This window comes from Motilibacter peucedani (assembly GCF_003634695.1).
In the GTDB taxonomy this organism is placed as follows: domain Bacteria; phylum Actinomycetota; class Actinomycetes; order Motilibacterales; family Motilibacteraceae; genus Motilibacter; species Motilibacter peucedani.
On record NZ_RBWV01000015.1, the window covers coordinates 1 to 112585 of the forward strand.

The 112585-nt window shown below is 72.6% G+C and carries 116 protein-coding genes, 3 tRNA genes and 1 pseudogene (1 of these 120 cut by a window edge); 87 read left to right on the plus strand and 33 right to left on the minus strand.

Going from position 1 to position 112585, the window contains the following annotated elements:
• Positions 1–91 precede the first annotated feature (91 nt).
• From CLV35_RS16470 to CLV35_RS16485, 4 genes are read right to left on the minus strand one after another with little or no spacing between them, the layout of a single operon-like run.
• Positions 92–1195 (minus strand): fatty acid desaturase family protein, encoded by a 1104-nt coding sequence (locus tag CLV35_RS16470; RefSeq protein WP_231121955.1) that lies wholly within the window; start codon positions 1193–1195, stop codon positions 92–94.
• Between the two features lie 55 nt (positions 1196–1250).
• A complete protein-coding gene (gene mobA / locus CLV35_RS16475) occupies positions 1251–1856 on the minus strand; it encodes a molybdenum cofactor guanylyltransferase (protein WP_231121956.1) in 606 nt (201 codons plus the stop codon).
• Between the two features lie 10 nt (positions 1857–1866).
• Complete coding sequence (locus tag CLV35_RS16480; protein WP_121194615.1) at positions 1867–2121, minus strand: DUF6457 domain-containing protein; 255 nt, start codon at positions 2119–2121, stop codon at positions 1867–1869.
• A complete protein-coding gene (locus tag CLV35_RS16485) occupies positions 2118–3026 on the minus strand; it encodes a lytic murein transglycosylase (RefSeq protein WP_231121957.1) in 909 nt (302 codons plus the stop codon). Before CLV35_RS16485 ends, CLV35_RS16480 begins: the two co-directional genes overlap by 4 nt.
• Positions 3027–3138: 112 nt before the next feature.
• Between CLV35_RS16485 and hemL the strand changes: the two genes are divergently transcribed.
• The 6 genes from hemL to ccsB are packed head-to-tail and all read left to right on the plus strand — an operon-like array spanning position 3139 to position 8969.
• Positions 3139–4455 (plus strand): glutamate-1-semialdehyde 2,1-aminomutase, encoded by a 1317-nt coding sequence (gene hemL / locus CLV35_RS16490; protein ID WP_121194616.1) that lies wholly within the window; start codon positions 3139–3141, stop codon positions 4453–4455.
• Positions 4448–5086, plus strand: a complete 639-nt coding sequence (locus CLV35_RS16495) for a histidine phosphatase family protein (protein WP_121194617.1) — start codon at positions 4448–4450, stop codon at positions 5084–5086. The genes hemL and CLV35_RS16495 overlap by 8 nt, the downstream gene beginning before the upstream one ends.
• Positions 5083–5682 (plus strand): TlpA family protein disulfide reductase, encoded by a 600-nt coding sequence (locus CLV35_RS16500; RefSeq protein WP_121194618.1) that lies wholly within the window; start codon positions 5083–5085, stop codon positions 5680–5682. Before CLV35_RS16495 ends, CLV35_RS16500 begins: the two co-directional genes overlap by 4 nt.
• A complete protein-coding gene (locus CLV35_RS16505; RefSeq protein WP_121194619.1) occupies positions 5679–6422 on the plus strand; it encodes a cytochrome c biogenesis CcdA family protein in 744 nt (247 codons plus the stop codon). The genes CLV35_RS16500 and CLV35_RS16505 overlap by 4 nt, the downstream gene beginning before the upstream one ends.
• Position 6423: 1 nt before the next feature.
• Positions 6424–8022, plus strand: a complete 1599-nt coding sequence (resB, locus tag CLV35_RS16510) for a cytochrome c biogenesis protein ResB (protein ID WP_121194620.1) — start codon at positions 6424–6426, stop codon at positions 8020–8022.
• Positions 8023–8060: 38 nt separating this feature from the next.
• Entirely contained in the window at positions 8061–8969 is a 909-nt protein-coding gene (gene ccsB, locus CLV35_RS16515) for a c-type cytochrome biogenesis protein CcsB (RefSeq protein WP_121194811.1), read from the plus strand.
• 7 nt (positions 8970–8976) lie between these two features.
• On the opposite strand, the gene CLV35_RS16520 is transcribed toward ccsB, so the two are convergent.
• Complete coding sequence (locus CLV35_RS16520) at positions 8977–9333, minus strand: PLD nuclease N-terminal domain-containing protein (RefSeq protein ID WP_121194621.1); 357 nt, start codon at positions 9331–9333, stop codon at positions 8977–8979.
• 53 nt (positions 9334–9386) lie between these two features.
• On the opposite strand from CLV35_RS16520, the gene CLV35_RS16525 reads away from it, so the two are divergent.
• Together CLV35_RS16525 and CLV35_RS16530 are read left to right on the plus strand one after the other, a co-directional pair.
• Positions 9387–9635 (plus strand): DUF4229 domain-containing protein, encoded by a 249-nt coding sequence (locus CLV35_RS16525; protein ID WP_231121959.1) that lies wholly within the window; start codon positions 9387–9389, stop codon positions 9633–9635.
• Positions 9636–9725: 90 nt separating this feature from the next.
• Positions 9726–11663 (plus strand): putative bifunctional diguanylate cyclase/phosphodiesterase, encoded by a 1938-nt coding sequence (locus tag CLV35_RS16530; RefSeq protein WP_231121960.1) that lies wholly within the window; start codon positions 9726–9728, stop codon positions 11661–11663.
• Here the strand turns inward: CLV35_RS16530 and CLV35_RS16535 are convergent.
• The 5 genes from CLV35_RS16535 to CLV35_RS16555 are packed head-to-tail and all read right to left on the minus strand — an operon-like array spanning position 11660 to position 15688.
• Positions 11660–11929, minus strand: coding sequence for a hypothetical protein (locus tag CLV35_RS16535; protein ID WP_121194623.1), 270 nt, complete (start codon positions 11927–11929; stop codon positions 11660–11662). The genes CLV35_RS16530 and CLV35_RS16535 overlap by 4 nt on opposite strands.
• A 20-nt stretch (positions 11930–11949) precedes the next feature.
• A complete protein-coding gene (locus CLV35_RS16540) occupies positions 11950–12822 on the minus strand; it encodes a 1,4-dihydroxy-2-naphthoate polyprenyltransferase (RefSeq protein WP_121194624.1) in 873 nt (290 codons plus the stop codon).
• Between the two features lie 7 nt (positions 12823–12829).
• Positions 12830–13990 (minus strand): o-succinylbenzoate--CoA ligase, encoded by a 1161-nt coding sequence (gene menE, locus CLV35_RS16545; protein ID WP_121194625.1) that lies wholly within the window; start codon positions 13988–13990, stop codon positions 12830–12832.
• A 7-nt stretch (positions 13991–13997) separates the two neighbouring features.
• Positions 13998–14606, minus strand: a complete 609-nt coding sequence (locus CLV35_RS16550) for an FMN reductase (RefSeq protein WP_121194626.1) — start codon at positions 14604–14606, stop codon at positions 13998–14000.
• Positions 14603–15688 carry an LLM class flavin-dependent oxidoreductase gene (locus tag CLV35_RS16555; protein WP_121194627.1) on the minus strand — a complete coding sequence of 362 codons (1086 nt, stop codon included), beginning with the start codon at positions 15686–15688 and terminating at the stop codon, positions 14603–14605. Before CLV35_RS16555 ends, CLV35_RS16550 begins: the two co-directional genes overlap by 4 nt.
• 267 nt (positions 15689–15955) lie before the next feature.
• Between CLV35_RS16555 and CLV35_RS16560 the strand changes: the two genes are divergently transcribed.
• Positions 15956–16855, plus strand: a complete 900-nt coding sequence (locus CLV35_RS16560) for a PDDEXK family nuclease (protein ID WP_121194628.1) — start codon at positions 15956–15958, stop codon at positions 16853–16855.
• A gap of 29 nt (positions 16856–16884) precedes the next feature.
• Here CLV35_RS16560 and CLV35_RS16565 read toward each other — a convergent pair whose 3' ends face one another.
• Entirely contained in the window at positions 16885–17790 is a 906-nt protein-coding gene (locus tag CLV35_RS16565; protein WP_121194813.1) for a 1,4-dihydroxy-2-naphthoyl-CoA synthase, read from the minus strand.
• A gap of 64 nt (positions 17791–17854) precedes the next feature.
• Between CLV35_RS16565 and CLV35_RS16570 the strand changes: the two genes are divergently transcribed.
• The 3 genes from CLV35_RS16570 to CLV35_RS16580 are packed head-to-tail and all read left to right on the plus strand — an operon-like array spanning position 17855 to position 21279.
• Complete coding sequence (locus tag CLV35_RS16570) at positions 17855–18769, plus strand: o-succinylbenzoate synthase (RefSeq protein WP_121194814.1); 915 nt, start codon at positions 17855–17857, stop codon at positions 18767–18769.
• Positions 18766–20442 (plus strand): 2-succinyl-5-enolpyruvyl-6-hydroxy-3-cyclohexene-1-carboxylic-acid synthase, encoded by a 1677-nt coding sequence (gene menD, locus CLV35_RS16575; protein ID WP_121194629.1) that lies wholly within the window; start codon positions 18766–18768, stop codon positions 20440–20442. Before CLV35_RS16570 ends, menD begins: the two co-directional genes overlap by 4 nt.
• A 33-nt stretch (positions 20443–20475) precedes the next feature.
• Entirely contained in the window at positions 20476–21279 is an 804-nt protein-coding gene (locus CLV35_RS16580) for a sulfurtransferase (protein WP_121194630.1), read from the plus strand.
• Positions 21280–21282: 3 nt separating this feature from the next.
• Here the strand turns inward: CLV35_RS16580 and CLV35_RS16585 are convergent, their stop codons facing one another.
• From CLV35_RS16585 to CLV35_RS16625, 9 genes are read right to left on the minus strand one after another with little or no spacing between them, the layout of a single operon-like run.
• The gene (locus CLV35_RS16585; RefSeq protein ID WP_121194631.1) at positions 21283–22371 is read right to left on the minus strand and encodes a Gfo/Idh/MocA family protein; all 1089 of its coding nucleotides are present in this window, start codon (positions 22369–22371) and stop codon (positions 21283–21285) included.
• A gap of 32 nt (positions 22372–22403) precedes the next feature.
• Positions 22404–23606 (minus strand): ROK family transcriptional regulator, encoded by a 1203-nt coding sequence (locus CLV35_RS16590; protein ID WP_121194632.1) that lies wholly within the window; start codon positions 23604–23606, stop codon positions 22404–22406.
• Position 23607: 1 nt separating this feature from the next.
• Entirely contained in the window at positions 23608–24984 is a 1377-nt protein-coding gene (locus CLV35_RS16595) for a GH1 family beta-glucosidase (protein ID WP_121194633.1), read from the minus strand.
• Positions 24981–25364, minus strand: coding sequence for a tautomerase family protein (locus CLV35_RS16600; RefSeq protein ID WP_121194634.1), 384 nt, complete (start codon positions 25362–25364; stop codon positions 24981–24983). Before CLV35_RS16600 ends, CLV35_RS16595 begins: the two co-directional genes overlap by 4 nt.
• 58 nt (positions 25365–25422) lie before the next feature.
• Entirely contained in the window at positions 25423–26382 is a 960-nt protein-coding gene (locus CLV35_RS16605) for an aldo/keto reductase (protein WP_231121962.1), read from the minus strand.
• Positions 26383–26385: 3 nt separating this feature from the next.
• Complete coding sequence (locus CLV35_RS16610) at positions 26386–27156, minus strand: VOC family protein (RefSeq protein ID WP_121194635.1); 771 nt, start codon at positions 27154–27156, stop codon at positions 26386–26388.
• 10 nt (positions 27157–27166) lie between these two features.
• Positions 27167–28051, minus strand: a complete 885-nt coding sequence (locus CLV35_RS16615) for a carbohydrate ABC transporter permease (protein ID WP_121194636.1) — start codon at positions 28049–28051, stop codon at positions 27167–27169.
• Positions 28048–28998 (minus strand): carbohydrate ABC transporter permease, encoded by a 951-nt coding sequence (locus tag CLV35_RS16620; protein WP_121194637.1) that lies wholly within the window; start codon positions 28996–28998, stop codon positions 28048–28050. The genes CLV35_RS16615 and CLV35_RS16620 overlap by 4 nt, the downstream gene beginning before the upstream one ends.
• 13 nt (positions 28999–29011) lie before the next feature.
• Positions 29012–30388 (minus strand): ABC transporter substrate-binding protein, encoded by a 1377-nt coding sequence (locus tag CLV35_RS16625; protein WP_183062042.1) that lies wholly within the window; start codon positions 30386–30388, stop codon positions 29012–29014.
• A 211-nt stretch (positions 30389–30599) separates the two neighbouring features.
• Between CLV35_RS16625 and CLV35_RS16630 the strand changes: the two genes are divergently transcribed.
• A complete protein-coding gene (locus tag CLV35_RS16630; protein ID WP_183062043.1) occupies positions 30600–31646 on the plus strand; it encodes an alcohol dehydrogenase catalytic domain-containing protein in 1047 nt (348 codons plus the stop codon).
• 3 nt (positions 31647–31649) lie between these two features.
• Here CLV35_RS16630 and CLV35_RS16635 read toward each other — a convergent pair whose 3' ends face one another.
• Positions 31650–32603 (minus strand): LysR family transcriptional regulator, encoded by a 954-nt coding sequence (locus CLV35_RS16635; protein ID WP_121194640.1) that lies wholly within the window; start codon positions 32601–32603, stop codon positions 31650–31652.
• A 101-nt stretch (positions 32604–32704) separates the two neighbouring features.
• Between CLV35_RS16635 and CLV35_RS16640 the strand changes: the two genes are divergently transcribed.
• Positions 32705–32965, plus strand: a complete 261-nt coding sequence (locus CLV35_RS16640) for a hypothetical protein (protein ID WP_121194641.1) — start codon at positions 32705–32707, stop codon at positions 32963–32965.
• 30 nt (positions 32966–32995) lie between these two features.
• Here CLV35_RS16640 and CLV35_RS16645 read toward each other — a convergent pair whose 3' ends face one another.
• The 3 genes from CLV35_RS16645 to CLV35_RS16655 all read right to left on the minus strand — a co-directional run bounded on the left by CLV35_RS16645 (position 32996) and on the right by CLV35_RS16655 (position 35333).
• Complete coding sequence (locus tag CLV35_RS16645) at positions 32996–33502, minus strand: 2,4'-dihydroxyacetophenone dioxygenase family protein (protein WP_121194642.1); 507 nt, start codon at positions 33500–33502, stop codon at positions 32996–32998.
• A gap of 31 nt (positions 33503–33533) precedes the next feature.
• Complete coding sequence (locus tag CLV35_RS16650; RefSeq protein ID WP_231121963.1) at positions 33534–34250, minus strand: SDR family NAD(P)-dependent oxidoreductase; 717 nt, start codon at positions 34248–34250, stop codon at positions 33534–33536.
• A 120-nt stretch (positions 34251–34370) separates the two neighbouring features.
• Complete coding sequence (locus CLV35_RS16655; protein ID WP_121194644.1) at positions 34371–35333, minus strand: GlxA family transcriptional regulator; 963 nt, start codon at positions 35331–35333, stop codon at positions 34371–34373.
• Between the two features lie 88 nt (positions 35334–35421).
• Between CLV35_RS16655 and CLV35_RS16660 the strand changes: the two genes are divergently transcribed.
• Positions 35422–36402 (plus strand): DMT family transporter, encoded by a 981-nt coding sequence (locus CLV35_RS16660; RefSeq protein ID WP_183062044.1) that lies wholly within the window; start codon positions 35422–35424, stop codon positions 36400–36402.
• Complete coding sequence (locus CLV35_RS16665; RefSeq protein ID WP_121194646.1) at positions 36399–37433, plus strand: zinc-binding dehydrogenase; 1035 nt, start codon at positions 36399–36401, stop codon at positions 37431–37433. The genes CLV35_RS16660 and CLV35_RS16665 overlap by 4 nt, the downstream gene beginning before the upstream one ends.
• A 13-nt stretch (positions 37434–37446) precedes the next feature.
• Here the strand turns inward: CLV35_RS16665 and CLV35_RS16670 are convergent, their stop codons facing one another.
• Entirely contained in the window at positions 37447–38661 is a 1215-nt protein-coding gene (locus CLV35_RS16670) for an isochorismate synthase (protein WP_121194647.1), read from the minus strand.
• A 65-nt stretch (positions 38662–38726) separates the two neighbouring features.
• Here CLV35_RS16670 and CLV35_RS16675 point away from each other — a divergent pair, with 65 nt between their 5' ends.
• The 21 genes from CLV35_RS16675 to CLV35_RS16775 all read left to right on the plus strand — a co-directional run bounded on the left by CLV35_RS16675 (position 38727) and on the right by CLV35_RS16775 (position 62047).
• The gene (locus tag CLV35_RS16675) at positions 38727–39455 is read left to right on the plus strand and encodes a demethylmenaquinone methyltransferase (protein WP_121194648.1); all 729 of its coding nucleotides are present in this window, start codon (positions 38727–38729) and stop codon (positions 39453–39455) included.
• A gap of 9 nt (positions 39456–39464) precedes the next feature.
• The gene (locus CLV35_RS16680; RefSeq protein WP_121194649.1) at positions 39465–39638 is read left to right on the plus strand and encodes a CsbD family protein; all 174 of its coding nucleotides are present in this window, start codon (positions 39465–39467) and stop codon (positions 39636–39638) included.
• 59 nt (positions 39639–39697) lie between these two features.
• Positions 39698–42601, plus strand: coding sequence for an FAD-binding and (Fe-S)-binding domain-containing protein (locus CLV35_RS16685; protein WP_121194650.1), 2904 nt, complete (start codon positions 39698–39700; stop codon positions 42599–42601).
• 104 nt (positions 42602–42705) lie between these two features.
• Positions 42706–43995 (plus strand): geranylgeranyl reductase family protein, encoded by a 1290-nt coding sequence (locus CLV35_RS16690; RefSeq protein WP_121194651.1) that lies wholly within the window; start codon positions 42706–42708, stop codon positions 43993–43995.
• A gap of 93 nt (positions 43996–44088) precedes the next feature.
• Positions 44089–44445, plus strand: coding sequence for an NADH-quinone oxidoreductase subunit A (locus tag CLV35_RS16695; RefSeq protein ID WP_231121964.1), 357 nt, complete (start codon positions 44089–44091; stop codon positions 44443–44445).
• Positions 44446–44500: 55 nt separating this feature from the next.
• Positions 44501–45055, plus strand: a complete 555-nt coding sequence (locus CLV35_RS16700) for a NuoB/complex I 20 kDa subunit family protein (RefSeq protein WP_121194653.1) — start codon at positions 44501–44503, stop codon at positions 45053–45055.
• Complete coding sequence (locus CLV35_RS16705; RefSeq protein WP_121194654.1) at positions 45052–45798, plus strand: NADH-quinone oxidoreductase subunit C; 747 nt, start codon at positions 45052–45054, stop codon at positions 45796–45798. The genes CLV35_RS16700 and CLV35_RS16705 overlap by 4 nt, the downstream gene beginning before the upstream one ends.
• A gap of 8 nt (positions 45799–45806) precedes the next feature.
• Positions 45807–47135 (plus strand): NADH-quinone oxidoreductase subunit D, encoded by a 1329-nt coding sequence (locus CLV35_RS16710; RefSeq protein WP_121194816.1) that lies wholly within the window; start codon positions 45807–45809, stop codon positions 47133–47135.
• Positions 47135–47956, plus strand: coding sequence for an NADH-quinone oxidoreductase subunit NuoE (gene nuoE, locus CLV35_RS16715; protein ID WP_121194655.1), 822 nt, complete (start codon positions 47135–47137; stop codon positions 47954–47956). The genes CLV35_RS16710 and nuoE overlap by 1 nt, the downstream gene beginning before the upstream one ends.
• 17 nt (positions 47957–47973) lie before the next feature.
• Complete coding sequence (gene nuoF / locus CLV35_RS16720; protein ID WP_121194817.1) at positions 47974–49275, plus strand: NADH-quinone oxidoreductase subunit NuoF; 1302 nt, start codon at positions 47974–47976, stop codon at positions 49273–49275.
• Positions 49275–51830, plus strand: a complete 2556-nt coding sequence (locus CLV35_RS16725; RefSeq protein WP_121194656.1) for an NADH-quinone oxidoreductase subunit G — start codon at positions 49275–49277, stop codon at positions 51828–51830. Before nuoF ends, CLV35_RS16725 begins: the two co-directional genes overlap by 1 nt.
• Positions 51827–53131: an NADH-quinone oxidoreductase subunit NuoH gene (gene nuoH / locus CLV35_RS16730; protein WP_183062045.1), complete on the plus strand. Its 1305-nt coding sequence runs from the start codon at positions 51827–51829 to the stop codon at positions 53129–53131. Before CLV35_RS16725 ends, nuoH begins: the two co-directional genes overlap by 4 nt.
• Positions 53124–53774 (plus strand): NADH-quinone oxidoreductase subunit NuoI, encoded by a 651-nt coding sequence (gene nuoI, locus CLV35_RS16735; protein WP_121194657.1) that lies wholly within the window; start codon positions 53124–53126, stop codon positions 53772–53774. Before nuoH ends, nuoI begins: the two co-directional genes overlap by 8 nt.
• The gene (locus CLV35_RS16740) at positions 53771–54568 is read left to right on the plus strand and encodes an NADH-quinone oxidoreductase subunit J (RefSeq protein ID WP_121194658.1); all 798 of its coding nucleotides are present in this window, start codon (positions 53771–53773) and stop codon (positions 54566–54568) included. Before nuoI ends, CLV35_RS16740 begins: the two co-directional genes overlap by 4 nt.
• On the plus strand, positions 54565–54864 hold the full coding sequence (gene nuoK, locus CLV35_RS16745; protein WP_121194659.1) for an NADH-quinone oxidoreductase subunit NuoK: 300 nt from the start codon (positions 54565–54567) through the stop codon (positions 54862–54864). Before CLV35_RS16740 ends, nuoK begins: the two co-directional genes overlap by 4 nt.
• 10 nt (positions 54865–54874) lie before the next feature.
• Positions 54875–56770 carry an NADH-quinone oxidoreductase subunit L gene (nuoL, locus tag CLV35_RS16750; RefSeq protein ID WP_183062046.1) on the plus strand — a complete coding sequence of 632 codons (1896 nt, stop codon included), beginning with the start codon at positions 54875–54877 and terminating at the stop codon, positions 56768–56770.
• A gap of 35 nt (positions 56771–56805) precedes the next feature.
• Entirely contained in the window at positions 56806–58356 is a 1551-nt protein-coding gene (locus CLV35_RS16755; protein WP_121194660.1) for an NADH-quinone oxidoreductase subunit M, read from the plus strand.
• Positions 58353–59915 carry an NADH-quinone oxidoreductase subunit NuoN gene (nuoN, locus tag CLV35_RS16760; protein WP_121194661.1) on the plus strand — a complete coding sequence of 521 codons (1563 nt, stop codon included), beginning with the start codon at positions 58353–58355 and terminating at the stop codon, positions 59913–59915. The genes CLV35_RS16755 and nuoN overlap by 4 nt, the downstream gene beginning before the upstream one ends.
• 8 nt (positions 59916–59923) lie before the next feature.
• Positions 59924–60943, plus strand: coding sequence for a polyprenyl synthetase family protein (locus CLV35_RS16765; protein WP_121194662.1), 1020 nt, complete (start codon positions 59924–59926; stop codon positions 60941–60943).
• A gap of 211 nt (positions 60944–61154) precedes the next feature.
• On the plus strand, positions 61155–61634 hold the full coding sequence (locus CLV35_RS16770) for a cysteine dioxygenase (protein ID WP_121194663.1): 480 nt from the start codon (positions 61155–61157) through the stop codon (positions 61632–61634).
• Positions 61631–62047 (plus strand): rhodanese-like domain-containing protein, encoded by a 417-nt coding sequence (locus CLV35_RS16775; protein ID WP_231121967.1) that lies wholly within the window; start codon positions 61631–61633, stop codon positions 62045–62047. Before CLV35_RS16770 ends, CLV35_RS16775 begins: the two co-directional genes overlap by 4 nt.
• On the opposite strand, the gene CLV35_RS16780 is transcribed toward CLV35_RS16775, so the two are convergent.
• Positions 62044–62460, minus strand: a complete 417-nt coding sequence (locus CLV35_RS16780; protein WP_121194665.1) for a Fur family transcriptional regulator — start codon at positions 62458–62460, stop codon at positions 62044–62046. The genes CLV35_RS16775 and CLV35_RS16780 overlap by 4 nt on opposite strands.
• Positions 62461–62604: 144 nt before the next feature.
• Here CLV35_RS16780 and CLV35_RS16785 point away from each other — a divergent pair, with 144 nt between their 5' ends.
• On the plus strand, positions 62605–64125 hold the full coding sequence (locus CLV35_RS16785) for a DUF4331 domain-containing protein (protein ID WP_231121968.1): 1521 nt from the start codon (positions 62605–62607) through the stop codon (positions 64123–64125).
• A gap of 191 nt (positions 64126–64316) precedes the next feature.
• Positions 64317–67229 (plus strand): hypothetical protein, encoded by a 2913-nt coding sequence (locus CLV35_RS16790; RefSeq protein WP_121194667.1) that lies wholly within the window; start codon positions 64317–64319, stop codon positions 67227–67229.
• On the opposite strand, the gene rarD is transcribed toward CLV35_RS16790, so the two are convergent.
• The 4 genes from rarD to CLV35_RS16810 form a co-directional block, all read right to left on the minus strand.
• A complete protein-coding gene (gene rarD / locus CLV35_RS16795; protein ID WP_121194668.1) occupies positions 67226–68188 on the minus strand; it encodes an EamA family transporter RarD in 963 nt (320 codons plus the stop codon). The genes CLV35_RS16790 and rarD overlap by 4 nt on opposite strands.
• A complete protein-coding gene (locus CLV35_RS16800) occupies positions 68173–69222 on the minus strand; it encodes a 2-oxoacid:ferredoxin oxidoreductase subunit beta (RefSeq protein ID WP_231121970.1) in 1050 nt (349 codons plus the stop codon). The genes rarD and CLV35_RS16800 overlap by 16 nt, the downstream gene beginning before the upstream one ends.
• Positions 69219–71120 carry a 2-oxoacid:acceptor oxidoreductase subunit alpha gene (locus CLV35_RS16805; RefSeq protein ID WP_231121971.1) on the minus strand — a complete coding sequence of 634 codons (1902 nt, stop codon included), beginning with the start codon at positions 71118–71120 and terminating at the stop codon, positions 69219–69221. Before CLV35_RS16805 ends, CLV35_RS16800 begins: the two co-directional genes overlap by 4 nt.
• Positions 71121–71376: 256 nt before the next feature.
• Positions 71377–73257 carry a GmrSD restriction endonuclease domain-containing protein gene (locus CLV35_RS16810; protein ID WP_147432001.1) on the minus strand — a complete coding sequence of 627 codons (1881 nt, stop codon included), beginning with the start codon at positions 73255–73257 and terminating at the stop codon, positions 71377–71379.
• 155 nt (positions 73258–73412) lie between these two features.
• Here CLV35_RS16810 and CLV35_RS16815 point away from each other — a divergent pair, with 155 nt between their 5' ends.
• The 4 genes and pseudogenes from CLV35_RS16815 to htpX all read left to right on the plus strand — a co-directional run bounded on the left by CLV35_RS16815 (position 73413) and on the right by htpX (position 75758).
• Complete coding sequence (locus tag CLV35_RS16815; RefSeq protein ID WP_121194671.1) at positions 73413–73874, plus strand: NADH-quinone oxidoreductase subunit B; 462 nt, start codon at positions 73413–73415, stop codon at positions 73872–73874.
• Complete coding sequence (locus CLV35_RS16820; protein ID WP_231121972.1) at positions 73871–74461, plus strand: NADH-quinone oxidoreductase subunit C; 591 nt, start codon at positions 73871–73873, stop codon at positions 74459–74461. The genes CLV35_RS16815 and CLV35_RS16820 overlap by 4 nt, the downstream gene beginning before the upstream one ends.
• Positions 74462–74466: 5 nt before the next feature.
• A pseudogene (locus CLV35_RS16825) lies at positions 74467–74829 on the plus strand (4Fe-4S binding protein); the annotation flags it as partial.
• A gap of 59 nt (positions 74830–74888) precedes the next feature.
• Positions 74889–75758, plus strand: a complete 870-nt coding sequence (gene htpX / locus CLV35_RS16830; protein WP_121194672.1) for a zinc metalloprotease HtpX — start codon at positions 74889–74891, stop codon at positions 75756–75758.
• A 19-nt stretch (positions 75759–75777) separates the two neighbouring features.
• Here htpX and CLV35_RS16835 read toward each other — a convergent pair whose 3' ends face one another.
• Entirely contained in the window at positions 75778–76269 is a 492-nt protein-coding gene (locus CLV35_RS16835; protein ID WP_121194673.1) for a YajQ family cyclic di-GMP-binding protein, read from the minus strand.
• A 127-nt stretch (positions 76270–76396) separates the two neighbouring features.
• Here CLV35_RS16835 and CLV35_RS16840 point away from each other — a divergent pair.
• From CLV35_RS16840 to CLV35_RS16880, 9 genes are all read left to right on the plus strand, one after another.
• Positions 76397–76478, plus strand: a tRNA-Tyr gene (locus CLV35_RS16840).
• Positions 76479–76771: 293 nt separating this feature from the next.
• Positions 76772–77299, plus strand: coding sequence for a SigE family RNA polymerase sigma factor (locus CLV35_RS16845; protein ID WP_121194674.1), 528 nt, complete (start codon positions 76772–76774; stop codon positions 77297–77299).
• Entirely contained in the window at positions 77296–78405 is a 1110-nt protein-coding gene (locus tag CLV35_RS16850; protein ID WP_121194675.1) for a hypothetical protein, read from the plus strand. Before CLV35_RS16845 ends, CLV35_RS16850 begins: the two co-directional genes overlap by 4 nt.
• Before the next feature lie 97 nt (positions 78406–78502).
• Positions 78503–78575: transfer RNA gene (locus CLV35_RS16855), tRNA-Thr, on the plus strand.
• Positions 78576–78636: 61 nt separating this feature from the next.
• Positions 78637–78709: transfer RNA gene (locus CLV35_RS16860), tRNA-Met, on the plus strand.
• A gap of 121 nt (positions 78710–78830) precedes the next feature.
• A complete protein-coding gene (rpmG, locus tag CLV35_RS16865; RefSeq protein WP_121194676.1) occupies positions 78831–78995 on the plus strand; it encodes a 50S ribosomal protein L33 in 165 nt (54 codons plus the stop codon).
• Between the two features lie 29 nt (positions 78996–79024).
• A complete protein-coding gene (locus CLV35_RS20215) occupies positions 79025–79465 on the plus strand; it encodes an FAS1-like dehydratase domain-containing protein (RefSeq protein WP_183062047.1) in 441 nt (146 codons plus the stop codon).
• On the plus strand, positions 79462–79890 hold the full coding sequence (locus tag CLV35_RS16875) for a MaoC family dehydratase (protein ID WP_121194677.1): 429 nt from the start codon (positions 79462–79464) through the stop codon (positions 79888–79890). Before CLV35_RS20215 ends, CLV35_RS16875 begins: the two co-directional genes overlap by 4 nt.
• On the plus strand, positions 79887–80945 hold the full coding sequence (locus CLV35_RS16880; RefSeq protein WP_121194678.1) for a UDP-N-acetylmuramate dehydrogenase: 1059 nt from the start codon (positions 79887–79889) through the stop codon (positions 80943–80945). Before CLV35_RS16875 ends, CLV35_RS16880 begins: the two co-directional genes overlap by 4 nt.
• Here the strand turns inward: CLV35_RS16880 and CLV35_RS16885 are convergent.
• Positions 80942–81982 carry an adenosine deaminase gene (locus CLV35_RS16885; RefSeq protein ID WP_121194679.1) on the minus strand — a complete coding sequence of 347 codons (1041 nt, stop codon included), beginning with the start codon at positions 81980–81982 and terminating at the stop codon, positions 80942–80944. The two genes, CLV35_RS16880 and CLV35_RS16885, sit on opposite strands and share 4 nt — an antisense overlap.
• 13 nt (positions 81983–81995) lie before the next feature.
• On the minus strand, positions 81996–83225 hold the full coding sequence (locus tag CLV35_RS16890; RefSeq protein WP_121194680.1) for a pyridoxal phosphate-dependent aminotransferase: 1230 nt from the start codon (positions 83223–83225) through the stop codon (positions 81996–81998).
• Between the two features lie 213 nt (positions 83226–83438).
• Here CLV35_RS16890 and secE point away from each other — a divergent pair, with 213 nt between their 5' ends.
• From secE to secY, 35 genes are all read left to right on the plus strand, one after another.
• Positions 83439–83705, plus strand: coding sequence for a preprotein translocase subunit SecE (secE, locus tag CLV35_RS16895; RefSeq protein WP_121194681.1), 267 nt, complete (start codon positions 83439–83441; stop codon positions 83703–83705).
• A 236-nt stretch (positions 83706–83941) separates the two neighbouring features.
• Complete coding sequence (nusG, locus tag CLV35_RS20925) at positions 83942–84766, plus strand: transcription termination/antitermination protein NusG (protein ID WP_121194823.1); 825 nt, start codon at positions 83942–83944, stop codon at positions 84764–84766.
• Positions 84767–84812: 46 nt separating this feature from the next.
• Positions 84813–85244, plus strand: coding sequence for a 50S ribosomal protein L11 (gene rplK / locus CLV35_RS16905; protein ID WP_121194682.1), 432 nt, complete (start codon positions 84813–84815; stop codon positions 85242–85244).
• Between the two features lie 96 nt (positions 85245–85340).
• Positions 85341–86060, plus strand: coding sequence for a 50S ribosomal protein L1 (gene rplA / locus CLV35_RS16910; RefSeq protein WP_121194683.1), 720 nt, complete (start codon positions 85341–85343; stop codon positions 86058–86060).
• Between the two features lie 379 nt (positions 86061–86439).
• Positions 86440–87075, plus strand: coding sequence for a 50S ribosomal protein L10 (gene rplJ / locus CLV35_RS16915; protein WP_121194684.1), 636 nt, complete (start codon positions 86440–86442; stop codon positions 87073–87075).
• Positions 87076–87132: 57 nt separating this feature from the next.
• Positions 87133–87525 carry a 50S ribosomal protein L7/L12 gene (rplL, locus tag CLV35_RS16920; RefSeq protein WP_121194685.1) on the plus strand — a complete coding sequence of 131 codons (393 nt, stop codon included), beginning with the start codon at positions 87133–87135 and terminating at the stop codon, positions 87523–87525.
• Positions 87526–88016: 491 nt separating this feature from the next.
• Positions 88017–91511: a DNA-directed RNA polymerase subunit beta gene (rpoB, locus tag CLV35_RS16925; RefSeq protein ID WP_121194686.1), complete on the plus strand. Its 3495-nt coding sequence runs from the start codon at positions 88017–88019 to the stop codon at positions 91509–91511.
• Positions 91512–91625: 114 nt separating this feature from the next.
• A complete protein-coding gene (locus CLV35_RS16930) occupies positions 91626–95504 on the plus strand; it encodes a DNA-directed RNA polymerase subunit beta' (protein ID WP_121194687.1) in 3879 nt (1292 codons plus the stop codon).
• 183 nt (positions 95505–95687) lie between these two features.
• The gene (locus CLV35_RS16935) at positions 95688–96236 is read left to right on the plus strand and encodes a DUF4190 domain-containing protein (RefSeq protein ID WP_147432002.1); all 549 of its coding nucleotides are present in this window, start codon (positions 95688–95690) and stop codon (positions 96234–96236) included.
• A 307-nt stretch (positions 96237–96543) separates the two neighbouring features.
• Complete coding sequence (rpsL, locus tag CLV35_RS16940) at positions 96544–96918, plus strand: 30S ribosomal protein S12 (RefSeq protein WP_121194689.1); 375 nt, start codon at positions 96544–96546, stop codon at positions 96916–96918.
• The gene (gene rpsG, locus CLV35_RS16945) at positions 96918–97388 is read left to right on the plus strand and encodes a 30S ribosomal protein S7 (protein WP_121194690.1); all 471 of its coding nucleotides are present in this window, start codon (positions 96918–96920) and stop codon (positions 97386–97388) included. Before rpsL ends, rpsG begins: the two co-directional genes overlap by 1 nt.
• Before the next feature lie 127 nt (positions 97389–97515).
• Positions 97516–99618, plus strand: a complete 2103-nt coding sequence (gene fusA, locus CLV35_RS16950) for an elongation factor G (protein WP_121194691.1) — start codon at positions 97516–97518, stop codon at positions 99616–99618.
• Between the two features lie 122 nt (positions 99619–99740).
• On the plus strand, positions 99741–100934 hold the full coding sequence (tuf, locus tag CLV35_RS16955; RefSeq protein ID WP_121194692.1) for an elongation factor Tu: 1194 nt from the start codon (positions 99741–99743) through the stop codon (positions 100932–100934).
• A 484-nt stretch (positions 100935–101418) separates the two neighbouring features.
• Positions 101419–101727: a 30S ribosomal protein S10 gene (gene rpsJ / locus CLV35_RS16960; RefSeq protein ID WP_066889903.1), complete on the plus strand. Its 309-nt coding sequence runs from the start codon at positions 101419–101421 to the stop codon at positions 101725–101727.
• A 15-nt stretch (positions 101728–101742) separates the two neighbouring features.
• Complete coding sequence (rplC, locus tag CLV35_RS16965; protein WP_121194693.1) at positions 101743–102414, plus strand: 50S ribosomal protein L3; 672 nt, start codon at positions 101743–101745, stop codon at positions 102412–102414.
• Complete coding sequence (gene rplD, locus CLV35_RS16970) at positions 102411–103097, plus strand: 50S ribosomal protein L4 (RefSeq protein ID WP_121194694.1); 687 nt, start codon at positions 102411–102413, stop codon at positions 103095–103097. The genes rplC and rplD overlap by 4 nt, the downstream gene beginning before the upstream one ends.
• 32 nt (positions 103098–103129) lie before the next feature.
• Positions 103130–103429, plus strand: coding sequence for a 50S ribosomal protein L23 (gene rplW / locus CLV35_RS16975; RefSeq protein ID WP_231121995.1), 300 nt, complete (start codon positions 103130–103132; stop codon positions 103427–103429).
• Between the two features lie 68 nt (positions 103430–103497).
• Positions 103498–104334, plus strand: coding sequence for a 50S ribosomal protein L2 (gene rplB, locus CLV35_RS16980; RefSeq protein WP_121194695.1), 837 nt, complete (start codon positions 103498–103500; stop codon positions 104332–104334).
• A gap of 17 nt (positions 104335–104351) precedes the next feature.
• Complete coding sequence (gene rpsS, locus CLV35_RS16985; protein ID WP_121194696.1) at positions 104352–104633, plus strand: 30S ribosomal protein S19; 282 nt, start codon at positions 104352–104354, stop codon at positions 104631–104633.
• Positions 104626–105030, plus strand: a complete 405-nt coding sequence (gene rplV, locus CLV35_RS16990; protein ID WP_121194697.1) for a 50S ribosomal protein L22 — start codon at positions 104626–104628, stop codon at positions 105028–105030. The genes rpsS and rplV overlap by 8 nt, the downstream gene beginning before the upstream one ends.
• On the plus strand, positions 105030–105911 hold the full coding sequence (rpsC, locus tag CLV35_RS16995; protein WP_231121975.1) for a 30S ribosomal protein S3: 882 nt from the start codon (positions 105030–105032) through the stop codon (positions 105909–105911). Before rplV ends, rpsC begins: the two co-directional genes overlap by 1 nt.
• 3 nt (positions 105912–105914) lie before the next feature.
• On the plus strand, positions 105915–106334 hold the full coding sequence (gene rplP / locus CLV35_RS17000; RefSeq protein ID WP_121194698.1) for a 50S ribosomal protein L16: 420 nt from the start codon (positions 105915–105917) through the stop codon (positions 106332–106334).
• Positions 106334–106570, plus strand: a complete 237-nt coding sequence (gene rpmC, locus CLV35_RS17005) for a 50S ribosomal protein L29 (protein WP_121194699.1) — start codon at positions 106334–106336, stop codon at positions 106568–106570. Before rplP ends, rpmC begins: the two co-directional genes overlap by 1 nt.
• An 8-nt stretch (positions 106571–106578) precedes the next feature.
• A complete protein-coding gene (gene rpsQ / locus CLV35_RS17010) occupies positions 106579–106869 on the plus strand; it encodes a 30S ribosomal protein S17 (protein ID WP_121194825.1) in 291 nt (96 codons plus the stop codon).
• A gap of 3 nt (positions 106870–106872) precedes the next feature.
• Positions 106873–107241, plus strand: coding sequence for a 50S ribosomal protein L14 (rplN, locus tag CLV35_RS17015; RefSeq protein WP_121194700.1), 369 nt, complete (start codon positions 106873–106875; stop codon positions 107239–107241).
• A gap of 3 nt (positions 107242–107244) precedes the next feature.
• Positions 107245–107598 (plus strand): 50S ribosomal protein L24, encoded by a 354-nt coding sequence (gene rplX, locus CLV35_RS17020; protein ID WP_121194701.1) that lies wholly within the window; start codon positions 107245–107247, stop codon positions 107596–107598.
• Positions 107598–108167 (plus strand): 50S ribosomal protein L5, encoded by a 570-nt coding sequence (rplE, locus tag CLV35_RS17025; protein WP_121194702.1) that lies wholly within the window; start codon positions 107598–107600, stop codon positions 108165–108167. The genes rplX and rplE overlap by 1 nt, the downstream gene beginning before the upstream one ends.
• Positions 108168–108170: 3 nt before the next feature.
• Positions 108171–108356 carry a type Z 30S ribosomal protein S14 gene (locus tag CLV35_RS17030; protein WP_121194703.1) on the plus strand — a complete coding sequence of 62 codons (186 nt, stop codon included), beginning with the start codon at positions 108171–108173 and terminating at the stop codon, positions 108354–108356.
• 115 nt (positions 108357–108471) lie between these two features.
• Positions 108472–108870, plus strand: a complete 399-nt coding sequence (rpsH, locus tag CLV35_RS17035; protein ID WP_121194704.1) for a 30S ribosomal protein S8 — start codon at positions 108472–108474, stop codon at positions 108868–108870.
• A 13-nt stretch (positions 108871–108883) separates the two neighbouring features.
• Positions 108884–109423 (plus strand): 50S ribosomal protein L6, encoded by a 540-nt coding sequence (gene rplF, locus CLV35_RS17040; RefSeq protein ID WP_121194705.1) that lies wholly within the window; start codon positions 108884–108886, stop codon positions 109421–109423.
• Complete coding sequence (gene rplR, locus CLV35_RS17045; protein ID WP_121194706.1) at positions 109423–109803, plus strand: 50S ribosomal protein L18; 381 nt, start codon at positions 109423–109425, stop codon at positions 109801–109803. Before rplF ends, rplR begins: the two co-directional genes overlap by 1 nt.
• A gap of 52 nt (positions 109804–109855) precedes the next feature.
• Positions 109856–110488, plus strand: a complete 633-nt coding sequence (rpsE, locus tag CLV35_RS17050; RefSeq protein ID WP_121194707.1) for a 30S ribosomal protein S5 — start codon at positions 109856–109858, stop codon at positions 110486–110488.
• A 1-nt stretch (position 110489) separates the two neighbouring features.
• A complete protein-coding gene (gene rpmD, locus CLV35_RS17055) occupies positions 110490–110672 on the plus strand; it encodes a 50S ribosomal protein L30 (protein ID WP_121194708.1) in 183 nt (60 codons plus the stop codon).
• Between the two features lie 2 nt (positions 110673–110674).
• Positions 110675–111139: a 50S ribosomal protein L15 gene (gene rplO / locus CLV35_RS17060; RefSeq protein ID WP_121194709.1), complete on the plus strand. Its 465-nt coding sequence runs from the start codon at positions 110675–110677 to the stop codon at positions 111137–111139.
• Between the two features lie 201 nt (positions 111140–111340).
• Positions 111341–112585, plus strand: partial view of a preprotein translocase subunit SecY gene (secY, locus tag CLV35_RS17065; RefSeq protein WP_121194710.1) — the 5' portion only. 63 nt of this gene lie beyond the right edge of the window; 1245 of the gene's 1308 nt are visible here — the first part of the coding sequence; it begins with the start codon at positions 111341–111343; its stop codon lies off the right edge, out of view.

The window sequence follows — 112585 nt, forward strand, 5'->3', positions numbered from 1 at the left end:
GGCTCCACGAGTACAACCATCACAGGCTCCACACCGCCATCGGGCAAGTCCCACCCATCACAAGGTTGACCAACCTCACTGGGCAGAACAGCTAGCCGCGCAGCGAGCTCGCCAGCGGGCAGGTGAACGGGTCGCGCGCGCCGAGGCCGACCGAGTTGAGGTAGCGGACCACGATGCCGTAGGACTCGAGCATCCCGGCCTCGGTGTAGGCCACGCCGCGCTCCTCGCAGAAGCGGCGGACCAGCGGCTGCGCGCGGCGCAGGTTCGGGCGCGGCATGCTCGGGAAGAGGTGGTGCTCGACCTGGTAGTTGAGCCCGCCCATCGCGAAGTCGGTCAGCAGCCCGCCGCGCACGTTGCGCGACATGAGCACCTGGCGGCGCAGGAAGTCGACGTTCATCGAGCGCGGCACGATGGGCATGCCCTTGTGGTTGGGCGCGAACGACGCCCCCATCAGCACGCCGAAGAGCCCCAGCTGCACGGCGGCGAACGCCACCGCCTTCAGCGGCGGCAGGACGACGGCCAGCACCACGACGTACGCGGTGAGCCGGCTCAGCACCAGCGTGAGCTCGAGGCGGCGGTGCCTGGCCTCGCGGCGCGTGAGCAGGGTGCGCACGCCGGCGGCGTGGAGGTTGACGCCCTCGAGCAGCAGCAGCGGGAAGAACGCCCAGCCCTGGTGGCGGGTCCACCACGCCGCCAGCCCGGTGCGGCCCTCGGCCGCCTCGTCGCTGAAGGCGAGCACCGCCGACTCGATGTCGGGGTCGCGGCCGAGCTGATTGGGCCCGCTGTGGTGGCGGTTGTGCTTGCTCGACCACCAGGCGTAGCTCAGCCCGGTGACGACGCCGCCGATCAGCCGCGAGGTCCACTCGTTCCAGGCGTGCGAGGCGAAGACCTGCCGGTGGGCGGTGTCGTGGCCGAGGAAGGTCAGCTGGCTCAGCACCACCGCCATCAGCGCCGCGAGCCCGAGCTGCAGCCACGAGTCGCCCAGCAGCACGACGCCGACCCACAGCGCCACGAACGCGCCGAGCAGGAGCAGCCCGTAGGTCCAGTACCACCCCAGGCGCCGCTGCAGCAGACCAGCCGCCATCACCTGCTTGGAGAGCTCGGCGTAGTCGGTGACGTGCCGCTCGCGGTTGCGCAGCGGCCGCGCCGGCCGCTCGCCCGCCGGTGCTGAGGGGTCGAAGACGCCTGAGGTCACGAAGAAGGCCTTCCGGCAGACAGCGCTGGACACCGCTGGGGGCGCGGAGTGCACGTCACTGTACGCGGGGGTCCCCGCCGCCGCCCGCCCGCAGCCGTGCCGCGTCGAGCTGCTCGGGGGTGTCGCAGTCGGCCCACGCGGGCGGGCCGTCCGCGTCGACGCGGACGCCGGTGCGGGCGATGCCGCTCACCAGCCGGTGCAGCGCCAGGCCCTCGAGGTCGGGGCGGTCGCACGCTGCCTGGAGGGCGGTCCGTCGCCACACGCCGAAGAGCGTCTGCTGGCGTCCGGTGTCGTCCAGCGCGAGCGCCGCGTCGACGTCCGGGCGGCCCTCCAGCTCCTCGGCCAGCAGGCGGAGGGCGCCGGCGGTCGCGAACGGCAGGTCACCGGCGAGGACCGCGACCAGCGGCGTACGGCTGGGGCACCGTGCGACGCCCGCGGCCACCGCTGCGGCCGGACCGCCACCCGCGGGCTCCTCGCGGCACCAGGTGACGGGGCGCGCCGTCGGCCGCTCCGGGCCGACCGCCACCGTGAGCTCGGCGCCCGCGACCGCGTCGAGGACCCGGTCGAGGATCGGCCGGCCGCCGACCTCGAGGCCGAGCTTGTCGGCGCCCATGCGCCGTGACGCGCCACCAGCGAGCACCACCGCAGACCACGCGAGCACTCGCGATGCCTCAGTCGGCAGGGAGCTGACGGCGTACGTCGTCGGCCGCGGTGCGCAGGTCGGCGAGCGAGCCGCCGGCGCGCCCGGCGGCGACCCCGGCGAGGAACGTCGTCAGCGGGGCTGCCGGGCGGGCGACACCGTGGGCGACGTCGCGCGCGAGGTCGAGCACCAGCTGACGGGCGTCGAGGCCGGCGAGCTCGGGCGGCAGGCCGAGGGCCTCGGCGACCTGCGCGGTCCACTCGTCGAGCGTGGGGCCCTCGGTCACGGCGTGGCCTTCCCGGTCGGGGTGGGTGACGGCGTGCTGGCCGGCACGTCCGGGATCGGCGCCGTCTTGCCCGAGGCGTAGGCCTGGGCAACGGCCGCCACGAGGTTCACGTAGTCGGCGCTGTGGTTGTAGCTGAAGATCGCGGCGCCGAGGCCGGTGCCGGTGCGCAGGTCGCGCCCGCCGGAGCAGAGGTAGACGCCCGCAGCCGCGGCCGCGTCGTCGATGTCCTGCGGGTCGGCGGTGCCGTCGTGGTCGGCGTCGACCGCGACCCGCACCCACGTGCTCGGCAGGAACTGCATCGGGCCGACCGCCCGGTCGAACTCGGTGTCGCCGTCGAGCGCGCCCCCGTCGGAGTCGGCCACGGCGGCGAACTGGCCGCCGTCGAGCCGCGGCCCGACGATCGCAGGGACGGGTACGCCGTCGGCCCCCAGCACGCTGCCCCCGAACCGCCCGTGGTTCGACTCGACCCGCCCGATGCCGGCGAGCACCGGCCAGGACAGGTGGCAGCCGGGGGAGCGCTGGGCCAGCAGGGCCGCCGCGGAGATGTAGGCGGAGAGCGCGTGCGCCGGGATGCCGCTGCTGAGCAGCTGGGCCGGGACCACGCGGGCGGCCGTCACGGGCGCCTGGGTGGCAGCCGCGGACGCCTGCTCGCGCAGCTCGTCACCGAGGCTGCCGACGACCGGAGCGCTCGGCACGGGCGCGGCGACCTCCTGCAGGCCGAGCGCCGGGCGGGCCGGTGCGGCGGGAAGGGCGGCGGCAGGGGCGGGCGCCGGTCCCGGCGAGCTGAGGGCGGAGGCGGAGACCAGGAGCACGGGCACGCAGGCGAGCGCCGCGGCGGTCGCCGGCCTGGGCAGGCGGCGGGTTGCCGGGCGCCGAACGGCCTGCACAGCGGTTCGCATCCTCATCGTCGCGTCCTACTGTGCCACCTGCCGCCCGATCCGTCCCAGTCCGCGCCCCGCCGCAGGGCGAGACGAACGCCACTGCGCGGCACGGTCGCGGCGCTGGAAGAATGACCGCGTGACCCCGCCCGACGACGCGCCCGTCTCCGCCGCCCTGTTCGACCGCGCGCTGGCGGTGAGCCCCGGCGGGGTCAACTCCCCGGTGCGCGCGTTCAAGGCCGTGGGCGGCACGCCGCGCTTCTTCGTCGAGGGCCACGGACCCTACCTCGTCGACGCCGACGGCAAGGACTACGTCGACCTCGTCTCCTCCTGGGGACCGCTGCTGCTCGGCCACGCGCACCCCGCTGTCGTCGAGGCAGTGCGCGAGCAGGCCGGCAAGGGCACGTCCTACGGCGCGCCCAACCCGCGCGAGCTCGAGCTGGCCGAGGAGATCGTCGCCCGCATCGGGCCGGTCGAGCAGGTGCGCCTGGTCTCCTCCGGCACCGAGGCGACCATGTCCGCGATCCGGCTGGCCCGCGCCGCGACCGCGCGGGACGCGATCATCAAGTTCTCCGGCCACTACCACGGCCACTCCGACAGCCTGCTCGCCGACGCGGGCAGCGGCGTCGCGACGCTCGGCATCCCCGGCACTCCCGGCGTGACGCGCGGGGCGGCCGCCGACACCGTGGTCGTCCCCTACAACGACCTCGCCGCGGTCGAGGCCGCGTTCGCCGCGCTCGACGGCCAGGTCGCCTGCGTCATCACCGAGGCCGCCGCCGGCAACATGGGCGTCGTGCCGCCCGAGCCCGGCTTCACCGCGGGCCTGCGCGAGGTCTGCGACCGCTACGGCGCGCTGCTGGTGAGCGACGAGGTCATGACGGGCTTCCGCGCCTCGGCCACCGGCTGGTACGGCATCGAGGGCGTCCGCCCCGACCTCATGACGTTCGGCAAGGTCATGGGCGGCGGCTTCCCGGCCGCGGCGTTCGGCGGCCCTGCCGAGGTGATGAGCCTGCTCGCGCCCTCCGGCCCCGTCTACCAGGCGGGCACGCTGTCGGGGAACCCCGTCGCCACCGCAGCGGGGCTCGCCACGCTGCGCGCGGCGGACGACGACGCGTACGCAGCGCTGGGCCACGCCGCCACCACCGTGGCGCGCCTGGCGAGCGACGCGCTCGCCGCCGAGGGCGTCGCCCACCGGGTGCAGACGGCGGGCACGATGTTCAGCATCTTCTTCACCGCGGAGCAGGTCGTCGACTACGACGGCGCCCGCGGCCAGCAGGCGTGGCGCTACCCGGCGTTCTTCCACTCGATGCTCGACGCGGGCGTCTACCTGCCGCCGTCGGCGTTCGAGGCGTGGTTCCTCTCCGCGGCCCACGACGACGCGGCGCTCGAGCGGGTCGCCGACGCGCTGCCCGCCGCAGCCAAGGCCGCGGCCGCCGCGGAGGCGCCCGATGCCTGAGACCACTCGAGTCCACGTGGTGCGCCACGGGGAGGTGCACAACCCCGAGGGCGTCCTCTACGGCCGACTGCCCGGCTTCCGGCTCTCGGAGCTCGGTCTGCAGATGGCGGAGCGCCTGGGCGAGGTCCTCGGCCGGCGCGAGATCACGCACATCGTGTCCTCGCCGCTCGAGCGCGCGCAGCAGACCGCGGCGCCGCTGGCCGCGACGCTGGGCCTCGAGGTCGCCGTCGACCCGCGGGTGATCGAGGCCGGCAACCGCTTCGAGGGCAAGACCTTCGGGGTCGGCGACGGCTCCCTGCGCCGCCCGGCGATCTGGCCGCTGCTGGTCAACCCGTTCCGCCCGTCGTGGGGCGAGCCCTACGTCGAGATCGCCGCCCGCATGCGTGCGGCGGTCGCCGACGTGCGCGCGGCCGTCCGCGGCGGCGAAGCGGTCATCGTCAGCCACCAGCTGCCCGTGTGGACGATGCGCCGGTCCTACGAAGGCCGCCGGCTCTGGCACGACCCGCGCAACCGCCAGTGCTCGCTCGCGTCGGTGACCACGCTGGTCTGGACCGGCGACCGGCTGACGGCGATCGACTACACCGAGCCGGCGGGCGACCTGCTGCCCGTCAAGGCGGGCTTCGGCGCATGAGGGTCCGACTCGCGGCGCTCGCCGCGCTCGTCGCGCTGGGTCTGGCCGGCTGCACCGGCGGCTCGGACTCGCCCGCCGACGGCATCGTCATCGGTGACGGCGGCATCGTGCAGTGGGACCCGGGCAAGGGCCCGGAGCTGCCGGCTGTCTCCGGCACGACGCTCGAGGGCACGAAGCTCGACCTCGCGTCGTTCAAGGGCGACGTGACGGTCGTCAACCTCTGGGGCACCTGGTGCGGGCCCTGCCAGGAGGAGTCGCCGACCCTGGCTGCCGTCGCCGGGCAGTTCCCCGACGTCCACTTCGTCGGTGTCGACGTCCGCGACTCCGGCGACCGCACCAAGGCGCAGAAGTTCCTCGAGAAGTACCGCATCACCTACCCCAGCCTCGACGACGCCGACGGCTCGCTGACCCTCGCGATGCGCAAGGTCCTCGTGGGCGCGGGCTCGCCCCCGCAGACGCTCGTCGTGGGCCGCGACGGCCGGCTCGTCGGCCGCATCGCCCAGACGGCCGAGAAGTCGATCCTCGTCGGCCTGCTGCAGACCGCCGGCGTCGACACCGGCAGCGCGCCCACGCCCTCGGCGGGTGCCTCGTCGTGAGCGTCGGCGGCACGGTCGTCAGCGGGCCGCTGGTGCTGGCCGTGCCCGTGGCGCTCGCGGCCGGGCTGGTGTCGTTCGCGTCGCCGTGCGTGCTGCCGCTGGTGCCCGGCTACCTCTCCTACGTCACCGGCCTGTCCGGCGAGGAGATCGCCGAGCGCCGCCAGGGCCGCGTACTGCTCGGCACGCTGCTGTTCGTGCTGGGCTTCTCGGTCGTCTTCGTGGTCGAGGGCGCTCTGGTGGGAGCCGCGGCGAGCGTCTTCCTCCGCGAGCACCAGGACGCGCTGCAGCGCGGGCTCGGCGCCCTGACGGTCGTCTTCGGCCTCGCCTTCGCCGGCGCGCTGCCGGGCGTCTCGCGCGAGTGGCGCCTGCACACCCGCCCTCGCCTGGGTCTCGCCGGCGCGCCCCTGCTCGGCGCGCTGTTCGGCCTCGGCTGGACCCCCTGCCTCGGCCCGACGATCGGCGCGGTGCTGACCCTCGCCGCCCGCGACGGGAGCGCAGCCCGCGGCGCGGGGCTCGCCGCCGCGTACTGCGTCGGGCTCGGTCTGCCGTTCCTGGTCGCGGGGCTGGCCTACCGCCGCGCGCTCGGCACGTTCAAGGTCATCCGCGCCCACTCGGCGTGGGTGATGCGCCTGGGCGGTGCGATGCTCGTGACCGTGGGGCTGCTGCTGGTGACCGGTACGTGGGGTGAGCTCATCGTGGAGCTGCAGCGGCACTACGGCACGTACTCGACGGGGCTGTGACGTGGTAGCCGTCGTCGAGAGGACCGCCAGCCGCACCCCGAAGGGCCTCGGTCCCGTCGGCTGGGCGCGGTGGGGGTGGCGGACGCTCACCTCGATGCGTACGGCGCTGCTCCTCCTGCTCCTGCTGGCGCTCGCCGCCGTGCCGGGGTCGCTGCTGCCGCAGCAGGGCGTCAACCCCTCGCGGGTGGCGGCCTACCGCGACGAGCACCCGGACCTCGCGCCGTGGGTCGACCGGCTGGGCGGGTTCGCCGTCTACTCCTCGCCGTGGTTCGCCGCGGTCTACCTGCTGCTGTTCGCCTCGCTCATCGGCTGCGTGGTGCCGCGGGCGCGGCTGCACCTGCGCGCCATCCGCTCGCGGCCGCCGGCGACGCCGAGCCGGCTCGAGCGGCTGCAGGAGCACCGGCTGCTGAGCAGCGCGGCCCCGGCGGCCGACGTGCTCACCGCCGCTCGCGAGGCGCTGGATGCCGGTCGCTACCGCCACGACGACCACCCGTCGTCGGTCGCGGCGGAGAAGGGCTACCTCAAGGAGACCGGCAACCTGGTCTTCCACGTGGCCCTGCTGCTGCTGCTCGTGGCGTTCGCCTACGGCCACCTGCTCGGCTACACCGGCAACCGCGTGGTGACCGAGGGCGAGGGCTTCGGCAACGGGCAGTACGACAGCGTCTCCTACGGCGCGAGCGCCGGCCCCGGCGACGTCGTCCCCTTCACGCTCCACCTCGACAGCCTCGACGTCCGCTACCAGCAGGACGGCGACCAGCGCGGGGCGCCCCGCGGCTTCGACGCGAAGGTGCGCTGGACGATGGGCGCGCGGTCCGGCACCGCCGACATCGCGCCGAACGAGCCGCTGGTCGTCGACGGCGACAAGGTGTTCCTCACCGGCAACGGCTACAGCCTGGTGTTCACCGTGCGCGACAAGGACGGCACGGTGGTGAGCAAGGAGCGGCCCTCGGTCTTCCTGCCGCGTGACGGCAACAACACCTCGATCGGCGCGGTCAAGGTGCCCGAGGCCGACGGGGGACTGGCCTTCCAGGGCGTCTTCCTGCCCACCGAGCTGATGGACTCCAAGCAGGGCCCGATCTCGATCTTCCCCGACCTGCTGATCCCGAAGGTGTTCCTGACCGCCTACACCGGCGTCGACGCCTCGGCCTCGGTCTACACGCTGGACACGACGCACCTGAAGCAGGTCAGCGACAACGGCGTGAAGTGGACCCGCTCGATCGGCATCGGCGAGACGGCGACGCTGCCCGACGGCAGCTCGATCACGCTCGACACGGTGCGCCGGTTCGCCAACTTCCAGGTCTCGAACTCCACGGGCAACCTCCCGACGCTGGCCGCCGCGGTGCTCGCGCTCGCCGGGCTGACGATGTCGCTGCTGATGCGCCAGCGCCGCGTCTGGGTCCGCGCGACGCCGGGCGCCGACGGGCGTACCGTCGTGGAGGTCGCCGGCCTGGGCAAGGGCGACTCCGAGGGCCTGCGGGCCGAGGTCGACGCTCTCGCCGCCGAGCTCGCACGCCGCCTCGGCGAGCAGCCGCCCGACCTCCGGCCCCCCGGGCCGCGCACCGACACACCGCAGGTCGCACACCGCGAGGAGAGCACGTGACGCTGGCAGCCCTGAGCCTCGACCTCGTCTACTCGGCGATGGCCGTCTACGCGCTGGCGATGGTGTGCTACTTCGTCGAGCTCGCGGTCGGCGAGGTCGTCGTGCCGGCGGCCGCTCCGGTGCCCGCGCCCGTCGCGGCCGCGTCGGGCGGCTCGACGATCACGCTGGCCGAGCCGCCGGTCGCGGTTCCCGCCGTCCCGCGCGGCGAGCGCTGGGGGCGCACCGCCGTCTCGCTCACCGTGCTCGCCTTCGTGCTCCACGCCGCCGGCGTGGTCACGCGCGGCCTGGCCGCGGGGCGCGCGCCCTGGGGCAACATGTACGAGTTCGCGATCACCGCGACGCTCGCCGCCTCCGGCGTGCTCCTCCTGGGCCTGCGCAGCTGGCGGGTCCGCGCGGTCGGCGCCGTGGTCGTCCCGGTCCTGCTGCTCCTGCTCGGGCTGGCCGTCACGGTCCTCTACACCGACGCCGAGCAGCTGGTGCCGGCGCTGCAGTCGTACTGGCTCTGGATCCACGTCACCGCTGCGACGCTCGCGGCCGGCGGCTTCACGCTCGGCGCCGCGTTCACCGTGCTGCAGATGGCGCGCTCGCGGGCCGAGTCGCGCGGGCGCACCCCGCGCTGGGCGGTCTCGCTGCCGGCGTCGGAGCAGCTCGAGCGCATGGCCTACCGCGCCCACGTCTTCGCCTTCCCGGTCTTCACCTTCGCGGTGATGGCCGGTGCGATCTGGGCCGAGAACGCCTGGGGCCGCTACTGGGGCTGGGACCCCAAGGAGACCTGGTCGTTCATCACCTGGGTCTTCTACGCCGCGGCCCTGCACGCCCGCGCGACCGCCGGCTGGCGCGGCCGGGGCAGCGGCGTGCTCGCCCTGCTCGGCTTCGCCGCGCTGATGTTCAACCTGTTCGGCGTCAACATCTGGATCACCGGCCTGCACTCCTACGCGGGGGTATGACCGGGGCTCAGCCCGTCGCGTCGGGGCCTTCCTCGCGCAGCTTGCGCTCGCGCTCCTCGAGGTCGCGCTGCCACTTGCTCAGCCGCAGCCGCTCGAGGAACTCGGGGTCGTCGTCGGGCGCGACGCTCGGGGTGCTCGGGCGGTAGCCGCCGTAGGGGCCGAAGCCTCCGGGCGAGGCCGGCCGACGGCGCTTCTTGCCGGCGAAGATGTAGACCAGCGCCCCGATGACCGGGAACAGCAGGATGAACAGCACCCACACCACCTTGGGCAGCCCCTCGAGGTCCTCCTCCCGCGTCTGCAGGATGTCGACCAGCGCCCAGACGTCGAGGGCCACGAACAGCAGGTAGGGCAGGATCCGGAGCACGGGTTCAGCGTAGGCGTCCCGGGCGAGTCCTGTCGTGCGCGTACGCTGACCGGGTGCAGCAGCGCTTCGCCCTCCTCCGGTTCCTGACCCTGCGCACCCTGCTCCTGGTCGCGGTGGCCGTGGTGCTGTGGGCGGTCGGGCTGCGCGGCGCCCCGGCGCTGCTGCTCGCGCTGCTGATCAGCAGCGTCGTCAGCGTCTTCGTGCTGAGCAGCTCGCGCGACGCCGTGTCCGCCTCGCTCGAGGGCCGCGTCAGCCGCATGCGCCACCGCATCGACGAGGCCGCGTCCTCCGAGGACGAGTAGCCCCAGCAGCGCCAGCCGCCCGGGGCTTCAGGTGCGGGCCCGGGCTGCCGATGGTCTGGCATGGCCGGTCGTGCGCACAGGGCGACCCGCGTGCGCCGCACGACCCGCTCGCTGCTGGTCTTCGTGGTCGTCAGCCTCGTGCCGGTCGTCGCCGTCGGCCTCGTGCTCGTGCACGGCGCCCGGCAGACCGGCGCCGAGCGGGTGCTCGGGCGGGGCCGTGCGCAGGCCCAGCTCGTGCAGTCGATGGGTCTCGCGCCGGTGCTGTTCGCCTCCGACGTCGAGCACCTCGAGCCGCTCGCGCGCGCCCAGCTGCAGGAGGTCATGCACCGCGGCCGGGTGACCGGCGCCGTGCGCGAGGTCGTGCTGCGCGACGGCGCCGGCCGGGCCGTCCTGCGCGAGGGGGCCGACACTTCTGTCCCGACGCCGAGTACGTCCCGGGCCCTGCGCCGCGCGCTCGACGGGGGCGTCGAGACCGTCTGGCTGGCCGAGGACCCTACCGCGCCCTCCGGCCACGTCATCACGGTGATGCAGCCGCTGCAGCCCAACGACCTCGGCGTGCGCGCCGGTGCGCTCGAGCTCGAGCTTCCCTACGAGGACATCGCGACCACCGTCGAGGCCGACCTGCACCAGTCCTACTGGACGCTGGGCGCGAGCCTGCTGCTCGTCTGGCTGTGCCAGGCGGCGCTCGCCTGGGGGACCACCCGGCGGCTGCGGCGCACCGCCGCCGAGTCGGCCCACCAGGCGCTCCACGACGAGCTGACCGAGCTGCCGAACAGGCGGATGTTCGGCCAGGAGGCGCTCGCCGCCGCGCAGCGGGCCCGTGCCGGCGGGCGTCCCGCGGCGCTGGTCCTCATCGACCTCGACCACTTCAAGGAGGTCAACGACACCCTGGGCCACGAGTGCGGCGACGAGCTGCTGCGGGTGGCGGGGGCGCGGCTGCGCGGAGCGCTCGGCGACGACGACCTCGTCGCCCGGCTGGGCGGCGACGAGTTCGGGCTGCTGCTCGACGGCGTCGCCGGCGAGGAGGAGGCGCGGCTCCGGCTGGGGCAGGTGCGCGACGTGCTCGCCGAGGAGCTCGTGCTCTGCGACGTGCCGCTCTCGGTGGAGGCCAGCTTCGGCGTCGCGCTGGTCGGCGCCCAGGCCGAGGACGTGACGGTGCTGATGCGGCGTGCGGACGTGGCGATGTACGAGGCCAAGCGCTCGGGCAGCAGCGTCGTCGTGTGGGGCTCCGAGCTCGACCGGCACTCCTCGCAGCGCCTCGCGCTGCAGGCGGAGCTGCGCCGGGCGCTGGAACGCGACGAGCTCGTGCTGCACTACCAGCCGCAGCTCGACCTGGCCTCCGGTCGGGTCGCCGGCGTGGAGGCGCTCGTGCGCTGGCAGCACCCCGAGCGCGGCCTGCTGCCGCCGGCGGAGTTCCTCGGCGCGGTCGAGCAGTCGGGCCTCGTCGACCCGTTCACCTCGTGGGTGCTCACCCGCGCGGTGCAGGACTGCGCCCGCTGGCGCGCCGAGGGCCTCGACTGGGCAGTCTCGGTCAACGTCTCGGTGCGCAACCTCGTCTGCGACGAGCTGGCCTCCCGGCTCGGCCGGCTGCTCGAGCGCACCGGCCTGCCGCCCGACCAGCTCACCATCGAGATCACCGAGACCGCGCTGGCGACCGACGCCGACGTGCTCGCGTCCGCCGTAGGCGCGCTGGCCGACCTCGGCGTCGACATCTCGATCGACGACTTCGGCACCGGCTTCACGACCTTCGCCCTGCTGTCGCGCTTGCGCGTCAACGAGATCAAGGTCGACCGCGAGTTCGTCGGTGGCGCCCTCGCGCGCGACGAGGACCGCGCGATCGTCTCGGCCGTCGTCGGCCTGGCCGGCGGCATCGGCTGCCGCGTCGTCGCCGAGGGCGTCGAGGACGGCGCGACCGCCGACTGGCTGCGCACGATCGGCTGCACGCGCGCCCAGGGCTACCACTACTCGCGGCCGGTGCCGTGGCCCGAGCTCGCGGCCGCACGGCTGGGGAGCCCGCAGAGCGTCTAGGTGCGCAGCCGGGCGACGACGACGTCGGGGAAGCCCTCGACCCGCGCGCCCAGCTGCTCGAGCGTCACGTCGTTACCGACGCCCGCCAGCACCTCCGGGTCGAGCAGCTCGAGGGTGCGCCGCACCAGCAGCGGCTCCTCGACCGGACCGAGTCCAAGCTCGGCCAGCGTGGCGTCGGAGACGGTGACGCGTACGCTGCGCTCCCCCTGCGTCGCGCGGTAGGCGTGCGCGCCGTCGGCGCGCAGGTCGATGTCGTCGGGGTGCACGTCCCACGACTACCACCTGCTCAGCTCAGGGCGAGCCCGAGGCCGAGGAACACGCCGTAGGCGAGCTGCAGCCGCCCCGTCCCGGCCAGCGCCGGGATCAGGTCGCGGCCGCGCGCACCGCCCAGCACCGTACGCAGCGGTGCCGCCGCGAGCACCAGCGCGACGAGCCCGAGCAGCGCCCAGGGCCGCGCCGGCGCGAGCGCGAGCGGGGCGACAGCGGCCACCGCGACGAGCGCGGCGTAGAGGGCGCGGGTGCGCCGGTCGCCGAGCAGCACGGCGAGCGTCCGCTTGCCGCTGACCGCGTCGGTGGGGATGTCGCGCAGGTTGTTGACGACCAGCAGCGCGCAGGCCAGGGCGCCGACGGGCACGGACGCGGCGACGGCGAGACCGCTGAGGTCCTCGGTCTGGGCGAAGGCGGTGCCCGTGACGGCGACCAGGCCGAAGAACACGAAGACGGCGACCTCGCCGAGCCCGCGGTAGCCGTAGGGCTTCGAGGTGCCGGTGTAGCCCCAGGCCGCGGCCACGCAGACCAGGCCGACCAGCACGAGCCACCACGCGCCCGTGGCGACGACGATGGACAGGCCGAAGACGCAGGCGAGCCCGAACGACGCGAACGCCGCGAGCTTGACCGCGCGCGGTGACGCGGCGCGGGAGCCGACGAGCCGGAACGGCCCGACGCGCTCGTCGTCGGTGCCGCGGATGCCGTCGCTGTAGTCGTTGGCGTAGTTGACCCCTACCTGCAGGGCGAGGGCCACGCCGGCGGCGGCGACCGCCCGCCAGGCGATCGCGCCGTCCTCGGCGGCGGCCACCCCCGTGCCGACGAGGACAGGAGCGAGCGCGGCGGGCAGGGTGCGCGGGCGCGCACCGGCGACCCACTGGGCGGACGTCGTCACGAGGCGATCACGCGGGCAAGCCTCCCAGGGCCGCCCGGTCGAGCTTGCCGGAGGGGAGCAGCGGCAGCGCCGGGAGCACGTGCAGGCGCTTGGGCACGGCTGCTCGGCCGAGGGCCTCGCCGATCGCGGGGCCGAGCTCGAGGAGCGTCGGGGGCGTCCCGGCGCTGACCACCGCGAGCTCGACCCGGGTGCCCCACTCGGGATCGGGCCGCCCGAACGCGGCCGCCTCGCGCACCCGCGGGTCGCGCAGCGCCACGGCCTCGACGGCGGGCAGCGCGACGTTCGCGCCGCCGGTGACGACCACGTCGTCGACACGGCCGAGCACGCGCAGGGTGCCATCGGCGTCGAGCGCCCCCAGGTCGGAGGTACGGAACGCGCCGCCGGGGAACGCCTCGGCGGTGAGGTCGGGCCGGAGCCGGTAGCCGGCGGCCACCACGGCGCCGGCGAGCACGACGCGGCCATCGGGCTGAAGGCGTGCGTCGACGCCGTCGAGCGCGCGGCCGTCGTAGACGCAGCCGCCGCACGTCTCGGACATGCCGTAGGTCGTGACGACGCGTACGCCGGCGGCCTTCGCCTGCTCGAGCAGTGGCGCCGGTGTGGCGGCGCCGCCGACGAGCACCGCATCGAAGGCGGTGAGCGCGTCGAGGGCTGGCCCTTTCGCCTCGACGACGCGGCGCAGCTGGGTGGGCACCAGGGACGTGCAGTGGCGCACCCCTGGGTCGAGCTCCGCGGCTGCGCGGGCGAACGCCTCGGGGTCGAACGGCGCGTCGGGGTCGAGCTGCACCGGCTCGGTGCCGGCCAGCAGCGAGCGGAGCACGACCTGGAGACCCGCGACGTGGCCGGGGTCGAGGGCCAGCAGCCACTGGGCCGGGCCGCCGAGTCGCGTCTCGGTCGCGGCCGCCGACGCGCGCAGGGCGCTTGCGGGGAGCAGCACGCCCTTCGGCTCGCCGGTCGAGCCGCTGGTGGTCACCACGACGGCGACGTCGTCGGACTCGAGCGGGAGGTCGGGGCGTACGGCTGCGGTGACCGCCGCGACGACCGCACCCGACGCCCGCGGCACCGGCGCCACGGCGGGCCCGGTGCCGTCCACGGCGGCGCGCAGGGCCGGGACCAGCGCGTCGAGGTCGGCGCCGGCGACGGGCTGCAGCCGGCGGGACGGACGGGTCACCCCGCCATCATCCCTGGCCGAGGCCGGAGAGCAGCTGCTCGAAGGGCACGGCGTCGCGGTAGGGGTCGGCCGGCGCCTCCCGCCGGCGCGCCGCTACCAGGTCGGCGAGCTCGCCCGAGGCACGGGCGATGCGCGTGGGCAGGCCCGAGTCGGCGCCCCAGTCCTCGGTCGCCGCGAAGACCGCGGTGGGCACGACGACGGCATGGAGGTAGCTGAACAGCGGGCGCAGCGCGTGCTCGAGGGCGAGGCTGTGCCGGGCGGTGCCGGCCGTCGCGCCCAGCAGCACCGGCGTACCGTCGAGCGCGTCCCTGTCGAGCACGTCGAAGAACGTCTTGAACAGCCCGCTGTAGGACGCGCTGAAGATGGGCGTGACGGCGATGACGCCGTCGGCCCGGACCACCGCGTCCATCGCCTCCTGCAGCTCCTCGGTCGCGAAGCCGGTGAGCAGCGCGTCGGTCAGGGCGTGCGCCAGCTCGCGGAGCTCGACGACGCGCACGTCGACCTGCTGGCCCTGCTGCTGCAAGGACTCCCGGGTCGCCGTGGCCAGCCGGTCGGCGAGCAGCCGCGTGGACGACGGCTCGCTCAGACCGGCAGTGACGACTGCGAGCGTCCTCATGAGGTGACCAGCTCCTTGGCGGCCTTCAGGCTCTCGTGGGTGGGGGCGTCGGGCACGTGCGCCGGCTTGAGGGCCGCGAACTCCTTGCGCAGCACGGGCACGACCTCCTCGCCGAGGATGTCCATCTGCTCGAGCACGGTCTTGAGCGGCAGGCCCGCGTGGTCGATGAGGAACAGCTGGCGCTGGTAGTCGCCGACGTAGTCCCGGAACCCGAGGGTGCGCTCGATGACCTGCTGCGGGCTGCCCACGGTCAGCGGCGTCGCCCGGGTGAAGTCCTCGAGCGAGGGGCCGTGGCCGTAGACCGGCGCGTTGTCGAAGTAGGGCCGGAACTCCTTCACCGCGTCCTGGCTGTTCTTGCGCATGAACACCTGGCCGCCGAGGCCGACGATGGCCTGGTCGGCCTGCCCGTGGCCGTAGTGCTCGAAGCGCTCGCGGTAGAGCCCCACCATGCGCTGGGTGTGCTCCTTGTTCCAGAAGATGTGGTTGTGGAAGAAGCCGTCGCCGTAGTAGGCCGCCTGCTCGGCGATCTCGGGGCTGCGGATCGAGCCGTGCCAGACGAAGGGCGGCACGTCGTCGAGCGGGCGCGGCGTCGACGTGAACGACTGCAGCGGGGTGCGGAACCGGCCCTCCCAGTCGACGACGTCCTCGCGCCACAGCCGGCGCAGCAGGGCGTAGTTCTCGACCGCCAGGCTGATGCCGTCGCGGATGTCCTTGCCGAACCACGGGTAGACCGGGCCGGTGTTGCCGCGGCCCAAGGTGAGGTCGACGCGACCGCCCGCGAGGTGCTGGAGCATCGCGTAGTCCTCGGCGATCTTCACCGGGTCGTTCGTGGTGATCAGCGTCGTGGCGGTCGAGAGGATCAGCCTCTCGGTCCTGGCGGCGATCCAGCCGAGCATCGTGGTGGGGGAGGAGGGCACGAACGGCGGGTTGTGGTGCTCGCCGGTCGCGAAGACGTCGAGCCCGACCTCCTCGGCCTTCTGCGCGATGGTGACCATCGCCTGGATGCGCTCGGCCTCGCTCGGCACGCGCCCGTTGGTCGGGTCCGGCGTGACGTCGCCGACCGTGAAGACCCCGAACTGCATGGCCTGCTCCTCTGTCCCGTTCGTTGAATGTTCAACTGTACGCTGCTGTGAACGCCCGGGGCGGGTCGGGTATGCCCGCGGTCTTGCCTGCGTCGTCTGCTCACGTCCTGGCGAGTGCGGACTACGCATGCCATGGCACAGCGGGAACCTCGTCCACAGGCCCGTCCCTCAGAGCCGTGGGACCGACTGATCCGGTGCACCCTGCCGTGCATGAGCCGGCAACTGCCACAACCCGCCCGTTCACGGCTTCACGCCCAGCGTGGCGTCATGCGGTGGAGCGAGCTGCGCGACGCGGTCGGTCGGTCGGCCGTGGAGTGGCGCCTGCGTCGAGGTGACTGGCAGACCCCGGCGAAGGGTGTCGTCGTGACGCACAACGGACCGCTCTCCACGGAGCAGGAGCTGTGGGTGGACGTCGTCGTGGGCGGTCGCGGGGCGGTCCTCGCCGGGCTCACCGCCGCCTCACTGGCGGGGCTCCGCGGCTTCGACGACTCGGCGCGGAGGCGCTGGGTCCTGGTCCCGCACGGGCGGAAGGTGACGCACGCTCGGCCGGGGCTCGTGGTGCGCAGCTCGTCGATGCTGGGGCCCGAGGCAGTGCAGGCGGGAACGCGACCTCCGAGGACGCGGATCGCTCGCTCCCTCATCGATGCGGTGTCGTGGGCGCGCTCGGACCGGCATGCCGAGGCGCTGCTGCTGGCAGGGGTCCAGCAGCGGCTCGTGCTGCCCGGGGCGCTGGCCGTCGAGACGGCTCGAAGGTCGAACTTCCCCCGGCGTTCAGTCGCCGCGCGGGCGGTGGCCGAAGCCGTCGGGGGAGCGCAGACCCTCTCGGAGGCCGAGTTCGGGCGGATCTGCCGGGCAGCGGGGCTGCCGGCGCCGGACAGGCAGACTCGGAGGCTCGATGCCTCGGGACGAGCGCGCTGGCTCGACTGCGAGTGGGCCCGCTACGGCCTGGTGGTGGAGATCGACGGCCGTGGGCACATGGACGTGCGGCAGTGGTGGGCCGACATGCTTCGCGACGCGCACCTGGTGGTCGAGGGGAAGCGGGTCCTGCGGTTCCCGAGCTTCATCGTGCGGGAAGAGCCGGACCTCGTCGCCTCGCTCGTGGCCAGTGCCCTCGAGCTCGGCGGCTGGAGCCGACCGCATGCGTCGTCTGCACGCATGCCCGCATGAGTGGACGACGCGCGCTCCGGTGCGAAGCGCTAGTAGTACCAGGGGAACTGGGACCAGTCGGGCGCGCGCTTGTCGAGGAACGCGTCGCGGCCCTCGGCGGCCTCGTCGGTCATGTAGCCCAGCCGGGTGGCCTCGCCGGCGAAGAGCTGCTGGCCGACCAGCCCGTCGTCGACGGCGTTGAACGCGTACTTCAGCATCCGCTGCGCCGTGGGCGACTTGCCGTTGACCTCGGCCGCCCACTCGAGCGCCACGCGCTCGAGGTCGGCGTGCGGCACCACTGCGTTGACCATGCCCATGTCGAACGCCTCCTGCGCGGAGTACTCCCGCCCGAGGAAGAAGATCTCCCGCGCCCGCTTCTGCCCGACCTGGCGGGCGAGGTAGGCCGAACCGTATCCCGCGTCGAAGCTGGCCACGTCGGCGTCGGTCTGCTTGAAGCGCGCGTGCTCCGCCGAAGCCAGGGTCAGGTCGCAGACCACGTGGAGCGAGTGCCCGCCGCCCGCGGCCCACCCCGGCACCACGGCGATGACCACCTTGGGCATGAAGCGGATCAGCCGCTGCACCTCGAGGATGTGCAGCCGCCCCGCCCGCGCCCGGTCGACCGGGGACAGCCGCTCCTCCGACTCAGCGGAGACGTAGCCCGAGCGCCCCCGGATCCGCTGGTCGCCGCCGGAGCAGAACGCCCAACCCCCGTCGCGCGGCGACGGCCCGTTGCCGGTGAGCAGCACGCAACCGACGTCCGGCGACGTGCGCGCGTGCTCGAGCGTCGCGAGGAGCTCGTCGACGGTCTTCGGCCGGAACGCGTTGCGCACCTCCGGGCGGTCGATCGCGACGCGTACGGCTCCGGTCGAGCGGGCGCGGTGGTAGGTCACGTCCTCCAGCCCCTCGAAGCCGTCGACGGGGGTCCAGGACGAGGGGTCGAAGAGTTCGCTCACCACGAGCAGCGAGGATAGGCCCGTGACCGCCGACCGGACGCCCGCTCCCGTGCCGTTCCAGGTGGCGATGAGCACCCGGTTCCGGGGCGTCGACTCCCGCGAGGGCTGGCTGCTCGAGGGCCCAGCGGGGTGGGGCGAGTTCTCGCCGTTCTGGGACTACGACACGTTCCGCGCCGTGCCGTGGCTGCACGCCGCGCGGGAGGCGGCGTTCGAGGGGTGGCCGACACCCGTACGCGACTCCGTGCCCGTCAACGCCACCGTCCCGGCGGTCGGGCCGGAGCGTGCCGCCGAGCTCGTGCGCGCCGCAGGCTGCACGACGGTCAAGGTGAAGGTCGCCGAGCGCGGCCAGTCGCTCGCCGACGACGTCGCCCGCGTGGCCGCCGTGCGCGACGCGCTCGGCAAGCAGGGGCGCATCCGCATCGACGCCAACGGCGCCTGGGACGTCGACGTCGCGCTCCGCTCGGTGCGGGCGCTCGACATCGCCGCCGGCGGGCTGGAGTACGTCGAGCAGCCGTGCGCGTCGATCGAGGAGCTCGCAGCCGTACGCCGTCGGCTCGACGTCCCGGTCGCGGCTGACGAGTCGGTGCGGCTCTCGGACGACCCGCTGCGCGTGGTGCGCGCCGACGCGGCCGACATCCTGGTGCTGAAGGTCGCGCCCCTCGGCGGCGTCAGCTCGTGCCTGATCCTCGCCGAGCAGGTCGGCCTGCCGGTCGTGGTGTCGTCGGCGCTCGAGACCTCGATCGGGCTCGCGGCGGGGCTCGCGCTCGCCGCCGCGCTCCCGGAGCTGCCGTACGCCTGTGGCCTCGGCACCGCGCGGCTGCTTGCCGCCGACGTGGTCGCCGACCCGCTGATCCCGGTGGACGGGGCGATCGCCGTACGCCGCGTGGTGCCCGACCCTGCAGCCCTCACCGCCGCCGCCCCCGACGACGGGACCCGGCGACGGCTGGACGACCGCCTGCGCGCGGTGGAGGCCGAGGCGTGAACCCGTCGACGGCGTTCGCGACCGTGCTGGTCGACGAGCTGGTGCGCGGCGGGGTGCACGAGGCGGTGGTCTGTCCGGGCTCGCGGTCGGCGCCGCTGGCCTACGCGCTCGCGGCCGCCGACGCCGCGGGCCGGCTGCGCCTGCACGTACGCATCGACGAGCGCACCGCCGGCTTCCTCGCGCTCGGGCTGGCCAAGGCCTCGGGGCAGCCGGTGCCGGTCGTGACCACCTCGGGCACGGCGACGGCCAACCTGCACCCGGCGGTGCTCGAGGCGTCGCACTCGGGCGTGCCGCTCGTGGTGCTCACTGCGGACCGACCGGCCGAGCTGCTGGGCGTGGGGGCCAACCAGACCGTCGACCAGGTGCGGCTCTACGGCACCAGCGTGCGCCACGAGGTGAGCCTGCCCGCTGCGGACGGTCGGCCCGGCCAGGTGGGCTGGTGGCGGTCCACGGTGTGCCGCGCGCTGGTCGCGGCCACCGGGGCGCTCACGGGCGAGCCCGGGCCGGTGCACCTCAACCTCGCGCTGCGCGACCCGCTCGTGCCCGACGGCACCACCGACTGGGTCGAGCCGCTCGACGGCCGGCCCGACGGCGGCGCCTGGACCGTGGCCGCGAAGGCCCAGGACTCCGAGCCGGAGCTCTACGCCGGGGCGCCCCGCACCCTGCTCGTCGTGGGCGACTGCCCGCCCGCCCTGGCCGACCGGGCCCGCCGGGTCGCAGAGGCGAGCGGCTGGCCCGTGGTGGCCGAGCCGTCGTCGGGGCTCGCGGGCGAGGCGCTGCCGCTCGCCCTGCTGGGCGTGCCGGCGCTGCTCGAGGCGTGGGCTCCCGAGCGGGTCCTCGTCGTGGGCCGGCCCACGCTCTCGCGCACCGTCGGCGCGCTGCTCCGGCGGCCCGGCGTGGTCGTCGACGTCCTGACCGGCACCGAGCGGTGGTACGACGCGGCCTTGACGGCCAGCACGGTGTTCACCGGCGAGCTCGAGGTTCTCGGCTCGGCGGACAGCGACTTCGCCGCGGCGTGGACCCGCGCCGGCCAGGCCGCCCGGAAGGCGCAGTGGCCGGTCGGGAGCGACCTCACCGGCCCGGGCGTCGCGGCCGCTCTCGCGCGCATTCTCGACCCCGACGACCTGCTCGTCGTCGGCTCCAGCAACCCCGTCCGCGACCTGGCCACTGCAAACCTACCGTCGGGTGTGCGAGTTCTCGCCAACCGCGGCGTCGCCGGCATCGACGGCACGGTGTCGTCGGCGGTGGGCGCGGCGCTCGCGCACCAGGCCGCGGGCGGCTCGCACGCGTACGCGGTGATGGGCGACCTGACGTTCCTGCACGACGCGACCGGCCTGGTCATCGGGCCCGACGAGCCGCGGCCCGACCTGTGCATCGTGGTCGTCAACGACGACGGCGGCGGCATCTTCGGCCTGCTGGAGCAGGGGGCCGATGAGCTGAGCGGCCCGTTCGAGCGGGTGTTCGGCACCCCGCACGGCACGGACCTCGCGGCGCTGTGCGCGGCGACGCGTACGGTGCACGTGCGGGTCAGCACTCCGGCCGAGCTGGCCGCCGCACTGGCACCGCAAAGTGGCGTCCATGTCGTCGAGGTGCCGCTCGACCGGCGCGCACGGCGCGCGCAGCAGGTCGAGCTCGACCGCCGGATCGCAGAAGCCGTCGCGCAGGTCTTGTGAGGATCACGGTGGCATGAGGAGGAAGGTGGAGACGTGGTTGACCCGATCGTGAGCCAGGAGTGGTTCGCCGAGCACCGCGAGGAGGTCATCCTCGCCGACGTGCGGTGGTACATGGACGGCAGCTCCGGGCTGGCCGCCTTCGAGCGCGCGCACATCCCCGGTGCCGTCTACGTCGACCTCGACACCTGGCTGGCCGCACCGGCGTCGGAGGCGGAGGGACGCCACCCGCTGCCCGCACCCGAGGTCTTCGCCGAGGGCATGGCCGTGTCCGGCATCTCCGACGGTGACGTGGTCGTCGCCTACGACGACGCGGGCGGGGTCATCGCGGCCCGCCTGGTGTGGATGCTGCGCGCGACCGGCCACCAGGCGGCGCTGCTCGACGGCGGGCTCGGCGCCTACCGGCTGCCGCTCGCTAGCGGGTCCGAGCCCGTGCCCGCACGGGGCTCCTTCGCCGCGCGCGAGTTCGAGCGGGTCGCCGGCATCGACGACGCGGTCGCGCCCGACACCGTCGTGATCGACGCCCGGCCGCGCGAGCGCTACTCCGGCGACGTCGAGACGATCGACGCCCGGCCGGGGCACATCCCCGGCGCGCTCAACGTGCCCTGCCGCGAGAACCTCCAGGGCGACGGCACGTTCCTGCCCGTGGAGGACCTCCGGAGGCGCTTCACCGACGTGGGCATCGGCCCCGACACCGAGGTCGTGTCCTACTGCGGCTCCGGCGTCACCGCCGCGCACAACGCGCTCGCGCTCGAGCAGCTCGGGCTCGGCAGGGTGCGGCTGTACCCCGGCTCGTGGTCGCAGTACGCAGCGACCGACCGCCCCGCCGCCCTGGGGTGAAGGCTACGAGGCCCAAGGCTCCCGGGCGGTGGTGACGGGCGCGCCGGTGCGGGCCGACTCCTCGATGGCCAAGCCCAGCAGGTGGTCCTGGCAGCCCTCGGCCAGCGGGTACGGCGCCGGCCCCTCGCCCCGCGCCCACAGGCCGGTGTCGCGCAGGATCGTCGCCACTGCGATGTCGTCGTCGGAGAAGCGGGCGCCCGGGAACGGGTTGCGGCAGACCACCTCGCCGTCGAAGGAGATGTGGTCGAGGTCGACGCCCTCGAGGTTGAGGTCGATGCCCAGCTGCCGGCGGAGGAGCCGCGACTCGACGGGCGTGCGCGGGTCGACCAGCCGCACGACGGAGTCGTCGACGATCTCGCCGCGCGACCCGCGCAGGACGATGCGCCGGGCCCGCAGCGGGTTCCACCACTGGTTGTCGGTGAAGTCGTAGACGCCGCTGCGCCCGTTGCCGAGATCGAGCAGCGCCAGCGTCGTGCCCGCCTCCTTCGGGCCGTCGTCGCCAGACCAGCCCGCCGGTGAGAGCGGGTCGGCCAGGGGAGCCGTGAACCTCCGGGCCGTCACCGTCACCGGGTCGAACCCGGCCCCGAGCATCAACCGGATCATCGAGGTCGCGTGGTAGAGGTGCGTCGACGACACCTGCACCGACGTCACGTGACCGATGACGCCGCGCTGCAGGAGCGACAGGCGGGCGGCATGACCTGGCATGAGGAGGTACTGCTCGGCGACCTGCACCAGACCTGACGACCCCACATCGGACCACAGCTCCCGCAGCGCCTCGGCGGTCGGCGCGGGCGGCGTCTCGGCGAGGACCCGGAGCCCCAGGCGTACGGCCTCCCGCGTCACCGCGGGCGTCTCCGACCAGGGCACCGACGGCACCACGAACTCCGGGTCGCCCACGCGTGCGGCCTCCTCGAGCGTGCGGAAGGTCGGCACGCCCCACTCCGCGGTCACCTGCTCGCCGCGCTCGGCCGTGCGCGTCACGACGCCGGTCACCTGGAGCGCGTGCGGTGCCATGCGCGCGAGGCGCAGGAAGAACTGCGAGCGCCAGCCGCTGCCGACGACGGCGAAGCGGACTGCGGGGGCGGTGGTCATGGAGCTCCTAGCGTCGAAAGGCATGAGGTGGTCTAGCGGGCGGCCAGTCCGCCGTCGAGCGCGACGGTGGCGGCTCCGATGGCCGACGACTGCATCTGCAGGGTCGAGAGCTCCACCGTCACCGGGTGGACCTGCCGCATGAACGACAGCTCCGAGACGGCTGACTGGGTGGCGCGCAGGTAGTACTCGCCCGCGTCGGCGAAGGCCGGCCCGGACAGCACGATGCGGTCCAGGTCGAGGGCGTTCGTCAGCGACAGCAGCGTCGCGCCGACGTAGCCGGCGGACTCCTCGACCAGCTGCTCGCACGCCGCGTCGCCTGCCGCCGCCGCCCGGGCGACGAGGGCGAAGTCGGCGCGCACGGCGTCGGGGTCGCCGGTGAGCGACAGGCGTCGGGCGAGCGCGCGCGACGCCAGCGCCTTGCGCACCACCGTGCGCGGTCCGGCTACCGCCTCGAGGCACCCGCGCGACCCGCACCAGCACTCGGGCCCGCCCGCCTGGAGCACGACGTGCCCGACCTCGCCCGCGTTGCCCGACGAGCCGCGGTAGATCTCGCCGCCGAGCATGATGCCGGCACCGAAGCCGGTGGCCGCGTAGAAGCACACGAAGTCCGATGACGCCGGGATGCGCCCTACCCAGAACTCGCCCAGCGCGGCGCAGACGTAGTCGTGCTCGAGGGTGGCGGGCAGGCCGAGCGCCTCCTCGAGGGCCGGGCCGAGTGCGAACTGCTCCCAGTCGGTCGTGTCGCGCAGCGCGCGCATCGCGGCGCCGCGCAGGTCGAGCCGCCCGGCGATGGCGACGCCGATGCCGAGCACGTCGCCCGCGTCGACCTCGTGCTCGCGCAGCAGCCGGGTCGTCTCGCGCACCATCCGGCGCACGACGACCGCGGGCGTGTCGGTGCCGATGCCGCGGGACACCAGCCGCCCGACGACCTCGCCGCGCAGGTTGGTCAGCGCGTAGGTCAGCTGCGCCTCGTCGACCGAGAGCCCGACGGCGTAGCGCCCGTTGGTGTTGAGCGCGAGCAGACGGCGCGGCTTGCCCCCGGTCGTCTCGCTCTGGCCGACCTCGACGAGCAGGCCGTCCTCGAGCAGCCGCTTCACGGTGCGCGAGATCGAGGCCTCCGTCAGCCCGGACAGCTCGGCGAGCTCGACCCGGCTGATGACCTCGCTCGAGCGCACGAGGTCGACGATGCCGCGCCCCGTCTCAGCTGCCGAGCGCCCCGCGAACCGTGCTCCCATCTCAGCCGGCCCCCTCACCGCGGAGGAACGTACGCAGCCAGTCGCCGCTGTCCTTCAGGGTACGGGCCTGGGTGCCGTAGTCGACGTGGACCAGCCCGAAGCGCCGGCTCTGCCCCCACGCCCACTCCCAGTTGTCCATGAGCGTCCACGCGAAGTAGCCCTGCAGGGGCAGCCCTTCGGCCCGCGCCGCAGCGCAGGCCGCTACGTGGGTGGCGAGGTAGTCGGTGCGCTCCGGGTCGTGGACGGCGCCGTCGGGCGAGACCTCGTCGGGCCAGGCGGAGCCGTTCTCGGTGATGCAGAGCGGCAGCTCCGGTGCCAGGGTGTGCGCCTGGCGCAGCACGTCGAGCATGCCCTCGGGGCACACCGGCCAGCCCATGTGCGTACGCGGTGCGCCCGTGTCGACGGCACGGACGCCCTCGCTGCCGGGGAAGCTCGGGCCGAAGCCCCCCGCACCGTCAGGTGCGGGCGCCGCCACGGTGTGCCGGCTGTAGTAGTTGATGCCGAGGAAGTCCAGCGGCCGCGACACCAGCTCCAGGTCGGCGGCCGGCTGGGCGGCGAACCACTCCTGCTCGCCCAGGTCCTCGAGGACGTCGGCGGGGTAGGCGCCGCGCAGCACCGGCTCGAGGAAGAAGCGGTTCTGCAGCCCGTCGATGCGCCGCGCGGCGTCGCGGTCGGCAGCGGTGCCGCTGGCCGGCTCGACCGAGTACAGGTTGACCGTGATCCCGACCTGCGCTTCCGGGTCGGCCGCGCGGAGCACGTCGACCGCGAGCCCGTGACCGAGCAGGAGGTGGTGCGCAGCGTGGGCGGAGCGCGTACCGACCTGCTGCCCTGGGGCGTGCACCCCCGAGCCGTAGCCCAGGAACGCCGAGCACCACGGCTCGTTGAGGGTGATCCACGACGACACCAGGTCGCCGAGCGCGTCGTGCACGGCCGCCGCGTAGTCGGCGAACCGGTACGCGGTGTCGCGCTCCAGCCAGCCGCCGCGGTCCTCGAGCACCTGCGGCAGGTCCCAGTGGTAGAGCGTGACCCAGGGAGCGAGGCCATGGGCGAGCAGCGACTCGGTGAGCCGGCGGTAGAAGTCGACGCCGGCGCGGTTGACGCGACCGGACCCCTCGGGGAGCAGACGCGACCACGAGAGGGAGTAGCGGTAGGCGTTGACCCCGAGGTCCGCCATGATGGCGACGTCCTCCGCCCAGCGGTGGTAGTGGTCGTCGGCCAGGTCACCGGTCGTGCCGTCGGCTATCGCGCCGGGCGTCGCCGCGAAGGTGTCCCAGATGCTGGGGGAGCGGCCGTCCTCGCAGGTCGCCCCCTCGATCTGGTAGGACGCGGTCGCCGTGCCCCAGGCGAAGTCGGCGGGGAACTCGTCTCGACTCGTCACCGGGCTGTCGCCGACGCGGCGAAGTCGCGGCCGGGCGCGTACCAGTCCGGCCCGTCGTTCTCCGTGCAGGCGATCAGCACGTTGTCGGGCTTGACCCCCTCGGCAGCCAGCTCGCTGACGACCGCGCGGCCCATGGCCTGCTTCTGCTCGCCGTCGTAGAGCCGGGCCAGCAGGATCTGCACGAAGACGATGTCGTCGCGGTCGGCGTCGGGGAAGCTCGGCGAGTAGAAGAGGTCGCCCGGCTCGTGCAGCCGGAACACCTGGAAGAGGTCGTCGGCGGGCATGCCCAGGCTCGACACGAGACCACGGTGGATCGCCGCGCTGAACGCCTCCCTGCGGGACGCGTGGGTCGAGTACATGTCGACACGGACGAGAGGCATGCGGGGGTGCTCCTTCGTAGAGGTGGTGAGCGGGGACGATGGACTGGTACGCAGTGGCTCAGGCGTCCAGCCAGGTGTCGGACGGCGGCACGAGGGTCTCGAGCTCGTCCCAGAAGTCCGGCGGCAGCTCGGACGCGGCGCTGTCGAGAACCGCTGGGATCCGCGAGCGCTTGCTGATGCCGACGATCGTCGAGGCGACGCGCGTGTCGCGCAGCGAGAACTGCAGCGCCGCCGTCGCGAGGTCGGTGCCGTGCCGGTTCGTCAGCTCGCGCATGGCGCGGACCGCCCGGAGGGTCTCCGGCGGCGCGGGACGGTAGCCGTAGGTGTCGCCGGGCCGCTCCTCCTGGCGGGCCAGGATGCCGCCGCCGTAGACGGCCGCGTTCACGACGCCCAGACCCCGCTCGTGGGCCGTCGCGACGATCTCTCCGGCGCTGCGGTCCACCAGCGTCCAGCGGTTGTGCACCAGCAGGACGTCGAAGACCCCGAGGTCGAGGTAGCGCGCCATGACGCGCACGTCGCCGCCTGCCAGCCCGAGCGAGCCGACCTGGCCGCTCTCGCGCAGCCGGACGAGCGCGTCGACGGCGCCGCCGGGCTTGGTCATGGCGGCGAAGTCGTGGAACTCCGGGTCGTGCAGGTGCACCAGGGGCAGGTCGTCGAGGCCGAGCCGGGTCCGGCTCTCCTCCACCGAGGCCCGGACCCGGTCGCCGGAGTAGTCCGCTTCGTCGGCGTCGACCTTGGTCGCGACGAGGAACCCGGGCGGCAGGCCGCCGGCCGCGGCGATGCCCAGCCCGATGCGGCGCTCGCTCTCCCCGCCGCTGTAGCCGTTGGCGGTGTCGATGACCGTGATCGGGCTGGCCAGCACGTCGGTCACCAGGTCGACGGCGTCCTGGACGGGGACGTCGTAGCCGAAGTTCTCCGGCATGCTGCCCAGCGGGCCACCGCCCAGGCAGACTGCCGAGACGTGCAGCCCGGTGCCGCCCAGCCGCCGCTGCCAGCCTGAGGCGTCGCTCGCGACCACCGCTCAGACCGCCGTGGGGAAGCCGTCGGCGTCGACGAGCACGCGGTGGCCGGCCCGCTCGCCGACAACGCTGAAGGCGTCGGCGTCCTCGGCCACCCCGGTCACGACCGCCGCGACGAAGCCGGGCGCGTCGAGCTGCGGCGCCCGCTGCGTCTTCTCGACACCGTAGGTGAAGACCTCCAGCACGGTGTCCTGCGACCTGAGGTAGGCGATGTCGAAGCCGCGCGGGTCGTGCGGCTGGGCGATCGTGCCCATGAGCGAGAAGCCCAGCGGTGCATAGCGCTCCTGGGTGGCGTCCAGCTCCTCGACCGTCACTGCCACGTGGTCGAAGCGCGGGCGGGACGGTACGCCGAGGGCTCGCTCCTGCTCGACGAGGCGCTGGTCGAGCACCTCGGTGTAGTGCAGGTCGCGCTCGACGAGCTCGAGCAGCGTGCCGTCGGGGTCGTAGAAGAAGGTGATGCGCACGTCGCCGGTCGCCTCGATCGGCTCGAGGTGGAACTCCACCTCCGAGGCTTTGAGCTCGGAGACGTAGGTGTCGACCGAGTCGACCTTGAAGCCGACGTGCCGGAACCCGCGCTGGAGGTCGTCAGGGACCCAGGTCGAGGAGGAGCGGTCGCCGCCGAGGCGTACGAGCTCCAGCGTGCCCGTGACCAGGTCGAGCACCGCGCGCTCGTCGGTGGCCTCGCCGACGACCTGCGCGCGCAGGTGGCGGGTGTAGAAGTCGACCGAGCGGGCGACGTCGTCGACGTTGAGCAGGACGGAGGTGATGGGCATCTGCAGCCTCTCAGTTCTTGACGGCACCGAGCGTCATGCCGGCGACGAACTGTCGCTGCATCCAGACGTAGACGGCGATCACGGGGACGACGGACATGACCAGGCCGGCCGTGAGCACCGGCCAGTTGGTGGAGTACTGGCCTACGATCGCGAAGAGCACCGGCTGCAGGGTCAGCTTGCCCGGGTCGCGCAGGACGGTGTTGGCGTAGAGGAACTCGTTCCAGGTGGCGAGGAACTGGAAGATCGTCACGGTCGCCAGTCCCGGGCGGGTCAGGGGCAGGATGACCCGCCAGAAGACCTGGAACTCGCTGGCCCCGTCGATGCGGGCGGCCTGCGCCAGCTCGCGCGGCAGCGTCTCGAAGAACGCCCGCATGAGGAACATCGCGAACGGCGCCGAGCCGCTGACGTAGAGGACGACGAGGCCGAGCTGCGAGTCGAGCAGGCCGAACTTCTTCAGCTGCAAGTAGAGCGGCAGGATCAGCGCAGTCGCCGGCATCATCAGCGTCGTGAGCAGCAGCAGGTAGATCACGTTCTTGAACGGGAAGCTGAGCTGGGCGAAGGCGTAGCCGCTCAGCGAGGCGAACAGCAGCACCAGCACGACTGTCGCAACCGTGATCCACAGGCTGGCCAGGAAGTGCGACGGGAAGTCCGTCGAGCTCCACACCTCGCGGTAGGCGTCGAAGGACACGTGCTTCGGCCACAGCCCACCCGTGAAGACGTCGTTCGACGGGCGCAGCGAGGTGAGCACCATCCAGATCAGCGGGAAGGCGATGACCACGCAGACGACGCCGAGGACGACCGCCGTGACCAGCCGGGCGACCGGTCGCTTGCGCCGTCGGGCCGCGCCGGGCTCGGCAGTCGTCGGGCGAGGACGTGCCTGGACCGAGGTGCTCATCGCGCCGCCCTCCGGTTGAGCAGGATCTGGACGACGACCGCCGCGGTGCACAGCAGCAGCACCACGACGCTCATCGCGCTGGCGTAGCCGAACTGCGGGACCGCTCCCGACGTGGTGCCGAACGCCAGCCCGTAGAGCCGGGTGCCGAGCACCTCGCTCGCGTGGTTGGGGCCGCCCTGAGTCATGACGTAGATCAGGTCGAAGGCCTTGAAGCCGTTGATGAGGTTGAGGCTGATGACGATGCCGGTCACCAGTCGCAGCCCCGGCACGGTGACGTAGCGGAACTGCGGCCAGGCGCCGGCGCCGTCGACCTCGGCCGCCTCGTAGAGCGTGGGGTCGATGCCCTGCAGGCCGGCGAAGAAGATGAGCATGTTGAGGCCGAGCGCCTGCCAGAGGGACACCACCATGATGGCCGGCAGCGCGGTGGAGCTCTCGCCCAGCCAGCTGTGCGTCAGCGAGTCGAGCCCGATGCCGTCGAGCAGCTTGTTGAGCAGGCCCAGGTTCGGGTCGAGCACCAGCTTCCAGATCACGCCGCTGACCACGAACGACACGACTCCGGGGATGAAGAGCAGGGTCCGCGCGGCGATGCCGAAGCGTCGCCAGGTGGCGTTCACCAGGACGGCCACGAGCAGCGGCAGCACCGTCTGCAGCACCGTCGTCACCGCCGCGAAGACCAGCGTGTTGCGGAACGCCTGGCGCGCGACCGTGTCGTCGAACATGCGGTGGTAGTTGTGGAAGCCGGTCCAGCTGGGTGAGCCGAACCCGCTCCACGTCGTGAACCCGAGGTAGACCGAGCGGACGATCGGGTAGCCGACGAAGACGAGGAACAGCAGGACCGTCGGCAGGATGAACAGGTAGCCCGCGAGCATCTCGGGCCGGTGCCGCTTCGACAGCATCCGCAGCCGCGGACGGTGCGCCGCGCCCGGTGCCAGTGTCTGGGAGGCCATGGCGGTCCGTCCGCTAGCCGCGGACGTTCTTCACCGCCTCCTGCATCTTCTTCGCCACGTCCGCGGGGTCGCCCGACCCGTCGTAGATGCTCGCGAGCGGGCCGCCCGCCTCGCTGGAGCCGTTGCCGAAGGGGATGTGGGGCACTCCGTTGCCGGCGATGAGCCACGAGGTCATCTGCTTGAGCACGGGGTTGGACACCTTCTCGGCCGCCGACTGGGTCGAGGGCATGCTGTTGCTGTTGTTCATCGTGGTCGCGTATTGCTCCGGCGAGTAGATGAACTTGACGAACTCGAGCGCGGCGTCCTTGTTCTTGCTCGTCTCGCTCACCGCCAGACCGGCCCCTGCCTGGTTGGCCGTGTAGTGCTTGGCACCGGGCTTGAGCGCAGGGGTCTGCATCACCTTCACCTTGTCGGCGAAGCCCTTGGGTGCGTTGGTGATGAGGTCCTGCGGCGTCCATGAGCCGTTGAAGAGCATCGCCGAGCCGCCGGTGTAGAACAGCTGCTCGGCCTGGTCGCCCGCCGTGCCGTTCACACCCGGCTGGAATACCTTCGCCTTCACGAGCTTCTGCAGCAAGGTGAGCGCGTCGATGACGGGTTGGTCGGTGTAGGACACGCCGTCGAGCTGGTCGAGCTTGAGGTAGTAGGTCGGGTCGTCGGTGACCTGCGCGAGCAGCGGGAGGAAGAAGTCGAGCCCGCTCGTCGAGGGGTTGGCCGAGACGGTGACGGCCGCCTTGCCCGTCTTGCCGATCTTCGCCGCTGCGGCGATGAGGTCGTCCCACGTCTCCGGCTCGCCCTGCACGCCGGCCGCGCTGAGCATGTCGGGGTTGTAGAAGATGCCGAACGTCTGCGCCATCCAGCCCAGCGCGTACTGCTTGCCTTCGAGGGTGTACTCGTCGCGGGTGGACTTGAAGAAGTCGGCCAGGAAGTCGTCGCCCAGCTCCTTCTTCAGGTCGGCCGACACACCCTGCTGGCCGTAGGTCAGCGCGCGGATGTGCGGTGCGAAGATCTCCGGCGGGTTGCCGGCCGAGACCGCCGCCGCGAGGGCGGGCAGGAACTGGTCAGGGGTGCCGAAGATGCGGTTCTCGACGGTGATGTTGGGGTTCTTGGCCTGGAACTCACTGATGAGCCGCGGGAACTCCTTCTGCTGCTGGGTGTACCAGGTCCACACGCGCACGGTCGCCTTCTTGCCTCCGCCGCTCCCGCCCACCGCCGCCGAGCTCGAACCGCTCGAGCTGGCGCTGCCGGACGAGCTGCCGCCGCACGCGGCGAGCAGAGGGCTGACACCCATGGCTGCTGCGCCCAGTGAGCCGAGCTTCAGCAGGGTGCGGCGGCTCATCGGCGCCGACGCGGGCGCCGAGCCGGTCTGCTCAGGGGTCTGCTGGTCGGACATGCACATCTCCTCGTCGAGAGCGCCCGCGGCCGGGTGGTGAGCGGGCTCGTCCTGTCGTGCCGCCAACCTACTCAAAGTAAGAAAGTACCTGTCAAGGTCTCGTTACCGGCTTGTGACCGCGTCGCCGACGTCATCTGCTCTGCGTATGGCAGTCATCCGGGCGGCGGCTGCAGGCACGATTGGCCAGGGGGTCGACGCGTACGCTGCCGCCATGGACGGCGCGACCATGCCAGCCGTGCGCTGGCACGCGCGCGGCGACGTACGCGTCGAGCAGGTGCCCGCCGCCCCGGCCCCCGGCGCAGGTGAGGTACGCGTGCGAGTGGCCTTCTGTGGCATCTGTGGATCCGACGTGCACGAGTACCTGCACGGTCCGTTCACCATCCCGACCCGGCCGCACCCCACGACGGGTGCCATGGCACCGATCGTCCTGGGGCACGAGGTGTCCGGGTGGGTCGACACCGTCGGGTCGGGTGTCAGCGGGCTCGCCGTCGGAGACGTGGTGGCGCTGAACGCGTTGCTGCCGTGCGGACGCTGCCCCCAGTGCGCCGCAGGGGCGCCGCACCTCTGCCTGCAGCTCGGTCACATCGGCATGTCAGCCGACGGTGGGCTGGCCGAAGCCCTCACCGTGCCGGCGGCGATGGTGGTCGCGGCCCCTCCGGGCATGGCGCCGCAGCTGGCGGCGCTGGGTGAGCCCTTCGCTGTCGCGCTCCACGCCCTGCGGCTCGCGGGCAGCCCTGTCGGCAGGCGGTGCACCGTCGTGGGGTCGGGCACCATCGGGCTGTGTGTCGCACTGCTGCTCGTCGACGCGGGCAACGAGGTGACGGTGCTCGACGTGGCCGAGGAGCGGCTCGCCCATGCGGCGTCGCTCGGTCTCGACGCGCGGCCGGTGGACGAGGGCGTCCGCGGCGGCGCGTCGGTCGTGCTCGAGTGCTCCGGTGCGGCGCCGGCGGTGTCCGCCGCCGTGGGCCTCGCCGAGCCGGGCGGCACGGTGGTGCTCCTCGGCCTGCCCGAACGGCCGGTCGAGCTCGACGTCACCGACGTGGTGCTCCGCGAGGTCCACGTGGTGGGGAGCATGTCGCACCTCGCCGACGCCGACCTCGCTCCTGCGCTGGCCTTCCTCGCCCGCAACGCCGAGCTCGCCGCGAAGGTCGTCACGGCGGTAGTGCCGCTCGACGCCGCCGTGAGCGGTGGGCTCGAGGCGCTGGTCGGGTCCGACCGTGCCCGGCACGCGAAGATCCTCGTCGCGGTCGGCGCCTGACCGTCAGGCGGGCGCCCCGCCGTCGCGCTCCCACGGCCATCGCGGCACGGGCAGCGAGGTCAGCACCTCGCGCACCGCGGCGGCGGCAGGGGAAGGCGGGGTGTCGGTGCGCCACCACAGCGCGACCTGCCGGGTCATCGGCACGTCGACGATCGGCGCCAGCGCCACTCCGTCGAGGTTCGCCGTGGTCATGGCCAGCGCGTTGGTGACGCCGACACCGAGACCGTGGCGCACGATCGACACCAGCGTCTGCGGCTGGTTGGTCTGGAACGCGATCGTCGGCGCGAGCCCGGCCTGCGCGAAGGCGAGGTTCGTCTCGAACTGGCGGCCCCCGGCACCCGTCTCGCCGATCGTGACCAGGGGCTGCGACGCCAGCTCGCGCAAGGTCATCGGCTTCGACGGCCGAGTGGCATCGAGTGGCATCACCGCGACGAGCGGCTCCTGCCACAGCACGGTGCTCGCCAGCCGGTCGTCCGACACCAGCGGCAGGACCGGCCGGATGGCGAGGTCGACCTCGCCGTGCGACAGCGACGTGCCGAGCGCGAGGCTTGGCCCCTCGCGTAGCACGAGGGAGAGGCTGGGGTGCGTCTGCGCCAGCCGTCGCACGGCGGGCGGGAAGAGGAAGGCAGCGGCGCTCGGGTAGGCGCCGAGGCGTACCTCGCCGCGCAGCGGGCCCTGCGCGCCGGAGGTCACCTCGGCGAACAACGTCATGCGTGCCAACACTTCTTCAGCGTGCGGCAGCAGCGCCCGTCCTTCGGGCGTGAGCGCGACGGGCTGCACCGTGCGGTCGAAGAGCCGGGCTCCCAGCGCGTGCTCCAGCTCGGCGACGTGGGTGCTCACCCGCGGCTGGGAGCGGTAGAGCGACTTGGCAGCCGCGGAGAAACCGCCCTCGCGGGCGACGGCCACGAAGCTCGCGACCCACTCGAGGCGCAGGCCGGCAGCCCTCGACGGCTCCATCGGCCCTCCTCGCACGCGGTCCCCGGTGGGTCACGCTACCGGTCGCAGGCCTGTGGACAAGCGCAGCGGAGCGCCCCCGTCCTCCGGCAGGATCCCGGCCCATGGACGACCTCCCTCTTCCCCCTGCTGACCGGATCGCCGACGACCACGCCCTGCTCCAGCTCGCCACCTGGCTGGCCGAGGACTGCGCGCCCGGTCGCGGCGTCGTCGCGGTGCTGTGCCGACCGGGTCCTGCGGCGGTCGGCGCGGACGACCGGGCCTGGGACCAGCAGCTCCGCGCGCAGCGGCGCGCGCGGGTCCGCGGCGTGTTCGTGGCCGCGGGCGGCACCGTGCGCCCGCTGACCCTCGACGACGCTGCCTGAGCGCGGGGTCCGCGTCGAGCGGGGGCGCGCTCAGCGGATGAACTGCGTGACGTAGTCCGCGCCGAGCCCGTTGGCGGTGTAGTGCGCGCGGCACATGTCGATCTTGGTGAACGTGTCCTCGTAGCCGACCTGGTGGCCGTCCTCGTCGAGGTAGATCATCGCGCCGAGGATGTTGAAGAACGTCACCATCTCGGTGCAGTGCTCGGGCACGCGCAGGGTGTGGATCTCGCCCGGCGGCTCGTAGACGAACGAGCCCTGGTCGGCTACCCAGTCGTGCTCGTCGTACTGCCACGTGCCGCGCACCACGTACCCCACGACCGCGCCGGGGTGCCGGTGGCGCGAGACGATGCCCGCCTTGGTGACCCGGAGCAGGTTGCACCACTGACCCGTCACGGTGTTGAGCAGCAGGGGGCGGAACCACACGTCCGGCGCCTGCGGCACCCACACCCGCGGGTCCTCGGGCTCGGCGGGCACCGCGATCTCGGGCGGGTAGTCCGTCGACACAGGCACCAGGGGGCCCAGCTCGTCCGTCGTCATCGTCGTGGCTCTCTCTCGTGGGGATGGTGGGTCAGGCTGCGAGGTAGCCGCCGTCGACCGGCAGCACCACGCCGGTGACGAAGGCGGCGTCGGGGCCGGCGAGGAACGCCACCGCGCCGGCGACGTCCTCGGGGTCCCCCCAGCGACGCATGGGTGTGCGCTCCAGGATGCGCCGGTCGGTGTCGGGGTCCTCTCGGGCGCCGCGGGAGAGCTCGGTGCGGATCCAGCCGGGTGCGACGGCGTTGACGCGTACGCCCTCGGCCGCCCACGCGACCGCCAGCGACTTGGTCAGCTGGGCGACGCCGCCCTTGCTGGCGGTGTAGGCCGGCACCAGCGGCCCGCCGAAGAAGCTCAGCATCGAGGCGAGGTTGACGATCGAGCCGCCCGAGGCGGCGAGCAGAGGACGGGCCGCGACGCAGGCGCGCATCGTGCCGATGAGGTTGACCTCGAGGACGGCGCCGAACACCGCCGGGTCGAACTCCGAGCCGCGGCGGATGACGCCGGCCGCGTTGACCAGCACGTCGAGCCGGGGCAGTCCGCCCAGCAGCTCCTCGACCGCCCCCGGCTCCGTCACGTCGAGCTCCACGGCGCGGAGGCCCGGCGGCGCCTGTGCGCTGGCCAGCCCCGCGACGAGGACGTCGGCCCCGTCGGCGGCGAACCGTGTGGCGACCGCGGCGCCGATGCCGCTGGTGCCGCCGACGACCGCGACCCGTCGACCTGCGAACGCCTGCCCCGCACCCTCGGCCACCGCGTACACCTCCTCGTCATGCAGCCCCGCGACCCTCGCCGTGCGCGGTCGCCATGGTGCTGCGCGGAGGACGTCAGGAGGCAGCAGCATCCGGACCGGGGATGGGAGGCATCCGGATCATCAGGCCACGCCAGACCTCCGGCTGAACGTCGCGCGGTAGTCGCGGGGCGAGAGGCCGACGCTGCGAGAGAAGTGCGTACGCATCGCGACGGCCGATCCGAACCCCGCCCGGTCGGCGACGGCCTCGACGGGCAGGTCGGTCGTCTCGAGCAGGCGCTGGGCCAGGAGGGTGCGCTGCTGCAGCAGCCACTGCACGGTGCTTGTGCCGACGCTGGCCCGGAAGCGCCGGGTGAACGTGCGCCGGCTCATGAACGCGCGCGCCGCCAGGTCATCGACGCCGAGGGGGCGGTCGAGGTGCTCGAGCGCCCAGGTCATCGCCTGGCTGACCCGGTCGTCCTCGGCATCGTCGGCGACCGGGGTCTCGATGAACTGGGCCTGCCCGCCCGAGCGGTGCGGGGCCACGACCATCCCGCGGGCCACCGCGTTGGCGGCCTCGGCGCCGTCGAGCTGGCGGCGCAGGTGCAGGCACAGGTCGATCGCCGCAGCCGTACCGGCCGCCGTCAGCACGTCGCCTTCGTCGACGAAGAGCACTTCGGGGACGACCTCGACCTGCGGGTGCAGGCGCGCGAGCCGCTCGGTGTAGTGCCAGTGCGTCGTCGCCCGCCGCCCGTCGAGCAGGCCCGCCTCGGCGAGCACGAAGGTGCCGCCGCAGCAGCCGGCGATGCGCGCCCCCGCCGCGTGAGCCGTGCGCACGGCGTCGAGCACGGCGGGCGGCACGGGCTCCTGCGCGTGCAGCGACCACGGCACGACCACCAGATCCGCTCCCGCCAGGGCGTCGAGGCCGAGCGGCACCTCGACGCGCATCCCCTCCCGCGTCACGACCGCGCCCGGGCGCTCGGTCACGACGCGCACCTCGTGGGCGGGCACCTGCGGCGCCGACTGGCGAGGGCCGAACACCTCTCCGGCGATGGACAGGTGGAACAGCGGGACTCCCGGCAGTGCGAGCACGACGACGACGGACATGGGTGCAGTGTGCCGGTGGCCCGATCAGAGCGCAAGGTCGCCCGCAGGCCACTTCTCGACAGCGGTCGAGGCCGCGACGATCGGTGCCATGCAGCTCTCGCCCCGCACCATCGGCGCCTCGGGCGCCACCCTGACGGCCGTCATCTGGGGAGGGCAGTTCATCGTCGCGCGCTCCGCCTTCCCCCACCTCTCGCCGGTGTGGATGACCGCGCTGCGCTACCTGCTCGCCGGCGCGCTGCTCCTCACCCTGCTGCTGGTGCGCGAGCCGGGGGCGCTGCGCGACGTGCGCCGCGACCCCCGCGCAGGGCGGGTGCTGGCGTACGGCGTGGTCGGGTTCGCCGGCTTCAACCTCCTGGCGTTCGTGGGGCTGCAGCACAGCAATCCGGAGCCCGCTTCGCTCATCGTCTCGACCATGCCGCTGCTCACCGGCTTCGTGCTCTGGGCCAAGCTCGGCCGGCGCCCGAGCCGGGTCACCTGGGTGGTCGCCGCGGTGGCGCTGGTGGGCGTCGGAACCGTGCTGACGGACGGACACCTGGACCGACTGGTCACGGGTGGTCTGGGCTGGGGCGAGGGGCTCGTGCTGCTGGGCGCGACCTGCTGGGTGGTCTACACGACCGGCGCCGCCGAGGTCCCCGAGTGGTCGCCGCTGCGCTACACCGCCGTCAGCGCCGCGTCCGGCGGCCTCGCCGCCCTCGCCGTCGCGGTCGTCCTCACGATGACCGGCGTCCTCTCCGCCCCGGGAGCGGGCGACGTCGCCGCAGCCTGGTGGCAGCTGGCCTACCTCGTCGTCCCTGGCGCCCTGGTCGCCGTCCTGAGCTGGAACGCCGCCGCCCGCACCCTCGGGGCCCAGGACGTGTCGCTGTTCATCAACCTCGTGCCGGTCACGACCTTCGCCGTCGAGGCGGTCCGCGGCCAGGCGCCGCACCCCGCCGAGGTCGCCGGCGCGCTGCTGACGGTCGCCGCGCTCTTCGCCGGCAACCTGCTGGGGCGCCGCCGCCCCGCCGCGCCCACCGCGCCCGCCGAGCCCGCGGTCGAGCGCCGGGTGCCGGCAGGCACGATGACCGCATGAGAGCTCTGGTGTTCGAGGCGTTCGGCGGCCCGCTCGAGGTGCGCGAGGTGCCCGACCCGGTGCCGTCGAGGGGCGGCGTCGTCGTCCGGGTCGGCGCCACGGGGGTCTGCCGGAGCGACTGGCACGGCTGGCAGGGCCACGACCCCGACATCCGGCTGCCGCACGTCCCCGGCCACGAGCTCGCCGGCACCGTCGAGGCGGTGGGCGACGACGTACGCCGCTGGCAGCCCGGCGCGCGGGTGACGGTGCCGTTCGTCTGCGCCTGCGGGCGCTGCCGGCAGTGCCTCGACGGCGACGGGCAGGTGTGCCCGCACCAGACCCAGCCCGGCTTCACGCACTGGGGCTCGTTCGCCGAGCTGGTCGCCCTCGACGCCGCGGACGTCAACCTCGTGGCGCTGCCCGACGAGGTCTCGTTCAGCACCGCGGCCGGCCTGGGCTGCCGGTTCGCCACCGCCTACCGCGCCGTCGTCGCGCAGGGACGCGTACGCGTCGGCGAGCGCCTCGCGGTGCTCGGGTGCGGAGGTGTCGGGCTCTCGGCGGTGCAGGTCGCGGTCGCCGCGGGCGCCCGGGTCGTCGCCGTCGACGTCTCGCCGGGCGCGCTCGCGCTGGCCGCCGAGCTCGGCGCCGAGCAGGTGCTCGACGCCGGGTCGGTCGACGACGTCGGTGCGGCCGTGCGCGAGCTGACCGGCGGTGGCGTCGACGTCGCGCTCGACTGCCTCGGCTCGGCGCAGACCTGCGCCGGCTCGATCGAGTCGCTGCGCCCGCGCGGCCGGCACGTGCAGGTCGGGCTGCTGCCGCCCGCGCTCGGCCGGCCGGCCGTGCCCATGGAGCGGGTCGTCGCGCTCGAGCTCGAGATCCTCGGCAGCCACGGCATCGCGGCGCACGCCTACCCCGAGCTGCTGGGGCTGGTGGAGGCCGGGCGGCTGCGGCCCGACCGGCTGGTCACCCGCGAGCTGTCGCTCGACGGGGCGGGGGAGGCCCTGCGCACCGTGGGCTCGACGCCGGGCTTCTCGGTCGTGACGTCGTTCTGAGCCGGGAGGAGCCTCAGAGCGCGCGGGTCAGCGCCGCGCGCACGGGCTCGAACTTCGCCCGCGCCTCGGCCGCCTCGGCCTCGGGGTCGCTGTCGCCGACGATCCCGCAGCCGGCCCACAGGCGGGCGGTGCGGCCGTCCAGCTGTGCGCACCGGAGGGCGAGCCCGAGCTCGCCGTCGCCGGTCGAGTCGACCCAACCGACCGGACCCGCGTAGCGGCCGCGGTCGCTGCGCTCGAGCTTGCCGATCGCCCGCATCGCCGCCCGCGTCGGCGTCCCGCCGACCGCGGCGGTCGGGTGGAGGGCGCCGGCGAGCTCGAGCAGCGAGGCGTCGTCGGCGACACGGGCCCGCACGTCGGTCGCCAGGTGCACGACGTTGGCCAGCCGCAGCAGGTAGGGGTCGCCCGCGCGCACGTTCTTGCAGTGGGCGGCGAAGCCCGCGACGAGGGAGTCGACGGCGTAGCGGTGCTCGAGCTGGTCCTTCTCCGAGTCGAGCAGCGCCCGGTCGCCCTCGTCGCCGTTGGCGCGCACGGTGCCGGCGAGCACCCGCGACTCGGCGAGCTCGCCGCTGCGGCGCACCAGCAGCTCGGGCGTCGCACCGACCAGGCCGTCGACGGCGAAGGCCCAGCACGACGGGTAGCGCTCGGCGAGGCCCTGCAGCAGCCACCGCGCGTCGACGGGCGCGTCGGCGGTCGCCACCTGGTCGAGCGCGAGCACGACCTTGTCGAGGTCTCCGGTGGCGATGGCGTTGCGCACCCACCCGATCGCGGCCCGCCAGTCCTCCGGCGTCGTCGCGCCGTCGCCCCAGGCGACCGTCTGCGGTGCCGAGACCGGCACCGGCGCGACGTCGCCGTCCACGCCGTCGACGGTCGTGCGCCAGAAGCGCCCGTCGCGGGAACCGACGACCACGGCCGGCACCACGAGCCGCGACGTGCTCGGGCCGTCGGAGAACGCGAAGCTGCTGAAGGCGACCAGCCCGGTGCCGGGCAGGCCCACCTCGTCGAGGACCTTGGCGTCGGCGGCCACCTCCGACCACCAGCGCGCCGCGGTGTCGAAGCGGTCAGGGCCGGCGGTCTCGAAGCGGGCGGCCTCGCCCCAGCCGACGATGCCCTCGCCGCCGGTCACCCAGGCGTGCGCCGCGGGCCCGGGCAGCGCCGACAGCAGCGGTCCGGGGTCGTCGACCTCGACCGTCCGGGCCACGATCGGGCCCGTCGTCGGCGCGGTGGTCACCGCACGAGGTTACGTGGGCCGGGGGCGCCGCGCGCCCCAGCCGTCGTCTGGCACGCTTGCCGCCCATGGACGGCGACACGGCGCGGCGAGCGGACCTCGGCAAGGACCCGCACGACGTCGCGGCGATGTTCGACACCGTCGCCCCGCGCTACGACCTGGCCAACGACGTGCTGTCCCTGGGCCAGGACCGCATCTGGCGCCGCGCGGTGCGCCGCGCGGTCGACCCGCGGCCCGGCACCCGGGTGCTCGACCTGGCCGCCGGCACGGGCACGTCGTCGCGCCCCTTCGCCGACGGCGGTGCCCTCGTGGTCGCGGCCGACTTCAGCCTCGGGATGCTGCGCGCCGGCACCGGTCGGCGTGCCGCGGGCGTCGTGCCGGTCGGGGCCGACGCGCTGCACCTGCCCTTCGCCGACGACGCGTTCGACGCCGTGACCATCTCCTTCGGCCTGCGCAACGTCAACGACACCGCGCTGGCCCTGCGCGAGCTGCTGCGCGTCACCCGCCCCGGCGGCCGGCTGGTCGTCTGCGAGTTCAGCACGCCGACGCTGCGCCCGCTGCGCACGGTCTACTCGCGCTACCTCGTGCGGGCGCTGCCGCGCGTCGCCCGCCGCGTCGGCACCAACGGGCCGGCCTACGCCTACCTCGCCGAGTCGATCGCGGCCTGGCCCGACCAGGAGGCACTGGCCCGCGTCGTGCGCGACGCCGGCTGGGAGCAGGTCGAGTGGCGCGACCTGACCGGCGGGATCGTCGCGCTGCACCGCGCCAGGAAGAGTGCGGCGTCTCCGGAGGGGTAGGAGGTCGTCATGGGACTCGACGACAAGATCTCGAACGCAGCAGAGAAGCTCACCGGCTCGGCCAAGGAGAAGGCCGGTGACGCGACGGGCAACGAGGACCTCCAGGCCGAGGGTGCCGGCCAGGAGTCCGTGGCCGACCTGAAGCAGGCCGGCGAGAAGATCAAGGACGCCTTCAAGAGCTGACCCGCACCCGGAGCGCAGAGGCCTCGGGCGGGCCGGTCCGCCGCGGCTAGGCTCGCGGCATGACCGGCTCGCTCGAGGCTGCGCTGCGCCAGGCCGTGCGCGGTGAGGTGGAGTTCGGCAGCTCCACCCGGGCGGTCTACGCGACCGACTCCTCGAACTACCGCCAGGTGCCTATCGGCGTGGTCTTCCCGCGCGACACCGACGACCTCGTCGCAGCCGTACGCGTGTGCGCCGACCACGGCGTCCCCGTCCTCGGGCGCGGGGCCGGCACCAGCCTGGCCGGCCAGGCCTGCAACGTGGCGGTGGTGCTCGACACCAGCCGCCACATGACCCGCATCCTCGAGATCGACCCGGTGCGCCGCACCGCGCGCGTGCAGCCCGGTGTCGTGCTCGACGACCTGCGCCGGGCCGCGGAGGTGCACGGCCTGACCTTCGGCCCCGACCCCGCCACCCACGCCTGGTGCACGCTCGGCGGGATGATCGGCAACAACTCGTGCGGCACGCACGCGCTCTACGCCGGCAAGACGGTCGACAACGTCGAGAGCCTCACCGTGGTGACCTACGACGGCGAGGTGCTCGAGCTCGGCGCCTACGACGACTCCGCCTACGCAGCAGCAGTGGTAGCAGGTGGTCGCACGGCTGAGGTGCTGGGTGGGCTGCGCGAGATCGGGCGCCGTCACGAGGCCCTTGTCCGAGAGCGCTACGTCGACATCCCGCGCCGGGTGAGCGGCTACAACCTCGACCAGCTGCTGCCCGACAGCGGCTTCCACGTCGCTCGAGCGCTCGTCGGCACGGAGTCGACCTGCGTGCTGGTCGCCGAGGCGACGGTGACGCTGTCGGTCAGCCCCGCCCACCGCCGCCTGGTCGTCCTCGGCTATCCCGACGTCTTCGCCGCGGCCGACGCGGTGCCCTCGCTCCTGGGGCACGGCCTGCTCGGCCTCGAGGGGTTCGACGAGACGCTCGAGCGCCAGATGCGCGACCGCGACCTGCACGTGCAGCACCTCGAGCTGCTGCCCCCGGGTGGCGGCTGGCTGCTCGCCGAGCTCGGCGCCGACGACCCTGCGGAGGCCGACGCGCGCACCGACGCCTTCACCGCCGCGCTGCCCGACGGCGTCGCGTGGCGCCGGTTCGACGACGAGACCGACCAGCGACGGGTCTGGCTCGTGCGCGAGTCGGGGCTCGGCGCCACAGCCATCCGCGCCGACGGCCGGCACAACTCCGAGGGCTGGGAGGACGCGGCGGTCGCGCCGGAGCGGCTCGGCGAGTACCTCCGCGCGGTCACCGCCCTCTGGGACGACTACGGCTACTCCGGCGCCTGGTACGGCCACTTCGGCCAGGGCTGCGTCCACACCCGCAACGACTTCGACCTGCACACCGAGCAGGGCCTGCGCGACTACCGCTCCTACGTCGAGCGCGCCGCCGACCTCGTCGTGTCGATGGGCGGCTCGCTCTCGGGGGAGCACGGTGACGGCCAGTCGCGCGGCGAGCTGCTCGAGCGGATGTACGGCCCCGAGCTGGTCGACGCCTTCCGCCAGTTCAAGGCGGTGTTCGACCCGCGCGGCCGGATGAACCCCGGCAAGGTCGTCGACGCGTACCCGCTCGACAGCTCCCTCCGCTTCGGGCCCGACCACCGCGTCGTACGCCCGCACCAGCAGTTCTTCGCCCTCGCCGATGACGGCGGGTCGCTGCAGACGGCGGTCGAGCGCTGCGTCGGCGTCGGTCGCTGCCGCCGCGACGACGCGGGCACCATGTGCCCCTCCTACCGCGTCACCCGCGACGAGCGCCACAGCACCCGCGGCCGCGCCAAGCTGCTCGCCGAGATGTTCCAGGGCGAGGTGACGCCCGCGACCTGGCGCAACGACGACGTGCGCGAGGCGCTCGACCTGTGCCTGTCGTGCAAGGGGTGCCAGACCGACTGCCCCACGCACGTCGACATGGCGACCTACAAGGCGGAGTTCCTCTCCCACCACTACGCGCGCCGGCTGCGCCCGCGGGTGATGTACGCGCTCGGCCTCCTCCCGTGGGCCGCCCGCGCCGCGACGGCGGTGCCGAGGGCCGCGAACCTCGTGCTGACCGCGCCCGGCCTGTCGCAGCTCGTACGCCGTGCCGCCGGCGTGACGACCGCGCGCCCGGCGCCGCGCTTCGCTGCCACGTCCTGGCGGCGTACGCGGTCGGCGCGGGACCACGCGCGCACGTCCCAGCCGACCGTCGTCGTCTGGCCCGACACCTTCACCGACGCGTACTCGCCCGAGGTCGGCGAGCGGCTGGTCGAGCTGCTCGAGCGGCTGGGGGAGCGGGTCGTCGTGCCGGAGCAGTGGGGCTGCTGCGGGCGCCCCCTCTACGACGCGGGCATGCTCGCGACGGCCCGCCGCACCCTGGCCGGGCTGCTCGACGTCCTCCAGCCGTGGCTCGACCGGGGGCTCCCCGTCGTGGTGCCGGAGCCCAGCTGCCTGTCGACGTTCCGCGACGAGCTGCCGGGCCTGCTGCCGGACGACCCGCGGGCGGCTCGGCTGGCCTCGCTGGCCCGCAGCCCCGCCGAGCAGCTGCTCGCCTCGTCGCGGCTCGACGGGGCGCTGGCGGCAGCGCCGCACGACCTCCCGGAGCGGCTGGTGATCCACCCGCACTGCCACGCCCGGGCCGGCGCCGCCGCTCCGGCCGACCGCGAGCTGCTGCAGCGGCTCGGCCACGAGGCCGAGGTGCTCGACGCGGGGTGCTGCGGGCTCGCCGGGTCGTTCGGCTTCGACGCCGCGCACGAGCCGCTCTCGCGCCGCATCGGCGAGGAGAGCTGGCTGCCGCAGGTGCGCGCCGCCCTCGGCGACGACCGGCTCGTGGCCGACGGCTTCAGCTGCCGGACCCAGCTCGACCATCTGGGCGGGCCGGCCGCCACCGACCTCGTGACGCTCGCGTGGCAGCGGCTCTGCGACGGCGGGCAGGGGCGGCCGGCAGGAGTTAGGGGAGACTGACCGGCCGGTCGCTGCAGACGTGCCTAGACTGCTGCCACGAGTCCATGTGAACGCGTTCACAAGGGGTCTCGACAGGCGCAGGCACGAGGAGGTGACGGCGGACGATGAGCGTGACGAGCGGAGCGGTGCAGGGCATCGCGGGCAGCACCGAGGCAGACGTCGTCGTCGTCGGTGCCGGGCCCGCCGGGTCCACCACGGCCGCCCACCTGGCGCGTGCCGGGCTCGACGTCTGCCTGGTCGAGAAGACCGCCTTCCCGCGCGAGAAGGTGTGCGGCGACGGCCTGACCCCGCGCGCGGTCGCCCAGCTGGTCAAGCTCGGCATCGACACCAGCGAGCAGGCCGGCTGGCTGCGCAACAAGGGCCTGCGCATCCTCGGCGGCGGCCACACCCTCCACATGCCCTGGCCCGAGCTGGCCAGCTTCCCCGACTACGGCCTGGTGCGCCGGCGCGACGACTTCGACGAGCTGCTGGCGCGCACCGCGCAGAAGTCGGGCGCCCGGCTGGCCGAGCGCACGGCAGTGACGGAGCCGCTGCTCGACGAGCGCAGCGGCCGGGTGACCGGCGTGCGTGCCAAGGGCCCCGAGGGCGAGCCGCTCGAGGTGCGGGCCCCGCTGGTGATCGCGGCTGACGGGAACTCCTCCCGCCTCTCGCTGGCCCTGGGCCGGCGCCCGCGCGACGACCGCCCGATGGGCGTCGCCGTGCGCGCCTACTACACCAGCCCCCGCGACAAGGACGACTGGCTCGAGTCGTGGCTCGAGCTGTGGGACGGCTCCAACCTGCTGCCCGGCTACGGCTGGGTGTTCGGCATGGGCGACGGCACGAGCAACGTCGGGCTCGGCATGCTCAACACCACCAAGGCGTGGGGCACGGTCGACTACCGCGACCTGCTGCGGCGCTGGCTCGACGGCACGCCCGAGGAGTGGGGGCTGCGCGAGCCCAACCGCGTCGGACCCGTGCGCGGGGCGGCGCTGCCGATGGGCTTCAACCGCCAGCCCCACTACGACCGCGGCCTGCTGCTCGTCGGCGACGCCGGCGGCATGGTCAACCCGTTCAACGGCGAGGGCATCGCCTACGCGATGGAGTCCGGCGCCATGGCGGCCGAGGTCGTCGCGCAGGCGCTGTCGCGAGCGGAGGGCCCGGCGCGGGAGAAGGCGCTGGCCGCCTACCCGCAGGCGCTCAAGGACACCTGGGGCGGCTACTTCACCCTCGGGCGCGCCTTCGTCAAGCTCATCGGCGACCCGCGCGTCATGCGCGTCGCGACCTCGCGCGGGCTCTCGCACGAGACGCTGATGAAGTTCACCCTCAAGCTCCTGGCCAACCTCACCGACCCGCGCGGCGGGGACGCCATGGACCGGATCATCAACGGCCTCGCCAAGGTGGCGCCGTCCGCGTGACCGACCCGGCGCGCTGCCGACGAGGGCAGCGCGGCAGCACTTAGGATGCGGCGCCCGACGACGGAGTCGGGGCACACAGAGAGGAGCGCTCGCGTGGACTGGGTTCCCATCGCGTGGCTGGGCGCGCTGTCGTTCGGCTTCGCCGTCTTCTCGCTGGTCTCCGGCGCGCTGTCCGGGCCGCGCCGCTACAACCGCGCCAAGGCCGAGGCCTACGAGTGCGGCATCGAGCCGACGCCCCAGCCGGTCGGCGGCGGTCGCTTCCCGGTGAAGTACTTCCTCACCGCCATGCTGTTCATCCTCTTCGACATCGAGATCATCTTCCTGTACCCCTGGGCGGTCACCTTCGACAGCCTCGGGGTCTTCGGGCTGGTCGAGATGGTGCTGTTCGTCGGCACGGTCTTCGTCGCGTACGCCTACGTCTGGCGGCGCGGCGGCCTCGAGTGGGACTAGCGGCACCTCAGCTCCAGCACCAGCACCCGACCGAGCACGAAGGCGAGTTCGCACCATGGGTCTCGAAGAGAAGCTGCCGAGCGGCTTCGCGCTGTCGACGGTCGAGGGGCTGGCCGGCTACATGCGCAAGGCCTCGCTCTGGCCGGCGACGTTCGGCCTGGCCTGCTGCGCCATCGAGATGATGACGTTCGGCGGGCCGAAGTACGACTCGGCGCGCTTCGGCATGGAGGTCTTCCGCGCCTCGCCCCGCCAGGCCGACCTGATGATCGTCGCCGGCCGGGTGAGCAACAAGATGGCCCCCGTGCTGCGCCAGATCTACGACCAGATGGCCAACCCCAAGTGGGTCATCGCCATGGGCGTGTGCGCCAGCAGCGGCGGCATGTTCAACAACTACGCCATCGTGCAGGGCGTCGACCACATCGTGCCGGTCGACATCTACCTGCCCGGCTGCCCGCCGCGGCCCGAGATGCTGCTCGACGCGATCCTCAAGCTGCACGACAAGATCCAGCACACCCCGCTGGGCTCCGACGCCGTGCGCGCCGACCTGCAGGCCGAGCAGCTCGCCCTCGCCGCCCCGCCCACCAGCGCCCAGCGCGGGCTGCTGCGATGAGCGACGTGCGCGAGCCCTCGACCGCGCTCGAGGCCAAGGACGCGGGCCAGCAGCCGGAGGCGCAGCCCGACCCCGCCGCGAGCGGCGTGCCCAACGAGGTCTTCGAGCAGCGCCGCGGGTTCTTCGGCGTGCGCAACGGGCCCGACACCACCGGCTACGGCGGCCTCGTGCGCCGGGTCCAGCTGCCCGGCTCGAGCGCTCGGCCCTACGGCGGCGTGTTCGACGAGGTCGCCGACGCCCTCGAGCGGGCCTACCCCCAGCTCGACGAGGCGCTCGAGCGGGTCGTCGTCGACCGCGGCGAGCTGACGTTCGTGGTGCGCCGCACGCACCTGCTGCAGGTGATGCAGGTGCTGCGCGACGACCCGGCGCTGCGCTTCGAGTTCTGCGCGGGCGTCGCGGGCATCCACTACCCCGAGGACGCCGGCCGCGAGTACCACGCGGTCTGGCCGCTGCTGAGCATCACGCACAACCGCCGCGTACGCGTGGAGACCACCGCGCCCGCCGCCGACCCGCACGTCCCCAGCGTCGTGCGCGTCTACCCGGGCGACGACTGGCACGAGCGCGAGGCCTGGGACCTGGTCGGCATCGTCTTCGACGGGCACCCCGCGCTCACGCGCATCCTGATGCCAGACGACTGGCCCGGGCACCCGCAGCGCAAGGACTACCCGCTCGGCGGCATCCCCGTCGAGTACCACGGCGCGCAGATCCCGCCGCCGGACGAGCGGAGGTCGTACAGCGGATGAGCACCACCATGACCGACGGCTACGCGGGCGGCGAGCCCGCCGAGGGCCGCGTCTTCACCGTCTCCGGCGGCGGCGACTGGGACGAGGTGATCAGCGGTGACCTGGGTAGCGACGTCGGCAACGAGCGCATCGTCGTGAACATGGGCCCGCAGCACCCCTCCACCCACGGAGTGCTGCGCCTGATCCTCGAGATGGAGGGCGAGACCGTCACCGAGACCCGTCTCGGCATCGGCTACCTCCACACCGGCATCGAGAAGAACTGCGAGTACCGCACCTGGACCCAGGGCGTCACCTTCGTGACGCGCATGGACTACCTGGCGCCGTTCTTCAACGAGGCCGCCTACGTGCTCGGCGTCGAGCGGCTGCTCGGCATCGAGGACCAGATCCCCGAGCGGGTCAACGTCATCCGAGTGATGATGATGGAGCTCAACCGCGTCTCCTCCCACCTCGTGGCGATCGCCACCGGCGGCATGGAGCTCGGCGCTCTCACCGTCATGACCATCGGGTTCCGCGAGCGCGAGCTGATCCTCAAGGTGTTCGAGACGGTCACCGGCCTGCGCATGAACCACGCCTACTTCCGGCCGGGCGGCCTCGCCCAGGACCTCCCGCAGGGCGCGGAGCAGCTGGTGCAGGAGACCGTCGACCTCGTCCGCAGCCGGCTGCACGAGTACGCCGACCTCTGCAACGAGAACTACGTGTTCAAGGCCCGCACCGTCGGCGTCGGCTACCTCGACCTCACCGGCTGCATGGCCCTGGGCATCACCGGGCCGATCCTGCGAGCCACGGGCCTGGCGCACGACCTGCGCAAGTCCCAGCCCTACTGCGGCTACGAGGCCTACGACTTCGACGTCGTCACCCGCGACACCTGCGACGCCTACGGCCGCTTCCGGGTCCGCCTCGACGAGATCGAGCAGTCGCTCTCGATCGTCGAGCAGTGCCTGGCCCGCCTGAAGCCCGGGCCGGTGATGGTGGAGGACAAGAAGATCGCCTGGCCCTCGCAGCTCGCGCTGTCCGGTGACGGTCTCGGCAACTCCCTCGACCACATCCGCCACATCATGGGCGAGTCGATGGAGGCCCTGATCCACCACTTCAAGCTCGTGACGGAAGGCTTCCGCGTGCCACCAGGGCAGGTCTACACCGCTGTCGAGTCGCCCCGCGGCGAGCTCGGCTGCCACCTGGTCAGCGACGGCGGCACCCGGCCCTACCGCGTGCACTACCGCGACCCCTCGTTCAGCAACCTGCAGGCGGCGCCGGCCATGACCGAGGGCTCCCAGGTCGCCGACGTCATCGCGGCCGTCGCCTCGATCGACCCGGTCATGGGCGGGGTGGACCGCTGATGGCGATCAGCGAGCAGGCCCTGGTGCGCCTCGAGGCCGACGCCGCCGAGGTGATCGCGCGCTACCCGCGCCCGCGCTCGGCGCTGCTGCCGCTGCTGCACCTGGTGCAGTCGGAGGAGGGCTGGGTGAGCCCCGAGGGCGTCGAGCTGTGCGCCCGCTGGGTGGGCCTCACCACCGCAGAAGTGACTGCTGTGTCGACGTTCTACTCGATGTACCGCCGCGAGCCCGGCGGCGACTACAACGTCGGCGTCTGCACCAACACCCTCTGCGGGGTCCTCGGCGGCGACGCCATCCTCGAGCGGCTCGAGAGCCACCTCGGCGTCCACCACGGCGAGACCGCGGGCAACGTGACGCTCGAGCACCTCGAGTGCAACGCGGCCTGCGACTACGCGCCGGTCGTGATGGTCAACTGGGAGTTCTACGACAACCAGACGCCGTCGAGCGCGGTCGAGCTCGTCGACGCGCTGCAGGCCGGCACCCCGCCCGCTCCCTCGCGCGGCGTCGGCCGGCTGTGCACCTTCCGCGAGACCGAGCGCGTGCTCGCCGGCTTCGAGGACGGGCTGGCCGACACCGGCACCGGCTCCGGACCGGCCACCCTGGCGGGCCTGCGGCTGGCGCGCGAGCGCGGCTGGTCCGCGCCCCGGCCCGGCACGACGAGCACGTCGGCCGACGGGGCAGGGGCGCCTGCGACCGGCTACGGCCGGTCCGGCGGCCCCAGCGGCGACGACGCACCACTGCGTACCGCCGCCTCCGACCCCGCCAACACCACGCCCGCCGCTGCCAGCGGCTCCGGCTCCGGCAAGCCCGAGGAGCGTCCGTGACCGACCTGCTCACCCCGATGCTGTCGCGCACGTGGGACTCCGAGCGCTCCTGGTCGCTCGCGGCCTACCGCGACAAGGACGGCTACCGCGGCCTGCACGCCGCGCTGTCGATGTCGCCGGCCGACCTGATCGGCTTGGTCAAGGACTCCGGCCTGCGCGGGCGCGGGGGAGCGGGCTTCCCCACGGGCATGAAGTGGGACTTCATCCCCAAGGACGACGGCAAGCCGCACTACCTCGTGGTCAACGCCGACGAGAGCGAGCCGGGCACCTGCAAGGACATCCCGCTGATGATGGCCTCGCCGCACCAGCTGGTCGAGGGCGTCGTCATCGCCTCCTACGCGATCAAGGCGACGCACGCCTTCATCTACGTACGCGGTGAGGTGGCCTCGGTCTACCGCCGGGTGCTGGCCGCGGTGCGCGAGGCCTACGACGCGGGCTACGTCGGCAACGACATCCTCGGCTCGGGCTACAGCCTCGAGATCGTGGTGCACGCGGGCGCTGGCGCCTACATCTGCGGCGAGGAGACCGCGCTGCTCGACTCGCTCGAGGGCTACCGCGGCCAGCCGCGGCTGCGGCCGCCGTTCCCGGCGATCGCCGGCCTCTACGGCTCGCCGACGGTCATCAACAACGTCGAGTCGATCGCCAGCGTCCCGGTCGTCGTGCTCAACGGCGCCGACTGGTTCAAGTCGATGGGCACCGAGAAGTCCGCCGGCGCCACGATCTACTCGCTCTCCGGCCACGTGCAGAACCCCGGCCAGTACGAAGCCCCGCTGGGCATCACGCTGCGCCAGCTGCTCGAGATGTCGGGCGGCGTGCGCGAGGGCCACGAGCTGAAGTTCTGGACACCTGGCGGGTCGTCGACCCCGCTGCTGACGGCGGAGCACCTCGACGTGCCGCTCGACTACGAGGGCGTCGGCGCGGCGGGCTCCATGCTCGGCACCAAGGCGCTGCAGGTCTTCGACGAGACGGTGTGCGTGCTGCGGTGCGTGCTGCGATGGACGCAGTTCTACGCCCACGAGTCGTGCGGCAAGTGCACCCCGTGCCGCGAGGGCACGTGGTGGCTCGTGCAGGCGCTGGCGCGCCTCGAGGCCGGCGACGGCACCGAGGAGGACCTCGACAAGCTGCTGGACCTGTGCGACAACATCCTCGGCCGGGCGTTCTGCGCGCTGGGCGACGGTGCGACCAGCCCGATCACCAGCTCCATCAAGTACTTCCGCGAGGAGTACGTCGCCCACTTCGTCAACGGCGGCTGCCCCTTCGACCGGGCCGCCTCCACGCTGTTCGCCTCCGACCTCCTCGCCTCCGGAGCAGCACTCTGATGACCGTCACCACCACCAGCGGCGCCGCCAGCGGGGGCGAGGTCCAGCCCGAGGTCGAGCTGGTCTCGCTGACCATCGACGGGTTCGAGGTCTCGGTGCCCAAGGGCACGCTGATCATCCGCGCGGCCGAGCTGCTCGGCATCGCGATCCCGCGCTTCTGCGACCACCCGCTGCTCGACCCGGTCGGCGCGTGCCGCCAGTGCCTGGTCGTCGTCAGCGACATGGGCAACGGGCGCGGGATGCCCAAGCCGGCCGCCTCGTGCACGACCACGGTCATGCCCGGCATGGTCGTCGAGACCCAGCTCGCCTCCCCGGTTGCCGACAAGGCGCAGAAGGGGGTCATGGAGCTGCTGCTCATCAACCACCCCCTCGACTGCCCGGTGTGCGACAAGGGCGGCGAGTGCCCGCTGCAGAACCAGGCCATGAGCAACGGGCGCGGCGAGAGCCGCTACGAGGGCGTCAAGCGCACCTACCCCAAGCCCATCCCGATCTCCCCGCAGGTCCTGCTCGACCGCGAGCGCTGCGTGCTCTGCGCCCGGTGCACCCGCTTCTCCCAGCAGGTGGCGGGCGACCCGTTCATCGAGATGCTCGAGCGCGGCGCGCTGCAGCAGGTGGGCATCTACGAGAAGCAGCCGTTCGACAGCTACTTCTCCGGCAACACGGTGCAGATCTGCCCGGTCGGCGCGCTGACCGGTGCGCAGTACCGCTTCCGCGCCCGGCCCTTCGACCTGGTCTCGACTCCTACGGCCTGCGAGCACTGCGCGTCCGGCTGCTCGCTGCGCACCGACAGCCGGCGGGGCAAGGTGCTGCGCCGGATGGCCGGCGACGACCCCCAGGTCAACGAGGAGTGGAACTGCGACAAGGGCCGCTGGGCCTTCCAGTACGCGTTCGCGAAGGACCGCATCTCCTCGCCCCTGGTCCGTGACGAGTCGGGGGCGCTGGTCCCGACCTCGTGGCCCGACGCCCTCGACGTCGCCGCCCGCGGCCTGGCCGCCGCCCGCGGGCGCGGCGGGGTCGGCGTGCTGCCGGGCGGCCGGCTCACGCGCGAGGACGCGTACGCGTACGCGAAGTTCGCGCGCGTCGTGCTCGGCACCAACGACGTCGACTTCCGCGCGCGCCCGCACTCGGCCGAGGAGGCCGCGTTCCTCGGGGCGCTCGTCGCCGGCCGCGGGCCGGCACAGGGCGCGGTCACCTACGCCGACCTCGAGCGCGCCTCCACGGTGCTCCTCGTCGGGCTCGAGCCCGAGGAGGAGTCGCCCATCCTGCTGCTGCGCATGCGCAAGGCGGTGCGCAAGAAGGGCCTGCGGGTCCTGGCGCTGGCGCCCTTCGTCACCCGCGGACTGCGCAAGCTGACCGGAGAGCTGGTGCCCACCGCTCCCGGCACGGAGGCCGAGGTGCTCGACGCGCTCGGCGCAGGCGGCGAGCTGGCCCAGACCGGCGACGCGTTGCGCTCACCGGGCGCCGTGGTGCTCGTGGGCGAGCGGCTGGCCGAGTCGCCGGGTGCGCTATCCGCCGTCGCCCGGCTGGCCGCCGCCACGGGCGCGCGCGTCGGCTGGGTGCCGCGCCGCGCGGGCGACCGTGGTGCCCTCGACGCCGGCGCGCTGCCCACCCTGCTGCCGGGTGGCCGCCCGGTCGACACCCCGGAGGCCCGGGTCGACGTGGCCGCCGCGTGGGGGGTCGGCTCGCTGCCCACCGCCGCCGGGCGCGACCTCAGCGCCATCCTGGCCGCCGCCGCCGAGGGCTCGCTCGCCGGCCTGGTCGTCGGTGGCGTCGACCCCGACGACCTGCCCGACCCCGAGCTCGCCCGCCGCGCGCTCTCGACGGCCTCCTTCGTCGTCAGCCTCGAGCAGCGGCACAGCGCCGTCACCGCCGAGGCCGACGTGGTGCTGCCCGTGGCCTTCGACGTGGAGCGCGAGGGCAGCTACCTCGACTGGGAGGGGCGTCCGCGCGAGTTCGCCACGGTGCTGTCCAACCCCCAGCTCGCCTCGCCGATGCTGCCCGACACCCGGGTGCTGCACCTGCTCGCCGAGGAGCTGGGGGTCGAGCTCGGCCTGCCCGACGTGCGCAGCGCGCGCGCCGAGCTCGAGGAGCTGGGTCCCTGGGAGGGCAGGCGGACCGCTGCGCCGGCCGCAGGCGTACCCGCACCTCCGCAGCCCGCAGCGGGCCAGGCGGTCCTGTGCACCTGGCACGAGCTGCTCGACGCCGGCCGCCTCCAGGACGGCGAGCCGCTGCTCGCCGCCACCGCCCACGTGCCCGTGGCCCGGGTCTCGGCGCCCACCGCGGTCGAGCTCGGCTTCTCCGGCCCCGGTCCTGCTGGCCTCGGCGAGCTCACCGTCTCGACCGGGCGCGGGTCGCTGACGCTGCCGCTCGTCGTCACCGACATGCCCGACCACGTCGTGTGGGTGCCGACCCGGTCGGCCGGCAGCGAGGTGCGCAAGGCGCTCGGCGTCGGCAACGGCGCGACCGTCTCGGTCGAGCGCAGGGTCGCGGCGGCCGTGCTCGACGCGCCGGCCGCGGACGCCGCAGGAGACACCACTCAGGAGGACGCGCTGTGAACCACGCGCAGCAGCTGCTCGCCGACGACCCCTGGTGGCTGATCGCCGGCAAGGCCGTCGTGATCTTCGGCTTCCTGGTGCTCATCACGCTGTTCAACATCTGGTTCGAGCGCCGCGTCGTCGCGCGCATGCAGCACCGCGTCGGCCCGAACGTGCACGGCCCGTTCGGGCTGCTGCAGTCGCTGGCCGATGGCGTGAAGCTGGGGCTCAAGGAGGACGTGATCCCGAAGGGCGCCGACAAGGTGGTCTTCGTGCTCGCGCCGCTCATCTCGGTGACGCCCTCGTTCCTGGCCTTCGCCGTCATCCCGTTCGGGCCCGAGGTCTCGGTCTTCGGCGAGCGCACGACGCTGCAGCTGGCCGACTTCCCGGTCGGCGTGCTCTACGTGCTGGCCATCGCCTCGATCGGCATCTACGGCATCGTGCTGGCCGGCTGGTCGAGCGGCTCGACCTACCCGCTGCTGGGCGGCCTGCGCTCGAGCGCTCAGATGATCTCCTACGAAGTCGCCATGGGGCTCAGCTTCGTGGCGGTGTTCCTCTTCGCCGGGTCCATGAGCACCTCGGAGATCGTCGCCGCGCAGCACCGCGTCTGGTACGCACTGGTCTTGGCGCCCTCGTTCATCATCTACTTGATCTCGATGGTCGGCGAGACCAACCGTGCGCCGTTCGACCTGCCGGAGGCCGAGGGCGAGCTCGTCGGCGGCTTCCACACCGAGTACAGCTCGCTGAAGTTCGCGCTGTTCTTCCTCGCCGAGTACATCAACATGGTCAACGTCTCCGCGCTGGCCGTCACGATGTTCCTCGGTGGCTGGCGGGCGCCCTTCCCGCTCTCGCTGTGGGCCGGTGCCAACGAGAACTGGTGGCCGGTGCTGTGGTTCGTCGCCAAGGTGATGATCCTGATCTTCGTCTTCGTGTGGCTGCGCGGCACGCTGCCCCGGCTGCGCTACGACCAGTTCATGCGGCTGGGCTGGAAGCGGCTCATCCCCGCGTCGCTGGTGTGGATCCTCGCGGTGGCGACCCTGCGGGTGCTCACCAACGACGACTCGCTCACGAAGACCCAGCGCTACACCACGGTCGGCATCGCGATCGCCGTGATCGTGGTGGCCTTCGCCGCCTGGGACGTGCTGGCCGGTCGCAAGGAGCCCGACGAGCCCGCCCGGGTGCACCGCGCCCCGGTCGAGCGCGACCCGTTCGCCGGTGGGTTCCCGGTGCCGGCACTGCCCGGCGAGTCGCACAGCGCCCCGGTGGTCGCGCACGCGCAGCGCACGACCGACACTGACGAGCAGGAGGTCACCCATGCCTGAGCCCAGCACGACGCCCGAGCCGGGGCTGCTCGACGGGGTCAAGGGCTTCGCCGTCACCTTCGGCACGATGTTCCGCAAGCCGGTGACCGAGCAGTACCCCCGCGAGAAGGTGCCGACGGCGCCGCGGTTCCACGGCCGCCACCAGCTCAACCGGCACCCCGACGGGCTCGAGAAGTGCATCGGCTGCGAGCTGTGCGCCTGGGCGTGCCCCGCCGACGCGATCTACGTCGAGGGCGCCGACAACACCGAGGAGGAGCGGTTCTCCCCGGGCGAGCGCTACGGCCGCGTCTACCAGATCAACTACCTGCGCTGCATCCTCTGCGGCCTGTGCATCGAGGCGTGCCCGACGCGCGCGCTGACGATGACCAACGAGTACGAGCTGGCCGACACCACGCGGGAGAGCCTGATCTACGACAAGGAGGACCTGCTCGGGCCGATGCTGCCGGGCATGGTCGAGGCGCCGCACCCCATGGCCGAGGGGACCGACGAGCAGTCCTACTACTCGGGCAGGGTCGCCAGGGCGACGGACGCGCAGATCCGCTACGTTGCCGAGCGCGCCGCCGAGTCGGCAGGCAGCGGTGCCCCCGGCGCCGAGCCGGCGACCACGGGCGCCACCGCGGCGACCGGGCAGGTCAGCTCGTGACGGGCACCCTGGCAGCCGCGACGACGTCCAGCACGGAGGCCATCGGCTTCTGGCTGCTCGCGCCGCTCGCGGTGCTCGCCTCGGTCGGCATGCTGCTGGTGAAGAAGGCCGTGCACTCGGCGCTGCTGCTCGTCGTGACCATGGTGGTGCTCGCCGCCTTCTACCTCGCGCAGAGCGCCCCCTTCCTCGGCGTCGTGCAGATCGTCGTCTACACCGGCGCGGTCATGATGCTGTTCCTGTTCGTGCTGATGCTGGTCGGCGTCGACTCCAGCGAGTCGCTGGTCGAGACGATCCGCGGGCAGCGGCTGGTCGGGCTGCTGCTGGCGCTCGGCTTCGCCGCCATCGTCGTCGGTGCGCTGGGCCGGGCCGCGTTCGGCGACCGCCGTCCCGTCGGGCTCGGAGCCGCGAACGCGCAGGGCAACGTGCAAGGCATCGCCCAGCTGCTGTTCACCCGCTACGTGTTCGCCTTCGAGGTCACCAGCGCGCTGCTCATCACGGCGGCGCTGGGCGCCATGGTGCTCACCCACCGCGAGGCCATGGCCCCGCGCCTGACGCAGCGCGAGCTGTCGGAGGCGCGCTTCCGCAGCTCGACCCACCCCGGGCCGCTGCCGCCTCCGGGCGTCTACGCGCGCCACAACGCCGTCGACTTCCCGGCGCTGCTGCCCGACGGCACCACCTCGGACCTCTCGGTCTCGAAGGTGCTGGTCGCCCGCGGCGACGTGCAGGACATCCGGCACGGCGCGCACCCGGTGGCCGACGACGTGCGCGAGATCGAGGAGAGCGGACACCCGTGAACGTCGCCAACTACCTCTACCTCTCGGCGATCCTGTTCTCCATCGGCGCCGCCGGCGTGCTGCTGCGGCGCAACGCGATCGTCGTGTTCATGTGCGTCGAGCTCATGCTCAACGCGGTCAACCTCTCGTTCGTCACCTTCGCGCGCATCCAGGGCAACCTCGACGGCCAGATCATCGCGTTCTTCGTGATGGTGGTCGCGGCCGCCGAGGTCGTCGTCGGGCTCGCCGTGATCATCACCATCTTCCGTGCCCGCCGCTCGACCTCGGTCGACGACGCGAACCTGCTGAAGTACTGAGGACGGACGCGTGACCTCCACTTCGTACGCGCTGGCGCCTGCCCTGCTCGCGCTGCCCGTGGCCGGTGCCGCGGTGCTGCTGCTCGGCGGACGCCGCACCGACCGGTTCGGCCACGTCATCGGCACGCTGGCCTCGGTCGCGGCCTTCGTGGTCGCGGCCGTCGTCTGGGTGCAGATGATCGGCCGCGACGAGGCCGACCGTCCCGCGGTGCAGAAGCTCTGGACCTTCGTCCACACCGGCGGCTTCCGTGTGGACGTCGGCCTGCAGCTCGACCAGCTCTCGATCGTCTTCGCGCTGCTCATCACCGGCGTCGGGTCGCTGATCCACGTCTACTCGATCGCCTACATGGAGCACGACGCCCACCGGCGCCGGTTCTTCGCCTACCTCAACCTGTTCGTCGCGGCGATGCTGCTGCTGGTCCTGGCCAGCGACTACCTGCTCGTCTACGTCGGCTGGGAGGGCGTGGGGCTGGCGTCCTACCTGCTCATCGGGTTCTGGAGCCACAACCCGCCCTACGCGACCGCGGCGAAGAAGGCGTTCGTCGCCAACCGCGTCGGTGACATCGGCATGTCGCTGGCCATCGTCATGATGTTCACGACTTTCGGCGCCACCGACTTCGCACGCGTGCTGCCCAACGCCGGCTCGGCGAGCGACGGGCGGCTGACCGCCATCGGCCTGCTGCTCCTGCTCGCCGCCTGCGGCAAGTCCGCCCAGCTGCCGCTGCAGTCCTGGCTGGGCGACGCCATGGCCGGTCCGACGCCGGTGTCGGCCCTGATCCACGCGGCGACGATGGTGACTGCCGGGGTCTACCTCATCGTGCGCTCCGGGGCGATCTTCGACGAGTCGCCCGACGCCCGCCTGGTCGTGACGATCGTCGGTGCCGCGACGCTGCTGTTCGGTGCGCTGATCGGCACGGCCAAGGACGACGTCAAGAAGGCGCTCGCCGCCTCGACCATGAGCCAGATCGGCTACATGGTGCTGGCCGCGGGCCTCGGACCCGCCGGCTACGCGATCGCCATCTTCCACCTGCTGACGCACGGGTTCTTCAAGGCCGGGCTCTTCCTCGGCGCCGGCTCGGTGATGCACGCGATGGGCGACCGCACCGACATGCGCCGCTTCGGCGGGCTGTGGCGGGTCATGCCCGTCACCGGCGCGACCTTCGGCCTCGGCTACCTCGCCATCATCGGCTGCCCGCCGTTCTCCGGCTTCTGGAGCAAGGACAAGATCATCGAGGCCGCCTTCGACAAGGGCGGCACGAGCGGCTGGATCCTCGGCCTGGTCGCCCTGCTCGGCGCCGGCATCACCGCCTTCTACATGACGCGCGTCTTCGTCATGACGTTCCTCGGGCCGCGCCGCTGGCGCGACGACGTGCACCCGCACGAGGCACCGACGCTCATGACCGCGCCGATGGTCGTGCTCGCGCTCGGCTCGGTCTTCCTCGGTGGCGTCCTCACCATCGGCGCGACCCTGCAGAACTGGCTCGAACCGGCCGTGGGCAAGAGCGCCGAGGAGGGCGCCCACACGATGTCGCCGCTGGTGCTCAGCCTGCTGACGCTGCTGGTGGTGCTGGGCGGCGTCGCCGGTGCGGCCGCGATGTACGCGCGCCGCGAGGTCCCGCTCACCGCTCCGGTCGCGGGCCCCCTGACCGTCGCGGCCCGCAACGACCTCTACCAGGACGCGGTCAACGAGGCGGTGCTCATGCGCCCCGGCCAGTACGTCACCCGCTCGCTGGTCTTCGGCGACCTGCGCGGGGTCGACGGCCTGGTCAACGGGTTCGCCGCCGTCATCGGCGGCACCTCGGGACGCCTGCGCCGGCTCCAGACCGGGTTCGTCCGCAGCTATGCCCTGTCCGTGCTCGGCGGCGCCGTGCTGCTCGCCGGCGCCCTGCTGATCGTGAGGATCTGAAGCGATGACGCGACTGTCGAAGGCGAGCGTGCACCGTGGCTGACCCCGCCTTCCCCTGGCTCAGCGTCGCTGCGGCCGTCCCCGCCGTGGGCGCTCTCGCGGTGGCCGCCGTGCCGCGCGGGCGCGAGGAGCTCGCCAAGCGGGCTGCGCTCGCCGTCTCGCTGGTGACGCTGGCGCTGGTCCTCGTCGTGGCCCTGCAGTTCGACCGCGACTCGGGCCAGCACTTCCAGTTCACCGAGCTGCACGAGTGGATCCCGGCGCTGGGGGCGAGCTACTCGCTCGGCGTCGACGGCATCGCCCTGGTGCTGCTCGGGCTCACCGCGGTGCTCTCGCCGGTGTGCCTGCTGGCGTCCTGGAACGACGTGCCGAGCGAGGGACGCTCGCGACCGCAGGCCTTCTTCGCGCTGATGCTGCTCGTCGAGTCGCTGCTGGTGCTGGTCTTCAGCGCCACCGACGTCTTCCTCTTCTACGTCGCGTTCGAGTTCTCGCTGATCCCGATGTACTTCATCATCGGCGGCTTCGGTGGTCCGCGGAGGTCCTACGCGGCGGTCAAGTTCCTCATCTACTCGCTGCTGGGCGGCCTGCTCATGCTGGCCGCGGTCATCGGCACCTACGTCGCCGGCCCGGGCGGCGAGCGCGGCTTCCTCCGCACCACGCTCGAGGCGTCCTCGATCGACCCGACCACCCAGCGCTGGCTCTTCCTCGGCTTCATGGCGGCCTTCGCGGTCAAGGCGCCGCTGTGGCCGTTCCACACCTGGCTGCCCGACGCGGCGGCCGAGGCGCCGCCGGGGGGAGCGGTGATGCTCGTGGGCGTGCTCGACAAGATCGGCACCTACGGGATGATCGCCTACTGCCTCCCGCTGTTCCCCGACGCGAGCGTCTGGGCCCGGCCGGTGGTCATCGCGCTGGCGGTCGTCGGCATCGTCTACGGCGCCCTGGTCGCGATCGGCCAGGCCGACATCATCCGGCTGGTCGCCTACACCTCGATCTCGCACTTCGGCTTCATCGCGCTGGGCATCTTCGCGATGACGACGCAGTCGCAGAGCGGCTCGACCCTCTACATGCTGAGCCACGGCTTCTCGACCGCCGGGCTGTTCCTCATCGCCGGCATGCTCGTCCAGCGCCGCGGCTCCCGCCGGATCGCCGACTTCGGCGGGGTCCAGACGGTGGCGCCGCTGCTGGCCGGCAGCTTCCTGCTGGCGGGCCTCTCCAGCCTGGCACTGCCCGGCTTCTCGAGCTTCGTCAGCGAGTTCCTCGTGCTGGCAGGCACTTTCGAGCGCTACAAGGTCGTCGCCTGCATCGCGGTCACCGCGATCGTGCTGGCCGCGCTCTACATCCTCATCCTGTGGCAGCGCACGATGACCGGCCCGGTGGCCGAGGGGGTGGGCGGCGTCCGCGAGATGGTGGCCAGGGAGGCCTGGGTCGTGGCCCCCGTCATCGCCCTGCTCATCGGGCTCGGGGTCGCCCCGCAGGTCGTGCTCGACGTCGTCAACCCGGCTGTGGGCCGCACGCTACAGTCCGTCGACCAGCACGACCCGGCCCCCGTGGCCGGGCAGGCGGCGACGGCCGAGAGGACGACGAAGTGAACACGGCTGCCGCGGTCGACACCTTCCCCACGCCCCACATCGAGTACTTCGCGCTCTCGCCGCTGTTCGTCGTCCTGGGCGCCGCCGTCGTCGCGGTCCTCGTCGAGGCGCTGGCACCACGCGCGTACCGGTGGGCGCTCCAGCTCGCGGTCTCGGTGCTCGGGCTGCTCGGCGCGCTGGCCATGGTCGGCGTCGTCGCCTCCGGCGACCGCCGGGGCGTGATGGCCGAGGGTGCGGTGGCCGTCGACGGTCCCGCTCTCTTCCTCCAAGGCACGATCCTGCTGCTGTCGCTGGCGGCGCTGCTGCTCATCGCCGAGCGCTCGCTCGACTCCGGCTCGGCCGGCGCCTTCACTCCGCAGGCGTCGGCGCTGCCGGGCTCCGACGCGGAGCGCTCCGGCGCGCTTGCCGGCGTCGCCCAGACCGAGGTCTTCCCGCTCACGCTGTTCGCGGTGAGCGGCATGCTGCTGTTCCCGGCGGCCAACGACCTGCTGCTGATGTTCGTGGCGCTCGAGGTGCTCTCGCTGCCGCTCTACCTGCTGTGCGGGCTCGCCCGCCGGCGCCGCCTGCTCTCGCAGGAGGCGGCGATGAAGTACTTCCTGCTCGGCGCCTTCTCCTCGGCGTTCTTCCTCTACGGCATCGCGCTGCTCTACGGCTACGCCGGCACCGTGCGCCTCTCGGGCATCGCCGACGCCGCTGCGACCGCCTCGGGCAGCGACGCGCTGCTCCTCACCGGGGTGGCCCTGCTGACCGTCGGCCTGCTGTTCAAGGTCGGCGCCGCGCCGTTCCACGCCTGGACGCCCGACGTCTACCAGGGCGCCCCGACGCCGGTGACCGGCTTCATGGCCGCCTGCACCAAGGTGGCCGCGTTCGGGGCCCTGCTCCGCGTCTACTACGTGGCGCTCGGCGGGCTCAAGTGGGAGTGGCGCCCGCTGATGTGGGGCGTCGCCATCCTGACGATGCTCGTCGGTGCGGTGCTCTCGCTCACCCAGACCGACGTCAAGCGCATGCTCGCCTACTCCTCGATCGCACACGCCGGCTTCCTCCTCGTCGGCGTGCTCGCGGCCGACGACAAGGGCATCTCGAGCGTGCTGTTCTACCTGGTCGCCTACGGCTTCGCGACGGTCGGCGCGTTCGCCGTCGTCACCCTCGTCCGCGACGGGGCGGGCGAGGCCACCCACCTCTCCCAGTGGGCCGGCCTCGGGCGCCGCTCGCCCTGGGTGGCCGGCGCGTTCGCGCTGTTCCTGCTCGCCTTCGCCGGACTGCCGCCGACCTCGGGCTTCATGAGCAAGTACTCCGTGTTCAGCGCCGCGCTCGACGGCGGCGCCCCGCAGGTCGTCGTCGTCGGCGTGCTCGCCAGCGTCGTCGCCGCGTTCTTCTACGTGCGCGTCATCGTCCTCATGTTCTTCACCGAGCCGGGTGCCGACGCACCGGTCGTCGTGGTGCCCAGCATCCTCACGACCATCGCGCTCACCCTCGGCGTCGCGGTGACCCTGGTGCTCGGCGTGGCGCCCCAGCCGGTACTCGACCTCGCGTCCAACGCCGCGGGTTTCGTACGCTGAGCCCCCTCATGCCTGCACCGATCTCGACCTCACCCCGCAGCCTCGGCCTCCCGGCGATCGACCCGGCCCTCGAGGCCGAGCTCGCCGACTCGCTCGAGGAGGTCGAGCGGCGACTGCGCGACGACGTCACGAGCGAGTTCGGCCTGGTCACCGACGCCGCCCGCCACCTGGTCGACGCGGGCGGCAAGCGCTTCCGCCCGATGCTCGCGCTGCTGGGCGCCCAGTTCGGCGACCCGGCGCGCCACGGGGTGGTCGAGGCGGCGGTCGTCGTCGAGCTGACGCACCTCGCCTCGCTCTACCACGACGACGTCATGGACGACGCGACGCTGCGCCGCGGGGCGCCGAGCGCCAACGTACGCTTCGGCAACTCGGTCTCGATCCTGGTCGGCGACTTCCTCTTCGCTCGCGCGGCGGCCCGCACGGCCGAGCTCGGGGCCGACGCGGTGCTGCTGCAGGCACGCACGTTCGAGCGGCTGGTCGTCGGGCAGGTCAGGGAGACCGCGGGACCCGGTGCCGGCGACCCCCTCGAGCACTACCTCGCGGTGCTGGCCGACAAGACCGGCTCGCTCATCGCCACGAGCGGTCGGCTCGGCGCCCTCCAGGCTGGCGCCAGCGAGCAGGTCGCCGACACGCTGACGCGCTTCGGCGAGCTCATCGGCGTCGCGTTCCAGCTCGCCGACGACCTCCTCGACGTCGAGGCCGAGTCACAGGCGTCCGGCAAGGCGGTGGGCACGGACCTGCGCGAGGGCGTCGCGACGCTGCCCGTGCTGTGGTTCCGTCGGGTCGCCGATCCGGCCGACCCCGCCGACGCGCGCCTGGCCGAGCTGCTCGACGGCGACCTCGGCGACGACGCCCGGCTCGCGGAGGCGGTCGCCCTGCTGCGCGCCCACCCGGCCATCGAGCAGGCCCGGGCCGACCTGGTGCGCTGGTCGGAGGACGCCCGGGCCGTGCTCGCCGACCTGCCCGACGTCCCGGCGCGGGCGGCCCTCGAGGCGCTGTGCGACGCAGTGGTGCAGCGCACCGGCTGACTTCTGGACCTGTCTAGTAGACAAGTCGCGGTCCGCGGCGCTACGGTGGACCTCGTGATCGCGTCCCGTGTCCGCCGCCGCCTCCACGGCCGGCCCTACCTCGACACCGGTCGACGCACCACCGCAGCCTGTCGCTCCGGGGTCTGACACCCGGCCGCGACCGACGACCCGCTCGTCGCGGCCCTCCGTCCGTCTCCCGAGGAGCCCGCGCATGTCCCGCACCGCTGCACCCCTGTCCCTGTCCGCTCTCGTCGAGCTGGTCCAGGACCTCGCTGCCGACCCGTCGACCTGGGCGCCCCGGCTCGAGCGCCACCCCGACCGGCGCTGGTGGACCAGGCTCGCCGGCGACGACACCGTCGACGTCTGGCTCATCACCTGGCCGGGCGGCGGCTCGACCGACCTGCACGACCACGGCAGCTCCTCGGCGGCGTTCACCGTCGTCGAGGGCGTCCTGGAGGAGGTCCGCCCGGAGCCCTCCGGCGGGCTCGAGGCCGCCGACCTGCGCGAGGGGCAGGTCCAGTGGGTCGCCCCCGGTGTCGTCCACGACGTGCGCAACGCGACCTCGACGCCGGCGGCCAGCATCCACGCCTACTCGCCTCCGCTCGAGCAGATGACCTACTACCGCCGTGCGCCCGGTGGCCTCGAGCCGGCCTACACGATCACCGGCGACGAGCCCGAGCAGGCGTGGTGAGCGTCCTCACCCCGCCCCGCAGCACTGCTCCCCGCCGCAGCATCGAGCAGGTGCTGGCCGACGCCCGTGCGCGCATCGAGCGGCTCGACCCGGCCGCCGCGGCCCTGGCCCAGCGCGAGGGTGCGGTCCTCGTCGACATCCGACCCGACGAGAACCGCCTCGCGGAGGGGGAGATCCCGGGCGCGGTGGTGCTGCACCGCAACGTGCTCGAGTGGCGGTTCGACCCCGCCAGTGGCGCGCGGGTGCCCGAGGCCTCCTACGACCTGCAGGTGGTCGTGGTCTGCAACGAGGGCTACACCTCGAGCCTGGCCGCCGCCGCGCTCGTCGAGCTGGGCGTCTGGCGGGCGGCCGACCTCGTGGGCGGGTTCCGCGCGTGGAAGGCCGCGGGCCTGCCGGTCCTTCCGAGGTCCTAGGAGTCCGAGGCCGCGCAGTCGCCGCAGGTGCCGAAGACCTCGACGGTGTGGGTCACGTCGACGAAGCCGTTCTGCCCGGCCACGGTCGCGGCCCAGCGCTCGACGTCCGGGCCCTCGACCTCCACCGTGCGCCCGCAGCTGCGGCACACCAGGTGGTGGTGGTGGCTCGCGCTGCACCGGCGGTAGACCGACTCGCCGTCGGTGCGGCGCAGGACGTCGACCTCGCCCGCCTCCGCCAGCGTCTGCAGGGCGCGGTAGACCGTGGTGAGGCCGACGGACTCGCCGCGCGAGCGCAGCAGGGCGAACAGGTCCTGGGCGCTGCGGAAGTCGTCGAGCTCGTCCAGCGCCGCCGCGACCGCCGATCGCTGCCGCGTCGAGCGCGTGCGGGTCGGTGCGAGTTCGTTGAGAGCCACGTGTCCAGTATGCCCATGGCGTGCTGGGCGACGATCCCTGTGATCTGCCTCACGCACGGGGCAGTCCGGAGCGGGCGCCGCGACGAAGAGGAGACGGCGTGCTGGACCTCCCAGCACCGTACGGAGCCAGAAAGGCCCCCGAACGTGACCCGACAGCCAGCCGTTCCTCCCGCCCGCACGAAGAACCTCGAGCAGCGCCGACGCAGCCGGCTGCCTGCACTGCTCGCCACCACCGCCCTGGTCGGCACGGCCTTCGCCGTCCTGCCTGCCGGGTCGGCGTCGGCGTCCAGCCACCGCGAGGCACCACTGGTCGCGGGGACCCCGAAGCTCGACGCCACGGACACCTACGCGTTCGTGAGCCCGGACAAGCCCGACACGGTCACCATCCTGGGCAACTTCCAGCCGTTCGAGGAGCCCTCCGGCGGCCCGAACTTCTACCCGTGGTCCGACGACGCGAAGTACGACATCAACATCGACAACAACGGCGACGCGAAGGCCGACATCACCTACGAGTTCACCTTCAGGAGCGCGTACCAGGACCGGAAGTCCTTCCTCTACAACACCGGCGCCGTCACGAGCCTGACCGACCCCGACCTCAACTTCCGGCAGACCTACTCGGTGCGACGGATCGACGCCGACGGCCGCTCGAAGCTGCTGCGCAAGGCCGACGCCGCCCCGAGCGACGTCGGTGCCGCGTCCATGCCCGACTACGGCGCGCTGCGCGACGGCGCGGTCCAGCCGGTCGCCGGGGGCGGTCACGTCTTCGCCGGCCAGGCGGACGACCCGTTCTTCCTCGACCTGCGCATCTTCGACCTGCTCTACGGCGGCAACCTCAGCGAGGTCGGCAACGACACGCTGCACGGCTACAACGTCAACACGCTCGGCATCCAGATCCCGAAGTCCCAGCTGACCGCAGGCGGCGACCCCGTCATCGGCGTCTGGACCTCCGTGCTGACGGAGAACTCGAAGGGCCGCCAGGTCTCCGTCTCGCGCTTGGGCAGCCCCCTGGTCAACGAGGCCGTCCTCCCGGTGAAGGAGAAGGACGTCTGGAACGCGTCGGTGCCCTCCGGTGACGCGCAGTTCGGGAAGTACGTCCTCGACCCCGAGGTGCCCAAGCTCGTGCAGTCGATCTACGGCATCCCGGCCCCGGCCACCCCGCGCAACGACCTCGCACAGGTCTTCCTCACCGGCGTCCCTGGGCTGACCCAGCCGAAGAAGGTCACGCCGAGCGAGGAGCTCCGCCTCAACACCGCCGTCGCGCCGTCGGCGACCCCGAACCGGCTCGGCGTGCTCAAGGGAGACCTCGCCGGCTTCCCGAACGGCCGTCGCCTCGGCGACGACGTCGTCGACATCTCGCTCCAGGCGCTCGAAGGTGCCCTGCTGCCGGGCCACGCGGCCGCGGTCGACGGGCTCGGCGACGGGGTGGACGCCAACGACAAGGCGTTCGGCACGACCTTCCCCTACGTCGCCCTGCCGTGGTCGGGCTCGGTGACCCGACCCGGCCCGCAGGGCGCGACCAGCTTCCTGACCGGTGCGCGTCCGACCGGGTCCGGCTCGCCCGCCGGTGGTCTCGGCGAGCCGGTGGCTCTCGGCTCGCTGGGGCTGCTCGCTCTGCTCGGAGCGGGGGTCGCCGTGCGCCGTCGGCGCACGGCTCTGCCGGCCTAGCCGGGCAGCGTCCCGCACGTCCGCTCGAGCCCCTTGCCCCGGCGTCCCGGGCAGGGGGCTCGAGCGTCGTGACGCGGCGGAGGTGGCATGACGTTGCGTAGTGGCCACCTTGCCCGCTGTCGACCTCTCTGTGCATCAAAGGCGGCAATTGGTGTAGAACAGGCGCTCTCGTCGCCGATCAAGGAGAGTCCGTGCAGCGTCACCGAGCAAGGGGCGGGCACAGCCGCCGCGCCTGGAAGACCGTCCTAGCCGGAGGGCTCGCTGCGGCGACCCTGCTGGCGACCGCCCTGCCCGCCTCCGCGAGCCACTTCCGAGCCTCGGTCACCACGACGACCTTCGCCAACGGCGTCGTCACCTGGCACGTCGACGGCGCCTGGCGCAAGACGTCGAACGGGACGTTCTTCGGCGGCAACTCCGCGAACATGACGCTGACGCGAGTCAGCAACGGCACCACCGTGACCGGCCTCCCGCGGACGCTGGTGACCGCGCCGCAGAACACCACCGACCCGCTGTTCGACCTGAGCAGCGAGACGCTCACGGTCGACATGACCAGCCTGCTCGGCTCGCCGGACACCTACCAGTTCTACCGGGCGTCCAGCGCCCGGGTGGCCGGCGTGCGCAACACGAGCGGCAACGACTCGTTCTCGCAGGCGATGGCGGTCACGGTGAACCCCGGCGGCACGGTGTCGTTGCCACCGCAGTTCGACCACGACAACCTCTACACGCTCATCCCCATCGCAGGGACGAGCGAGCTGTCGCTCGACTACCGGGCCACGGACCCCGAGGGCACGGCGGTCACCTACCAGCAGTTGACGAGCCCCACCGGCCCGGACTTCGGCGCCACGGCACTGCCGTGCTCCTCGTTCACCGGCGGGGTGCTGCGCCTGTCCGCGGCCCTCTGCCCGGGCGGCACGACGTTCTCCTCCCAGTACTCCGCGGGCGACTTCTACGCGGTCAAGGTGAAGGCCACCGACGCCGACGGCCAGTTCTCCGAGACCGACACCCTGTTGAGAGTGCCCGTCATCCCGACGGCCACGCTGCCCGCGCCGACGTCGGTCACCTCCACCGCCCCGGGCACGATCGTGGTCCCGGTCGGGCTCGTCGACACCGACACCTCGGTCGACACGTACTCCGTGACCTGCACGAACACCGCGGACCCCGCCGACGTACGCACGGGCACGGGCACGACGCGCAACGTGCAGGTCTCCGGCCTCACCGACGGCGCCTCCTACAGCTGCGTCGCCACCGCGACGAACGGGCTGGGCGGGAACCCCTCTGCGTCGACCACCTACCGGACCCAGAGCGTCGCCTTCAGCCCCACCGCCGCCCTGCCGGCGACGGCTGCTCCGGTCACCCTCACCGCGACCGCGTCCTCGGGCCTGCCCGTCACCTACGCCAGCAGCACCCCGGCGGTCTGCACCGTCTCGGGAGCGACCCTCACCGTGGTGGCCCAGGGCACCTGCAGCCTGCTCGCCAGGCAGGCTGGCGACAGCACGTACGTCGCTGCCTCCACCGCGGCGACCGTGCTGGTCGCTGGCGCCCCCGCTCCCGCCGCCTCCTCGTCCACGGGGTCGGGCACGACCCCGCAGTCGGTGACGGTGCCGGTCGGCCCCGGCCAGTCGGTCACGCTGCTCGACGCGTCCGGCACCCCCACCACGACGGTCACCGTCCCCGGCCAGGGCACCTACGTCCTCGACCCGGCGACCGGAGCGGTGACGTTCACCCCCGTCCTGGGCTTCGCCGGCACGGCGACCCCCGTCACCGTCCGCGTCACCGATGCGTTCGGCCAGGCCGGCACGAGCACCTACACCCCGACGGTCACTGCGCCGCCCGCCCCGGCTCCGGCTCCGCGGACGAGCAGCGGGACCGGGACCGGCACCCAGACCGTCCGCGTCCCCGTCCCGGCCGGCGGCTCGGTCACGCTCCTCGACGCTGCGGGCGCTCCCGCCGCCACGGTGGTCGTGCCGGGTCAGGGCACCTACCTGCTCGACCCTGCGACGGGCACCGTGAGCTTCGTGCCGGTCGCCGGCTTCAGCGGGACCTCGACGCCGGTGGTGGTCCAGGTCACCGACGCCTACGGGCAGGTCGTGCGCACCACGTACGCCGCCACGGTGAGCTCGCCGACGCCCACGGCGGCGGCACCGGTCAGCTCGACCGGCGGGCCGGGTGCTGTCCAGTCGGCGATCGTGGCAATCCCGTCGGGCGGATCGGTGACGCTGCTCGACGCGCAGGGGCGGCCGAGCACCCGCGTGGTCGTGCCCGGGCAGGGCGTCTACTCGCTCGACGTGACGACAGGCGTCATCACGTTCACGGCCGCGGCCGGCTTCACCGGTCGCGCGACGCCGGTCACCTTCCGCGTGACCGACGCCTACGCGCAGACCAGCAGCGCCACGTACGCCGCCTCCGTCGTCGGTGGGGTGACCAGCCCGACCGCCACGCTCACGGCCGTACGGGCCAGGGGTGCGCAGGTCGCCACCTCGTCGGCGACGCGGGGCACGCTGCCGACGACCTGTCGCATCGACATCGGTCGGATCTCGCGGTGCACGGTGACGGCGTACGCGACGGTGAGCGGGCGACGGGTCGTCGTCGGCACCGGCACCGGCGTGGTCGCCACGGGGGTGCAGACCCACGCCGTGCGGGCGACCGTGCAGCTCACGGCGGTCGGCCGGGCGCTCGCCGCGCGACCCGGCGGCGTGCCGCTCGCGCTGGTGGCTGCCGCGACGGCCAGGGGGCCGGGCTCGGCTGTCGTCGCGACGACCCGCGCGCGGGTGGTCGCCAACACGCTCGTGGCGCCGCGCCCGGTCTTCTTCGACACCTCGCGCGCGGTGCTCCGGCCCGGTGAGCGCAGCTACCTGGCGCAGCTGCGCAACGTCCTGATCGGCGTCCGGGTCATCCGGTGCGACGGGTTCACCGACTCACGGGGCGGAGCTGAGAACGCCACGCTGGCGCGGGCCCGGGCGAGCGCGACCTGCGCCTTCCTCGCTCGAGGCACCGCCATCCGCGCGGTGGTGGTCTCGCACGGCGAGACCAGCCCGGTGGGCGACAACGCGACCTCGCGCGGGCGCTCGCTCAACCGGCGCACCGACGTCCGGTTCGGCTACTAGCCGTCCCGGTCGGCGACCAGGAGCCCCTCTCCCCGCTCGGGGAGGGGGGCTCCGGCGCGCCTGGCCCGGTAGGCCCGCACCTGGTCGCTGGCGAAGACGGCGAGCGAGGCCCACACCAGCCCGAAGCCCGCCCACCGGGTGCGCGTCATGGGCTCGTGGCGCACGAGCACGCCGATGCCGAGCTGGAGGGTCGGCGTGACGTACTGCAGCAGGCCCATGACGCTGAGCGGGACGCGCAGCGCGGCCATCCCGAACAGCAGCAGCGGCGCGGCGGTGACGAGTCCGGTCGTGGCCAGCAGCACGTCGTGCTCCGCGCCGGCCGACAGGCTGCCGCGGCCGGTGAGCTCGATGCCCGCCAGCAGCGCCACGGCCAGCGGTGCCAGCACCAGCGACTCGACGGCGAGCCCGGGCAGCGGCTCCACGGCCGCCTGCTTCTTCAGCAGGCCGTACGTTCCGAACGAGAGCCCGAGCACCAGAGCGATCCAGGGCACACTACCGTACGCGGCGGTCAGCACGAGCACGCCGGCTCCCGCGACGGCGACGGCGGCCGCCTGCGCCCGGCGCAGGCGCTCGTGCAGGACGACGACGCCGAGCAGCACCGAGACCAGCGGGTTGATGAAGTAGCCGAGCGCCGCCTCGACGACGTGCCCGGTGTTGACCGCCGCGATGTAGACGCCCCAGTTGGTGCCGTTGGCGACCGCGGCTGCGGCCAGCACCCCGGCCTGGCGCCGCGACAGCCCGCGCCACGGCAGCGGCCGGCGCATCACGAGCAGCACGGCCAGGCACGTCACGGCCGTCCAGAACACCCGGTGGGCGAGGATCTCGAGCGCTCCCGCCGGCTCGAGCAGCGGGAAGTAGAGCGGGAAGGCACCCCACAGCACGTAGGCGCCGAACGCCGCCCAGAGGCCCGTGGCGGCACGGGCCTCAGGGGCGGGAGCGGCGGCTACGCGACGGTCCAGGTGTCGCCGCCGGCGAGCAGCGCGGCGAGCGCCTCGTCGCTGTCGCCGGGGCCCTGCGTCTCGGCCGCCCGGGCCAGCTGGTCGGCGACCATCGCGCCGTAGGCCGGACGCGCGACGTCGCGGAAGACGCCGAACGCGGTGCGTGCGAGCGAGGCGTCCTGCAGGCGCGAGAGCGCGAAGGCGTGCGTCGGGTCGGGGTTGCCCGGCTCGTGGACGACCAGGCGGTCGGCGTTGTCGTCGGTGACGTCGTCGACCTCGCGCAGCTCGCCCGAGGCCGGGTCGCGGACGATGCCGTACTGGCCCTGGTTGCCCCAGCGGACCGGCGCGCCGGCCTCGAGCCGGATGCCGAACTCGTCGCGCGTCTCCGGGTCCTTGAGGACGTCGAAGGCGCCGTCGTTGAAGATGTTGCAGTTCTGGTAGATCTCGACCAGCGCCGAGCCCTTGTGCTGGGCGGCGGCGCGCAGCACCGAGGTCAGGTGCTTGCGGTCGGAGTCGAGCGTGCGCGCGACGAAGCTCGCCTCGGCGCCGATGGCCAGGCTCACCGGGTTGAACGGCGAGTCGAGCGAGCCGAGCGGAGAGGACTTCGTGATCTTGCCCAGCTCGGACGTGGGCGAGAACTGGCCCTTGGTCAAGCCGTAGATCTGGTTGTTGAAGAGCAGGATCTTGAGCTCGACGTTGCGGCGCAGCGCGTGGATCAGGTGGTTGCCGCCGATCGAGAGCGCGTCGCCGTCACCGGTGATGACCCAGACCGAGAGGTCCTGCCGGCTCGTCGCGAGTCCGGTGGCGATGGCCGGGGCACGCCCGTGGATCGAGTGCATGCCGTAGGTGTTCATGTAGTAGGGGAACCGGCTGGAGCAGCCGATGCCCGACACGATGGCGATGTTCTCGCGCGGCACGCCGAGCTCGGGCATGAAGCCCTGCACCGCGGCGAGGATCGCGTAGTCACCGCACCCCGGGCACCAGCGGACCTCCTGGTCGGTCTTGAAGTCCTTGGCGCTCAGCGACGGGGTCGGGAGGTCTTGCGTGGTGCTCACCGGTTCTCCACCTCTGCCTGCTTCTCGACGTCCTCGACGAGCCCGGTGATGACCTCGGCGAGCTCGACCGCGCGGAAGGGCAGGCCGCGTACCTGGTTGTAGGGGGTGACGTCGACGAGGTACTTGGCGCGCAGCAGCATCGAGAGCTGGCCGAGGTTCATCTCGGGCACCAGCACCCGGTCGTAGCCGCGCAGGACCTCGCCGGTGTTGGCGGGGAAGGGGTTGAGGTGGCGCAGGTGGGCCTGCGCGACCTTGTGCCCGGCCCGGCGGGCACGGCGCACGGCGGCACCGATGGGGCCGTAGGTCGAGCCCCACCCGAGCACCAGCACCCGCGCGGTCTCGCCCGACTCGTCGGCGGGGTCGTCGACCTCGAGCTCGGGGATGAAGCGCGCGATGCCGTCGACCTTGGCCTGGCGGGTGCGGACCATGAGGTCGTGGTTGGCCGGGTCGTAGGAGATCTCGCCGGAGCCCTCGGCCTTCTCGATGCCGCCGAGGCGGTGCTCGAGACCGGGGGTGCCGGGCAGCGCCCACGGGCGGGCCAACGTCTCGGTGTCGCGCAGGTAGGGCCAGAACACCGGCTGGCCCTTGGGGTCGGTGTGGTTGGGCTCGGTCGCGAACTCGACGCGCAGGTCGGGCAGCTCGGAGACCTCCGGCAGCTTCCACGGCTCGGAGCCGTTGGCGAGGTAGCCGTCGGAGAGCAGGAAGACCGGCGTGCGGAAGGTCAGTGCGATGCGGCACGCCTCGATCGCCGCGTCGAAGCAGTCGCTGGGGGAGCGCGGCGCCACGACCGGCATCGGCGACTCGCCGTTGCGGCCGAACATCGCCAGCAGCAGGTCGGCCTGCTCGGTCTTGGTGGGCAGGCCGGTCGAGGGGCCGCCGCGCTGCACGTCGACGATGACCAGCGGCAGCTCCTGGATGACCGCCAGGCCGATGGTCTCGGCCTTCAGCACGACGCCCGGCCCGCTGGTCGAGGTGACGCCCAGCGCGCCGCCGAAGCTCGCGCCCAGAGCGGCGCCGACGCCCGCGATCTCGTCCTCGGCCTGGAAGGTCGTCACGCCGAAGCGCTTGTGCCGCGAGAGCTCGTGCAGGATGTCGGAGGCCGGCGTGATCGGGTAGGCGCCGAGGAACAGCGGCAGGCCGCTGCGGCGGGCGGCGGCGACCAGGCCGTAGGAGAGAGCCAGGTTGCCCGTGATGTTGCGGTAGGTGCCCGTGGGCATCGGAGCCGGCTTGACCTCGTAGGAGACCGCGAAGTCCTCGGTGGTCTCGCCGTAGTTGTAGCCGGCGCGGAAGGCGGCGATGTTGGCCTCGAGGATCTCGGGCCGCTTGCCGAACTTGCGCTCGAGGAACGCGACGGTGCCCTCGGTCGGGCGGTTGTAGAGCCACGAGAGCAGGCCCAGCGCGTACATGTTCTTCGCGCGCTCGGCGTCCTTCTTGCTGATCGAGGTGCCCTCGACCGCGCGGACGGTGAGCGTCGTCAGGGGGATGCGCCGGACGTTCCAGCCCTCGAGGGTGTCGTCGTCGAGGGGGTTGGCGTCCCAGCCGACCTTCGAGAGGTTGCGCTTGGTGAACTCGTCGGTGTTGACGATCGCCAGCGCGCCCTTGGGCAGGTCCTTGAGGTTGGCCTTGAGCGCGGCGGGGTTCATCGCGACGAGCACGTCGGGCGCGTCGCCCGGGGTCATGATGTCGCGGTCGGCGAAGTGGAGCTGGAAGCTCGAGACGCCGGGCAGGGTGCCGGCTGGTGCGCGGATCTCGGCGGGGAAGTTGGGCAGCGTCGAGAGGTCGTTGCCGAACGACGCCGTCTCGGCGGTGAACCGGTCACCGGTGAGCTGCATGCCGTCGCCGGAGTCACCGGCGAAGCGGATGACGACCCGCTCGAGCTGCTGGACCTGCTTGGCCACGCGCACTAGCCTCCTGCACGAGCGAGGTGCCTCTGTGGCCCCGTGCCCGCGGTCGATGGTGTTGCGTCCCGGGTGTGCACGGCGTCGCCCTTGCCGCCGACCCCCCATCCTAGGCCGGTACGCGTGGCGCGCCCGCCGGTCGACCGCACCCTGAGACGCATCAGACAGGGGTGCAACAGCGAGCGGGGCCGTCCGGCTTCCCGCCGGACGGCCCCGCTCGCTGGTTGTGTCGTAGGTCTCGCCGGGACCTGGCCCGTCAGATCTCGTTCTGGCAGGCGTTGTAGTGCTCGTCGAACAGCGAGGCCGAACCGCCGTCGGTGAACGTCGTCCCGGACACGGCGTTGTCCTCGCCCGAGCCGGGGATGGCCGTGCACTGGACGTCCCTGGGGTAGCTGAGCGGGAAGAGCACGTGGTGCACCTGCACCGCGTCCGCGATGCCGGCGCTGGTCCCCCGGTTGTCGGTCACGCTCCACCCCGAGCCCTTGAGGTCGATCCAGGAGTCGGCGGAGTTGGCCCCGCTGTAGCCGGAGTGCAGGAACGTGTTGCCGGTGATGACGCCTCCCGACGTCCCCTCCTTCACGTCGACGCCCTCGGCGGTGGTGTCCTGGATCGTGTTGCCCTCGATCAGGTTGCCGTCGGAGCGGTCGGGCGTCATGTCGTCGCCGGTGCTGCGCTTCCAGTTCTTGACCGCGGAGCCGACGTAGACGCCCTCGCCGAAGCCCGGGCTCGACTTGCCCGTGTCGTGGATCCAGCTGTTCCGGAGCACGGAGCGGGTGGTGCCCTTGCGGAAGTGGACGCCCTCGTTGCCGATGTCGGTGACCTGGATCCCGTCGAGGACGGTGCCCACGGAGCCGTCGAGCAGCACGCCCTTCTGCGAGTGGGACAGCGTGATGCCCTTGACGACGACCCAGCTGCCGGTGATGTAGAGGCCGGTGCCGCTGCCGATGCCGCCGGAGCTCAGGACCGCGTCCCGCGGGCCCTGCAGGACGATCGGGTGGTCCGGCGTCCCGCTCGCGGAGATGACCAGGCGCGAGAGGTAGAGGCCGGGGGTGAGCGTCATGACGGTGCCGGGACGGGCGCCGACGGCGGCCTTGCGCAGCTCGGAGGTCGTGCCGGGGTCGAACGTCGGGCTCATCTGGTCGACCGTCCAGTCGGTCGTGTGGTCACGCCCGGGCTCGGGCTGCGAGCCCTGCGTGGGCGGGACGCTGAACCCGGGCTTCGGCGAGCTCCCCTTCGAGCCCGGAGCCGTGCTCCCCGGCACCGGCGTGCTGCCGGGGCCGGTGCCCGTGCCGCCGGGGCCGGTGCCCGTCGTGGGGCGCGGGCTCGGGTTCACGGTCGACCCGGGGGCCGGCAGGTTGTCGCCGGGGGTCGTGGTGCCTCCGGGCGCGGGGCGGCCGGCAGCTCGGGGGAGCGCGGCCCCGCCGGTCGGTGCGGGCTGGCGGGGGCAGTGCGCGAGGACCGCGGTGTATGTCTTCTTCTCGGCCGCGGTGGTCCAGAGGCCGTACTTCGCCTGCACCGCGATGCGCCGCGCGACGTAGCTGCAGCTCCTGGCCGTGGTGGCCGGCTTCCAGGTGGAGGCGTCGCGGTTGCCGCGGCGGGCGCTCGTCGCCTTGTCGACCGTCACGAGGTTGAGCGGGTCGTTGGCGAAGATGAGCCGCTTCTGCGCCGTCCAGGACCGGGCCCCGGTGCGCCACGCCTGCTGGGTGGTCACGACGCGGTCGACGGCGGTGTTCGCCGGGTGCGTGCGCGAGTAGCGGATCGTGCGCCCGGTGTAGAAGCTGTGGAACGACCCGCGCGCCACGACGCAGCGGCTGCGCGGCGCCAGGACCGCGGTGCGGCCGAGGTCGCGCCAGAGGATGTCGTTCTTGGTGTCGCAGGTGTCGTGGTTGATGTCGGCCCACGCCTTGCCGAACCGCGCTGCGGTGTAGCCGGTCACCGGCGCGTAGGCCTTGACCTTGACCTTCGCCAGCACCGTGCGGGCGGTGGGCGCGGCCGCCTGCGCCGGGCTGGAGACGGCGGGCACGCCGACCAGGCCTGCGAGCAGCAGCGCGGGGACGGCGGCGACGGCGGCGCGCGGGCGCAGCGCGACCCTCTCGCGGAGCCTCGACAGGTTGACGTGCACGGTTGGACCCCCCACTCGGCGGCCTCCTGGAGACCGGCGGACGACGAGCGGCGCCCCTGGAGGGCACCGGCGAGCGGACTCTAGCCCAGCGGTGCGGGCCTGGAGGCGGTTCTCCACAGGTTCTGGGCGAACGGGGACCCCGGCACTGCGCCGACTATCCTCAGGGCACCGTGCCAGACACCGCCGCACCCGCAGGCCAGCCCGGGACCCGCGTCCTCGACTGGGGCTCGCGCCTGCGGCTCCACGTCCTCGACGCGGGGCTCGCCTGCTGCGCGGTCGAGGTCTCGGCCGCGGCGGCCCGCCGGCAGGTCGACCACCCCGGTGCGGCACCCTTCGCGCACGACCCCGAGCGCGCCGACGTGCTGCTCGTGAGCGGCACGGTCACCGACAAGCTGCTGCCCTCGGTCGTGGCCGCCTACGACGCGCTCCCCGGACGCCGCCTGGTGGTCGCCTTCGGCGCCTGCGTCGCCAGCGGGGGGCCCTACTGGGACTCCTACAGCGTCACCAAGGGCGTCGACCAGGTGCTGCCCGTCGACCTCTACGTGCCCGGCTGCCCGCCGCGGCCGGAGGCCCTGACCGAGGGCCTGGCCCGGCTCGAGCGCTCCCTCGCCGACGGCGCACCCCTCTCGTGAGCGCCCCGTTCGAGACCGCGCAGGTCGAGCAGGCGCTCGCCGGGCTCGGTGCTGCGCTGCGCGGCACGGCGCGGACCCTGGCCACGCCGTCCGACCTGCCGCGCGCCGCGGTGGCGCCCGAGGCGTGGGCGGTCGCGCTCCGAGCGCTGCGCGACGGTCTCGGCACGACGTGGTTCGACTGGCTGACCGGCGTCGACGAGTCCGACCACCTCGAGGTGGTCGCCTGCCTGCTGGCGCCCTCCGGTCCCTCCGCGGGCCACGGCGTGCTCCTCACCACCGCCCTGGACCCCGGCGCGCCGGTCCTCGAGACCGCGGTGGGCGTCTTCCGCGGCGCGGCGTGGCACGAGCGGGAGGCGCACGAGATGTTCGGCATCGACTTCGCGGGCCACCCCCGCCTGCGTCCCCTGCTGCTGCCGCCGGGGTTCGAGGGCCACCCGCTGCGCAAGGACTTCGTGCTCGCCTCCCGCGTGGCGCGCCCGTGGCCCGGCGAGCACGAGCCGAGCGGCCGCACCCGGCGACGGGCGCTGCCGCCCGGCGTTCCCGAGCCGGGCACCTGGGGCGAGGACGCCGCGGAGCGTACGCGGTGAGCGCCCTCCCGCCGCGCAGCCGCGGCGTCATCGCCCTGAGCGAGCCGAACTGCACCGTCTGCATGCTCTGCGTCCGCGAGTGCCCCGACTGGTGCATCACCATCGACTCGCACGTCGAGCGCGTGCCCGCCGAGGGTCCCGGCGGCCGGCCGCGCTCGGTGCACGTGCTCGACCGCTTCGACATCGACTACGGCCTCTGCATGTACTGCGGCATCTGCGTCGAGGTCTGCCCCTTCGACGCGCTGTTCTGGGCGCCCGGCACCGACTACTCCGCGGCCGAGCCCGAGCAGCTGGTCCACGGCAAGGAGCGGCTCGGCGAGTGGCTCGCCGACGCGCCGTCCGCACCGCGCGACCAGGGGAACGACTAGCCGGTCCGGCGACGTTCGTGCAGGTGAGACGGCGCAGCCGTCGAGACGGAGAGGCTTCGGTGCACGGCTACCACAACGGGCTCAAGACCGCGGTCCTGCTGGGCGCGCTCTCGGCCCTCATCCTCGGCGTCGGCCAGCTGGTCGGCGGCTCGCGCGGGTTGACGATCGCGTTCGTCATCGCGCTCGGCGTGAACGCGTACTCCTACTTCAACAGCGACAAGCTCGCGCTGCGCTCCATGCGCGCCCGCCCGGTGAGCGAGGTCGAGGCGCCCTGGCTGTACGCGATGGTGCGCGAGCTCTCGACCTCGGCCCAGCAGCCGATGCCCCGGCTCTACGTCTCGCCGACCCAGGCGCCCAACGCGTTCGCGACGGGGCGCGACCCGCAGCACGCCGCGGTGTGCGTCACCGAGGGCATCGTCGCCATGCTCGAGCCGCGCGAGCTGCGCGGCGTCATCGGCCACGAGCTCTCGCACGTCTACAACCGCGACATCCTCATCTCCTCGGTCGCCGCGGCGCTCGCGAGCATCGTGATGTACGTCGCGCAGTTCGCCATGTTCCTGCCGATCGGCGGGGGCAGCGACGACGAGGACCGGCCCAACCCGCTCGTGCTGCTGCTCGGGCTCCTGCTCGCCCCGCTCGCCGCCTCGCTGATCCAGCTCTCGATCAGCCGGTCGCGGGAGTACCAGGCCGACGCCTCGGGCGCCGCCCTGACCGGCGACCCGCTGGCGCTGGCCAGCGCCCTGCGCAAGATCGACGCCGGCGCGAGGGCACTGCCCCTGCGGCCGGAGCCGCGGCTCCAGACCACCAGCTCGCTGATGATCGCCAACCCGTTCGGCGCCGGCGGGGCGGGCCGGCTGTTCTCCACCCACCCGCCGACGGCCGAGCGCGTCGCCCGGCTGGAGGAGCTGGCCGGCCGGCGCCCCTGGTAGGGCGCCGGCGACCGCTCCGCTAGCGGTAGTTGACGAACTGCAGCGCGACGTCGAGGTCCTTGCCCTTGAGCAGCGCGATGACCGTCTGCAGGTCGTCGCGGCTCTTGGACGAGACGCGCAGCTCGTCGCCCTGCACCTGCGCCTTGACCGCCTTCGGGCCCTCGTCGCGGATGATCTTGGCGATCTTCTTCGCGTCGTCCTGGGCGATGCCCTGCTTGATCGTGGCGCTCAAGCGGTAGTCCTTGCCCGACTGCGCGGGCTCGCCCGCGTCCAGGGACTTGAGCGAGATGCCGCGCTTGATGAGCTTCTCCTGGAAGACGTCGTAGGCCGCCTTCAGCCGCTCCTCGGAGGAGGCCTCGAGCAGCACGCCCTCCTCGCCCGACCACTTGATCGAGGCGCCGGTGCCCTTGAAGTCGAAGCGCTGCGAGAGCTCCTTCGCGGTCTGGTTGAGCGCGTTGTCCACCTCCTGGCGGTCGACCTTGCTCACGATGTCGAACGACGAGTCGGCCACTGCTCTCCTTGTGCTCTCGTGGGACGTGCGGTGCGTACGGTGCGGTGCCGGCGGTGCGCCCGGGGCCGGTCGGCCGGCGGTCGCCCCATCCGCTATTCTTCCGCAGTCGCCGGCTCGCCGGTGACGCGGCAGGTTGCCCGAGTGGCCAATGGGAGCGGACTGTAAATCCGTCGGCTTAGCCTACGAAGGTTCGAATCCTTCACCTGCCACCTCCGCACGGCGCCCGGCCACCTCGGCCGGGCGCCGTACGTGCTCCTGGGCCCTGCTGCAGGCCCTCGCGCCGCTCCCGGACACCCGTTCGAGTGCTCGATGAACCTGCGCGGAGGGTCGCCGTCTCCTACCGGGTGTGCAGCACCTGTCCCCGCTGCCCGCAGCGCCGGCCGCGGGTGGTTCCGCGCCCTCTCTCGCCGCGCCCCCTACCCTGGGTGGGCTGGGGAGCCGACGACCCGCGCCCTCGGGGGCCGACGGGTGGCGGCTCCGCGAGACCGTCGACAGGAGCCGCATGGACACGCCGGAGGCGTTCGACCGCCTCCTGCGCGACCGGTCGGCCGCGCTGCTGCGCACCGCCTACCTGCTCACCGGGGACCGGCACCTCGCCGAGGACCTGCTGCAGTCGGCGCTCACCAAGACGTTCCAGCGGTGGTCCACGCTGCGCGACGAGGCGGCCGGCGAGGCCTACGTCCGCAAGGTGATGGTGAGCATCTACACGCGCTGGTGGCAGCGCAAGTGGAACGGCGAGCGCCCGACCGCCGAGCTGCCCGACGTCGAGCTGCTCGACCCCTACGGCGCGGCCGACGAGCGCGAGTACGTCCGCCGCCTGCTGACCTCGCTGCCCCGGCGCCAACGCGCCGTGATCGTGCTCCGGTTCTACGAGGACATGAGCGAGAAGGACATCGCCGAGGCGCTCGAGATCTCGACGGGCACGGTCAAGAGCACGGCCTCGGCCGCGATGACCCGCCTGCGCACGATGATCGCCGAGGAGCAGGGCCCCGCCCGCGTCCGCCAGTACGAAGGAGGTGACCGACCGTGACCCGAGAGCCAGCCGGCTCCCACGGCCCCGACCAGCCGCACGAGCCCGACCAGCTCGGCGAGCTGCTCCGCCACGGGCTGGGACGCCTCGCCGACGAGACGCCGCGCTACGTCGACACCGCCGAGCTGCGCGAGACCGTCGTGGCCCGCGCCCACTCCGACCGGGCGTCGAAGCGGATGATGGCCACGGCCGCCGCGCTCGTCCCGCTCGCCGCTGCGGCCGGCTGGGTCATCGGCAACGCGGGCGGCAGCGGCACGGTCGACGGCGGCGACCTCGGTGCGAGCACGCCCGGCGTCGTCGTCGCGACGGCGAGCGCGTCACCCACCCCGACGCCGACACCCTCCGCGTCGGCCACCACCCGCGTGCAGGTGCAGCCGGGCACACCGGGGCCCGGGTCGTCGCCCGGCCGCGGGTCGTCGCGGCCGACGCCCCCGGTGGCCTCGTCGCTGCCGACCGTCCCGACGGTGCCCACCCTGCCGACCACGAGCGCCACGGCGAGCGCGACCACCTCGCCGACTCCGACGGCCACGCCCGACGGCGACCCGCTGGTCGTCCAGCTGACCGTGTCGTCCAACGGGCGCACGGCCGCCGGCGCCTACCGCGCCCACTACACCGTGACGTTCAGCGGCGGCGACCGGGCGCCGGTCACCGTGCTGCTCTACCAGGGCTCGAAGATCCTCTCGCGCCAGGACCTCGGCGTCGCGTGCAGCGGGCCGTCGTTCGACGACGACGCCTCCGGCGACGTGACGCTGCCCGGCCCGGGCCCCTACCTGTTCACCGGCGTCGTCAAGGCCGGCTGCGCAGGCCAGGAGGACCGCGAGACCGACCAGGTCCGCTGGACCTGGAAGGAGAGCGGCCCGACCTCGACGCCGACCCCGACGCCGACCGACCAGCCGAGTCCCACGCCGACGCCGACCGGCGGCGCCACGGCGCCCGCCACTCCGAGCGCGACCCCGACCTCGAGCTCCGCCCTCGACCCGACCCCGGACGCCAGCCTGCGCGGCTCGGGCTCGAAGGCGGGCCGTCCGCTGGACGGGTCGCTGGGCGGCGCTCCCGGCGCGACGCCCGCTGCGACTCCCGGCACCACGGCCGACCCCGTGCGGTGACCGGCTCCCCGGCGGCGCGGGAGGGGGCCGCCGGGGTCCGGTTGGTGGTGGGGGTCCCGGGCCGTGTATCCTCGGTCCTCGCGGGTCCACCTCGCACGCCCCAATAGCTCAGACGGCAGAGCGTCTCCATGGTAAGGAGAAGGTCTACGGTTCGATTCCGTATTGGGGCTCTGAACAAGCCGGCGGCGCCCCTCGCGGGGCCCGCACCCGGCGGTGGCGACACCGCCGCTCGGCGGTGTAGCTCAGTTGGCAGAGCAAGCGGCTCATAATCGCTGTGTCACCGGTTCAAGTCCGGTCACCGCTACCCCGCGTCCTTCGCTGCACGCACCCACGCTCCACCCGTGCCGCCGTCCGGCACGTACGCTCGTCCCCGCACTGCTCCACACGCACTGCTCCACACGAAGACAGGGAAAGAGGCTGCACCCGTGGCTGCCACCGACGTCCGTCCGAAGATCACGCTGGCCTGCACCGAGTGCAAGCACCGCAACTACATCACCAAGAAGAACCGGCGCAACGACCCCGACCGGCTCGAGCTGAACAAGTTCTGCCCGAACTGCCGCTGCCACCGCGCCCACCGCGAGACCCGCTAGTCCTCCGGCTCCCCGAGCGCGCGCCCGCCGTGCCCCTCGACGCGTCCCTGGCCGGGCGCACCTACCCGGCCACCGCGCCCTACGAGGTCGCCGTCGAGAAGCTGCGCGAGTTCGCCCTCGCCGTCGGCGAGCCGGCGAGCGAGCCGTCCGCGCTGGTCGAGGCCGTGCCGACGTTCCCCTTCGTGGTGGCGTGGCGCGGCCTCGAGCCGTTCCTGGCCGACCCCGACCTCGACATCTCCCTCGAGCGGGTCGTGCACGGCGCCCAGCGGTTCGCGATGAGCCGCGCGCTGGTGCCGGGCGACCGCGTGCGCGCCACGGCGACGATCGAGTCGGTGCGGGTCCTCGGCGGCTCGGCCGTCGTCAGCGCGCGCGTCGACCTCGCGGCCGACAGCCCCGGGGGCGGCGCCCCGGAGCCCGTCGGCTCCGCCTGGTCCACCCTGGTCATCGCCCCGCGCGGGGACGCGCAGTGAGCCGCCGGCCGGCCGCAGGCGTACGCGTCGGCGACGAGCTCGCGCCCCTCGAGCTGCGCGTCACGCGCGCCGACCTCGTGCGCTACGCCGGCGCGTCCGGCGACTTCAACCCGATCCACTGGGACGAGCGCACCGCGCTCGCCGTCGGCCTGCCCGGCGTCATCGCCCACGGCATGTTCACGATGGCCTGCGCCGCCCGGCTGCTCACCGCGTGGGCGGGCGAGCCCGGCGCCGTCGTCGACTACTCGGTCAAGTTCGTCAAGCCGCTCGTCGTCCCGCCGGGCCCGGAGGGCGCGCCGCTCCGCCTCTCGGGCCGGGTGACCGAGGTGCTCGAGGACGGTCGCGTACGCGTCGAGCTCGCCGCCGTCTCCGACGGCGTCAAGGTCCTCGGCGGCGCCAAGGCGCTGCTCCAGCTGGCACCGTGAGCACCACGCTCGCCGACCTGACCACGCTGCGCGTCGGGGGGCCGGCCGCCCGGCTCGTCGAGGCCACCGACGAGGCCGAGCTCGTCGACGCGGTGCGCAGCGCCGACGCCGCGGGGGAGCCGCTCCTCGTCGTCGGCGGCGGGAGCAACCTGCTGGTCTCCGACGAGGGCTTCCCGGGCACCGTCGTCCACGTCGCGACGCGGGGCACCGCGCTGGTCGACTGCGGCTGCGGCTACCCCACGCTCGCGCTCGCCGCCGGTGAGCCCTGGGAGGGCGTCGTCGACCGCGCCGTCGAGGAGTCGCTGGCCGGCATCGAGTGTCTCGCGGGCATCCCCGGCAGCACGGGCGCGACGCCCGTGCAGAACGTCGGTGCCTACGGCCAGGAGGTCGGCGACACCGTCGAGCGCGTCCGCGTCTGGGACCGGCTCGAGTCCCGCGTCCGCACGCTGCCCGCCGGCGACTGCGGCTTCGGCTACCGCACGAGCCGGTTCAAGCGCGAGCGGCTGGCCGACGGGAGCCTGCGCTACCTCGTGCTGACCGTCGAGCTCGCCCTGCGCCCCGCCGAGCAGTCGAACCCCGTGCGCTACGCCGAGCTCGCCCGCGCGCTGGGCGTCGACGAGGGCCAGCGCGCCCCGCTCGCGCAGGTGCGCGACACCGTGCTCGAGCTGCGCCGGCGCAAGGGCATGGTGCTCGACGCCGCCGACCCCGACACCCGCAGCGCCGGCTCGTTCTTCACCAACCCCGTGCTCGACGCGCCGGCCGCCGCCGCCCTGCCGGAGCAGGCGCCGCGCTGGCCCGCGGCCGACGGCCGGGTCAAGGTGCCGGCCGCCTGGCTGATCTCGGCCGCCGGCTTCGCGCCGGGGCACGGGCGCGGCGACGCCCGCATCAGCACCAAGCACGTGCTGGCCCTGACCAACCGCGGCTCCGCCACCGCCGCCGAGCTCGTGGCGCTCGCGCGCGAGGTCCGCGACGGCGTGGCCGAGCGGTTCGGCGTCGTGCTCGAGCCGGAGCCGGCGCTCGTGGGCCTGGGCCTCGACGCCGCGCCGGTCGGCTAGGAGTCCAGGCCGCCGGCGGGCTCGTCGGCGGCGAGCCACGCGTCGACCTGCGCCAGCAGCGTCCGCTTGACGTGGTCGGGCGCGAACGACGCCCGCACCGAGGAGGCCGCCAGGCCGGCCAGCGCGGTGTCGTCGAGGCCGTGCTCGGTGCGCGCCACGGCGTACTGCGCGACGAGGCGCGAGCCGAAGAGCAGCGGGTCGTCGGCCCCCAGCGCCACCGGGACCCCCGCCTCGACCAGCGTGCGCAGCGGCACCTCGCGCGGGCCGCCGTAGACGCCGAGCGCGACGTTGGACGCCGGGCAGACCTCGCAGGCGACGCCTCGGCGGGCGAGCTCCTCGAGCAGGCGGGGGTCCTCGGCGGCGCGTACGCCGTGGCCGAGCCGCGCCGGCTCCGCCGCGACCAGCACCTCGCGCACGTGGTCGGGGCCGCGCAGCTCCCCGCCGTGGGGCACTGTCGGCAGCCCGGCCCGCCGGGCGATGGCGAACGCGCCCGCGAACTCGGCGGTGTCGCCGCGCCGCTCGTCGTTCGAGAGGCCGAACCCCACGACGCCGTCGCCGGCGTAGCGGGCGGCCAGGCGCGCGCCGGTGCGGGCGTCGAGCGGGTGGCGCGTGCGGTTGGCCGCCACGACGACCCCGATGCCGACGCCCGTACGCTCCTCGGCCTCGCGCGCCGCGGCGAGGAACAGCTCGAGGAAGGAGGTCGCGCCGTCGAAGCGGGCGGCGTAGCCCGAGGGGTCGACCTGCACCTCCAGCCAGCGCGAGCCCTCGGCGTGCTCGTCCTCGGCCGCCTCGCGCAGCAGCCGGCGCACGTCGTCCTCGGTCGTCAGCACCGAGCGGGCGACGTCGTAGAGCCGCTGGAAGCGGAACCAGCCCCGCGAGTCGACGTCGGTCAGCTGCGGCGGGGCGTCGGTGCGCAGCGACTCCGGCAGCCGCACGCCGGCCTTGTAGGCGAGCTCGACCATCGTGCGGTGCCGCATCGAGCCGGTGAAGTGCAGGTGCAGGTGCGCCTTGGGCAGCGTGGCGAGGTCGCGCGGCATCCGGGCGGTCGGCTCAGCCCTGCTCGGCGAGCAGGCGCTGCACGCGCCCGACCCCTTCAGCGAGGTCGGCGTCGCCGAGCGCGTAGGACAGGCGCACGTAGCCCGGCGTCCCGAAGGCCTCGCCGGGCACCAGCGCGACCTCGGCGGCCTCGAGAACGACCTCGCACAGCTGCGCGGAGGTCTCGACGCGCCGGCCCGCGACCTCGCGGCCGAGCGCGCCCTTCACCGAGGGGTAGCAGTAGAACGCGCCCTCCGGCTCCGGGCACACGAAGCCCGGCACCTCGTTGAGCATCTGCACCATCGTGCGGCGGCGGCGGTCGAACGCGGTGCGCATCTCGCGCACGGCCGACAGGTCGTCGGTGACGGCCGCGAGCGCCGCGGCCTGCGAGACGTTGGCGACGTTGGAGGTCGCGTGGCTCTGCAGGTTGGAGGCGGCCTTCACGATGTCGGCGGGCCCGATCAGCCAGCCCACCCGCCAGCCGGTCATGGCCCAGGTCTTGGCCACCCCGTTGACGACGATCGTGCGCTCGGCCAGCTCGGGCACCAGCGCGGGGACCGACGAGAACCGCGCCTCGCCGTAGACCAGGTGCTCGTAGATCTCGTCGGTGACCACCCAGATGCCGCGCTCGAGGGCCCAGCGGCCGATCTGCTCGGTCTGCTCGGGGGAGTAGACGGCCCCGGTGGGGTTGGACGGGGAGACGAACAGCAGCGCCTTGGTGCGCGGGGTCAGCGCGGCCTCGAGCGACTCGAGGTCGACCTTGTAGCCGGTGGTCTCGTCGGTGTGGACCTCGACCGGCACGCCGCCGGCCAGCCGGATGCTCTCGGGGTAGGTCGTCCAGTAGGGCGCCGGCACGATCACCTCGTCGCCCGGGTCGAGCAGCGCGGCGAAGGCGTTGTAGACGGCCTGCTTGCCGCCGTTGGTGATGAGGACTTGGGAGGCGGGGACCTCGAAGCCCGAGTCGCGGGCCGTCTTGGCGGCGACCGCCTCGCGCAGCTCCGGCAGGCCGGCGGCGGGTGTGTAGTGGTGCATCCGGGGCTCGGAGCAGGCCCGCACGGCCGCCTCGACGATGTGCGCCGGGGTGGCGAAGTCGGGCTCGCCGGCACCGAAGCCGATGACCGGCCGGCCCGCCGCCTTGAGCGCCTTGGCCTTCGCGTCGACCGCGAGCGTCGCCGACTCGGCGATGGCGCCCACGCGGGCGGAGACGCGGGCAGGGACGCGGGCGGTGGAGGCGGCGGCGCTCATGGCAGGCATGCTGCCAGACCGGGCCGGCGCTCCGCCCGCCGGTTGCCGAGCGGTCGCGGGTTCGACCGCGGGAGGCGCCACGCCGTACACTGGTCCGTCGGCGACGTGTCGACACCGCACGCGCAGAGCAGAAGCACGCCAGCCCGAGCCCGCTCGGCCGCACCTCGACCCGCAGACCGACCACTCGACCACTCGACCACAGGAGCCGACCCCGTGACAGAGCTGCACGACGGCAGCAGCGCCGCGTCCGAGCGCGAGGCACCCCGGCGACCCGCGCGGGGCGAGCGGGGCAGCCTGCCGGCACGGGTCTCCCTCTACGTCCGGCAGGTCATCGCCGAGCTGCGCAAGGTCATCTGGCCGACCCGCAAGGAGCTGTCGAACTACACGACGGTCGTCATCGCCTTCGTGCTGGTCATGATCGCCCTGCTCTCGGTCCTCGACTACGCGTTCGGCCGACTCATGTTCTGGGCGTTCAGCTAGCCCCTCCGCGCACCCGGCCCGCCGCGACGAGCCGTGCCCACCATCCCCTCAGCGCCTGCACGTCCCCTCAGCGCACATCCCCTCAGTGCACGTCCCCTCAACGACGGGGAAGACCCGACAAGACGGAGCCGCCCACCGTGTCCCAGAGCCCATTCGACGCCCCGCACACCGAGAGCGAAGAGGCCGCCGCCGCCGAAGGCGCCTTCACCGGCTCTCCGTACGTCTCGGGCGCGGGCATCGACCCCTTCGCCGCCGACCCCGGTGACGACACGGGCGCCGGCACCGACGCGCTCGGGGGCACCGACGACGCCTCCGGCGGCTACGTCGAGGGCTGGGCCGTGGCCGACGCCACCGAGGAGGAGCTCGCGGGCGAGGTCGGCGTCGAGCACCCCGGCAGCCCCGACTCGGTCGAGTCCGCGGATGCCTCCGCCGAGGACGGTTCCGCCGAGGACGGCTCCGCCGAGGACGAGGAGGGCGACCCGGTCGAGGAGTTCTACGCCGCGCTGCGCCGCGCCCCGGGCGACTGGTACGTCGTCAACTCCTACGCCGGCTACGAGAACCGCGTGAAGGCCAACCTCGAGCAGCGCATCGCGACCCTCAACATGGAGGACTACATCTTCCAGATCGAGGTCCCGATGGAAGAGGTCACCGAGATCAAGAACGGCCAGCGCAAGCTGGTGCGCCGCACCAAGTTCCCCGGCTACGTCCTGGTGCGCATGGACCTCACCGACGAGTCGTGGGGCACCGTGCGCAACACCCCGGGCGTGACCCAGTTCGTCGGCCACGCGCACAACCCCTCGCCGCTGAGCCTCGACGAGGTCGGGCGCATGCTCGCCCCCGAGCCGGTGGCCAAGAAGGGCGCGGGCGCCGCTGCGGCCGAGGTCAAGGTCGTCGACTTCGCCGTCGGCGACTCGGTCATGGTCACCGAGGGCCCGTTCGCCACCCTGCACGCCACCATCAACGAGATCGACGTCGACGCCCGCAAGGTCAAGGGGCTCGTCGAGATCTTCGGCCGGGAGACCCCGGTCGAGCTCCCCTTCAGCCAGATCCAGAAGATCTGACCTCGACCGCCACGGTCGAGGCGCACCCAACGAGGACGCGAGAGAGATGCCCCCCAAGAAGAAGCTCGCAGCGATCATCAAGCTGCAGATCAACGCCGGTGCAGCCACGCCGGCGCCGCCGGTCGGCCCTGCCCTGGGTCAGCACGGCGTCAACATCATGGAGTTCGTCAAGGCCTACAACGCGGCGACCGAGGCCCAGCGCGGCCAGGTCGTGCCGGTCGAGATCAGCGTCTACGAGGACCGCTCGTTCACGTTCGTCACCAAGACCCCGCCGGCGGCCCGCCTGATCCTCGCCGCGGCGGGGCTGCAGAAGGGCTCGGCCGAGCCGCAGAAGACCAAGGTCGGCAAGCTCACCCGCGAGCAGGTCCGCGAGATCGCGCAGACCAAGATGCCCGACCTCAACGCCAACGACATCGACGCCGCCGAGAAGATCATCGCCGGCACCGCCCGCCAGATGGGCATCACCGTCGAGGGCTAGTGCCGGCCCCGGGGACCTCCCGGACCTCGCACCCCTCGCAGTGGCAGGGCCTCGCGCGGCCCGTACCACGACCTCCCACAGACACCAGGAGAAGCAGTGAAGCGCAGCAAGGCCTACCGCTCCGCCGTCGAGAAGATCGACGCGGACAAGTCCTACGCCCCGCTCGAGGCCGTCCGCCTCGCCCGGGAGACCTCCACCACCAAGTACGACGCGACCGTCGAGGTCGCCCTGCGGCTGGGCGTCGACCCCCGCAAGGCCGACCAGATGGTCCGCGGCACGGTCAACCTGCCCCACGGCACCGGCAAGACGGCTCGCGTCCTCGTCTTCGCCAACGGTGACCGCGCGGAGGCCGCCCGCGCCGCCGGCGCCGACATCGTGGGCTCCGACGAGCTCATCGACGAGGTCGCCAAGGGCCGGCTCGACTTCGACGCCGTCGTGGCGACCCCCGACCTCATGGGCAAGGTCGGCCGCCTCGGCCGCGTCCTCGGCCCGCGCGGCCTCATGCCCAACCCCAAGACGGGGACGGTGACCGCTGACGTGGCGAAGGCGGTCACCGACATCAAGGGCGGCAAGATCGAGTTCCGGGTCGACCGGCACGCGAACCTGCACTTCATCATCGGCAAGACGAGCTTCGACGACCAGTCGCTGGTCGAGAACTACGCCGCCGCGATGGAGGAGGTCAACCGCCTCAAGCCCTCGGCCGCCAAGGGCCGCTACATCCGCAACGCGACCCTGGCGACGACCATGGGCCCGGGCATCCCGCTCGACGCCTCGCGCACCCGCAACCTGATGGAGGAGGAGACCGCCTCCGCCTGAGGCCCTCCCGCTCTGCGACGACGGCGCGGCACCCCTGCCCGGGGTGCCGCGCCGTCGTCCTGCGCGAACCTCCGTGTCCGAAGCCGTCGGCACGTACGCGCTGGTCGGCGCGCAGCGCGTTCGGACGCAGCGATTTGGTGCCGGCCGACAGCGTCGCGTACTGTGGAGCCTGCCGAAGACCGCTGGCTGCCTGCTCCCCGCCCGACGACGTGTCGTGCTGGAGCAGGCCGAAGGACCCGGACCACCCGGGCGGCCCGCGCAGGTGACCGGAAGTGCTGCAGCCCGCTCGAGAGCGTGCCTGCCCCACCGCCCCGTGCGCCTCGCGCCGGGGCGTTCGTGTTCTCCGGGCCCTCCGCTGCCCAGCACCGAAGGAGGACCCATGGCGAAGCCTGAGAAGGCAGCTGCCGTCGCCGAGCTGACCGAGCACTTCAGCAGCTCGTCCGCGGCGGTGCTCACCGAGTACCGCGGGCTCACCGTCGCCCAGATGAAGGAGCTCCGCCGCTCCCTGGGCGAGGGCGCCACCTACGCCGTCGTGAAGAACACGCTCACCAAGATCGCAGCTCGCGAGGCCGGCGTCACCGGTCTCGACGACCTGCTCTCCGGCCCGTCGGCCATCGCCTTCGTCAAGGGCGAGCCCGTCGAGGCGGCCAAGGGCCTGCGTGACTTCGCGAGGGCGAACCCGCTGCTCGTCATCAAGGGCGGTGTGCTCGACGGCAAGCCGGTGAGCGCCGCCGACATCACCAAGCTCGCCGACCTCGAGTCGCGCGAGGTGCTGCTCGCCAAGGCCGCTGGCGCGATGAACGCCACGATGGCCAAGGCCGCTGCGCTGTTCCAGGCCCCGCTCAGCCAGGCGGCCCGCCTGGCCGAGGCCCTCCGCGCCCAGCGCGCCGAGGGCGCCCCTGCCGAGGAGGCACCGGCTCCGGCCGAGGCCGCCGAGGAGGCGCCGGCTGCGGCCGACGCCGCCACGGAGGCTCCGGCTGCTGCCGACGCCGCCGAGGCACCGCTCGAGGCCTGACAACCGCCTCGTCCGACCCTGATCCGCAAGCCCCACCGTACGGAAGGACCCGCCACCATGGCGAAGCTCAGCACTGACGAGCTCCTCGACGCGTTCAAGGAGCTCACGCTCATCGAGCTCAGCGAGTTCGTGAAGCAGTTCGAGGAGACCTTCGGCGTCACCGCCGCCGCTCCTGTCGCCGTCGCGGCCGCCCCGGCTGCCGGTGGCGCCGGTGGCGACGCCGCCGCTGCCGAGGAGCAGGACGAGTTCGACGTCATCCTCGAGTCGGCCGGCGACAAGAAGATCCAGGTCATCAAGGAGGTCCGCGGCCTCACGTCCCTGGGCCTCAAGGAGGCCAAGGACCTCGTGGACGGCGCCCCCAAGCCCGTCCTCGAGAAGGTCGCCAAGGACGCCGCCGAGAAGGCCAAGGCCGCTCTCGAGGGCGCCGGCGCCACGGTCACCGTCAAGTAGCACCCCCTCCGGGCCCCGCGCCCGGAACCCCGTCAGAGCCGTCCGCGCACGCCGCGCGGGCGGCTCTGCGGCGTTCGGGGCCCGTCCGCCGGCCGGTCCCGGGCGCCGGCCCTGGCACCCGCGCCCGGCGCGCCACGCACCCCTCGACCCGGACGGGTGCTTGACCTCGGGGTGCCTCTCGGGCCATCCTGCTCGCGCCGGACCGACGCGGCTGCGCACCGGGGCACGACCACCGGCGAGCAGGAGTTCAGCGCGGCGCGCTCGGGGTAGTACTGCGGCGTCCGGCCAGCGGCACGGACGACGGGGAGACCTCGTCGGGGCCGGGTTCCAGAGGGGCCTTGCGGCAGCCTGCCTTCATGGGTATGCTGTCGCTTTGCGCTGCCCTGTGAGACTTCAAATGCCCCGTGTACCCGCTCTGAGGGTCCCGGAGGTGGGGGTTGTTGGGCACGCACCCCGCTTGCCTCGAGCTCCGAGCCTCGGAAGGACCCCTCTTGGCCGCCTCGCGCCCCGATTCAGGCACGACCGTCATCCACAGCAGCACCGCTACCGCACCACGTCGCATCTCCTTCGCCAAGATCCGTGAGCCGCTCGAGGTTCCGAACCTCCTGGCCCTCCAGACCGACAGCTTCGACTGGCTGCTCGGCAACTCCAAGTGGAAGACCCGCATCGAGGGACTCCGCGCCCAGGGCGTGCTGGTCCCCGACAAGTCCGGTCTCCAGGAGATCTTCGAGGAGATCAGCCCCATCGAGGACTTCCAGGGCACCATGTCCCTGTCGTTCTCGGACCCGGAGTTCTACGAGCCGAAGTACTCGGTCGACGAGTGCAAGGAACGTGACATCACGTTCTCGGCCCCGCTGTTCGTGACCGCCGAGTTCATGAACAACAACACCGGCGAGATCAAGTCCCAGACGGTCTTCATGGGCGACTTCCCGCTCATGACCGACAAGGGCACCTTCATCATCAACGGCACCGAGCGCGTCGTGGTGTCGCAGCTGGTGCGCTCGCCGGGCGTCTACTTCGACAAGACGCTCGACAAGACGTCCGACAAGGACATCTTCGGCGCCAAGATCATCCCGAGCCGCGGCGCCTGGCTCGAGTTCGAGATCGACAAGCGCGACCAGGTCGGCGTCCGCGTCGACCGCAAGCGCAAGCAGTCGGTCACGGTGCTGCTCAAGGCCCTCGGCTGGGACGACGCCAAGATCCTCGAGGAGTTCGGCCAGTACGAGTCGATGCGGTCCACGCTGGAGAAGGACCACACGACCGGCCAGGACGACGCGCTGCTCGACATCTACCGCAAGCTGCGCCCGGGCGAGCCGCCCACCCGCGAGGCCGCGCAGACGCTGCTCGAGAACCTCTACTTCAACCCGAAGCGCTACGACCTCGCCAAGGTCGGCCGCTACAAGGTCAACAAGAAGATCGGGACCGACGCCGAGATCAACGCGGGCGTCCTCACCGTCGACGACATCGTCGGGGCCATCCGCTACATCGTGGCCCTGCACGCCGGCGACACGAGCGTCGAGGCCCCGCGCGGCACCGTGCGCGTCGAGGTCGACGACATCGACCACTTCGGCAACCGGCGCCTGCGCACGGTCGGCGAGCTCATCCAGAACCAGGTCCGCACGGGCCTGAGCCGGATGGAGCGCGTCGTCCGCGAGCGCATGACGACCCAGGACGTCGAGGCGATCACGCCGCAGACCCTGATCAACATCCGCCCGGTCGTGGCGAGCATCAAGGAGTTCTTCGGGACCTCCCAGCTCAGCCAGTTCATGGACCAGACCAACCCCCTCGCGGGCCTGACGCACAAGCGCCGCCTCTCCGCGCTGGGCCCCGGTGGTCTGTCCCGCGAGCGCGCCGGCATGGAGGTCCGCGACGTCCACCCGAGCCACTACGGCCGCATGTGCCCGATCGAGACCCCTGAGGGCCCGAACATCGGCCTGATCGGCTCGCTCGCCACCTACGCGCGCATCAACGCGTTCGGGTTCGTCGAGACGCCCTACCGCAAGGTCGTGGGCGGCAAGGTCAGCGACGAGGTCGACTACCTGACCGCCGACGAGGAGGACGAGCACGTGGTGGCGCAGGCCAACGCGCCGCTCACCGCCGACGGCAGCTTCGCCGAGCCGCGCGTCCTGGTCCGCCGCAAGGGCGGCGAGGTCGAGTACATCCCGGCCGACGACGTCGACTACATGGACGTCTCGCCGCGCCAGATGGTCTCGGTCGCGACCGCGATGATCCCGTTCCTCGAGCACGACGACGCCAACCGCGCGCTCATGGGCGCCAACATGCAGCGCCAGGCGGTGCCGCTGCTGCGCAGCGAGTCCCCGCTGGTCGGCACGGGCATGGAGTACCGCGGCGCCAAGGACGCGGGCGACGTCATCGTGGCCGAGAAGGGCGGTGTCGTCTCCGAGCTGGCCGCCGACTTCATCACGGTGACCAACGACGACGGCACCTACCAGACCTACCGCGTCGCGAAGTTCCGCCGCTCCAACCAGGGCACCGCGTTCAACCAGCGCCCGATCGTCAACGAGGGCCAGCGGGTCGAGGCCGGCCAGGTCCTCGCCGACGGCCCCTGCACCGACAACGGCGAGATGGCGCTCGGCAAGAACCTGCTGGTCGCGTTCATGTCGTGGGAGGGCCACAACTACGAGGACGCGATCATCCTCAGCCAGCGCCTGGTGCAGGACGACGTCCTCTCCTCGATCCACATCGAGGAGCACGAGGTCGACGCCCGCGACACCAAGCTCGGCCCCGAGGAGATCACCCGGGACATCCCGAACGTCTCCGAGGAGGTCCTCGCCGACCTCGACGACCGCGGCATCATCCGCATCGGCGCCGACGTCGTCCCCGGCGACATCCTGGTCGGCAAGGTCACGCCCAAGGGCGAGACCGAGCTGACCCCGGAGGAGCGCCTGCTCCGCGCGATCTTCGGCGAGAAGGCCCGCGAGGTGCGCGACACCAGCCTCAAGGTCCCGCACGGCGAGTCCGGCAAGGTCATCGGCGTCCGGGTCTTCGACCGCGACGAGGGCTTCGAGCTCCCGCCGGGCGTCAACCAGCTGGTCCGGGTCTACGTCGCCCAGAAGCGCAAGATCACCGACGGCGACAAGCTCGCCGGCCGGCACGGCAACAAGGGCGTCATCTCGAAGATCCTCCCGGTCGAGGACATGCCGTTCCTCGAGGACGGCACCCCGGTCGACATCGTGCTGAACCCGCTGGGCGTGCCCGGCCGCATGAACGTCGGCCAGGTGCTCGAGACCCACCTCGGGTGGGTCGCCAAGACCGGTTGGACGGTCGAGGGCGAGGACGCCCCGGGCGAGACCTGGAAGACCGACCTGCGCCGCATCGGGGCAGACGTGGGCGAGCCCGGCACCAACGTGGCGACCCCGGTCTTCGACGGTGCGCGCGAGGCCGAGATCACCGGCCTGCTCGACTCGACCAACGTGACCCGCGACGGCCAGCGCCTGATCGGGTCCTCGGGCAAGGCGCGGCTGTTCGACGGCCGCTCCGGCGAGCCGTTCCCGGCGCCGATCTCGGTGGGCTACATCTACATCCTGAAGCTCCACCACCTGGTCGACGACAAGATCCACGCCCGTTCGACCGGCCCGTACTCGATGATCACCCAGCAGCCCCTGGGCGGCAAGGCGCAGTTCGGCGGCCAGCGCTTCGGCGAGATGGAGGTGTGGGCCCTCGAGGCCTACGGCGCCTCCTACGCGCTGCAGGAGCTGCTGACCATCAAGTCCGACGACGTCCTCGGCCGCGTCAAGGTCTACGAGGCGATCGTCAAGGGCGAGAACATCCCCGAGCCCGGCATCCCCGAGTCCTTCAAGGTGCTCATCAAGGAGATGCAGTCGCTCTGCCTCAACGTCGAGGTGCTGTCCAGCGACGGCATGTCGATCGAGATGCGCGAGACCGACGAGGACGTCTTCCGGGCGGCCGAGGAGCTGGGGATCGACCTGTCGCGGCGCGAGCCGAGCAGCGTCGAAGAGGTCTAGGCCGTACGCCTGCGGCCGGGTCCGCGGCACACCCTCCACGGGTGCCGCGGACCCGGCCCGGGCGAGGCCCTGACATGGAACGTGCGCGAGAGACATAGCGAGAGAAGGACCCACGTGCTCGACGTCAACTTCTTCGACGAGCTGCGCATCGGCCTGGCCACTGCGGACGACATCCGCACGTGGAGCCACGGCGAGGTGAAGAAGCCCGAGACCATCAACTACCGGACTCTCAAGCCTGAGAAGGACGGTCTGTTCTGCGAGAAGATCTTCGGTCCCACCCGGGACTGGGAGTGCTACTGCGGCAAGTACAAGCGCGTCCGCTTCAAGGGCATCATCTGCGAGCGCTGCGGCGTCGAGGTCACGCGCGCCAAGGTGCGCCGTGAGCGCATGGGCCACATCGAGCTCGCCGCGCCCGTCACGCACATCTGGTACTTCAAGGGCGTCCCGAGCCGGCTGGGCTACCTGCTCGACCTGGCCCCCAAGGACCTCGAGAAGATCATCTACTTCGCGGCCTACATGATCACGTTCGTCGACGAGGAGCGCCGCCACCAGGACCTGCCCTCGCTCGAGGCGCAGATCGGCGTGGAGCGCAGCCAGCTCGAGCAGCGTCGCGACTCCGACGTCGAGGCACGCCAGCGCAAGCTGGAGGAGGACCTCGCGGCCCTCGAGGCCGAGGGCGCCAAGTCCGACGCGCGCCGCAAGGTCCGCGAGGGCGCCGAGCGCGAGATGAAGCAGCTGCGCGACCGCGCGCAGCGCGAGATCGACCGCCTCAACGACGTCTGGGACCGCTTCAAGGGCCTGAAGATCCAGGACCTCGAGGGCGACGAGATGCTCTACCGCGAGATGCGCGACCGCTTCGGCGAGTACTTCGACGGCGGCATGGGCGCTGCGGCGATCCAGGCCCGCCTGAAGTCCTTCGACCTCGACGCCGAGGCGGAGAAGCTGCGGGAGATCATCCGCACCGGCAAGGGCCAGAAGAAGACCCGTGCGCTCAAGCGCCTCAAGGTCGTCAGCGCGTTCCTCAACACGACGAACTCGCCCAACGGCATGGTGCTCGACTGCATCCCGGTCATCCCGCCGGACCTGCGCCCGATGGTCCAGCTCGACGGCGGCCGCTTCGCCACCAGCGACCTGAACGACCTCTACCGCCGCGTCATCAACCGCAACAACCGGTTGAAGCGCCTGCTCGACCTCGGCGCGCCCGAGATCATCGTCAACAACGAGAAGCGCATGCTGCAGGAGGCCGTCGACGCGCTGTTCGACAACGGCCGCCGCGGCCGGCCGGTGACGGGCCCGGGCAACCGGCCCCTGAAGTCGCTGTCCGACATGCTCAAGGGCAAGCAGGGCCGGTTCCGCCAGAACCTGCTCGGCAAGCGCGTCGACTACTCCGGCCGCTCGGTCATCGTGGTCGGCCCGCAGCTCAAGCTGCACCAGTGCGGCCTGCCCAAGCAGATGGCGCTCGAGCTCTTCAAGCCCTTCGTCATGAAGCGGCTGGTCGACCTCAACCACGCCCAGAACATCAAGTCGGCCAAGCGCATGGTCGAGCGTGCCCGTCCGGTCGTGTGGGACGTCCTCGAAGAGGTCATCACCGAGCACCCGGTCATGCTCAACCGCGCGCCGACGCTGCACCGCCTGGGCATCCAGGCCTTCGAGCCGCAGCTGGTCGAGGGCAAGGCCATCCAGATCCACCCGCTGGTCTGCACCGCCTTCAACGCCGACTTCGACGGCGACCAGATGGCGGTCCACCTCCCGCTGTCGGCGGAGGCGCAGGCCGAGGCCCGGATCCTCATGCTGTCGAGCAACAACATCCTGAGCCCGGCGCACGGTCGTCCGATCACCGCGCCGACCCAGGACATGGTGCTGGGCATCTACTTCCTCACCTCGCTGCGCGAGGGAGCACCGGGCGAGGGCCGCGTCTTCGGCTCGGTGTCGGAGGCCGTCATGGCCTACGACCAGCGCAGCCTCTCGCTGCAGGCGAAGGTCCGCATCCGGCTCGACTCGATCGTGCCGCCGGCGGGCTTCGCGACCCCCGAGGGCTGGGAGCCGGGTGCTCCGTTCCTGCTCGAGACGACCCTGGGCCGCGCGCTGTTCAACGAGGCGCTGCCCGAGGACTACCCCTTCGTCGACGCGATCGTCGACAAGAAGGTGCTCTCGGGGATCGTCAACGACCTCGCCGAGCGCTACCCGAAGGTCCAGGTCGCTGCGACGCTCGACGCCCTCAAGGCGGCCGGCTTCCACTGGTCGACCCGTTCGGGCGTGACGATCTCCATCGAGGACGTCGTCACCCCCAAGGAGAAGCAGAGCATCCTCGACACCCACGAGCAGCGCGCGGAGAAGGTGCAGGGCCAGTACGAGCGCGGCCTGATCACCGACGACGAGCGCCGCCAGGAGCTCATCAACATCTGGACCGAGGCGACGAACAAGGTCGCCGAGGCCATGCAGCAGTCGTTCCCGCTGCACAACACGGTGTTCATGATGGTCAACTCGGGCGCCCGAGGGAACTGGATGCAGGTCCGCCAGATCGCCGGCATGCGCGGCCTGGTGGCCAACCCGAAGGGCGAGATCATCCCGCGCCCGATCAAGGCGAACTTCCGCGAGGGCCTCTCGGTCCTCGAGTACTTCATCGCCACCCACGGCGCCCGCAAGGGCCTCGCGGACACCGCCCTGCGCACCGCCGACTCGGGCTACCTGACCCGTCGTCTGGTCGACGTCTCGCAGGACGTGATCATCCGCGAGGAGGACTGCGGCACCGACCGCGGCATCGTCATGCTGATCGGCGAGCCGAAGGCCGACGGCACGGGGCTGGTGCGGGCCGAGAACGTCGAGACCAGCGTCTACGCGCGCACCCTCGCCGAGGCGGCGCTCGACGCGAACGGTGTCGAGGTGGCGCCGGCCGGCGCCGACCTCGGCGACGTGGTCATCGGCAACCTGATCGCGGCCGGCATCGACCGCATCAAGGTGCGCTCGGTCCTGACCTGCGACAGCAAGGTCGGCACCTGCGCGATGTGCTACGGACGCTCGCTCGCGGCCGGGCACCTGGTCGACGTCGGCGAGGCGGTCGGCATCATCGCCGCCCAGTCGATCGGCGAGCCGGGCACCCAGCTCACGATGCGTACGTTCCACACCGGCGGCGTCGCGGGTGACGACATCACCCACGGCCTCCCGCGCGTGGTCGAGCTGTTCGAGGCGCGCACGCCCAAGGGCGTCGCGCCGATCGCCGAGGCCTCCGGACGGGTGGCGGTCGAGGACAGCGACAAGCAGCGCAAGCTGGTCATCACCCCGGACGACGGCTCCGAGGAGCTGGCCTACCCGGTCTCGAAGCGCTCGCGGCTGCTCGTCGCCGACGGCGACCACGTCACGGTGGGCCAGAAGCTCATCCAGGGCGCGGTCGACCCGAAGCAGGTGCTGCGCATCCTCGGCCCGCGCCAGGTGCAGATCCACCTGGTCGAGCAGGTCCAGGAGGTCTACCGCTCGCAGGGCGTGTCGATCCACGACAAGCACATCGAGGTGATCGTCCGCCAGATGCTCAAGCGGGTCACGATCATCGAGTCCGGCGACGCCGAGCTGCTGCCCGGCGAGCTGGTCGAGCGCGGCCGCTTCGAGGAGGAGAACCGTCGGGTGCTCGCCGAGGGCGGCCAGACGGCCTCGGGTCGTCCCGAGCTGATGGGCATCACGAAGGCCTCGCTGGCGACCGAGTCGTGGCTCTCGGCGGCCTCCTTCCAGGAGACCACCCGCGTGCTCACGACCGCCGCCATGGAGGCCAAGAGCGACCCGCTGCTCGGCCTCAAGGAGAACGTCATCATCGGCAAGCTCATCCCGGCCGGTACGGGCCTGCCCCGCTACCGCAACATCCGGGTGGAGCCCACCGAGGAGGCGAAGGCGGCGATGTACGCGCTGCCCGGCTACGAGGAGCTCGACTACTCGGCGTTCGGCCAGGGCTCCGGCCAGGCCGTGCCGCTCGAGGACTACGACTACGGCCCGTTCCGCGGCTAGTCGTCCCGCACGTCGCGCAGAGGCCGTCCTCTCCCCGCTCGGGGAGGGGGCGGCCTCTCGGCGTCTCCGGTGTCCCCGGCGTCGGTCGTCCTGGCGTGCGCGGCGGGCCCGAGCCCGCGGTGCTGGCAGGATGTGCCGACCAGCCGGGGGAGCCCCCGCGGCACGAGCGAGGGGATCGACGACGTGAGCGACTCGGGCAGCACGGGCGGGCCCTGGGGGTCCGGGGAGCCGGCGCCCGAGCAGCCGTCCTACGGTTCCCAGCCCTACGGCCAGCCGCCGTACGGCCAGCAGCAGCCGTCCGGCCAGCAGCAGCCGTACCAGCCCTACGGCGGGCAGCCCTACGGTGCGCAGCAGCAGTACGGCGCGCAGCCGTACGGCTCGCAGTACGGTGCGCAGCCCTTCGGGCAGCAGTACGGCCAGCCGTACGGCTACGGGTACGCCGCGCCGCAGACCGAGGGCACCGCGGTCGCGGCGCTCGTGTGCGCGATCGGCTCGTTCGTGGTGTGCCCGGTCGTGCCGGCGGTCGTCGCGCTGTTCCTGGCCCGCAGCGCCGACGCGGCGATCCGCGCGTCGCACGGCGCCAAGACGGGGGAGGGGCTGGCCAAGGCCGCCCGCATCGTCGCCTGGGCCAACATCGTGCTCGCCGTGCTCGCGGTGCTCGCGCTGGGCGGGCTGCTGGTGCTGGGTCTCACCCTCGGGGACAGCTCGGGCACGAGCGTCGACTACAGCTGAGCGACCGGCGCTCGGCCCTCGCACAGGGCCCTCTGCGCGCGTACGCTGGTGCACCGGGGCGGACGCCCGCCCCCGGGAGCACCCGTGCGACCGCCCGGTCTCGTGCCCATCCGGCCACGCTTTGACCGAGCGGCACAACGCTGGGTACTCTCGTACTTCGTGCCTGGGTGAACCCAGGCCCACGCATGCGCGCATCCGAGCCGCAGTCCGGGCGACACGCCCGACCGCGGGGGTGGCGAGTGCGGCAGCCCGGCCCGCAGTGTGCGGCGGGGCGCGGGACGGGATCTGGAAGGGAAGTACGGACGCGGTGCCCACGATTCAACAGCTGGTCCGCAAGGGCCGGCAGGACAAGGCCACGAAGACGAAGACGCCGGCGCTCAAGGGGAGCCCCCAGCGTCGCGGCGTCTGCACGCGCGTCTACACGACGACGCCGAAGAAGCCGAACTCTGCGCTGCGCAAGGTCGCCCGTGTGCGCCTGACCAGCCAGATGGAGGTCACGGCCTACATCCCCGGCGTCGGCCACAACCTGCAGGAGCACTCGATCGTGCTCGTGCGCGGCGGTCGTGTGAAGGACCTGCCGGGCGTCCGCTACAAGATCATCCGTGGGTCGCTCGACACGCAGGGTGTGAAGAACCGCAAGCAGGCTCGCAGCCGCTACGGCGCGAAGAAGGAGAAGAGCTGATGCCCCGCAAGGGACCTGCACCCAAGCGACCCCTCGTCGTCGACCCGGTCTACGGCTCGCCGCTGGTGACCCAGCTCGTCAACAAGGTGCTCCAGAGCGGCAAGAAGTCGATCGCCGAGCAGATCGTCTACGGCGCCCTCGAGGGTGCCCGCGAGAGGTCCGGCGCCGACCCCGTGGTGACCCTGCGCCGCGCGCTCGACAACGTGAAGCCGACCCTCGAGGTCCGCAGCCGCCGTGTCGGTGGCGCGACCTACCAGGTGCCGGTCGAGGTCCGCCCGGGCCGCTCCACCACGCTGGCGCTGCGCTGGCTGGTGGGCTACTCCAAGGGCCGCCGCGAGAAGACGATGACCGAGCGGCTCATGAACGAGCTCCTCGACGCGAGCAACGGGCTCGGGGCGAGCGTCAAGCGCCGCGAGGACACCCACAAGATGGCCGAGAGCAACAAGGCCTTCGCGCACTACCGCTGGTAGTCGCGCCCGTGCGCGGGGTACCACCACTCCGGTGCCCCGCACACCAGCCGGACCGCCCACGAGCGGGCCGGCACACCACAGACACCTGCTGACACACCTCAGCTGACAGAGGGACGCGAACAGCCTCATGGCGACCGACCTGCGCACCACCGGCCTGGCCCAGGTCCGCAACATCGGGATCATGGCCCACATCGACGCGGGCAAGACCACGACCACCGAGCGGATCCTGTTCTACACGGGCATCAACTACAAGATCGGTGAAGTCCACGAGGGCGCGGCGACGATGGACTGGATGGAGCAGGAGCAGGAGCGTGGCATCACGATCACGTCCGCTGCGACCACCTGCACGTGGGACAACCACACCATCAACATCATCGACACGCCGGGCCACGTCGACTTCACCGTCGAGGTGGAGCGCTCGCTGCGCGTCCTCGACGGCGCCGTCGCCGTGTTCGACGGTGTGGCCGGCGTCGAGCCGCAGTCCGAGACCGTGTGGCGCCAGGCCGACCGCTACGGCGTGCCGCGCATCTGCTTCGTCAACAAGCTCGACCGCACCGGTGCCGAGTTCCACCGCTGCGTCGACATGATCGTGGACCGCCTCGGTGCCACCCCCCTGGTGCTGCAGATCCCGGTCGGGTCCGAGGGCGGCTTCCGCGGCGTCATCGACCTCATCGCCATGAAGGCCCTGCTCTGGAGCGAAGAGGCCAGCAAGGGCGAGATGTACGACACGGTCGAGATCCCCGCGTCGCACACCGAGGCGGCGCAGGAGTGGCACGACAAGCTCGTCGAGACCCTCGCCGAGAACGACGACACGGTGATGGAGCAGTACCTCGAGGGCAACGAGCCCACCGAGGACGAGATCATCGCCGCGGTCCGCCGCGCGACGATCGCCAGCAAGATCACCCCGGTGCTCTGCGGCTCCGCGTTCAAGAACAAGGGCGTCCAGCCCATGCTCGACGCGGTCGTGCGCTACCTGCCCTCCCCGCTGGACGTCGGTGCCGTCGAGGGCCACGCCGTGGGCAACGAGGACGAGGTCATCTCCCGCGAGCCCGACGACAAGGCCCCGCTGTCCGCCCTCGCGTTCAAGATCATGAGCGATCCGCACCTCGGCAAGCTCACCTACATCCGGGTCTACTCCGGCACCCTGGACACGAGCACCCAGGTGCTCAACAGCACCAAGGGCAACAAGGAGCGCATCGGCAAGATCTACCGGATGCACGCGAACAAGAAGGAGGCCATCGACACCCTGACCGCCGGCCACATCGGCGCGGTCATGGGCCTGAAGAACACGACGACCGGTGACACGCTCTGCGCCACCGACGCCCCCGTGATCCTCGAGTCGATGAACTTCCCCGCGCCGGTCATCTCGGTCGCCGTCGAGCCCAAGTCCAAGGGCGACCAGGAGAAGCTCGGCGTCGCGATCCAGCGCCTCGCCGAGGAGGACCCGACGTTCGTGGTCCGCACCGACGAGGAGACCGGCCAGACGATCCTCGCCGGCATGGGCGAGCTGCACCTCGAGGTGCTGGTCGACCGCATGCGCCGCGAGTTCAACGTCGAGGCCAACATCGGCAAGCCGCAGGTCGCCTACCGCGAGACGATCCGCAAGACGATCGACCGCTACGACTACACCCACAAGAAGCAGACCGGCGGTTCCGGCCAGTTCGCGAAGATCCAGATCGCGCTGGCCCCGACCGGCGGCGCCGACGGCGGCTACGAGTTCGAGAACAAGGTCACCGGCGGCCGCATCCCGCGCGAGTACATCCCCTCGGTCGACGCGGGCGCCCAGGAGGCCATGGAGCTCGGCATCCTCGCCGGCTACCCCATGGTCGACGTCAAGGTGACCCTGCTCGACGGCGGCTACCACGAGGTCGACTCCTCCGAGATGGCGTTCAAGATCGCCGGCTCGATGGCGTTCAAGGAGGCGGCCCGCAAGGCCGACCCGGTGCTGCTCGAGCCGATGATGGCCGTCGAGGTGATCACGCCCGAGGACTACATGGGCGAGGTCATCGGTGACCTGAACTCCCGCCGTGGTCAGATCCAGGCCATGGAGGAGCGCTCCGGCGCGCGTGCCGTGAAGGCCCTCGTGCCGCTGTCGGAGATGTTCGGCTACGTCGGCGACCTGCGCAGCAAGACGCAGGGCCGCGCGAGCTACTCCATGCAGTTCGACTCCTACGCCGAGGTCCCGCGCAACGTGGCCGAGGAGATCGTCAAGAAGGTCCGCGGCGAGTAGCCGCTACCCTGCTCCACCTGTTCACGCACGACCCCAGCACCACCCCGCGCACCAGAGCGCACGACCAAGCAGTGCGGCCACACGGCCGCGGCATCTCGTAAAGTCCTGAGGAGGACACCACCGTGGCGAAGGCGAAGTTCGAGCGGACCAAGCCGCACGTCAACATCGGGACGATCGGGCACATCGACCACGGGAAGACGACGCTCACCGCGGCGATCACCAAGGTCCTGCACGACCGCTACCCGGACGTCAACCCCTTCACGCCGTTCGACCAGATCGACAAGGCGCCCGAGGAGCGGCAGCGCGGCATCACGATCTCGATCGCGCACGTCGAGTACCAGACCGAGGCGCGCCACTACGCGCACGTCGACTGCCCCGGTCACGCCGACTACATCAAGAACATGATCACCGGCGCGGCCCAGATGGACGGCGCGATCCTCGTGGTCGCGGCGACCGACGGCCCGATGCCGCAGACGAAGGAGCACGTGCTCCTGGCCCGCCAGGTCGGCGTGCCCGCGATCGTCGTGGCCCTCAACAAGTCCGACATGGTCGACGACGAGGAGATCCTGGAGCTCGTCGAGCTCGAGGTCCGCGAGCTGCTCTCCGAGTACGAGTTCCCGGGCGACGACCTGCCGGTCGTGCGCGTCTCGGCCCTCAAGGCGCTCGAGGGCGACCAGGAGTGGGCCGACAAGCTCATGGAGCTGATGGACGCGGTCGACACCGCGATCCCGCAGCCCGAGCGCGAGGTCGACAAGCCGTTCCTCATGCCCGTCGAGGACGTCTTCACGATCACCGGCCGCGGCACCGTCGTGACCGGACGCATCGAGCGCGGCGTCGTCAAGGTCAACGAGACCGTCGACATCGTCGGCATCCACGAGACCAAGCAGACGACGACCGTCACCGGCATCGAGATGTTCCGCAAGCTGCTCGACGAGGGCCAGGCGGGCGAGAACGTCGGCCTGCTCCTCCGCGGCATCAAGCGCGAGGACGTCGAGCGCGGCCAGGTCGTCATCAAGCCGGGCACGACCACCCCGCACACCGACTTCGAGGCGAACGTCTACATCCTCTCGAAGGACGAGGGCGGCCGGCACACGCCGTTCTTCAACAACTACCGCCCGCAGTTCTACTTCCGCACGACCGACGTGACCGGCGTCGTGACCCTCCCCGAGGGCACCGAGATGGTCATGCCGGGCGACAACACGGAGATGACGGTGGCCCTCATCCACCCCATCGCCATGGAGGACGGCCTGCGCTTCGCCATCCGCGAGGGTGGCCGCACCGTCGGTGCGGGTCGCGTCACCAAGATCAACAAGTAGCACCCTCCTCGGGCCGGCGCGCACCCTGCGCGCCGGCCCGAGGCGTGCCCGCCCCCGCCGCCCCGGCGGGGGAGCGGGTCCCAGCCCGGCCCCTGGCGACTGCCGCCGCCAGGGGGCGGATTGGACCTGGAGGGCCTGCATGCGCCATACTGACGAGGTTGCCCTGACGGGGCCTGCTCCCGCGTGTGCTCCAAGGCCGGTCCGCCGGTACCAGGAGCGCGGTGCGGAGAGGGACCCGTCGAGGCCCGCTCGCAGGCGGTCCACCTGCTCCGCACGACCTCCAGCCGCTCCGGCGGGGGGAGGGCTGCGGCGCAGCAGAGGCCGCAGAGCGTCCTGGAGCGCGACACGCCCGACCTCGGGGGTCGGAGCGAGCGCTCCGGGGCACGCAGGACCAGCGCGACCGGCCCGGCCCAGCAGGGCCGGCGGGACGAGCGAGCAGCAGCTCCACACTGTGCGGCACTAGACAAAGGACGATCACCACGCCATGGCGGGACAGAAGATCCGCATCCGGCTGAAGGCCTACGACCACGAGGTCATCGACTCTTCGGCGCGCAAAATCGTCGAGACCGTGACCCGCACTGGTGCACAGGTCGCCGGCCCGGTGCCGCTGCCGACGGAGAAGAACGTCTACTGCGTCATCCGCTCGCCGCACAAGTACAAGGACTCGCGCGAGCACTTCGAGATGCGCACCCACAAGCGCCTCATCGACATCCTCGACCCGACGCCGAAGACGGTTGACTCGCTCATGCGGCTCGACCTGCCGGCCGGCGTCGACATCGAGATCAAGCTCTGAGGGATTCGACTGATCATGGCTGCACAGGTACGCAACGTCCGAGGCATCCTCGGCGAGAAGCTCGGCATGACCCAGGTCTGGGACGACGCCGGCAAGCTCGTCCCCGTCACCGTCGTCCAGGCCGGTCCGTGCGTCGTGACCCAGGTCCGCACGCCCGCCACCGACGGCTACTCCGCCGTCCAGCTCGGCTGGGGCGCGATCGACCCGCGCAAGGTCGTCAAGCCCCTCGCCGGCCACTTCGAGAAGGCCGGGGTCACGCCCCGCCGCCACCTCGTCGAGGTCCGCACCGAGGACGCCGGCGACTACGCGCTCGGCCAGGAGGTCACCGCTGAGGTGTTCGAGGCCGGCACGAAGGTCGACGTCGTCGGCCGGAGCAAGGGCAAGGGCTTCGCCGGTGTCATGAAGCGCCACGGCTTCAAGGGCCTGGGCGCCGGCCACGGCGTGCAGCGCAAGCACCGCTCGCCCGGCTCCATCGGCGCCTGCGCGACCCCCGGTCGCGTGTTCAAGGGCGTGCGCATGGCCGGTCGCATGGGCGCCGTGCGCACCACGACCCAGGGCCTGACGGTCCACGCGGTCGACGCCGACAAGGGCCTCGTGCTCATCAAGGGCGCCGTCCCCGGCCCGCGCGGCAGCCTCGTGCTGGTCCGCACGGCCTCCAAGACTCCGCTGAAGGGGGCTGGCAAGTGAGCACCGTCGACGTCCTCACCCCGGCCGGCGAGAAGGCCGGCACCGTCGAGCTGCCTGCAGAGGTGTTCGAGGTCCAGGTCAACGTCGCGCTGATGCACCAGGTCGTCGTGGCCCAGCTGGCCGCCGCGCGCCAGGGCACCCACGACACCAAGACCCGCGGCGAGGTGCGCGGCGGTGGCCGCAAGCCGTTCCGCCAGAAGGGCACCGGCCGCGCCCGCCAGGGCTCGACGCGCGCCCCGCAGTACGTCGGCGGTGGCGTCGTGCACGGCCCGACCCCCCGCGACTACTCGCAGCGGACGCCCAAGAAGATGAAGGCCGCCGCGCTGCGCGGTGCGCTCTCCGACCGGGCGCGCCACGGCCGGGTCCACGTGCTGACCGCTCTGGTCGAGGGCGACGCGCCGTCGACGAAGGCCGCGCTCGCGACGCTGACCACGATCAGCTCGCGCCGCCACCTGCTCGTCGTGCTCAACCGCGGCGACGAGGTCGGCCTGCGCTCGGTCAAGAACCTCGAGCAGGTCCACTGGATCTACTTCGACCAGCTCAACACCTACGACGTGCTCGTCTCGGACGACGTCGTCTTCACCCGCGGCGCGCTCGACGCGTTCCTCGCCGAGCGCGTGGGTGCGAGCGCGGTCGCCCGCGAGAGCGAACTGGCAGAGACCACCGAGGGGAGCGAGCAGTGAGCGCCGTCAACGGAGCGAGCCCGAGCCGGGCGCTGCTGGCGCGCGGTCCGCGCGACGTCCTGCTGGCACCGCTGGTGAGCGAGAAGAGCTACGGCCTGCTCGACCTCAACCAGTACACCTTCCTGGTGCGGCCGGACTCCAACAAGACCGAGATCAAGACCGCTGTCGAGAAGGTGTTCGGGGTGCGGGTGACCTCGGTCAACACGATGAATCGAGAGGGCAAGCGCAAGCGGACCCGTTTCGGGACCGGGCAGCGCGTGTCCACGAAGCGAGCGGTCGTGACCCTCGCAGACGGTGACCGCATCGACATCTTCGGCGGGCCGGTCTCCTGACCCCGGGCGACCGGGCACCGAGACACAGCCGCTGAAGATCCGAACAGCTGACGAGGACGCGACACCCCATGGGCATCCGCAAGTACAAGCCGACGACGCCGGGACGGCGTGGCTCGAGCGTTGCCGACTTCGCCGAGATCACGCGCAGTGAGCCGGAGAAGTCGCTGGTCGTCCCCCTTCCGAAGAAGGGCGGCCGCAACAACACCGGCCGCATCACCACGCGCCACCAGGGCGGTGGGCACAAGCGCGCCTACCGCATCATCGACTGGCGCCGCGACGACAAGGACGGCGTGCCGGCCAAGGTCGCTCACATCGAGTACGACCCCAACCGCACCGCGCGCATCGCGCTGCTGCACTACGTCGACGGCACCAAGCGCTACATCGTGGCGCCGAACCGCCTGAAGCAGGGCGACGCGATCGAGAACGGCCCCGCCGCCGACATCAAGCCCGGCAACAACCTGCCGCTGCGCAACATCCCGGTCGGCACCGTGGTGCACTGCATCGAGCTGCGGCCGGGGCAGGGCGCGAAGATCGCCCGCTCCGCAGGCACCAGCGTGCAGCTGGTCGCCAAGGAGGGCGCCTACGCGCTGCTGCGCATGCCCTCGGGCGAGACGCGCAACGTCGACGCCCGCTGCCGCGCCACGATCGGCGAGGTCGGCAACGCCGAGCAGTCCTCGATCAACTGGGGCAAGGCCGGCCGCAACCGCTGGAAGGGCATCCGCCCCAGCGTCCGCGGTGTCGCCATGAACCCCGTCGACCACCCGCACGGTGGTGGTGAGGGCAAGACCAGCGGTGGTCGCCACCCGGTCAACCCGAACGGGAAGCCGGAGGGCCGGACCCGCCGGGCCTCCAAGCCCAGTGACCGTCTCATCATCCGCCGTCGCAAGACCGGCAAGAAGCGCTAGGGAGCAGGTAGCCAGCGATGCCGCGCAGCTTGAAGAAGGGTCCTTTCGTCGACGACCACCTCATGAAGAAGGTGGACGTGCAGAACGACAAGGGCACCAAGACAGTCATCCGTACCTGGTCCCGGCGCTCGATGATCGTGCCGGCCATGATCGGCCACACGATCGCGGTCCACGACGGCCGCAAGCACGTGCCCGTCTTCGTGACGGACTCGATGGTGGGCCACAAGCTCGGCGAGTTCGCCCCGACGCGCACCTTCCGCGGTCACGTCAAGGACGACCGGAGGTCGCGTCGTGGCTGAGAACAAGACCCGCCACCTCGGCGACAACGAGGCCCTGGCGACCGCGCGCTACGTGCGCATGTCGCCGATGAAGGTCCGCCGCGTCGTCGACCTGATCCGCGGCCTCGACGCCGAGCAGGCCCTCACGGTCCTCAAGTTCGCCCCGCAGGCGGCGAGCGAGCCCGTGGGCAAGGTCGTCGCGAGCGCGGTGGCCAACGCCGAGCACAACAAGCAGCTCGACCCGGCCACGCTGCGGGTCAGCCAGGCCTACGTCGACGAGGGTCCCACGCTCAAGCGGTTCCGGCCGCGCGCGCAGGGCCGGGCCTACCGGATCCGGAAGCGTACGAGCCACATCACCGTTGTCGTGGAGTCGGTCCAGCAGCAGGCTGCCGACCGCACGAAGGGAGGGACCCGCTAGTGGGTCAGAAGGTCAACCCGCACGGGTTCCGGCTCGGCATCACCACCGACTTCAAGAGCCGCTGGTACGCCGACAAACTCTACAAGGACTACGTCAAGGAAGACGTCGCGATCCGCCGCTTGATGACGCGCGGCATGGAGCGCGCCGGCATCTCGAAGGTGGAGATCGAGCGCACGCGCGACCGCGTACGCGTCGACATCCACACCGCGCGCCCGGGCATCGTCATCGGCCGCCGCGGCGCCGAGGCCGACCGCATCCGCGGCGAGCTGGAGAAGCTCACCGGCAAGCAGGTGCAGCTCAACATCCTCGAGGTCAAGAACCCCGAGGTCGACGCGCAGCTGGTCGCCCAGGGCGTCGCCGAGCAGCTCTCGAGCCGGGTGTCGTTCCGGCGTGCCATGCGCAAGTCGATGATGAGCGCGACCAAGGCCGGCGCCAAGGGCATCCGCGTGCAGTGCTCGGGCCGCCTCGGCGGTGCCGAGATGTCGCGCTCGGAGTTCTACCGCGAGGGTCGCGTGCCGCTGCACACGCTGCGCGCGAACATCGACTACGGCTTCTACGAGGCGCGCACCACGTTCGGGCGCATCGGCGTCAAGGTGTGGATCTACAAGGGCGACGTCACCAGCCTGACCGCCGAGCGCCAGGCGGCTGCGGCCGCCGCCCGCGCCGGGTCCCGCGACCGCTCCGCCGCCCGTCCGCCCCGCGGCGGTGCCGGTGCCGGCTCCCGCGGCCCGCGCCGCGACGCCGAGGTCGGCGCGACGCCGACCGCGGCGGGCGACACCGCCCACGAGGCCGGTCCGCACCAGTCGCAGACGACGGCCTCCGCCGTCGAGCAGGTCGTCGTCGAGGCCCAGCAGGGCTCGACCCCCGGACAGGAGGGCTGACCCGTGCTGATTCCCCGTCGGGTCAAGCACCGCAAGCAGCACCACCCCGGTCGCTCGGGCGCCGCCAAGGGCGGAACCCGCGTGACGTTCGGCGAGTACGGCATCCAGGCGCTGGAGCCGGCCTACGTGACGAACCGGCAGATCGAGTCCGCCCGTATCGCCATCACGCGGCACATCCGCCGTGGCGGCAAGGTGTGGATCAACATCTACCCGGACCGTCCGCTCACCAAGAAGCCGGCCGAGACCCGCATGGGCTCCGGCAAGGGCTCGCCGGAGTGGTGGATCGCCAACGTCAAGCCCGGACGCGTGATGTTCGAGCTGTCCTACCCCAACGAGAAGACGGCCCGGGAGGCTCTGATGCGCGCCGCGCACAAGCTGCCCATGAAGTGCCGCATCGTGAAGCGCGAAGAGGGTGTCGTCTGATGGCTCTCGGGACCAAGGCCGTCGAGTTCCGCGGCCTCGACGAGGACGAGCTGATGTCCAAGCTGCGCGAGCACAAGGAAGAGCTGTTCAACCTGCGCTTCCAGGCCGCCACCGGGCAGCTGGACAACCACGGCCGCCTCAAGTCGGTGCGTCGCGACATCGCCCGCATCTACACCATCCTGCGCGAGCGCGAGCTCGGCATCACCCAGGTCGACACCACGGAGGGAGCAGCGTGAGCGAGCAGATCGCAGAGACCAGCGGGACCACCAGCCAGGCTGCGGCCTCGCGCGGCTACCGCAAGACCCGCGAGGGCCTCGTGGTGAGCGACAAGATGGACAAGACCGTCGTCGTGGCCGTCGAGGACCGCTTCAAGCACCCGCTCTACGGCAAGGTCGTGCGCCGCACGAGCCGCCTGAAGGCGCACGACGAGCGCAACGACGCCGGTGTCGGCGACCGCGTGCTGCTCATGGAGACCCGGCCGCTGTCGGCGACCAAGCGCTGGCGCGTCGTCGAGATCCTCGAGAAGGCGAAGTAACCGATGATCCAGCAGGAGTCGCGACTGCGCGTCGCCGACAACACCGGGGCCAAGGAGCTCCTGTGCATCCGGGTCCTCGGTGGCTCGGGCCGGCGCTACGCGGGCATCGGCGACGTCATCGTCGCCACGGTCAAGGACGCCATCCCCGGCGGCACGGTGAAGAAGGGCGACGTCGTCAAGGCGGTCGTCGTCCGGACCTCCAAGGAGCGCCGCCGGCCCGACGGTTCCTACATCCGCTTCGACGAGAACGCTGCCGTCATCATCAAGGACGGCGGCGACCCCCGCGGCACGCGCATCTTCGGCCCGGTGGGCCGCGAGCTGCGCGAGAAGCGGTTCATGCGCATCATCTCGCTCGCCCCGGAGGTGGTCTGAGCCATGTCGAAGCCCCGCATCAAGAAGGGCGACCGCGTCCTCGTCATCGCCGGCAAGGACAAGGGAGCGACCGGCCGCGTCCTCGAGGTCCTCACGGACCGCGACAAGGTCGTCGTCGAGGGTGTCAACCGGATCAAGAAGCACACCAAGGTCGGCCAGACCGCGCGTGGCGCCAAGACCGGCGGCATCGTGACGACCGAGGCCGGCATCCACATCAGCAACGTCATGCTGGCCGTGGAGAAGGACGGCAAGCGCGTCGGCACCCGCGTCGGCATCCGCGAGGAGCAGGTCGAGCGCGGCGGTCGCACCAAGACATCTCGCGTCCGCGTCGCCAAGCGGACCGGTGAGGACATCTGATGAGCACCACCACCGAGGAGCGGACGATCCCGCGCCTCAAGCAGCGCTACCGCAGCGAGATCGCGGGCGCCCTGACCGAGCAGTTCGGCTACGCCAACCCCATGCAGGTCCCGACGCTGGTCAAGGTCGTGGTCAACATGGGCGTCGGCGAGGCCGCTCGCGACTCGAAGCTGATCGAGGGCGCCGTGCGCGACCTCGCGTCGATCACCGGCCAGAAGCCGGCGGTCACGAAGGCCCGCAAGTCGATCGCGCAGTTCAAGCTGCGCGAGGGCCAGCCGATCGGGGCGCACACCACGCTGCGCAACGACCGCATGTGGGAGTTCCTCGACCGCCTGCTCTCGACCGCGCTGCCGCGCATCCGCGACTTCCGCGGCCTCTCGCCCAAGCAGTTCGACGGTGCGGGCAACTACACCTTCGGCCTGACCGAGCAGTCGATGTTCCACGAGATCGACCAGGACCGCATCGACCGCGTGCGGGGCATGGACATCACCGTGGTCACGACCGCCAAGTCCGACGACGAGGGTCGTGCCCTGCTGCGTGCCCTCGGCTTCCCGTTCAAGGAGTCCTGAGCCGTGGCCAAGAAGTCCCTGATCAACAAGGCCCTCGCGAAGCCGAAGTTCGCCGTCCGCGGCTACACCCGCTGCCAGCGCTGCGGCCGGCCGCACTCGGTCTACCGCAAGTTCGGCCTGTGCCGCGTCTGCCTGCGCGAGATGGCGCACCGCGGCGAGCTGCCCGGCGTGACCAAGAGCAGCTGGTAGCCGTCCTGCTCGTCCTGCACGACCCGCACCACCCGTACGCACGCCACTCCCAGAACGCCACAGGCCCCGGGGCTCTCGAGCCCCGGTGGAACCCGGCGGGAAAGCAGTCCCGGCCATGACGATGACCGACCCGATCGCAGACATGCTCACGCGTCTGCGCAACGCCAACACGGCGTACCACGACGAGGTGCGCATGCCGCACTCGAAGCTCAAGTCCGGCATCGCCGAGATCCTCCAGCAGGAGGGCTACATCGGCGGCTGGCGCGTCCAGGACGCGACCGTGGGCCAGGAGCTCGTGGTCGACCTGAAGTACGGCCCCAACCGCGAGCGCTCGATCGCCGGCCTGCGCCGCGTGAGCAAGCCCGGTCTGCGGGTCTACGCGAAGTCCACCGGCCTGCCCCGCGTGCTGGGCGGCCTCGGCATCGCGATCATCTCCACGTCGTCCGGTCTGCTGACCGACCGGCAGGCATCGAAGCGGGGCGTGGGCGGAGAAGTCCTCGCCTACGTCTGGTAAGGGGAGCGTCACCATGTCGCGCATCGGCCGCCTGCCCGTGCAGGTCCCGAGCGGTGTCGACGTCCTCGTCGACGACCGCACCGTCAACGTGAAGGGTCCCAAGGGCGAGCTCACGCACGTCCTCGCGGAGCCCATCACCATCCAGCGCTCCGAGGACGGCACGCTGCAGCTGTCCCGTCCGGACGACAGCCGCGAGGCCAAGTCGCTCCACGGGCTCTCGCGCACCCTCGTCGCCAACATGATCCAGGGCGTCACCGCGGGCTACTCGAAGACCCTCGAGATCGTCGGCGTGGGCTACCGCGTCACGGCCCGTGGCTCCTCGCTCGAGTTCGCCCTCGGCTTCAGCCACCCGGTCGTCATCGACCCCCCGGAGGGCATCACCTTCACCGTCGAGGCCCCGACGCGGTTCGTCGTGTCGGGCATCGACAAGCAGAAGGTCGGTGAGGTCTCCGCGAAGATCCGCAAGATCCGCAAGCCCGACCCGTACAAGGGCAAGGGTGTGCGCTACCAGGGCGAGGTCGTCCGGCGCAAGGTCGGAAAGGCTGGCAAGTAATGGCACTCGGGATCAAGCGCAAGCGCGTAGAGGCCAAGGGCATCAAGCGCGCGCGGCGGCACCTGCGGGTCCGCAAGCGCGTCACCGGCTCGGCCGTGCGGCCGCGCATGGTCGTGAGCCGGTCCTCCCGGCACATGGTCGTGCAGGTCGTGGACGACACGCTGGGCCGCACGCTGGCCTCGGCCTCGACGCTCGAGGCAGACCTGCGGGCCCTCGACGGCGACAAGACGGCCAAGGCCCGTCGCGTCGGCGAGCTGGTTGCCCAGCGCGCCCAGGCGGCCGGCGTGACCGCCGTGGTCTTCGACCGCGGCGGCAACAAGTACCACGGTCGTGTCGCCGCTGTGGCGGACGCGGCTCGCGAGGCCGGCCTGTCCTTCTAGGACGAGCCCGCCACTGACGACTGACGACCGAAACGAAGGAAGAGAGACCCCCATGCCTGGACCCCAGCGCCGTGGCGGCGGTGCCGGTGGCGGCACCGGCGCAGCCGGCGGCGGAGACCGTCGCGACCGTCGCGGTCGCGACGACCGTCGCACCGACTCCGGTGCCGACAAGACTGCCTACGTCGAGCGCGTCGTCGCGATCAACCGCGTCGCCAAGGTCGTCAAGGGCGGCCGCCGCTTCAGCTTCACCGCGCTCGTCGTCGTCGGCGACGGCGACGGCACCGTCGGTGTCGGCTACGGCAAGGCCAAGGAGGTGCCCGCGGCGATCGCCAAGGGCGTCGAGGAGGCCAAGAAGCACTTCTTCAAGGTCCCGCGCATCCAGGGCACCATCCCGCACCCGATCCAGGGCGAGGCCGCTGCCGGCGTCGTGCTGCTGAAGCCGGCCAGCGCCGGTACCGGCGTCATCGCCGGCGGTCCGGTGCGCGCCGTGCTCGAGTGCGCAGGCATCCACGACGTGCTGTCGAAGTCGCTCGGCTCGTCCAACGCGATCAACATCGTGCACGCCACGGTGGCCGCGCTGCGCGGGCTCGAGCGCCCGGAGGCCGTGGCCGCGCGCCGCGGCCTGCCGCTCGAGGACGTCGCCCCGGCGGCCCTCCTGCGCGCTCGCGCGGCGGGGGTGGCCTGAGGTGGCACGGCTCAAGGTGCAGCAGACCCGTTCGAAGATCGGTGGGACCCAGGTGCAGCGCGACACGCTGCGCACCCTGGGCCTCAAGCGGATGGGTGACGTGGTCGTGAAGGAGGACCGTCCCGAGATCCGCGGGATGGTCCGCGCCATCGCGCACCTGGTCACCGTCGAAGAGGTGGAGTAGTCATGGCCAAGGGCAACACCGGCGAGACGCCGCTCAAGGTCCACCACCTGCGTCCGGCCCCGGGCTCCAAGACCGCGAAGACCCGTGTGGGTCGCGGTGAGGGCTCCAAGGGCAAGACCGCGGGCCGTGGCACCAAGGGCACCAAGGCTCGCTACCAGGTCCCCGGGCGCTTCGAGGGCGGGCAGATGCCCCTCCACATGCGCCTGCCGAAGCTCAAGGGCTTCAAGAACCCGTTCCGCGTCGAGTTCGAGGTGGTCAACCTCGACAAGCTGCAGACGCTGTTCCCCGACGGCGGCGAGGTCACCGTCGAGGCGCTGCTCGAGCGCGGCGTCGTCAAGAAGGGCCGCCCGGTCAAGGTCCTCGGCGAGGGCGAGATCAGCGTGCCGGTCCAGGTGACCGTCGACGCGTTCTCCGCCTCGGCCAAGGACAAGATCGTCGCCGCCGGCGGTTCTGCGACGGAGCTCTGACCCCTCGGTCGAGGCTCCTCCCCGCCGTGGCCCAGACGCCCGCCCCCCCTCCTCGCCCCTGACCGTCCGCGGCCCGGGGCGAGGGACGGAGGGCGGGCGTCTGGCGTACGGTGCGTTATCGTCGGTTGTCCTGCCTCACCTCGAGCTCCGCGACCGGCCCCCACTCTCGCCACCTCCGGGTGGCTCCGCGCAGGAGGATCTGTGCTCACCGCGTTCGCCCGGGCGTTCCGTACGCCTGACCTGCGCAAGAAGCTGCTGTTCACGCTGGCCGTCATCGCGCTGTTCCGGCTGGGCTCGCTGCTCCCGACTCCCGGCGTGTCCTACCACGCCGTGCACATCTGCACCGACCCTGACAACCTGCAGGACAGCAGCGGGATCTACGGCATGGTCAACCTGTTCAGCGGGGGAGCGCTGCTCCAGCTCTCCGTCTTCGCGCTCGGGATCATGCCCTACATCACCTCGAGCATCATCGTGCAGCTGCTCACGGTGGTCATCCCGCGCTTCGAGGCCCTCAAGAAGGAGGGCCAGTCCGGCACGGCCAAGCTGACGCAGTACACCCGCTACCTCACGGTCGCGCTGGCCGTGCTGCAGTCCACCGCCCTGCTGGCGCTCGCCCGCACGCCGGGCCGCATCTTCAGCGGCTGCCAGGAGGACCTCGTCCCCGACGAGTCGCTGTTCCGCCTGGTCACGATGATCGGCGTCATGACCGCGGGCACCGCCGTCATCATGTGGCTCGGCGAGCTGATCACCGACCGCGGCGTCGGCAACGGCATGAGCCTGCTGATCTTCACCTCGATCTGCTCCGGGTTCCCCAACGGGCTCTGGAACGTCAAGGTGGCCAAGGGCTGGAGCGCGTTCATCGCGGTGATCGTGGTCGGCCTGGTGGTCGTCGCCGCGGTCGTGCTGTTCGAGCAGGCCCAGCGCCGCATCCCCGTGCAGTACGCCAAGCGCATGGTGGGCCGCCGGATGTACGGCGGCACGTCCACCTACATCCCGCTCAAGGTCAACCAGGCCGGCGTCATCCCGGTCATCTTCGCCTCGTCGCTGCTCTACCTGCCCCAGCTGGTGTCCCAGCTCGGCGGCAACACGACGACCGGCTGGCGCGGCTGGGTGCAGCGCTACCTCGCCCGCGGCGACCACCCGCTCTACGTGCTGGTGTTCGTCGTGCTGATCATCTTCTTCACGTTCTTCTACGTCGCGATCACCTTCAACCCGAAGGAGATCTCCGACAACATGAAGCGCTACGGCGGGTTCATCCCGGGCATCCGGGCGGGCCGGCCGACCGAGGAGTACCTCGACTACGTCCTCTCGCGCATCACGCTGCCGGGCTCGCTCTACCTCTCGGTCATCGCGATCATCCCGATCATCGCGCTGGGGCTCTTCCACGCCAACCAGAACTTCCCGTTCGGCGGCACCAGCGTGCTGATCATGGTCGGCGTGGGCCTG

Excerpts from the sequence above, each read along its gene's own strand:
- CLV35_RS16485 (WP_231121957.1), bottom strand. The coding sequence starts at position 3,026 with ATGAGGATGCGAACCGCTGTGCAGGCCGTTCGGCGCCCGGCAACCCGC.
- CLV35_RS16495 (WP_121194617.1), top strand. The coding sequence starts at position 4,448 with ATGCCTGAGACCACTCGAGTCCACGTGGTGCGCCACGGGGAGGTGCAC.
- CLV35_RS16500 (WP_121194618.1), top strand. The coding sequence starts at position 5,083 with ATGAGGGTCCGACTCGCGGCGCTCGCCGCGCTCGTCGCGCTGGGTCTG.
- ccsB (WP_121194811.1), top strand. The coding sequence starts at position 8,061 with ATGGCCGTCTACGCGCTGGCGATGGTGTGCTACTTCGTCGAGCTCGCG.
- CLV35_RS16550 (WP_121194626.1), bottom strand. The coding sequence starts at position 14,606 with ATGAGGACGCTCGCAGTCGTCACTGCCGGTCTGAGCGAGCCGTCGTCC.
- CLV35_RS16555 (WP_121194627.1), bottom strand. The coding sequence starts at position 15,688 with ATGCAGTTCGGGGTCTTCACGGTCGGCGACGTCACGCCGGACCCGACC.
- CLV35_RS16560 (WP_121194628.1), top strand. The coding sequence starts at position 15,956 with ATGCGGTGGAGCGAGCTGCGCGACGCGGTCGGTCGGTCGGCCGTGGAG.
- CLV35_RS16570 (WP_121194814.1), top strand. The coding sequence starts at position 17,855 with ATGAGCACCCGGTTCCGGGGCGTCGACTCCCGCGAGGGCTGGCTGCTC.
- CLV35_RS16585 (WP_121194631.1), bottom strand. The coding sequence starts at position 22,371 with ATGACCACCGCCCCCGCAGTCCGCTTCGCCGTCGTCGGCAGCGGCTGG.
- CLV35_RS16590 (WP_121194632.1), bottom strand. The coding sequence starts at position 23,606 with ATGGGAGCACGGTTCGCGGGGCGCTCGGCAGCTGAGACGGGGCGCGGC.
- CLV35_RS16600 (WP_121194634.1), bottom strand. The coding sequence starts at position 25,364 with ATGCCTCTCGTCCGTGTCGACATGTACTCGACCCACGCGTCCCGCAGG.
- CLV35_RS16610 (WP_121194635.1), bottom strand. The coding sequence starts at position 27,156 with ATGCCCATCACCTCCGTCCTGCTCAACGTCGACGACGTCGCCCGCTCG.
- CLV35_RS16615 (WP_121194636.1), bottom strand. The coding sequence starts at position 28,051 with ATGAGCACCTCGGTCCAGGCACGTCCTCGCCCGACGACTGCCGAGCCC.
- CLV35_RS16620 (WP_121194637.1), bottom strand. The coding sequence starts at position 28,998 with ATGGCCTCCCAGACACTGGCACCGGGCGCGGCGCACCGTCCGCGGCTG.
- CLV35_RS16625 (WP_183062042.1), bottom strand. The coding sequence starts at position 30,388 with ATGTCCGACCAGCAGACCCCTGAGCAGACCGGCTCGGCGCCCGCGTCG.
- CLV35_RS16630 (WP_183062043.1), top strand. The coding sequence starts at position 30,600 with ATGGACGGCGCGACCATGCCAGCCGTGCGCTGGCACGCGCGCGGCGAC.
- CLV35_RS16635 (WP_121194640.1), bottom strand. The coding sequence starts at position 32,603 with ATGGAGCCGTCGAGGGCTGCCGGCCTGCGCCTCGAGTGGGTCGCGAGC.
- CLV35_RS16640 (WP_121194641.1), top strand. The coding sequence starts at position 32,705 with ATGGACGACCTCCCTCTTCCCCCTGCTGACCGGATCGCCGACGACCAC.
- CLV35_RS16645 (WP_121194642.1), bottom strand. The coding sequence starts at position 33,502 with ATGACGACGGACGAGCTGGGCCCCCTGGTGCCTGTGTCGACGGACTAC.
- CLV35_RS16655 (WP_121194644.1), bottom strand. The coding sequence starts at position 35,333 with ATGTCCGTCGTCGTCGTGCTCGCACTGCCGGGAGTCCCGCTGTTCCAC.
- CLV35_RS16660 (WP_183062044.1), top strand. The coding sequence starts at position 35,422 with ATGCAGCTCTCGCCCCGCACCATCGGCGCCTCGGGCGCCACCCTGACG.
- CLV35_RS16665 (WP_121194646.1), top strand. The coding sequence starts at position 36,399 with ATGAGAGCTCTGGTGTTCGAGGCGTTCGGCGGCCCGCTCGAGGTGCGC.
- CLV35_RS16675 (WP_121194648.1), top strand. The coding sequence starts at position 38,727 with ATGGACGGCGACACGGCGCGGCGAGCGGACCTCGGCAAGGACCCGCAC.
- CLV35_RS16680 (WP_121194649.1), top strand. The coding sequence starts at position 39,465 with ATGGGACTCGACGACAAGATCTCGAACGCAGCAGAGAAGCTCACCGGC.
- CLV35_RS16685 (WP_121194650.1), top strand. The coding sequence starts at position 39,698 with ATGACCGGCTCGCTCGAGGCTGCGCTGCGCCAGGCCGTGCGCGGTGAG.
- CLV35_RS16690 (WP_121194651.1), top strand. The coding sequence starts at position 42,706 with ATGAGCGTGACGAGCGGAGCGGTGCAGGGCATCGCGGGCAGCACCGAG.
- CLV35_RS16700 (WP_121194653.1), top strand. The coding sequence starts at position 44,501 with ATGGGTCTCGAAGAGAAGCTGCCGAGCGGCTTCGCGCTGTCGACGGTC.
- CLV35_RS16705 (WP_121194654.1), top strand. The coding sequence starts at position 45,052 with ATGAGCGACGTGCGCGAGCCCTCGACCGCGCTCGAGGCCAAGGACGCG.
- CLV35_RS16710 (WP_121194816.1), top strand. The coding sequence starts at position 45,807 with ATGACCGACGGCTACGCGGGCGGCGAGCCCGCCGAGGGCCGCGTCTTC.
- nuoE (WP_121194655.1), top strand. The coding sequence starts at position 47,135 with ATGGCGATCAGCGAGCAGGCCCTGGTGCGCCTCGAGGCCGACGCCGCC.
- nuoF (WP_121194817.1), top strand. The coding sequence starts at position 47,974 with ATGCTGTCGCGCACGTGGGACTCCGAGCGCTCCTGGTCGCTCGCGGCC.
- CLV35_RS16725 (WP_121194656.1), top strand. The coding sequence starts at position 49,275 with ATGACCGTCACCACCACCAGCGGCGCCGCCAGCGGGGGCGAGGTCCAG.
- nuoI (WP_121194657.1), top strand. The coding sequence starts at position 53,124 with ATGCCTGAGCCCAGCACGACGCCCGAGCCGGGGCTGCTCGACGGGGTC.
- CLV35_RS16765 (WP_121194662.1), top strand. The coding sequence starts at position 59,924 with ATGCCTGCACCGATCTCGACCTCACCCCGCAGCCTCGGCCTCCCGGCG.
- CLV35_RS16770 (WP_121194663.1), top strand. The coding sequence starts at position 61,155 with ATGTCCCGCACCGCTGCACCCCTGTCCCTGTCCGCTCTCGTCGAGCTG.
- CLV35_RS16845 (WP_121194674.1), top strand. The coding sequence starts at position 76,772 with ATGGACACGCCGGAGGCGTTCGACCGCCTCCTGCGCGACCGGTCGGCC.
- CLV35_RS16885 (WP_121194679.1), bottom strand. The coding sequence starts at position 81,982 with ATGCCGCGCGACCTCGCCACGCTGCCCAAGGCGCACCTGCACCTGCAC.
- CLV35_RS16890 (WP_121194680.1), bottom strand. The coding sequence starts at position 83,225 with ATGAGCGCCGCCGCCTCCACCGCCCGCGTCCCTGCCCGCGTCTCCGCC.
- rplK (WP_121194682.1), top strand. The coding sequence starts at position 84,813 with ATGCCCCCCAAGAAGAAGCTCGCAGCGATCATCAAGCTGCAGATCAAC.
- rplJ (WP_121194684.1), top strand. The coding sequence starts at position 86,440 with ATGGCGAAGCCTGAGAAGGCAGCTGCCGTCGCCGAGCTGACCGAGCAC.
- rplL (WP_121194685.1), top strand. The coding sequence starts at position 87,133 with ATGGCGAAGCTCAGCACTGACGAGCTCCTCGACGCGTTCAAGGAGCTC.
- rpsG (WP_121194690.1), top strand. The coding sequence starts at position 96,918 with ATGCCCCGCAAGGGACCTGCACCCAAGCGACCCCTCGTCGTCGACCCG.
- fusA (WP_121194691.1), top strand. The coding sequence starts at position 97,516 with ATGGCGACCGACCTGCGCACCACCGGCCTGGCCCAGGTCCGCAACATC.
- rpsJ (WP_066889903.1), top strand. The coding sequence starts at position 101,419 with ATGGCGGGACAGAAGATCCGCATCCGGCTGAAGGCCTACGACCACGAG.
- rplC (WP_121194693.1), top strand. The coding sequence starts at position 101,743 with ATGGCTGCACAGGTACGCAACGTCCGAGGCATCCTCGGCGAGAAGCTC.
- rplB (WP_121194695.1), top strand. The coding sequence starts at position 103,498 with ATGGGCATCCGCAAGTACAAGCCGACGACGCCGGGACGGCGTGGCTCG.
- rpsS (WP_121194696.1), top strand. The coding sequence starts at position 104,352 with ATGCCGCGCAGCTTGAAGAAGGGTCCTTTCGTCGACGACCACCTCATG.
- rpmC (WP_121194699.1), top strand. The coding sequence starts at position 106,334 with ATGGCTCTCGGGACCAAGGCCGTCGAGTTCCGCGGCCTCGACGAGGAC.
- rplN (WP_121194700.1), top strand. The coding sequence starts at position 106,873 with ATGATCCAGCAGGAGTCGCGACTGCGCGTCGCCGACAACACCGGGGCC.
- rplX (WP_121194701.1), top strand. The coding sequence starts at position 107,245 with ATGTCGAAGCCCCGCATCAAGAAGGGCGACCGCGTCCTCGTCATCGCC.
- rplE (WP_121194702.1), top strand. The coding sequence starts at position 107,598 with ATGAGCACCACCACCGAGGAGCGGACGATCCCGCGCCTCAAGCAGCGC.
- rpsH (WP_121194704.1), top strand. The coding sequence starts at position 108,472 with ATGACGATGACCGACCCGATCGCAGACATGCTCACGCGTCTGCGCAAC.
- rplF (WP_121194705.1), top strand. The coding sequence starts at position 108,884 with ATGTCGCGCATCGGCCGCCTGCCCGTGCAGGTCCCGAGCGGTGTCGAC.
- rplR (WP_121194706.1), top strand. The coding sequence starts at position 109,423 with ATGGCACTCGGGATCAAGCGCAAGCGCGTAGAGGCCAAGGGCATCAAG.
- rpsE (WP_121194707.1), top strand. The coding sequence starts at position 109,856 with ATGCCTGGACCCCAGCGCCGTGGCGGCGGTGCCGGTGGCGGCACCGGC.
- rplO (WP_121194709.1), top strand. The coding sequence starts at position 110,675 with ATGGCCAAGGGCAACACCGGCGAGACGCCGCTCAAGGTCCACCACCTG.